The sequence below is a fragment of the Staphylococcus sp. HMSC068G11 genome (assembly GCF_001815825.1).
Classification (GTDB): Bacteria; Bacillota; Bacilli; order Staphylococcales; family Staphylococcaceae; genus Staphylococcus; species Staphylococcus epidermidis.
The window spans coordinates 341,855-446,291 of the sequence record NZ_KV822098.1; the positions used below are offsets into that span (position 1 = coordinate 341,855).

Here is a 104,437-nt window from a genome sequence, read left to right on the forward strand (position 1 = left end):
TAACAAATACCACTAAACTAAATTAACGAGGTACCTTATGTATAAAGATTATAATATGACTCAACTTACTTTACTAAAGGAAACTTCAGTACTTATCCCCGCAAATGATATTTCACGACTTGTACCGGACTCACTCTTTTTTTGGGGATGAACTAACTATGAATTTATAATGAACTTGCTTTATTTCATTTTCAACATGGTTAAAATAATTTTTAAAGGGAAAACCAGTGAAAATGGAGGTGATACTGTGTTTCAAATAGCAAAAAACGAAAGGATGCTAGAGGATTGCTTTGAAATAAGAAAGTGTGTTTTCGTGAACGAACAAGGCATACCACTCGAAAATGAATTTGATCAATATGAAGATTACTCATTCCATATAGTGGGATATATAAATGAAGTTCCTATGGCAACTGCTAGAATTAGATCTTTGAATACTCATGTTTGCAAAATTGAACGCGTAGCAATCATCAAGGGATATCGCGGTCTTGGGTACGGTAAAAAATTAATACATGCTATTGAAACAATTGCAAAAAAACACCAATACAATGAACTCACTATGAATGCTCAATTACAAGCTCGAGACTTTTACTTAAAACTAGGTTATTCACCTTTTGGTAAGGTATTCTTAGAAGAAAATATAAAACATATTAGTATGAATAAGTTTTTATAAATCGATTTACATTCTATATACAAACTTAGCAATTTTAAAAATTGTAATAATCTTTATGTAGCTTACAAGCTTATAATAAACTTAAATAGTGATTTGACAATGTTCACAGCATAAAAAAACAATATTTCTATTTGAGGCACAGGTTAAAATTACATTACAAATATGTTAAAAGCCATACAGTGTTAAGACTTAAAGATTATAATTGATACAAATCATATTAATGCGAGGAGTAAGAAATAAATGGCGAAGAAATTCAATTACAAATTACCGTCTATGGTTGCTTTAACGTTATTTGGCACAGCTTTTACTGCACATCAAGCAAATGCTGCTGAACAACCACAAGATCAGTCTAATCATAAAAATGTATTAGATGATCAAACTGCCCTCAAGCAAGCAGAAAAAGCTAAAAGCGAAGTTACACAATCAACTACAAATGTATCTGGTACACAAACATATCAAGACCCTACCCAAGTTCAACCTGAACAAGATACACAAAGTACTACATATGATGCATCATTAGATGAAATGAGTACTTATAATGAAATTTCATCAAATCAAAATCAACAATCTTCATCAATAAATGATGCGAATCAAAATCAAACGAATTCTTCTACAAAAAATCAACAAGAAGAAACAAATGATTTGACACAAGAAGATAAAACATCTACTGATACAAATCAATTACAGGAGACACAATCTGTAGCAGATGAAAATGAGAAAGATTTAGAAACTAACGCGGGTACTGAACAACAAGACAAGAAGATGACAGCAAGTCAACCTTCCGAAAATCAAGCAATTGAAACTCAAACTGCTTCTAATGATAATGAAAGCCAACAAAAAAGTCAGCAAGTAACTTCTGAACAAAATGAAACTGTTACACCTAAAGTATCAAATACAAACGCATCTGGTTATAACTTTGATTACGATGATGAAGACGATGATAGCTCAACAGACCATTTAGAGCCTGTATCATTAAACAATGTGAATGCTACATCTAAACAAACTACTTCATATAAATATAAAGAGCCAGCTCAACGTGTAACAACTAATACTGCAAAAAAAGAAACGGCATCTAATCAAGCGTCTATAGATACAAAGCAATTTACCCCATTTAGTGCAACTGCTCAACCGAGAACAGTTTATTCTGTATCTAGACAAAAAACATCATCATTACCGAAATACACACCAAAGGTTAATTCTTCAATAAATAACTATATTCGTAAAAAGAATATGAAAGCACCAAGAATTGAAGAAGATTATACGTCATATTTCCCTAAATATGGCTATAGAAACGGCGTAGGACGTCCTGAAGGTATCGTTGTTCATGATACTGCAAATGATAACTCAACAATCGATGGCGAGATTGCCTTCATGAAACGTAATTACAACAGTGCATTCGTACACGCATTTGTTGATGGCAATAGAATTATAGAAACAGCTCCGACAGACTATTTATCTTGGGGTGCAGGTCCTTACGGAAATCAACGTTTTATCAATGTTGAAATCGTCCATACACATGATTATGATTCATTTGCACGTTCAATGAACAACTACGCTGATTATGCTGCAACACAATTGCAATATTATAATTTAAAACCTGATAGCGCTGAAAACGATGGAAGAGGAACAGTTTGGACACATGCTGCTATCTCTAACTTCTTAGGAGGTACTGACCACACTGACCCTCACCAATATTTAAGAAGCCACAATTATAGCTATGCAGAATTATATGACTTAATTTATGAAAAATATTTAATTAAAACGGGTCAAGTAGCACCTTGGGGCACAACATCTACAAAACCGTCACAACCTTCTAAACCATCAGGAGGAACTAATAATAAGTTAACTGTATCTGCTAATCGTGGTGTTGCTCAAATTAAACCAACAAATAATGGCTTATATACAACTGTTTATGACAGTAAAGGTCATAAGACTGATCAAGTACAAAAAACTCTATCCGTTACTAAAACTGCAACATTAGGAAATAACAAATTCTATTTAGTTGAAGACTACAATAGCGGAAAAAAATACGGTTGGGTTAAACAAGGTGATGTTGTTTATAACACTGCTAAGGCACCAGTAAAAGTGAATCAAACATATAATGTTAAAGCAGGGTCAACACTTTACACAGTTCCTTGGGGTACACCAAAACAAGTTGCTAGCAAAGTATCTGGTACTGGAAATCAAACTTTTAAAGCAACTAAACAGCAACAAATTGATAAAGCGACGTATCTTTATGGTACAGTGAATGGTAAATCTGGTTGGATTAGTAAATACTACTTAACTTCAGCATCTAAACCTAGCAATCCAACTAAACCTTCAACAAATAACCAATTAACAGTGACTAACAATAGTGGTGTTGCTCAAATCAATGCAAAAAATAGTGGCTTATACACTACAGTTTATGACACTAAAGGAAAGACAACAGATCAAATCCAACGTACATTGTCAGTGACAAAAGCTGCCACACTTGGTGATAAAAAATTCTATCTTGTTGGCGATTATAATACTGGTACAAATTATGGTTGGGTAAAACAAGATGAGGTCATTTACAATACAGCTAAATCACCTGTAAAAATCAATCAAACATACAACGTCAAACCTGGTGTTAAATTCCACACAGTACCTTGGGGCACATATAATCAAGTGGCTGGAACAGTTTCAGGTAAGGGCGATCAAACTTTTAAAGCAACTAAACAACAACAAATTGATAAAGCAACATATCTTTATGGTACAGTGAACGGTAAATCTGGTTGGATTAGTAAATACTATTTAACTACACCATCAAAAGTTCAAACTTTGTCTACTCAATCAACACCAGCACCTAAACAAGTACAATCATCTACACAAACTGTAAATCAAATTGCTCAAGTGAAAGCTAATAATTCTGGAATAAGAGCATCCGTATATGATAAAACAGCCAAAAGTGGTACGAAATACGCAAACCGTACATTCCTTATCAATAAACAACGTACTGAAGGTAATAACACGTATGTACTACTTCAAGATGGAACAAGTAATACGCCATTAGGATGGGTAAACATTAATGATGTGACAACTCAAAATATTGGAAAACAAACTCAGTCTATAGGTAAATATTCAGTAAAACCTACAAATAATGGTCTATATTCTATTGCTTGGGGTACTAAAAACCAACAATTACTAGCACCTAATACGCTAGCCAATCAAGCATTTAATGCTTCCAAAGCTGTTTACGTTGGCAAAGATTTATATCTTTACGGAACAGTCAATAACAGAACAGGATGGATTGCTGCAAAGGATTTAATCCAAAACAGTACTGACGCTCAGGCAACACCATATAACTATACTTTTGTTATCAATAATAGTAAAAGTTATTTCTATATGGATCCAACAAAAGCAAACCGATATTCTTTAAAACCATATTATGAACAAACTTTCACAGTCATTAAGCAAAAAAATATTAATGGTGTAAAATGGTACTATGGACAACTTTTAGACGGTAAATATGTTTGGATAAAATCAACTGACTTAGTTAAAGAAAAAATTAAATATGCATATACTGGAATGACTTTAAATAACGCGATAAATATCCAATCTCGTCTTAAATATAAACCACAAGTACAAAATGAGGCTTGGAAATGGTCAAATGCCAATTATAGTCAAATTAAAAATGCTATGGATACAAAGCGTTTAGCTAATGATTCATCCTTAAAATATCAATTCTTACGTTTAGATCAACCACAATACTTGTCAGCACAAGCTCTCAATAAATTATTAAAAGGCAAAGGTGTACTTGAAAACCAAGGTGCTGCATTTAGCCAAGCAGCACGTAAGTATGGTCTAAATGAAATTTATCTTATCTCACATGCTTTAGTAGAAACAGGTAATGGAACTTCACAACTTGCTAAAGGCGGAGATGTTTCAAAAGGTAAATTCACAACTAAAACAGGTCACAAATACCATAATGTCTTTGGAATTGGTGCATTCGACAATAATGCACTTGTAGATGGTATTAAATACGCTAAAAATGCTGGATGGACTTCTGTCTCTAAAGCAATCATTGGTGGCGCTAAATTCATTGGAAATTCATACGTGAAAGCAGGACAAAATACGCTATATAAAATGCGTTGGAATCCTGCAAGCCCCGGTACGCATCAATATGCAACTGATATTAATTGGGCAAATGTCAACGCACAAGTATTAAAGCAATTTTATGATAAAATTGGTGAAGTCGGTAAGTACTTCGAAATTCCAACATACAAATAAATATAAAGTAAGGCAGCTCTCATAGTTAATGAAAGTAGAGCTGCCTACTTTTTTGATGATTATTTATCATGTCACTGCTTCGAATATGACAGATGCTAAATATTAAACTTTTTCAAATAAAAAAAGCTAAGCACACTTATATGTAATTTAATATTACAATTCAGTTGCTTAGCTTTATATGTTTATATATAATTGAATGTATTTTACACTTAACATCATAATTAAAAACCAATATATATCAGATGAAAATGTGTCTACTATTAAGTTTGTTTAATAATTGATTTAAACTTGCAATTTCGTCTGAAGATAAACATTGACATCTCGCTTCAATTAACTCGCATCTCGCCGTGTTGATTTGCTGAATTAAAGCCCTTGCTTCTTCAGTTAATATCAGTTCTTTACATCGTAAATCTTCATGAGATTGTTGACTCATGATATAACCTTTTTGGACTAACTTTTTAATCCATCTTGATACAATTGATTGTTCCCTACTAATCTTCATAGTTAAATCGTATTGAGATAAACGATCATAATTATATAAAATACGTAGTAACTCTAATTGTTCAGAAGTAATGTCGGTTCGTTGACCAAAGCGTCTATTAACTAAATTCAAATCATTATTTGTCAGTGTGATAAGTTTTTCAAGTTGTTTATACATGTTGTTCTACTCCACTATATTAAGTTAATAATATTATATGCCTTATTTATAAATTATACAATACAAATATACACATTGCACAAATTCGTTGCATCATTACCTATTTTTATACTACATTAGAGTATGTCTAAATTGTAAAAAAGGAGAGCGTTTATGACAGCCATCAAAGATAGGGATTATTTTTTCGATAATGCTCGAGCAATATTGATATTTCTAGTCGTATTAGGACATTTATTACAGCCTTATACATCTGAAGATAAATTTTTACAAGCTTTATATTTATTAATATATAGCTTTCATATGCCTACCTTTCTATTTATCTCAGGCTACTTTGCTAAGAATTTAGATAAACCTAACTATTTAGAAAAAATTGCAAAAAAATTACTTCTTCCTTATGTAATATTTTTTGCGTTTTTCTCACTTTATTACTATTTCACTGGTAAAGAAGATGCAATTCAATTAGATCCATTTAATCCAGTTTTTGCATTATGGTTTTTACTCACCCTTTTTTTCTTTCATGTTGTTTTAGTTATAGTGAGAAGGTATAATCCGTATATTGTACTATTCATATCCATACTTGTTTCTGTATTAGCTGGTTTCTCTGGCAATATCGACAGTTATATGAGTATATCAAGAACCATTGTGTTCTTCCCTATCTTCTTTATAGGACATTTGGTTACACAATCACATACCGAAAAACTTAGAAATAAAAAATGGATTCCCATTTCAATAATCATTCTGATTACCTTCTTTATAGGATACACAATCCATCCTATTAATGGAGATTGGTTATTAGGAAGTACACCTTATACTTCTTTAGAAAGTAACGGAGAGGATGTTTATAGTCCTCTTAAACGCTTATTACTCTATGTCATTATACTTTTAACTATGTGTGCATTTCTAAATCTAATGCCACAAACTAAGCGTATTTATACCTATATAGGACAGCGCACAATGTTTGTTTATTTATTACACGGTATCGTTATAGGAGTCATTCGCGGGTTTGGTCTATATCCATTTAAGGATCAGATTTCTATCTTTACCTATCTTTATTTATTTATCAGTGCGAGTGTGATTGTATTAATATTATCTTCAAAATGGGTTTGCAAATGGACGAATCCGTTCATTAATTTAAAAAGGCCTTCTCAATTTAAAAATTAAAATTTCATAAAACAATTCAGTAAATCACCAAAATGTAGAGATTAAAATATGTTATGATAGTAATAATTTGAAAGAATTATGAGACTATTTAAACAATTTAAATACTACATTTTGGTATTTTTATATAGAGAGGTTTTAGCAAATGAAATTATCATTAAATTCAAGTTCAAAATTTTTAAGAGCCCCTAGTATTCGTCAATTTTCTAATAGAATTAAAGCGATTGACGATTGTGTTAATTTAACAATTGGACAACCCGATTTTCCTATACCAGATGTGGTCAAAAATGCTTATATCAAAGCAATCAAAAACGATAAAACAAGTTATTCTCATAACAAAGGTTTATTTGAAACACGACAAGCTATTAGCCAATATTTTAAACGAAAATACGATTTCTTTTATAGTGAGGAAGAAATCATCGTTACTAATGGTGCGAGTGAAGCATTAGATACATCGTTAAGAAGCATTATTGAGCCTGGCGATGATATCCTTATTCCAGGACCGATATACGCTGGTTATATCCCATTAGTTGAAACTCTAGGTGGAAATCCAGTATATATAGATACTACACAATCAGATTTTAAAGTAACACCTGAACTGATTGAGTCGCATCTAACGCATAAAACTAAAGCGATACTTCTCAATTACCCTACCAACCCAACAGGCGTAATACTCGAACGCTCTGAGGTCAAAAATATAGTAGACACACTTGTAAACAAACAAATTTTTATTATCAGTGATGAGATTTATGCTGAAAATACGTTTAAAGGACAACATACATCTTTTGCTGAATTTCCAGAAATTCGAGATCAATTATTACTGATAGGTGGTTTGAGTAAGTCCCATTCTGCAACAGGTATTCGAATCGGCTTTTTACTTGGTGCTGAATATTTAATTGAAAAATTAACCTTTATGCACGCTTACAATTGTATTTGTGCAAATGTACCAGCTCAAATTGCTTGTACTACCGCTTTAAATGAGGGAATAAATGCCCCTCTATACATGAATCGTGATTATATTGAACGTCGTGATTACCTGAAAGAAAAATTAGAATTATTAGGCTTCGAATTAACTGCTCAACCTGAAGGTGCATTTTACATTTTCCCTAGCATTAAAAGATTCACGGAAAATGATTTTGAATTTTGTGTTGATGTGTTGGAGAAAGCACACTTAGCTATGGTTCCTGGTTCCTCCTTCACCGATATTGGCAAAGGGTATATTCGAATTTCATATGCTTATGATATGGAAACATTAAAAAAAGGAATGCATCGATTAGAAAATTATTTACGGCAACATTATCCAGATCAAATGACCACTCAAACTATATAAATAGTCTGGAAAACATTTATTCCTGAAGTGAAATTTATGAGAGTAACAATCCCACATAACAATACAATAGGTTTAAATGTATCAAGTGTGTGCGCTAATCTGAGATTTACACTTGCAAATCGAGAGCATTCACTTTAAATAGTACATTTTCATTTTTAACATTGGTGATTACTTATATCTACCAATGTTGCTAATTGTTACTTATACTTATTAATTCCAATGAAATAATAAAATCGCCTAAGACACAATTCGTATCTTAGGCGATTTTAAATAATTGCTATTCATTAACTAGATTGGAATTGTAATTATAATATGCATTTTCAAAACCAGTCTATTATTCAACTATTGCTTATGGGAATTTAGGGAATTGGTCAAAATCAGGATTACGTTTTTCTTTAAACGCATCACGTCCTTCTTTCGCTTCATCAGTAGTATAGTAAAGTAAAGTCGCATCTCCAGCCATTTGTTGTAAACCAGCTAAACCATCAGTATCAGCATTCATTGCTGCTTTTAAGAAACGTAAAGCAGTTGGTGAATGTTGCATGATGTCTTTACACCATTTAACTGTTTCGTCTTCAACTTGTTCTAATGGAACTACAGTATTCACTAAGCCCATATCCAAAGCTTCCTGTGCATTGTATTGACGGCATAAATACCAGATTTCTCTTGCTTTTTTATGGCCAACTATACGAGCTAGGTAGCCAGAACCGTACCCAGCATCAAATGATCCTACTTTTGGTCCAGTTTGCCCAAAAATAGCATTGTCTGCAGCGATTGTTAAATCACAAACAACATTAAGTACATTTCCTCCACCAATTGCATAGCCTCTAACCATTGCAATTACTGGTTTAGGAATCACACGAATTAAACGTTGTAAATCTAATACATTTAAACGAGGAATATCATCTTCACCTACGTAACCACCGTGTCCACGTTTTTTTTGATCTCCACCTGAACAAAATGCTTTGTCCCCTTCACCAGTTAATACAATTACTGATACATTTTGGTCATCACGCGCACGTGAAAATGCATCAATCATTTCAGCAACTGTTTTAGGAGTAAATGCATTTCTTACTTCTGGACGATTAATCGTTACTTTGGCAATCCCTTCGAAAAATTCATATTTAATTTCATCATATTCTCTAAGTGTTTCCCACTGTCTAGTCATTTTGCTCCTCCTTTAAAAAACCTAATATTATTGTATCAAATTCCGTGCTATCTTCCACATGAATTGTATGTCCGACATTAGAAATTTGAACTTTATGACTATCTTGTAAGTGATTCTCTAATTGTTGTCCTATTTGAACAAACTTTTTATCTTTTTCTCCTACTAAAATTAAAGTAGGAATGCATATCGATGATAGATGTGGCCATAAATTAGGCATATGACCTGTACCATAATCACGAAGTGCTTTAGCCAATCTATGAGCATCTTGACTCATGCGATTATTGCGAATACTTTGGCGTATCTCAGGAGCTAGATTATACTGCGAACGAAAAAGTGGCAACTTTTCCCAATCATTCACAAAAATATCTAAACCAGCAATTTCAAGTACTTTCGCACGTGCAGCATCCACTTGGGCACGTTCCTCTTTATCCGTCTCATCTTGAATACCTGCTGAAGTACTCTCTAAGAGCAACCCTGATAGAGTTTCATTACCATGTATGGCATAATAAAGCGCTACCCGGCCACCCATAGAGTAACCTAGAAGAAACACATCATATGTTTGATATTGTATTAAAACCTCATCAAGTTGACGTGTAATGAACGGGAAATCCCACACATCATCCATACTTGAGGTATCTAAGCCATGGCCAGGTAAGTCAATTGTTAGTACGTTCGTATGTTCTATGAGGCGTTCTATATGTGAATGATAAGTAGTAGCATCACTTATGAAACCATGCAACATCACCAATAGTTGCTTACTTTGGTTCTTAGATTCATAAAAATTATAATGTAACATTAACAATCTCACTCAATTTCTGATATAAATATTGATGTTGATGTAAATTTTCGTCTCTATTGGTCATAACTTCATACATGTGAGAACCCATTTTGGATAATTCAGCATATTTAAAGTCAGTCAAATTATCAAAACGCTTAAATGTAAAATCATATAACAGTGCAGTATATTCAAAGTTTAAGCCTGTTGGTGTTCCAAATAATCGCTCAAAATATTTTGTAGCCGATCGTTTTTGAGGTAAATATGAAAAGATACCTCCCCCATCGTTGTTAACTAATACAATGTTAATATGAAGTTCATTTAATTTGGCCATTAATAAACCGTTCATGTCATGATAAAAAGATAAATCACCAATAAGCAACGTCACATTCTTATGTGCCGCCATACCTAGCGCAGTTGAAACTACTCCGTCAATTCCATTGGCACCCCGATTAGCGTATACAGATGCCTCACTATCAAACAGTAAATTATCAACATCTCTAATTGGCATACTATTTCCGACAAATAATGTATCTTCTTTTGTAAGTTTTTGAATTAAACTCCCCACATATGCCGCTTCATCTGTCGCATGCTTTAAGTAATCACTTATCTCAATGCGTGCTTGTTGTTCAAGTGATTGCCATTGTTGTAACCATTTTTTTCGTTCAACAAGTGGTTCTTCCATTAATGAACGGAAAAAATCATTTGCTGAAATCTCATAAGATATATGAGGAGGTGTTGGAAATACATCAATTTGATCATTATTCTGCACAATAATTTGATACGCATCGGTTTTCTTCAACCATTGATTTAATTTTTTAGAAATAACTGGCTTACCTACACGTATGACATAATCTACTTCTAAATTTAAACCAGCTCGATACAATAAATCATAAGTGGTTATAACATTAGGATGTTTCTCCTTACGAAGCTGACTCAGGGGATCTGCTAAGATTGGCAGATCATATATAGTTGAATACGTTAATATTTGATCAACGGCTTGGTGTTGCATATCTCCGACAATGATGAGACCATTTTTTTCTTGTAATATTTCTTTTATATCATCTACCGAAATCGATTTCTGATAATGAGGTAACGTTTTAGTTACAGAGGTTAATAAATCGACACGATCTAAATCTGGTGTTAGTGGTTCTCTAAATGGTAAATTAAAATGAATCGGTCCTCGGTGTGGTCCATATAAATATTGACTTGCAATTTGCATTTGATAATTAATTGTATCAATTGTATGTTCACTTCCATCAGCAATCGGCAAATCAAACTGAAAGTTCACATAATTACTAAACATCTTTACCTGATTAATTGCTTGAGGTGCACCCACACTGCGCAGTTCATGCGGTCTGTCGCTCGTTAAAACAACGAGTGGCAAACGACTAATTTGACTTTCAGCTATAGCGGGTGTGTAGTTCGCAGCAGCTGTTCCAGATGTACAAAGAATTGCTACAGGTTTTTCGCTACCTTTAATAAGACCTAAAGCAAAAAATGCAGCACTTCGCTCATCAGGGTGAATCCATGTTTTAATACTTGGATGTGCTTCGAAAGCAAGTGCTAATGGTGTTGAACGTGAACCTGGACTAATTACTACTTCTCTTACACCATAAGCATAAAGCTCTGAAGCAAATGAAAATACTTGTTCAGTTAAAGCTACGCTATGATTCATCATTATTATCTACTCCTAAGGCGTTCATCATTGGTGAGAATTTAACTGCAGTTTCAGCAACTTCACTATCAGGATCCGAATTTTTAACAATGCCGCATCCAGCGTATAAAGTCGCTTGTTGCTCTTTAATTAGCATAGAACGTATAGCAACAATGAATTCACAATCATCATAAACATCAATATAGCCCACCGGCGCGCCATATAAACCTCGAGTACCAAACTCTTTATTCTCAATAAAATCAAGCGCTTCTTCTTTAGGGTAGCCACCTAACGCAGGTGTAGGATGTAAACGATCGATTAAACCAATGTATGATTTGTCATTTAAATTAGCTTTGATTTCCGTATATAAATGATACATATGATCATTTTTTAAAATATTAGGCGTCTCATTGTACTCTACATCCTGTACAAAAGGCTCAATATCATTTAAGATGCTTTCAACAACAAAACGATGTTCTCCTAAATTTTTCTTATCTTTAAGAAATGCCTCTATATTCTTATTATCTATTTGCTCATTATGTGTACGTTTAATGGTACCTGCTACTGCTTTTGTAGATAAAACACCATCTTCAACTTTGATTAATTGCTCAGGCGTTTGAGAAAAGAATATTGACTGATTAGCTTCTAATAAAAATATATAACTGTTTTTTTCATTTTCAAGAGCCCGATTTAAAACATATGGAATATTGATTTTTTTATCAAATTTAACTAAACGACGACGCGCGAGAACGATTTTTTTATTGTTGTCAATCGTATCAATCGCTTCTTTTACAAGCTCACGCCAATCATCCTTATAAATATCTTCCATACGCGTCACATCTCCAAGTGTTTCCTCTGGATTATCCATGGTTGTTTGTTCAAAATGTGCCACTAAAGTTTTAAAAGCTTGTAAATCGAAATCTTGTCGCTCTGTTGTATAAGTTAGATAAGTACGCGTACCTTCATTAGAAATTAATACTTTAGGTAAAACAAAATGGTTTAAACCATATTCTCTCCATTCATCATCTGATTTGTGACTCGAAAATTGAAAACCGCCACACAACCTAAGATGATGATATCTATTATGTGGATGAATGAGTTCAATATTATTTTTTAATTTTTCCCAGTCCTTAAAAATGGATTGCTTATTCTCAAAGTCGTTTTTAAACCTATGAATAGCATGATATCCAAAATACGAAGAATAATTATCATTTAAGCGCATGTAAAAACGGTCCCCAGCATCTTTTTCAGTTAAATGAAACAACACACTAGGTTTCATAGTTTTATTTAATTCAACTTCAACTGAAACCCAATCTTTTGTACTTTCATATAACTTATCGAGGATTGCCTGTTCGTCTACATTCACATCCATTTTTTTCACTTCTTTCTCCTCCGAATTTTACTCATTATTACATTGTATCATTTTTAATCTTTTATGTAGTTATTAATGCTTAAACAAAACATGCAATTTTTCACGTTGATTGACCTTTACTGGTGTTTCATTTAAAATGTTGATGATAAAACTATATAAATAAGAGGTTGTGCATATCATGTCAGATCAATATCAACAATATTCCACTGTTAAGAAGTACTGGCAATTGATGAGACCTCATACTTTAACAGCCGCTGTTGTCCCTGTACTCGTTGGTACTGCAGCAGCTAAAATATATTTACTCGGTAGCGAAGATCATCTAAAATTCAGTCTTTTCTTGGCTATGTTGGTTGCATGTTTGTTAATTCAAGCTGCAACAAACATGTTTAATGAATACTATGACTTTAAAAAAGGTCTTGATGATCATACCTCTGTGGGTATTGGTGGCGCTATTGTACGTAATGGTATGAGTCCAAAACAAGTAATGAATTTAGCAATTGCTTTTTACATCATTGCAGCACTTTTAGGTATCTTTTTAGCAATACAAAGCTCATTCTGGATTATTCCAGTAGGCATTGTTTGTATGGCAATTGGCTATCTATATACCGGTGGCCCTATTCCAATTTCATGGACACCTTTTGGTGAACTATTTTCAGGATTATTTATGGGTATGATTATCATACTACTTTCATTTTTCATACAAACCGGTAATGTTCAAGGATATGCCGTTTGGTTAAGTATTCCAATAGTCATCACAATTGGTTTAATCAATATGGGCAACAATATTCGTGACCGTATTAAAGACAAGGCTAGCGGTAGAAAAACTTTGCCTATACTTTTAGGTAAACGTGCTTCTGTTATTTTTATGGCAATAATGTATGCCGTCGCATATATCATTGTCATCATTACAGCCTTTTTTAAACCTGCGGGATCATTATTTTACTTGTTAGTCTTATTATCATTCCCAATGCCTATTAAAGCGGTGAGACGTTTTAATAAAAATGATACGCCTGAAACTATGATGCCTGCGATGGCTGCGACAGGTAAAACGAATACATTCTTTGGTTTATTGTATGCATTAGGAATCTATATTAGTGCACTTTTAGGTGCAATCTAAACTTTCACACGAATGAGTCTGGGACATTAATCAATGCCCCAGGCTTTTTTATTGCAAACACAGACAACAATTTAATTTAAAAACCCGCTTAATATCGAGTTATTTCAACATTTGTCTAAACCCAGAATTTCAAACAGAAATTCTACAGACAAGGCAAGTTGGGGTTCGGGACCCCAACATAGAGAATTTCAATCAGAAATTCTACAGACAAAGCAAGTTGGGGTTCGGAGTAGGTTTAGACAACACGCTTATAACTTATAACCCACTGAAACCATTTATAAAAATTCAATCTGTAAACAAAATTGATGGGTACTCATTTATATACACCACACACCTTTCATTATGATGTGATGTTACTTATTATTCAATGTCATATGAAAATATTGATGGCCATATAAATGAATTGTCGCATCCTCTTTAAACCCTAATTTGTGATATAGATGGCGTGCTTTATTATTATCATAATCACAATTCAATCCCCATTTTTCATGTGCATGAGTGGAAATGACATACTTTAAAAGTTGTGTTGCAATACCTTGTCCTCGATATTTTGGAGTCGTTACTACTGCTTCTATATATATTTCATCATCGTATGATTCTTTTTCAGGTAATGGTGTACCTAACTGAAGAATATCTTCTTCAAGTGGTAACTTAAGCCATTGTTGTTCAAAATCCATTTCCTCTTTCCCAGGATAAGCAATTACACATCCAACAACAACCCCGTCTTTCTCATATACCCAAATATGCTCATAAAACGACCGGTATCTTACATTCACAATACTTAATTCTATCGCTTCAATAATACGATCTTTAGTTATTTCCTTGGTAATATCTAATTCCATATCTCTCCAAATAAGATAACATAACTCTGCAATCTGTCGATTATCACTCGTTTTCGCTTTTCTAATCACATTTGACTCCCCTTTTAGATATTGATAGCTAAAGTTTATACTCAATTTCTAAATAAAAATAAATACGACATGATGTTAACATCTTAAAATTAAACAATCACTATAAATTTAAACCTTCACTTTATATCATAACATCTTCTTTAATACTTTTACTTTGATAAACTAAATAATTATCTGTAAAAATAAAGATAAGACTAAAAACTAAATTAACCATACGGAGGCAGACATAATGAAAGTTAACAAAACAATTTATATTATAGTAGCATTGATTTTAGGTGGTCTGGGCGTGCATAAATTTTATGCCGACCAAGTTGGACAAGGTATTCTACATCTCGTCTTTTTCTGGACTGGCATTCCAAGTGTTGTCGCAATCATTCACGCTATCATTGTTATTTTTACTAAAAAAGCAGATGAATACGGCTACATAACTTTTGATAAAAAATAAGATCTAAAAATATTTCTTCATATTTTCCAAAAAAACAAATTTTACTTTTAGCTCCTACAAAAACTGGGTATAAGATATCAAACAAAATATAAGGGGAGTTAACATGCAGAATATTGTTAAAAGAGTGATTAGAATTTTAGTTTCCGGTTATATTGTCAAAATGATACGAAACCTTATTTCCAAAAATTCTAACGATAGAAATAAAAACAATCACAAATAGAAATATTAAAAAACGGAATTGATTAACAATTCCGTTTTTTAATAATGTTCGTTGCCACAAACATTCTTTTTTTCTTGTGATATACATGCGAATTACTCAACTTATCGAACTACATCTTTGATACGTTTATCATATTTTCTTCATTCTTAATTTATTAAAATATTAGTTGTTGATTTATCTAATAAAACTAGGTTATGTAAATAAATTTTATTAGATAAATCTTCTAGTTCTAAAAGTATTAATTGATATATTTCTTGGATAAATCGATATTTATTTTATAAATCTTTTAACTTAAATATGAGTTAGGATAAGGAGAGAGAGAATGAATTTTTTTATTAGGAAAGAAAAAAGGAAGATTATAAGATTACAGAAGAAGTTGTAAAAGAAGCGTTTGCTAATGAAGAATATAGTGATCAGAGTGAACATAGGTTAGTTGCGAGTTTGAGAAATTCTGATGAGTTTATTCCAGATTTATCTTTAGTAGCATTGCATAGAGATAAAATTATAGGTCATATATTGTTATCTAAAATTTTTATTGTTAAAGGTGAGAAATCTATAGAGTCATTAGCTTTAGCGCCTGTTTCTGTTTTACCTAATTATCAAAATAAAGGCGTAGGTCAAAGTTTGATACAAAAATCTTTAGAAGTAGCAGAAAAGCTTAATTTTGATTCGGTTATAGTGATGGGACACTCAGAGTATTATCCAAAATTTGGGTTTAAAAAAGCTTCTAACTGGGGTATTAAAGCCCCTTTTGAAGTACCAGACGAATTTTTAATGGCTATTGAATTAAAGAAAAATGCTTTGGATAAAACTTCTGGGATAATTCAATATTCAGATGCTTTTTTTGAATGAAAAGTTTATTTATCTTAGTTTTTAAATCTACTGAATAAATAAAGACTAGGCATTTATGCCGAGAAAATTTATTAATGTTGAGAAGAAGCCTCTTAACTAAACTTGAAGACGAATGTCGCATAGCGTGAGCTATTAAGCCAACGATTCGACAAGTTTTTAGTTTGTTAAGAGTTTTCGAAGGCTCAACGTCAATAAAGCAGTTATGTTGACATTGCCTAAAAAAGGAGTTCTTATTTTGGATAAAAACACAGTATTAGATAAAGGTTATTTTATAGCAACTATCTTAAATTCCATTTTTTACTTGGGTTAATTTTTGTATATCAATCTGATAATCCATATATTAATTCCATATACTATTGTGATGGTTGTTAATACTATTTATTTAGTTGTAAAAGTAGGAAAAATAAATAGAAGTAAGCCCAAAATTTAAGAGGGTTTTGAAACGATTGAAAACGAGTTTCTTCTTGACTTGATCCTATATAAGAATAACGTTCTTTTTTAAAATAAGGATAGATACTTATATATTAGCTTGAATGATTTAAAAAATTTGAAGATATCTATATTTTACAAAAATCAAGTTTGTTATTGTTACTTTTGATGTTTATTTTTTGGTTAAGTTTAAGACAATAGAATATAAACCATAGATATGCATAGAAAGAGTCCGGAAGATAAAGTTCTAGGATAAGTAAATAAAGAAAAAGAACGTTGATACATCAACGTTCTAGCGTAATTTAGTTAATCAGAATTAAACTGATTTTTACTAATGAACGGAAACGGAGGGATAAATTTAATTTTCTAAACAACTGTAAAAAGGCTTAACTACAGTATTTTTAGAGATTTATTTTCTGACTAGACCTAAATAAGTATAACTATTTTGACACGTATTTGACACGTGCACACAAAAAATTACCACGCTCATAAAGAACGTGGTTAGTAAATAAATACATGAAAAACTGAGATGAGAGAAAAGTTAAATTGTATATATATAAATTAGCACATTAAAGAATATAAAGTAAATGGTTAACTAAAAATAATATCTTTATATTAGATTTCACATAAAAAAGGATAGCCATTAAGACTACCCTTCTGTGAAATGACTAGCAAATTAATTATAACATAGTTGTGACAGAAATTGTTGCGTTCGCAAAAATAACCACGCTCATAAAGAGCGTGGTAGCAAAAAAATTATAAAGGAGTATAAAAAATTAAATTGTATGTAATTTAATTATAGCACAGACCGTGTAACCAATGTAGTGTTAAACCATGTTTTTTTAATATCAATCTAACATCTTCATATTATAGACATAATTAATTGTAATTTATAAGAGGGTAGCCATAGCAACTACCCTTGTATAATGACGTGGTAATTGTATTATAACAGATTAATTGATTGTACCCCACAATTTTCCTAAACTATCATTTGTTTTATTCCATGTTCTCACAGCTAACCAAACATTATTACCATTATAAGCTGTATAACTCACCCAAACGTGACCGTCTTGTTTACATACAGTGTCATATTTTATTGTTTGACCTGGCTGTAATACACCGCTCACAGGACAACTTCTAAACGGTCCAACATAATGAGTTTTAATAGGAGTGTTTGGCGTAAAGCGAGCTATTTCTGATTTGTAATAAGTTCCATACTTATTGATTTTCCAACCGTTCATATCTCGTCTATTAGCTGGAGTGGAAGCACTGCCAGGTTTGTTTTTAACTGTAGTAACTTTAGGTGTACTGCCTTTCATATATGCCCTAATTTGTTTAATGAAGTAATCTTTTAACTTAAGTTGTGTTGCCTTAGTCCATGCTTGTTTTGTTGGATCAATACCAGTATGCAATTTAGCTGAACGATGAGGACAAGCTGTATAACTAAATTCGTTGTGTAAACGAACAGTATTTCTGTTAGCTGGTAACCCCCACTTTTTAAGTTTATGCGCTGCGAATTTAAGAGCTGTTTGTTCATTTTTAAGGAAATTTTTATCGCTTACGTACAATGATTGATTAACTTCAATTCCATAAGTTTCAAAATTACCTGAACCCGGTTGAACGCCATCAGAAACATGCCAAGCAATTCTATCTTCTGATATAGCTTCCCAAATACCGTTTCTATCAGCATATGCGTGAGCTATACCTCTTGCTAATCTCCTGTAATCAGCGTTTACTAGATCGTTATAGTATTGTTTTGAATTCATTGTACCAGCATCGTTATGAATAACTACAGCTTTAGGTTTACGACCTCTTTTAGTCATAGTCCAACCTTTTATATGATTAGTGTTAACTTTGATGCTACTATTTTCCTTAACTGACTGTTTAGGAGCTGATTTTGCATCTTTTTTAGGTTCTTCTATTTCTTTCGCTACAGGCGGAACAATAAAGTGTGTTAAACCATAATAGTTATCCCATCGTAAGCTAGGCTTTTTATTAGCCCAGCCATTCCAATTTTGTTCAAGTATTTGGAAGGAGTTCGTATTACCACCATCATATACTATACCTATATGCCCATAACGTGAATAGGTTCCAGCTGTATATACAGCTATCCAACCTTTTTTGGGTATCGTTGACGGTTTGTTTTCTACAATCTTCCACCCTTTAGGGAATTTGTTTATTATAGAGCTTTTAGCATCGCCCCACATTTCTGTTTGATTATCAGTTAACCACATTACATAATCTATCGCCAAGTCCATACACTGTGCGTGATAAGCACGGTCTTTATCAATACAACCTGGTTCCATAGTACCAAAGGAAGCGTCATAACTCGTCCAACGTTTAACTCTGTATGGACTATCTACTACACCGTTTTTATAATCTCTTAAACGTTTATTGATTTGAGATTGTGTTTTCATCTGGGGCTCCTCCTCCACCATTGTTAAATTCGAATTCCTCTTCATCAGAATCATCAGTAAACGGTTCGTTAGTGTCGAAAACTTCAGGTTTCACTGCGCCTGACTCACTTTTAAACTGTACAGGATGGGTTTCTTGATTGCGCGGTTTATTTAGTTCTAGGTCAATACCAGCATCAGTAAATCCTTTAGTGTTAGGGTTTGTAACAACACCTAGAGCTACAAGTATTGTAATAATACTCCCCAGAATACTACTGATTGTTTCAAGTTGACTTGATATATCTATACCAAATGCTTCGGTTACTTGTTTAGCAAATAATAATACAGCACCAACTAAAGCTGTGAGTGTTGTTCCGTTTTTTAAACGTGTAGTCCAATTAACTTTCAAAGGTTACATCTCCTTTATAGTAAAATAAAAGAGCCTAGGATTTATGTCCCAGACTCTAATATATTAATTTAAATGTTTACGTGCTTCTTTAGGAATGTCATCTTTTTTAACTTCTTCATAACTTTTAACTGTATCTAATTTTTGTTTAATTTTTAAATAGTGATTGAGTTTTAGTCTTTTCATTCCTACATATTTAATTTTTTTACTGTTACCTTTTTTATCATAACCTATTGTTTCGTATTCATGAGTTTGATCTGCCTCTTCTTTAGGCTTTTCTTTTACTGGTTTAGTAGTTTTTACATAATATTCTTTTGTCGGCTCAAGAGGGTTCTTCATATTCAAATCTTTTACATTTTCATTATTTGGATGATGATCACCGTAAATTCTCAATCCGAAAAGTAATCCCATTACTAATAATATAATGACTATTATAGGAATTAATAAAATTTTCAAATCTCTCATTAGTGAACTCTCCTTCAATTTAATTACAGTTTAATTGTAGAAGATTCTGATGAAAATTGCTTTTATCTATTCTTACAAAATGACATCTTAAACTTACAAAGTTGAAAGATTTTAAAATTATATATGCCTTACTATGATTTTTTCTTTAAATACCACTTTAATTAATCACATTTTTTAAAAAGTCGAACAATGGGTGGATAAGCCAAGCCACACCACCTCCACCAACAAATATACCGGTAGCTTTTAAAATAAACTCTTTATTTTCTTTACCTTTCTCTTTTGCTTCTTGTTCTTCTTGACTTAAATGTTTCCTAAACATTTGAGCATCTTTTTCGACAATAGACAATCGTTGGCCTTGTTCTATAATTTGTTGGTTTGTTTTTTTCTGTTCAGTACTCATCTCTTTAGTTGCCTCGACCATTTGATTAAGTGTAGGTTTAAATTCTGCTAATAACACACTTAAATTGTTATAATTGTTTGTATGTTTTTCATCGACTTCTCTTATCCTTTTATGAATAGCGTCCCTATCGTCATAATAACTTTGGGGTAATTCATTGTTTGGCATAATGCAACACTCCAAAGTAAGCATAACCACCACACGTTAAAGTAGTTAAAAAATAAATAAGAGGTGACATCCAATTTAAAGAATCACTAATACCAGCTAACGTAATTACAAAGAAAAAAACAGAACAAATAATCCCTCCTAAAATAAGAGTAATACTATAAACTTTGTTAATATTTCTATAAGGTAAAGCCATAGCTGCAATTGCTAAACATAATCCTCCTATAAAGAATGGAATCCCCCAAATACTTAAGGGGATTATTTCATTAATACTACTATACAATGGGCTTTTATCGACTTGAATTTCAGAAGCAAATATAAAAAAAGAACCTCGAGCCATAGCTATTGTTCCAATAAATAATAAAGAAATAACATTAATATATTCCATTTCAGTCATACGGTGTGTTTTCTTCATCTTTCTACCCACTTTCTATCATTAATTGCAGCGCAGATAGCATTAGCATAGTAACACATGTCTTCTGTCCAATTATTTGTATTTTCTCTATTCTTTTGACTAAAATCGTTTCGACTAAAAAATTCTTTTCTTTGCTGAGTTGATATTTCAATCTGTACACCCATTCCACAGGCGTTTTTGTTAGTTATATTATTAATTTCTTTACCAGCAATTCTTTCAGGAGCGGCTTCCACATTAAAACCTGAAACTTTTAAATTGTGAGTAATAAGTGATATAAGTCTTTCATCCAATCCACCAATATAACTATTTGCTTGATTGCTTGAATAACCATGTATGGCTATCGTTACATTCATAAATTGATTCCAATATAGTAAATTGGGGTTATCATAATTTGTTGAAGTGACGTGTAGAGTCCTATTGTTTTTCGGTTTTAACCCTTTAAAAGTGAAGTAGTTTGCATTCGATAATTCTGCAACCAATAACGCTAATTCAGAAGTACCACACTCTATACCACCTCCGTGTATAGCAGTTATAAGTGATTTACTATTTCTATCTTGCGTCTCAATCATCCAATCTTTTTCATTCCTCACAAGTTCAGTCATAGATTTATAAGTATCCATCACATTATTCACCTCCTTTATCTATCATTCTAATTTCTCCGTAAATATAAGCTTCACGACTTACTGACCACTGATCGCTCTGAGAAATATAAACTTTAACATCTCCATTAGGTTCAATGGTTAATTGAGCACCACAAGCTTTAACAGGCACCGTTCTTAGGAACGCAGTTTGCGTACTTGTAATTAATTCACTCGGTAACTTCGCTATAGCAGTTCCACTTTTGAAATTGTCAGCGTTAATTCTTAAAATCACTTCCTTGTAGTCTTGATGTTGAATAGTTTTATAAGCGCAATTAAAACCATTTTGTCCTTCAGCTTTATAATGCCTATTTTTTATAGCTCCATTAATTAAATCATATTCGATCCAATCTGAAGATTCAGGTAACTTTTCTTGTATTTCAGTAATGATTTTACGATGTTCATCAATTGTGACGTATCCCTCTTGACTTAATATATTTTCAATATTCCTAACTTCGATTCTTAAATCTTTCAAATATTGACTTCCTTTTGTATCAATTTCGTTGTCATATTCTTCATAAAGATTTTGAATTGTATTTTTAGCCGCGTTAAGAAATTCCTCGACGTCTTTTACACTTTTACTATGTTGTTGATTAAGTTTGTCCAACCCTTTTTTTGTTTCAATCTGAATCTTTGTAATTCCTTCATCACTTGCATCTTTCACTTTAACAACGTAATCTTCTAAATTATCTAATTGTTCTTGTATTTCAGTGGCTCGTGCATTAATTTGTCTTTTTAATTCATCAAACATACGGATATATTTAATTTTAGTTGCACCATTAATTTTATTTATTATTGCGTTACCCACTTTGAATTCAAATTCGTTTAAAACTGCAGTTGATGATTTATCGCTATCTACCTGATTTAGATGATTAATCGAAATATATATTTGACCTATAACAGTTGTATTCGTTGAAGCTTGTAAGAATTCAATAGGTATGGTTACTTCAATAACACCATTCAAAGGGTCAATAAAACGTACATTTTCTACTACTTGATTAGAACCGTTAGAGGATTCAAGATATATGTACGTTTCAGTGTTTTCTTCACTAATTAATAAAGGTTCGTTGTTTTTAGTCACATAAAACCTTAAAACAGCAGTTTTATCATCTAAATTATAAAAACCGATACCTTCATCAGATATCGGTTTTAAGTAAGGCTCGTTTTTAACTTCAATTTTACCAATCTTTTGTAATTCCATTATTTTTCCTCCCCATTTATAACGTTTCTTAAATCATCATCGTATATAGTATTAGGGTAAATTTGTGTGAACGTATCTTCTTTAAGATTACCGTATTCTCCAGATTTTAATATCTGAATAGAATTAGCAGAATGCGTAGGAGTGAACTTCGCAAATAATTTAATTTGTTTTATTGTTACAATGCCAGCACCTTTTTTCTTAACATCTAATACTGGCATTACTGTATCAGTACGTTTAGTACCTGGTTCAGTAATCGTTGACATTTGAACACCAGCAGCAGCATATATAGGGAAGGTCGTATTTCCTTTGTTTAGTTTATGTTCAATTGAAAATAGATTACGTTTTCTACTTTTACCAAACCCAAAGAATGGATGATAATTTTGAACAATATTAGGGCTAATCCCCACTGTAACATCTCTATCAACGTTTATAGTCACATATCCATAGAGCTCTACAAATCCATTTGCTAAAACTTTGAAACGCTGCTGACTCATCATTATACGTTGCCATTCATTTCTTTCTGCACGTAGGGTAATGACTTCAGATGTTTTATTGTTAAATCTATCATCATAGACCATAACTTTAATAAAAGGATCTAAAGATGTTTGACCATTTTGGTATGATTCAAATTGTGCCATTCTAAAAATTACATTACCTACCCAGCGTACTGAACGTCTCATTTCTTCAGGACTTTTCTTTTCACCGACACGTTTTTCATTTATTTCTGAAAGATATGACGTTGTTTTATTTCGAATACCTACCCAATTACTAAAAGATGATAATGTACTGGAACCCCAAACAACGAGATCTCCGTTACTTTTTAAATTGTTAATGAGTTGAGTCATATTATTATTTTTTTGATTGGCCCATCGAGGATAAAATAAACAGTAATCATTATTTACTGAAATGATATCATGCAAATCCAAGTGAGCTGTCAAATTATCTATACGTTGAACTAAGTTACGCATATTTTGTGATTCTTTTTCAGAAAAAGGACTTTTGCCTTTGAAGTTAGATTTATCTGGATCTGTCCCTTTACCTGCTTTCCAGTTATAATCAAAATTTCTGTTTAAATCTACATTATTCACATTCTCTCTTTTTTGATTTGCAAATCCCCACGGGTTAACCATAGGAACATAAATTAAACGTACATTTTTTCTTAAGTAAGTTAATTGAGGATACTTTTCCCACTCATTGACCAATAGGTTGACTATATGACACATATCGAAAAATCCAGTGGTCTCATTACCATGTATACATGAAGTGATAAGTAAAGTTTTGTGGTAATTTTGCGGTTCAAACGTGAATTTGTACACATTATATTTTCCTGATGTATCTTCTCCGACAACTTCTTTTGTAACATATTGATTATCAACTAAAGGATTTAAAAATGCTTCAATATGGGCTTCTGGTTCCCAATTATTTGGTGTTCCATTTTCACCTAATCTATTTCCTGGTATATATGGAGGATTCCAAATAAAATCGACTGCACCATTTGAATGTATTTCTTTATCTAATTTTCTTTTAATTCCTAAGAAGTCATGAAGAAGCCTTTCTTGCAACAAGGGATGTACGGTACCATCTATTGATACTCTGGCTTGTTTTGTTTCAGCTATACCGTCTCCATTTGCTCCTAAAACAAGCCCATTAATATTACCATTAAGATAATCTAAAAATGCAGAAACGTTTGTATTTCTATAATCAACTTGCATGGCTTGATGAGCATGATGCTTAGTTTCTGCGTGTGCTCGATGCTGATGATCTAATTCATTATAATAATTAAGTATTATTCTAAAATTATTTATCATCTTGGTTCTAAATGTGTGCCCTATTTGAATAGGAAAGTCTAAAGTTAATAACATTTTATGAACCTCCTTTTATTCCTTCTCTAAATGAGATATTCTTTTTTTAAATTCTTCATTTTCTTTTTCCAAATTTTCTATTTTGTCTAAGTAAACATCTAAACCGATGACTGCCTCTATGTGCGTGACTGGAAAATATTCTTCTCCATCTCTATCTTGTAGATATCTTATCGATACTTCTTTACTCATCAATCAATACACTTCCTACTGTTTCGTTATATTCCTGTAACACATTTAAAGAATAGTCACTAGTTTTGAATCCTTTTTTCATAAGATTATTAAACTTTCTTAACCTACGATTGAACTGTGATTGCATTTGTATAATATCTTTCTGAGCATTACTGAATTCCACTTCAATAGGCTGCGAAACAAGGGGATGATATTCAGTAAGCTTGACAACTTTTAAATCGGTATTAAACCCGATAGGTTTGTGTATAAATCGAATAGTATTATTTTCATGAATACTTTCTAATCCTAAATAATTCGTTGCTACTTCAATTGTTGGAATATCATCAAGTGTTTCTTTTAATTTCTTCTTTAACTCTGATTGGCTTGTAATATTATCATCATATATTGTAGGGGCTTCCGATTTACCATATTGCTTATAATATGGAGACTTATACTCAGCATATACATGATAAATATCTTTACCTTTAAGAACTGCAGTTAGATTTAAAACACTACTTTTACTAGTACCAACATACATGACTGGATTAGATTTCTTATAATCAATGCCGGATTTTTTCGATTTAAAAACTCCTCTAAAAGAATGTTTACCTTTTGATAATCCTTTAGCTAAAATCACTTTTTGCGTCGAAGCATGAGCGCTGTAACAATCAAAAGTCCCTTTGGACTTATCATCAATAAATACTTCGATTATTCCACCTTTAGGTCCTTTTTTTAGATTCCAAGTTAAGGTTTCATTCCCCCACTTACAATAAAATGTCTTATAAAAGGAGTCTCCTATATGTTCAGTAGACCAAGTACCTTCTTTATTAAAATTTCCAGAATACGAGAAATCTTTAGGCTTTATAGGTTTATAGTTTTTCGTTTCGGATTTTGACTTTTTCTTTCCGTATCCTTGAATGTAGGTACGTAATTCAGTTGTGATTGTTTTAGCCGAAACCGAACTATTGTTATATTTATAAACTAATATTTCATCTGATTTTTTATAAAAATTATCAGGTGTATAAATATGGAAAGTTTTATTATCAGCAAAAAATATATAGCCAAAATGCTCAGCACCTTCAATAAGATGTTCTAAACCATTTTTATCTCCGAACTCTTCAATATATTTACTCTCATTAAACTTTCCATGTAACTTATAATCGAAATTAAGTTTATTATTTTTGAATGCAAAATCAAGGTACTCTTTAACTTTCATAGAAATTTTTGTTTCAGTCTCATCTTCATCATTCAGTGACTCATCATCTAAATCTTTAGGTATATAATGATTTTGAAATTCCATAGAAATATGCTTAGCCTCAATTTCATTAAGTATTACACCTTCTTCATACTTAAGTTCAGTAGATTTAATAACATATTTCTGACCCTTCCAAATTAAATAATTTTCATTAATCAAACTATCGAATATATCGGCGTTAACATTAGTTTTATAAGCAGTGAGAGATATGGATCGCTCATTATTTTGTTCATATTCATATTTAAAGGAACCAAAATCAAAGTCATTAACAATTTCCGAAAATGTCCCTTCTCTATTCATAAATATTAGATTTTCCAATATTCTCACCTACCTATAAATGTAATTAAATATAAATTCTGTTTTAGGACTATTGGATATATTGTGACCTCTAATTAAAATTTCATTCCAACCCGGCGCTAAAGTAATAAAATCATAATTTGTGTCTTTACCAACTCTTTTATTATTAATATAAGGATGCACTCCTATAATCGAAACCGTATTACGCTTTTTGAGAGGTTTTTTATATTCAAATATATCATTTGTGGTTAGATTAACGATTTCAAATCCATAAGGTGCTGTAAGTGTGCAATTAATATTTAATTTGTGTCTTAATAAAGGGTTAATGGTGTCTTTAGAACCGTTAAATATTTTAAAGTAACGAATATTGTGTTTATATTTAACTTCATCACTTCCTATAACACCTTGTTCAAACTGCCAACTTTCATCAGTCCAACTAAACTCAGAAGTGTCTTTTAATGATTCTGCATATCCTTTGTAGACAGAGTAAGTCACCTCAATAAGTCCAAATTGACTTGTTAGGTTTTCATTACTCACTCCCTCTGGTATAACTGCATACTTTTTACCTGGCATATCTGAATGCCATACGAAATAAGGATCTCTCCTATTTATCAATTGACGTAACTTTTCTTTTGCTAATCTATATTCTTTATAATCCATGCCTTTATATGAAAATCTCAGTATCAAGTTAAAAGGACCGAAATTCATCGGTCCTTGTAAAACGCCATCGCTACCATTAACTTCAATCTGATTAGACTTTCTATCTAAATCCTCTTCTTCAAATTCTAGAAACTTAAGATGAGGAATGTCCGTGAGTGTTTCTTCGAAATGATCGTTAAATATTTTTACTTTTTTATTTTCCAATTTATAAACCTCCCTGGCTATAAGCAGCGAGTCTTAACCTTGAACCTTGTGCCTGACTTACATCACGTTCTGAAAAACCTTTCGGTTGTTTTTCAATATTTTCATTACTTCGTGCTATTTCCATTAACACGTTTATTTGTTTCTGTTGATTTTCTATCATTTGTAGTAGTAAGTCTGCGTTATCAACTGTATTACTAGTAACACTAGGTGTACGTAATTGGTTAGGTCGTTTATTTCTGTTATTTCCACTAATTTTACTCGCAGCAAGATGTAACAATTTCATCGCATCTGATTGTCTGCTTGGATCTGTAGGGATTACAATTTCTGGATAACCCCCTTCAGCAAGTTGATACATTCCCGATGTATTAATAACTCCGCCTGTAGCATAAGCAAAGTCACCAGCTCGTTTAAATGCGCTTCTCCAACTCCCCATAATAGGGACCCACTTACCTACAATGTAGCGCATAGCAGATATAGCTTCGTCAGTTGGGTTTAAGATGTTTCCGTGCCCTGGTTTAGCATATGCTCTGAAAGATGACCCAATCATTTGGAACATACCTTTAGAAGGGTCTCCCATTCTAGCATTAACGTCCCAGTTGTTAACTGCATCGGCTTGGAAATTAGATTCACGCTTGGCAACTCTCATCATTTGTTCGGTAATATAAGACGATTTATAACGTCCACCTAAAATAGATTGTGCTCTTTGAATTGCTCTACGTGCGTTTGCAGAACCACTACCACCAACTTTTCCGCCACCGTGACCTTTGAGCCACTTAAGTGGGTTTACAGTATTCTGGTTAGTAATATCATTATGTCTACCTTTTTCGACTTGGAAATGTAAGTGAGGACCAGTAGTCCAGTTACCACTATTACCTGTTTTAGCTATAGGTTCTCCTGCCTGTACTTTACCGTGTTTCAATATTTTAGATAAGTGCATAAAAAATAATGTGAATTGACCTGTTAAAAGTCTTGCAACAAGCCCTCCGCCAAAGTTATGCAATTCACCTAACTGTCCGCTATTCGTAGCGTTGATTGTCGTACCAAAAGGTGCGCCAAAGTCAATACCGTAATGATGACCTCCACCAAAACTATAACCAGGAGCGCCACCATTAGGATAATATCCCGTAGTAATTGGGAACTTAGTAAAGGAAGAGCCATCGCCACCACCGGCATCATTAAGCCATTCGTCAAATAATGACTTGACACCACTCTTTAATTTCTTGTAGGCTCCTTGCATTAAATCAAAAGGTAAAGGTGCATCCTTGAGAAAATTAAAGTTAAATCCAACTTTGTCAAAAATTTTGTTAACTAATTTACCAGGGTGTCCTATATAATCAAATACATCTCCTATACCTGATATAACTGCACTTCCAACCTTTTTAGCTTTAACCGCAACCTCAGAACCAACTTTCTTTACTTGATCTACTGCATTTCCTCCCAAGTCCTTGCCTTTACCTACTGTGCCTTTAATAGCTTTTTTACCTTTTTCAAACATATATTCAGCTTTTTCTTTGATAGCTGAACCGGTACTAAAACGAGGCATTTGGGATAGCATCGCATGAGTTTGTGTGCCATTATAAACTTTAGAACCTTTAGGTAAGAATGTGGTTGTATCTCTATTAGGGGTAATAGTCGTTTTACCGTTAGGATACTCAATCATTTCATGTCTAAATCCACTAGGGCCATTACCTCTACCTTTGTCTCCGACTGTCGCAAAAGTGTTTCGGTTAATTTTCCCATGACTCACATATTTTTTAGATGCGTTTGTCCCTGTACTTAATTTAATAGACGGTAATTTATCCATACCTAATTTATCAGCAACCCAATTAACGCCACTGATCAATTTATTCAATCCTTTTTTAACACCTTTGACCATTCCGCCAAAAAGATTACCAATTTTACCGGTAACTGTTTTGATACCGTCTCTCATTTTATTCATGGTGCCCATAACTTTCGATTTCATGCTATTTACTATAGATACAGTAGTACTTTTAATTCCATTCCATTTCTTGCTCATGAAACCACCAACAGCATTCATGGTGTTATGAGTACCTTTTTTAAGTGATCCCCAAGCACCTTTGACGCCTGACCATAGGGCTTTCGCTTTATTAACAGTACTTTTTTTAATACTGTTCCATTTAGAACTCATGAAACTACCAACTGCTTTAAATATGGCAATTGTACCTTTTTTGAGTGCATTCCATGTATTTCTAACTCCAGACCATAATGCTTTCGCTCGATTAATGACAGTATTTTTCATAGCAGTCCATATTCTAACTGTGGCATTCTTTATAGCATTAAATATTGCAGAAACACCTTTTTTTAATGCATTAAACACAGAAAGAACACCTTTGCGTAAAGTTCGAACAATTCCTAATACAGCATTTTTTAGTGCAGTCCACACTTTAATAGAGAAATTTTTAATAGCATTAAATATCGTAACTACTATACGTTTAATAAGGTTGATATTGAATTTGACTTGCGCAACATACGCTTTAATAATTGCTATAACACCGTTCTTCAAGGTGGTCCAGATTTTAATAGCACTATTCTTCATAGCGTTCCAGATAGTCGACAAAATAGTTTTCAATGTTTTGATAGGATGTAATATAGCAAGTTTAATTCCGTTCCATGTAGCTACAGCAACGGTTTTAATTCCGTTCCATACTGCAATTGTTGAAGCTTTTATAGCATTCCATATAGCTACTATATAAGTCTTAATAAACCCAAATATAGTTACTGCCGAATTTTTAATAGCATTCCAAGCAGTAATTACACTATTTCTAAACGAACTATTTGTTTTCCATAAATGAATAAGTCCTGCTACTAATAATCCGATAGCTGTAATAACTATACCTACTGGACCAGTCATAAATCTTATAGCTAAGCCTAAGCCTTTAGTTGCTAAAGCTGCACCTTTAGTAACTGTAGTCCAAACCGTTGTTGCAGCTGCAGCAATTTTAGTTTTCAAAGCTTGTATAGTTTGAGATGTACTTAAAGCTGATATTGCTAATCTATAACCATTTGCGATACCACGAGCAGTAGCAGTAACACCATTCCATATTGCTTGCGATGCAGCAGATACTTTAGCCACACCATTATGTCTAATGAAGAATTGTATTAAGCTAGACATTCCACTAAACATGCCACCAATAGTGCTTGCCATCTTACCGAATATAGTTAATACTGGCCCCATAGTAACTAAAGTGATGCCTAACCATTTAACAATACCACCTAGCGTTTTTTGAGTGGAACCGTCTAAATTTTGCCACCAATCTATTAGGCCTTTAATACCGTTACCAATAGAAGCTAATGTATTACCAAGTTGTTCGCCGGTTTTAGCTGCCCATTCTTTGGCTCCTGGCGATTTCAACATAGATTCAAATTCATGCAAACCACCTTTGGCTTGTTCAAAGGTACTGCTTAAGAACGCTTCTCCAATTTGACCTATATAGGCCTTAGAGTTTTGTACCATACCTTTCCAAGATTTAGAATAAGCGCCTGCCATACCACCAGCGAAGTCATCCATAACTTCTAAAAATTCCTTAGAACTTACTTCTCCATTGGTAACCATTTCCCTGAACGCGTCATAGGAAACGCCAAGATGTTTAGCCATAGCATTACTAAATCCAGGCATACCTTCTTCAATCATATTTAATTCTTGAGTCATTAGTTTTCCTTGACCTTGAACTCTATTAAATATCATTGCCATTTCAGATACCGGTCTATTGCTTCCGACAGCCGCATCACCAACTAATTTAATATACTTTTCTAATTCTTTACCTTGTTTTACTCCTGCCGCTAATGCACCTGCTGCAACATCGGTACCTTCAGCCATTGTTGTCATACCGCCTTGAATCGCATGTGTTACTTGATCAGTAATCGAACCCACTTCTTTAGTTGAATAGCCTAAACCTTCGAGTTTTGCTTTAGCAGTATCAAGACCGACCAATCTGTCAAAACCTAGCTTAGCTGTTATACCTGCCATTGCAGTGCCAGCTACTAACGCTGGCTTAGTAATTTTACTTGTAAGAGAACTACCTAAATTTTGTGCTTGTTGACCTACATTCTGCATGTTTGAACCAACACTTTTAAAAGAATTGCTCAATCGACCTGCAATGGAAAAATTTTCCCTATAGTAACTGTTTAATCTACTATATTCATCTCTCATTTTATTAACTGCTATGGCTTGATTATTGTACTCAGTACGTAATCTAACAGCTTTAGCACTATTAGCACCTTGCGTTCGAGCAACTTCTTCATATTGAGATTTAAGTGAATCTAAATTAGCAGTACCTTGTTTAATAGCTCCATCTAAATCATTCATACGAGATCTATAGGCATTAGCACTTTTTTCTCCATACTTAAAGTTATTACTTGATAGTTTGAGGTCTGAGTTTAATGCTCTAAATTCTCTTTTTACTCCAGCCAATGTCTTACTTATATTTACATCTCGCATCGACAGGTCTATCTGTAAACCTTTGATTCTTTCTGCCATCACTTCACCTCCTTACTTACAAGACGTATTACATGAATGCATTAATCATACTGTCAGTTTTCTTGACGTTCTTCTTATTACTTTCGTCAACTAACTCCATGAAGAAAGCAAAAGGCATGTCTAATATGTCATTGATATCCTTGCCGCCTTCTTTCATCATTTGCAGTATGAGTTTTTTCATATTTTCCTTATGTTCTTTATAAGTGATAGGTTTTAAATCATTTTGGCTAGTTCCTTTTTTCTTTCTTCATCCATTTGTCCTTGTGCAATGAATTGAATTTGTTGTTGTAATTCTTCTACTGCGTCTGGTGCATGTAATCTGTCTAATAAGTCGTCTTTTGTAAATTGATCATTGTAGATATCAACCACCATATCTAACATTTGGTCAATGTTTTCTTGCGCTGAAGTATTTTCGTCTGATGCACCGTCCATTAAATCAGCAGCATCATAGATTTTACGGAATGGAATTTGTGTAGGTGTAATATAAGTGTCGAATTTTGCGTTACCTTCTGAATCTGTTACTGCGTTACCTTTTTTGTCTACTTGTACTAATTTAATAAAATTACGTTTAGCCATTTATAATTGCTCCTTTGTTTTTGAATTGTAAATAAAAAGAGGGCATTTAAGCCCTCGTGTTGGTTATTCTTCTATTTCTTTGATTAATACCTTTCCACGTTTGTTATCGCTTGTAGAAAGGTCTAATATGCGATCGTGAGACACTTTTTTGTTTGCTGGTTTAGGATAAGTATCACCAGCGTTATATACTTTGTTCTTATCCTCTAAATCGATGAATTTGTGTAAAACTTCATATTTTTTCTTAGCCATAATCAAACCTCCTGTAAGTTATGCGCCTAATTCTGATTCTGCTGTGTCATCAGATGGATTACTGCTTTCTGCAGATTCACCAAAGATAGCTTCCCAAATAGCATCCTTCATAACAGATGTACCTTTAGCATCGTGACCTAATAACATTGCTTTTTCTTCTTCGAAGCCCTTAACTTTAGCTTGCATGAATTCAGCAGTAGTAGAGTCAGAACTGAATTCTACGCCATCTTCTTTTGTATTACCTTCTAATTCAGGGAATGTGAATAATCCTTTAGGTAATCCCACATATTCGCGTGAACCATCTTCCATAGTTTTAGCAAACATAACAGCTACATATGGTGGCGTATCGTTACCAACTGAAACGATGCCACTTTCAGATTTCTCTAAACCAAACAGTGCCACTCTATCTTCTAATGGTAATTTGTGGAAACCAGCTTCTACTTCAATTGTTCCGTTAGCAACTGCCATTTCTGCCACTTGGTTATCACCATATGCTTTCTCGATGTCTTGGTCTTTTGATACTGAAATTTCTTGTAAATATTTAATGCGTTCTGGATCAGCAACTTTTTGAACGCCGCCTTCACCATGCACTTTGTAATAAAATTCTGTTAAACCTGTAAATGAACGATAGTTTTTCTCTGCCATATTAAAACACTCCTAAATTTTAAAATATTGTTTACCTTCAAACCTTTTAGCTTGTCGGTAGATACTAAATTCTTTTATATATTCTGGTTTAATGGAAGATGTTTCACCAAATCCCAATACTTCCCACATTATTCGTTGTATTAAAAAGACGAGCCTATCTGATAGGACTCGTCCGTTTACACCTTGGTTCTGTTTTACAAATACGTCTATTTGATATAAATATTCATACGTCAAATTATCATTGTCAGCAAAATCATCAGGCTTTGGTGTGTCTAATGGATCAATGACAATCACTATATCTTTGATTTCTTGCGCGTTTGGATAATCGAAGAATTTAATGTTATTTTTGGGGACATGTTTCATTATTTCTTCATTATTTATAATCGCATCGTATATCTTTGTTGTGATATCTTCCATATCTACACCCGCCTTTTCATTTCTTCTTTAACCGTTTGAAAGTAGGTTTCGCGTCCTTCTCGCATTGCACGTTCAATTACGCCTTTACCTGCTGTATTTACCCATTTCCCTGAACGATCAAAGTGACCATATTCATTTAGATGAATAATTCGATAGCGCTGTTTGGGACCACGCCAATGAATTTTAACAGTCCTTACACCGTTTATCGTCGTCGGTTTTGAAAGTGTAGTTTCTTCTACCGACTCTCCAGTGTCTTTAAAAGTTTTCATATTATTTTTGATAATACTTACAACTTTGTTTCCGCCTTTGGTTAATGCATAATCAGTGATACGTTTGGTTGCAGATTTTCCATATTGCTTTTCTAAATATGCTATAAGTTCTTTATCACCTTTGATTGATATCCCTATGATTCTTCACCTACCACTTTGATGTAATTAGGAGTTTTAGCAGGCGCAACGTTCTTAATGTCAAAAGTTAACCCAGCATACATTCCATTTTTAATTTCAAATACGTGATTGACTGTAGGTAGAAAGTCAGGCTGTGCATTTCTAATATTAATAGTTACAGAACGTTTACTCGTTTCTAAATTTCCTAATTGTACATCTTTTTGCGTAGGTTCGTATAGACCAGCGAAGCAACTAAAAACTTCTTCCCAGTTACCCGCTCCTGCTTCAGGTCCGTTATTTGAAACTGAATAAAAAGCAACCCTATAATCAAGCTCGTTAAGATTCATCGGCTATCACCTCGATGTTATCTTTTCGCCACTTAACTAGATTGCTTCTAAGTGTTTGTATAAGTTTCATTGATGATGCAGGCACATCAAATGATTGTTCATTAGATGTGATTGAACGATTATCGTAGTGGTGAGCAATAATATTTAAGACCGCTAAATTGAATATAGGATTATTGTTGTAGAATTTATCATCTTCTTCACCTAAAGAAACAGCAGCCTTAACCTCACTGATTGCTCCAGGTAAATAAACTTGCATAATCAAGTCGTCATCAAAATCATGATCAACACGTATCGCTTTTTTTATTGATTCAACGTTATCTATTTTGAACATTGATATCACCTACTTTACTTATGCTCCTAAATCCCCACTAGGTTCTGCCGCATCTTCAAATGTTACGAAGAAACCAGCATTTTTATCAGCTTGTTTTACATCAAAACGGAAAGCACCCATCAAATATTTACCGTAAATTTCATTTTCAATCCATTGAACAGAAATGTCTGTACGGTCTGCAAATAATACACCACGTTTTACATCGCCAATAAATGCTAATGCGTCTCCGTTTTTACCTAACAAGTCATCACGCACAACTGTTACATTCATACCTAACACGGTGTTACCTGCAGTGTTGATGATACTGTCTTGTAGTAAATAGCGACCGTTACCATCTTTTAATGTATCAAGTTTTTGATAGAAGCTTTGAGTACAAATGATTTGACGGTCATAACCAGGATCTAATTTAACGTTGATAATTTCTTTTAAGTCGTCAACATTAGATACACTAGTAGGATTGAATGCTTTTAAAACTTCACCAATACGTTCGTTTAAAGTATTTATTTTTTGTTCATTAATATTTTCAGATACGATTGCAGTTAAATTCGCAACAGAATCGTCTAACGCTTCTTGTGAGATTGGAATCGCTCCACGATAAGTGTCTACTTCCCAAGTGATTGTTTCGAATTCCGGACGAGCTAACTCAGGGTTTTTCTCTAATTCAGCAACAGTGTTGAATTTAGCGTTAGCACGTTTTAAGATTGGGTACTTACCAGATGCAGTTGAAACTGAAGTCTTTTGTACTAACTCTTATAAGTCTTGGACTGTTTTCACTTCTTTTTCAGGAATGTATTTGATGTCCTCAGGAATTGTTACACCAACGTCATCTGATTTAACGTTGTCACGTTTCGCTCCTTTAGATTTCATGTACTGTTCAAACGCTAATACTTCTTCGTTTGTCTCTGGGTTTTGATTTAATTTCGCCATAGAACGTTTCGCTCCTTCTTTTTTCTTTTTGTCTTTTTCTTCTTCAGTAGGTTCTTCTACTTTCTCGATAGCTGGTGGTTCTAGTTTTTCTTCTGAAGATGGTTTGTCGTCATTTGATGGTTTATCATCTGACTTTTCTTCGCCTTTAGCATCATCAACAGAGGTATCTTCTTTTTCTTCTGCTGCTTTGTTATCAGTTTCTTCTGCACCTTCACTTTGAGGTGGTGTTTCTTCTAACTTAGGTGCTGATGCTTCAATTTCTTGTGAAAGCTGTTCGAGTTCTTCAAACTCTTTTTTCTTTGCATCAATATCAGCTTTTAAATTACGAGCAGTTTCGAGATCGCCCTTTTCAACTGCTTCTTGCGCTTTAGAAATCAAATTGGCGATTTCTTCTTTACGCTCATCTAAATTAGCCATGTGTAAGCCTCCTTATTAAATTTGGGTATAAAAAATAGCCTTACGTTTCAAAACGTAGGCTTTCTAAATCCAATGCTATCTTCATTTGTTCCAACTGTTTGAATTTCTTTAAGTCTTTCACACGTTGACCGACTTCAACCGATGTATCTTTGTAGGCTGGCACTGTAACAATGCTAACTTCAATCAATTCATCGATTTTATTTATGGTTTGAACGTACTCATTATCTATATTTTGCCACGTACGAGCCGTTGAGTCATTAGGCGGCAATGTGTAAAAGAAACTGCACTGGTTTACGTTACCCGCTTTAATATTCTCATAAATATCTCTTGCGTATGATGTATTAGGTAAGTGACATTTAAAGTATAGCCCTTTTTCATCCACCTGTAACTCAAGCGTTCCTGCTTGTGTGCGTCCTATAACATAGCTGAAATCGTGATTAATTAAACATTTGACATCACTTACATCTACACCGTCTAAGGCGTTAGGTGCTACAATTTCTCTGAACCCACCCAAGTCATCACTCATCGAATTAAAGATAATTGCATACCCTTCAATAACCATGTCTTGCTGCCCAGTGTCAACGTTACTATTCGTCATACTCATCACCCCCTTTAATGGAGTTCTTTTCGACTTCTTTATCAATCTTCGATTTTTGGTAATTTTCTAAAGTGTTAAGTGGCGCTCTATTAAGGTCAACCAATGGTTGCTCGCCATGTTCAATAGGTTGATAACCAAATACACTTCTAGCTTCGTCTGTTGAAATAATTCCTTTACTATGCAATTCAGTAATACGTTGTAATTGTAGCTCTGGATCAATGTCGATGAGACGTGATGAGTCAAACTCTAATTCGTAATCAGAATCAACAAACTTAAATATTTTCGTTTCGAGTTCTGCAATCATCATCTTAAATATTGGGTCTAATGTACTTTGCAAATACTCAAGGTTTGCTTGTGTGATAGATGTATTGACGGTTTCAATACCTAATTTAGATACTGGCAAACCAAACGCTTTTGCAACTTGTGAAGTGCTGAACTTATAACTGTTTAAGAAGTTCAATACTTCAGTAGGAATTTGCAATCTACTAAATTCCATTGTGTCATCAATAGCAACTAATCCACCATTGTTTTTTAATTGACTTTCTGAGAAATTCTTTTTCAAATCTCTTAATTGTTCAGCATTGATTTGACCTTTTTTATACTTTAACACTGATGTTGAAGTACCACCATTGTCAAAGAAATTACGCAAGAAACTCTTTGAGCCTTGTGATATACCAATCTCATGTGCTAGTGCATATAAAGGACTATAACCCACATATCCATCTAACGTGATATATCTGAAGTGTAATATATCATCACTAGTTATCTTAACAGCGTTACCTTCTACATCTTCGCTCACGTTGTAGACAATATCTCCGTCTTTTTCTTCAACTCCTACTAAATCATTATGTAAGAAGTGAAAGCCTACGGGGAAGTCATTTTTATCACGTACAATTTCAACAAAAGATTGTCCATTGAGTAACATGTTGGCGATGATTATAAACTTAAAGTGCCAACCTGGTAAGTCTGAATGTGGATTATTGTTGAACAAATCCAATATTTGGTTCATCACAGTATTTGTTTCATGACCTTTAACCTTTAATTTAGTGCTTGCAATGTCTGCTGAAATAATTCGTGTAGCAGTAAATACATCACTGTTTCGTAACGCGTTTATACCAACATAGCTTGAATGTGTGCCATGTTCTTGCCAATACAACAATCGTTCTAAATCTCTGTTCATCTTTTCTTGTTTGCTTGTAAATCCTAAATCAAGTAATGGCATTAACTGTCACCCCCTTTCCGACTCATCGAGGTGTTATCATATGCTTGATTTAAGACGCCAGAGAGACTGATAAGCAACAACCCACCAATAATATAAGCTAAAGGTTGCCAAAGTATAAACAAACCGTAGAACAGTCCTATTAAACCCATAATAAATAATAGTATTACTACAAGTGCATATAAGAACTTTTGCATTATTTCACCCCTTTTTTATAAAAATAGCGGCATTAAAGTTTCTGTATCCCATTCATGTTCACAAGCCATTACATAAGCAAATATGGTCGACATGAGTGGATCTATCTTTTCTCTGTTCATTTTCTTTTCTATCATGATTGAATCGTTGGTATTTTTAGCCACTGCATTTTTAATCGCTATATCAAGTAATGGGTTTTTATGATGTTTAATATCGCCATTAATCACATTCAATCTAAAATCTAAGTTTGGATTAGATAGTGTTTGTGGCCCTTGTCTAATTTCGTATAAATCGTAATACCATTCTCGACGTTCCATTTCTGCCAACACTCCATGAATCGAATATGGATCGTAACAAATAGCTTGAACATCTAAGTTATAGCGATTGATGTAATCTTGAATATAGTCTAGGACTTGGTCCGTATTGATAATGCCACTAGATAAGTCTGTAATCGTACAGTAGCCATCATTTGCTAACTGTCGATAGTCTATAAGGTCACGTTCAATCTTGCCTTGTAAGCCACCCTTAGTACCTACAAACGAATGTGACGTTATATAGTATTGTCGGTTCGTTTCGTCTAGGTGGATGAACGATACGGCTGTTAAATCGTCGGCACGTGACAAGTCAAGACCGATGTAGACTTTTGAGTTGGTAATATCAAAGTCAGTTTCATTCTTTTTCCAGTCGTTAAAGTCGAGATACGATTCTTCACTCGCTTGCATCCAGTAGTTAAAGTTCTTAACTAACACACGAAACATCGAACCCTTTTTAGTAGCTTCTGCTACACGTTTTTCCAGGAAATCTTCAATCTGTTCTTTAAGCTCATCTGTCTCATTTATTAATGGATTAGATTTGGCCCACATTGATCTTTCTTGCCATTCTTCTTCACCATCTTGTTCGAATATGACTGCAAAATATTCGTCATCTTGATAAACTTCCGCCAATATATCCTTTGCGTAAGGCCATTCATCTGTATACATAGGCGCATTCAAGTTAAAACCAGCAGTAGAGATAATGAATATTAATGATTGCATTAAGTTACCTTGACCAGATTGGATAAGTTCTAGCATTTCATTCGTTTTAGCCGCGTGATACTCATCGACTACCGCTAAAAAAGGTTCGAAACCATCAACCGCTCCAGTATCACGAGATAAAGGGCGAATATACGAGCCATCTTTTGTATGCGTAAGTAATTCACGTACCTTTTTAACGTCTTTTTTGAGTTCTGGTACTTTAGATACGAAATACATCAACTGTTTCGCTACCATATTAAATACGATACTTGCTTGAGATTTGTCATTGGCTGCAGTAAACATTTGTCGACCTTCTTTAGGCTCTTTATCAAATAAGAAAGCATATAATACTAAGCCACTTACTAGAATGGACTTACCTTGTTTACGTGCCATAGATATAAAAGCTTTTTTAAATCTCAACATATCCGTATCTTTCGTAAACCAACCTCTTACACTAGCAATAATGAACTTTTGGAATAATCCTAGTTTGTTAATATTACCTTTTGTATCAGGTAACGCCTCAATGAATTTAATAACCTTTTTAGCACGTTTAGGTTTATAAACATAATTCCATTCAGAATTATCTTTCGACCTATGTATGTCTTTTAAATGACGAATACAGGCAAGTCTAGTATCCTTACATGTAATGTATGCACCAGATAGAACCATAACACAATATTTATAGGCATCGTCTTTAAATTCATTCGGTATATTCAACAATTTTTCGTACGCTTTAGGTATCTTTACATTAGTCATCGTCATCAACACCAAATTCATCGTACACAGATTGTTTAACTTCGCTTTCAGTCGGTACAACCAATCGCATACGTGAATCAATAGTCATTCCTAATTGGCCACAAATAGAACGTAACTCTTTCAACGATTCCATATACGCCATGAAAGCGCCAGTTTTACGATTAGTTTCTGGGTCAACCATACCTTCAATGCCATCTTTCTGACTTATTGAGCGATATAAAGTATCATTTTGATCTAATACTTCGCAGTATTTCTTGATAAGCGAGTAATCTAAATCAGCTATCGGTAATTGTTCGAGTAATGGTACAATTCTCAACCATTCTTTAGCAGCATTTTCGGTTAAACCGTCGGGTACAGAATCGACATTAATCTTTTCAAACTTTTGTAAGCCGTTTTCTTTATACTCAGATTGCTCTAATTCTTCTTTAGTTCTATGCCCTTGTTTTGTAGCGTTTAATTTAGGTTTTCTACCTGCCATATCAGCACCTCCTTGCTTATTTTGGCGTGAAACATTCTGTGAAACATTTACATTTTGGGAATTTGGTCGCAAAAAAGGCCGGCTCGTTTAACTCGAATCTTAGAGCCCCAGGGGTTTTAGAACGCCCCGTTAATTTTATAAGAACATATATTATAAAAATTATTTTTTGTGAATTTTATTGTGACACCTGATACACACTGCCTCTAAATTATCAATATCCAGTCTTTTACTCCAGTCCTCTTTTAGCTCTACCTTATGGTGAACAATCAAATCCTTATCATTCACTATGCCTTTATTCAGACAGTGTTGACACAAGTGATTATCACGTAATAATACTTGTTTACGTAACTTACGCCACTGCGAACTGTTGTAAAACGATGTATACTCTCTGTTGCGCTTATTATGCCTAACCTCTTGGTTATACCTTTGTGTATTGGCTTTCCTATAGTCTTGTAGCTCGCTTTGACTATAAGTTCTGTTTCCTAATCTAACTTTTGGTTCTTTAAACAAATTTTCTTTTCAACTTCTTTCAATGAATTGAATTTCAATTACTAAAATAAAAAGACAAAACGAAATAAGATTTATAATCTCAAATCATTTTGTCTTTAACTTTAGAAAATGTTTTATCAATCAAATAGAAATTAATCTCACAAAGATTATGATTAAGAAAACATTTCTTTTAACATTCAATTGTTAAACAACAAATAATATTAACAACAAACAAACTTTACTTTTGATTTATTATTTAATGTTTCTATTAATCTCTTAAACTAACGAAACCTTTTGACATATAAATGAATGTTTATTGTTATGTATGTCACACACTAAAGTGATGACCTGAAAGTATGTGACCTTAAATAGTAACACCTTCAAACCCCACCTTAAATAAGTAGTGTCCTTTAATATGTGCGTCCTTATTCTGTGGGTAGTTAAGATAGGTGCATACAAAAAGACACGCTACAAAAGTAACGTGCCTCAAGAATATAGTGTTGGATCACATACCTACTGAATAACAACTCCACTTCTAAAGGTGCTATCCAGTTTTCCTTATGCTACTATAATACCCTATTGACAACCCGCACTTCTAGTATGTCGGAAGTGCGGGTTAGTCAAAACTCACCCAACCAATTCTTTTAGCTGTCTCTCTCATCAGTTGATTACGCATACGAAGTGTAGCATCTCTACTGATTGTTTTGTTATCTTTTCTTGCCTTTGTTAACTCATGTGCAATGTCTGGCCATTCATATACTGTTAAGTCTTTTTCCCAATACCTGTATTCAATAATAGCTTTCTGTTCAGGTGTCGCATTTCTATACACATCTTCAACCGCTGTGATAGTTGCCTGTAAGTTACGATATTTATCATCTTTGTGTAGCTCAATTATTTCATTTTCTACAGGACTGCTTGGAAGATTAGATTTCCCCCCACCAGTATTTGTATCTTGAGGTTGATATAATAACTCGTATCGCCTATATAATAGTTGCCCTTTCATATCTTCGTACTTACGAAAGAACTGTTCTAACTTTGGTATATCCTCTTTACCTAAATTCATAAGAAACCTCCGATACTTATTTTCTATTATCTTTAAAATATTTAATCTGCTTATTCAATAATTCATTAAGTTGTTTATGCTCGCTTAGTTTAATTCTCAATCCAGTTTGAACACATAATGATATTAAGAGTGCAATAGCTAATATGATTGAAACAATAATCCACATTTAAAATTCATCGTCCTTTCGTATATAATTTTCTATATCTATTTGATCGTTCTTATGGTAAAAATCCTTAGGCACTTCCACCTCATCGTTTGCAGTCAACTTGTAATACAACTCTCTTCCAATCCATTTGCCTAACTCGTACATTGCGATAGTAAACCATATTCTTATTAGTTTTTTAATCATTTTATCGACTCCTTTAATATTACAATTTTGAAAGTTTGATAAAACCTCTTGTAAATATTGAAAATATCACGTTATATTTACCATATAATTTAGGAGGTGTAGAAATGAGCAAATCAGCGAATAATGTATTATCTTCTTTTTGCTATTTCAGTGTATTTTTCATGCCTTTTTTGTTTCCACTTATCGTTTGGATATTAGCTAGTGGTGATACGTCAAAACATGCTGGAAAAGCTTTGCTTTACCATATATTACCAATTTTTTTCATGTTAATATCAGCCGTATTCTTTACCGGATTTAGCACCAACCAATCTAATACAATATTTATAATAGGTTTAATTATAGCTTTACTAGGAATATACTATGTGATTAAAAACTTGGTTTTAGGAATAAAGTTATTATTTGCTTAGAAGTAAAAAGTCCTTTTGGGCTTTTTACTTCTTTTGTTTTAACCTTACTTCCCTTACTCCTTACCTAGTATTCTTTTAACCTCTTCTACTATGTCTTTATTCTCCTGTGCTTCCATATGCGCCTCTGTCACTTTCATTTTCGAACCAATTGACTTGCTTGGGTGTAGGATATATAACTGGTACTACAACTAACTGCGCTAGTCTTTCTCCTTTTTCTACTGTGATATCTTCATCACCTATGTTATCTGTGATAATACCGATTTCTTTATTGTATGTTTGGTCTATTGTTCCTAATGCTACACGTAACTTTGTTTTAAGCGACTTACCTGATCTAGGTCTCACTTGTGCTTCATATCCATGAGGTAAATTAATAGCCACATCTGTTTTAACTGCTTTTGTTTCTCCTACTTTGATTGTTGTTGCTTCTGATACATACAAATCTAATCCACTATCTGTAGAATTTGCTCTCTTCGGCATAGTCGCGTTTTCTGATAATAATTTAATTTCTAATTCCTTACTCATTTACTCGTCCTCCATTTTCTACTAAATTCTTTGAATTACTTTCCACTATCTTGTCGTACAACTCCGCCTTGCGATATACTTCGTTAAGCTCTTTGAATTGTTTCTTCTCTGTATACAATTCACTCCACTTCCTCTACATTCATGATTATTTTTGCTTCTTCTGCATATTGCTTAAAGCTTTCAATGTGTGCAATTTGGTTATCATCTTTCCATAGATGATCGTTAGCAGCGTCTAATACTGTTTTAATCAAATTATCTATATCTGGTTTCGTACGTTTATATTGACCTATCGATATTAACTTTTGTTTCTTCGACCAACTTTTAGGTGGCTCAAAATAAAAGTACAACGACACTTTCAGTTTCTTATCTGTTAATAGTTTTGGTATTTGTTCCTGTATATAAGTCTTGTGCTTTGTGTAAGACGTTGGCATGTATGTTTGAACATATCTACCTACTTTTTTAAAACGTGGACGTGGTGACCCGATAGGCGCCTTATACGTCTCGTTAAATTTAATTTCTATTTCCATGTGCCACCTCTATAAGAATTCAAATAAGTCTGCTTGCAATCCTAGTTCTTGCTCATATTTAAGGTCATGCACGCCTTTAAAGTGTTTTAGCTCTCTATCTGTCATAATTTTCTTTTCGTCGCTAAAATGAACGCCTGTGAGCGAATAAACCTCCTTCGTGTTATCTTCGTATTTGACGACTTTAATATCTTCTGTGCCATCAACTCTATATAGGTAATATATTTCGATAAGTCCCATCTTTATCCCTCCAATAACTTATTCCGACCAATCTTGTTCAAGCTGCTTCATAAATGCTAGTCGCTCTTTTTCAAACTCAGGATCATCATCAACCGTTTCTTTTTCTTGATTACGATTCTTCAACCATTCTGGTGTCTTTTCTCTCGATCGCGTTACTTTAGGTTGATAGGACTGTTCTTTTTGTTCCTGTCTTTGTTGTTCGTATTGTTCAACTGCTTTTATGGTTGTTAAGTTACGCTTACGCCAATCTTTGAGTAAGTAGTCTATGAATTTGTAATTATGAGAATTATTCAGTGCAGCTTTTCTTATTGCATACGCTACTAATTCTTTTCCATAATGATTCATATCTTGAGTTAATTTTTCAGTTGTAATCGGACTTGGTATCTGTTCGATGTTTTCTTGATACAGGTTGTAAATCGTAGCGAAGTCGTCGCCTACAACAACATTCTTCTCATTCTTTACATTTTTATCATTCTTCTCATTCTTTACATTCTTGTGTATAGTATTGGGTAGTCGTTGCTTTCGTTCAGCTTTCGTAGTTGTCTTCGTAACGTCTTCATAGTTGCTTACACCGTTGTCTTCGTAATTTTTCGGGTCTTGATAAACGTTGTAGTTAAGCACTTTTACGACCATTCCCCTTGTTGTCTTCGTCGTTGCTATCATAGTTGTATTCGCGTCGTTTTCGTAATCGTCTTCATAGTTGCTTTCATTTACGCTTCGTAGCCACTCAATAATGTTGTAAATTTGGTCTTTTGTTGGCTTAACTTTTCTGAATCCAACCTTATGGCTGCAAGCTTCTTGAATCTCTGGAATACTGATTAATAACTCTCCACGACTAAATTTTTGATTCGCTTTGTGCCTTGCCTTTGTAAGAATGTAAATCCAAACTTTTAAATACATGGGAGGCTTATCCCATATTTCGCTTTCTATAAGCCTCCGAGATAATAGAATATAGCCCCCCGGAATATAAGTTTTTTCCGGCATTTATTTCCACTCCCTCACTCCTTTAAAATGGTAAATCATCATCACTGATATCAATCGGTCCATTAGCATTTGCGAAAGGATTTTGTCCTTGTGGTTTAGTATTTTGGCCACGTTGTGTTTGTGATTGAGTTAGTTGCTGGTAAGCGTCTTGTTGGCCACCTTGTTGTGCGTTTTTAGGTTCAAGAAATTGAACGCTATCTGCAACTACTTCAGTCACAAATATTCGACGACCTTCTTGATTTTCATAACTGCGTGATTGAATTCGACCATCAACGCCTGCTAATTTTCCTTTCGATAAATAGTTGTTAACATTGTGTGCTTGTTTTCTAAATACGATAATATTGATAAAATCTGCTTCACGTTCACCCTGTGCGTTTGTGAAATTACGATTAACTGCTAGTGTGAAAGTTGCAACATCAATTCCACTTTGAGTTGTTCTAAATTCAGGATCTTTAGTTAAACGACCTACTAATACGACTCTGTTAATCATTTATTGTCCTCCTACATAAACAGGAACGCCTGTAACTTCCTGAATACTTTGTTTTATATGGGTAGCGTTTGCGTTATTACTACTTAAATGAATTAAGTGAATTTCTTCTAGTTTTGATAAATCATTTGCTTCTAACATTCCAATTGCATGTTCTAAGCTAAAATGAGACTCCATAATACGATTGGCCAATACGTTATGAATTACTTCATCTTTAATGTTTTGCTGCATCTGTTCGTAGATGTAATTCACTTCTAACATCATGTGTGTAACGCCTTTGAACTTATATTTGAGATATTTTGTATCTGTGATATACAAAACTTTGTAACCATGAACGCTTTTGAGTAAAAAGCCAACTGGTTCATTAGCGTCATGTTCAATATCAAATGGTAGTATCGTCCATGTACCGATTCTTAGTTCTTGTTTTGCTTTGATTGTGCATATTCTATGACTTTCTGTAGAAACTGCTTGTTGAGTGCCTATAGTCATATGACAGTTAATACCTTCGTTGACATATTGTTTTATATACTTAGCGTGGTCACCATGTTCGTGCGTAATTAAACAACCTTTAATTTTTCTTGTTCGACCTTTGAAGTGTTTTTGAACCTTTTCAAATTTGATACCAGCTTCAATAAGAAGTGAGGTACTGCCATCATTAATATGATAGCAGTTACCATTTGATCCTGTTGCTAATGTTTCAATTAAAATGGTTCTTTCTCACTTTCCTGTTTATTTTCTCCTTGTTGAGGTACTTCTTCGAAATTACTAACGTCAGTCATTTCAGGTTCTTCCACTTCTTTGTAATTTGCTTCTTCATATTGTGGTTGCTCAAAGTCTAATTCTTCTTGGTTTGCGTTTTCTTCTACTTCAGCATCGAGGACTTCTTTACGTTGACGATCTTCTGATTCTCTAATATGGTTCGATAAAAGACTAGCGTCATCTGAACTATTTAATAACTTCTTGCAGGCACGATTAATCACTGTTTTCTTTGACATTTCTTGTGGAAAACGTCTATGTGTTCCGTCTTTTTTAAATTCACCGTTATAAACTGATTGTGATTGTTTCCATGCTTCTTCAATTTCTTCAAAAGTCATGATTTCTGTATAATTTTTGCTTTCATCGTCGAATATAACCGTTGCATATGCACCAATAATTTTTTTAGTATCACGATTGGCAAATGATTGAGAATGTTCTAAGTCGACAATCTTACCGTTTTTCGTTTTGTAATTAACATCGTCGCCTTCGAAAATCACTTCTGCATTGACTTCTTTGGCACCAGTAACACGTTTAGTTACTGCCATTGTTCCGTGATAACTACGTTGGAATTGAACTTTGTTACCGTACATGATGAAGTAACCTTGATTTTTAGCAGGATTTAAACCTTGAACCACCATATCCATAAGCGCGTTTGCTACACTATTAGATGTTGCAAATTCAAGTGCTGGTTTGTATCCATCTTTTTTTGAACCTTTCAATTCCTGTAGCTGTAACATTGCTGATTTCATAGCGTTCTCTGGCGAATAATTTGCAGGGAATTGTAAGTCTCCTTGTGATTCTAGTGTTTTTACTCTCGCTAGTACGCTATCACCCATTTTGTTGTTTTTTACTAATAATTCGTTTGCCATATTAAATCGTCTCCATTCTTAATGTTTTATCTTGGCCACTTACTACTAATTGAATTTGTTGTGCTTCTGTCGGAATAATATCTGTCACACTTTCCGCGTTATCTATGAAGATTGGTGCAGTGATTCCATAGTGTGTGGATAATGTGTTAATAACATCTAATCCAACATTGATTCTTGCTGCGTTGTTAAGGCCACCGTTATATTCAACGCCTTCAACTGTGCAGACACATGTTTCTTTGATTTCACCGTTAACTTGATGATTGAATAGCTTAAAGTTAGCCATTTTGAATTTCTTATTAATATTTTCAGTCAGCATTTTGACTTTGGTAGTTGTAAATTCTTTCAAGATATAAAGTTGATGTTCATAATCCTCTTTCTTATCAAGTAGTTGATTTTCTTCGCTGCGTAAATCCTTAATGACTTTATCCAAATGTTCATTTGAACTTTCAATCGCTTTAGCATTTTCAAATGCAACTTTTTCTTGAGTGAGTTCATTAATTTGTTCATCAATCTTGGCTACTTTATCGCTAATAGTAGTTTTAATATCTTTACGTTTCTGATTGATTACATTGATGTCATTTAGAATTGATTTGTACTCATCTGTTTGAGTAATATCAACATTTCCTGCTTTCAATTTATTAATTCGATTTTCAATACGTTGCACTCTTTCATTAGCTTCATTGACTTTAATTTGTAAGTCATTGTTTTCACTTTCTAATCTTTCGATTAGTGGCTTGATTTCTTTGCCATCAGAAAGTATCTTTTCAGTCTTTTGTTTTAGGTTCTCTAAATCTTCAGATTGTTGTTTATTAAATTTGGCCAATGCTTTTTTATTTACTTCTTCAACTTGTTCAGGTGGTAATGCTTGGCCACAACAAGAGCAAACATTATCAGTACTAGGTTGAAATTGTCTTGCTCTAACTTCTTCTTCTTTTTCTTTGAAATCATGATACTCAGATAGCAATGCTTGACGACGTTTTGATTCGTAATCAATTTGTTGTTTGTTGTTTCTGATTTTCGTTTCTAAGTTGGCCACTGTACCATTTTCTACGCTCAGTTCATTTGTTGCTGAATGAATACGACTTTCATTGTTAGCATCATGATTATCTTCAAGACGTTTCAGTTCTGCTTGTTTATCTGCAAGTTGATTACGAAGGTCAATCTCAGACTTACCATTCTGAATATCAACTCTCTCATTACCTAACTGTTCAATTTTTTGTTTAACTGTGTTGTAACGTTCTTCGTCATGCTCAGGGACATCTTGTTTATTGCTTTCAGTTTGATTGATTCTGACTGGTATATCTTCAATGTCTTTTCTAATTTGCTTAATCTTATCGTTTAGGATTTTTGTTTTTACTTCGATATCATGATCACCTAAGATAGCTTTTAAATCCTTAAAGTCCTTATTCGTTTTGATGATATCTTCATCATTAATTTGGTCTGAAATTTCAAATAACAATTCACGTTGTTTCTTCCATTCCAAGTCATTAAATGCTGCAGGATTAGTAATGAGTTTAAATACATCTTCATCTACCAGTTCAGCGATACGACTTTGGAAATCTTTTACTTTTAAACTTTCATCATTGATATACTGTTTCTTTGTTCTAGAACGACTATATTCTTTGCGATTATTACTTTGATTTTTAGTGTATTTGGGATGGCTTTCTTTTCTGATTTTTAAATTTTTACCATCTTTATTTAATTCAACTTCAACTGTTGGAATAAGTTCATAATCTTCTTCGTTATTTTCTTTTAACGGTACTGGATTAAATGACTTCGTTGAGCCATCTAAACCTTTATCAAATAACAACCACTGTAGTGCAGTTGCTGTAGTAGTCTTACCTGTGCCATTAGCTCCGTACACTCTTGCATCTTGGCCGTTAAATTCAAATGTTTGTTTCTTAAAGCCTGCAAAGTTTTCGATTGTCAGTTTGTTAATAGTTAAATTCATTGTTAGGCTCCTTTTTTGATTTTTCTTTGGCCACGCATTACTTCAATGACTAAATTCTTTAATCTTTTGTGGCTTTCTGGTTTAGATTCAAAAATCTGTATCAGTTTATTATTTGTTTTATAATGATCGTGATAGTGTAAGAACTCGATAATGAGTTCGTCGTCAAAAGTACGAGATAAACCTAAGTCACACTTTTGATTAGATTTAAAGTATTCATGAACCAGTTCTAGATAAATACTTTGAATTGGTTTAAGCTTTTTAGTCATAATTGACTACCTCCGTTATATTTCGTATATTTATGTTAGTTATATTTCGTGAGTGACTGTTACTTGTTGGCGCAAGTTTCAGTCTTTTTTTATTTGAAAAAATTCATATTCGAAAAATACAAATGTTGCGATACTGATTAATGTTGCGATACCTACTGCAGTTGTGAAGTAGACACCTATTATCGTGAGTGCTAGTGATAGTACGATCCATGACAGTAACGATATTAAGAATGCTTTATCGTGTGATTTCATCGGTTTCACCCCTTTCTAATTAATTAAGTTTTGCTCCATATTTTCGTGTTATAATCCTTTTATCGCTACTGCGATAGAATGGAGGTGTTAAATAATGGATCCTATAATTGGTAAAGGTTTAGACAAAATTATTGAAGGTGCTGCTGATGGCCCTATTAAAACCTTAAATACTACATGGGATTTAATATTTGGTGGCTATCATAATTGGGTTGCTAAAAAACAATATAAGCGTCAACAAGATTTAGAAAACTTTAAAGCTAATATTGAAGCCAAAGTAAAAAATATACCTAGAGATAACTTAAAAGAACCTGAACTTTCAATAATTGGTCCAGCAATAGAGAGTTCAAAATTCTACATTAGTGAAGAAAATATTAGAGAACTTTTTTCTAATTTAATTGCTGCTGCTATGGATGATAGTAAAACAAATGAAATACATCATTCATTCGTTGAATTAATAAAACAAATGTCTCCTAAAGATGCCGTTTTATTCAAATCCCTTTGTAATCGAGATGCAATTCCTGCTGTTAGGTATAAAGCAGTAAAAGGTAATTATTTGGGAATGAACTTTTTATCAGATGTTGTAATAAATAATTCTCCATTAACTATTGCTGATACAGAGATTGCATTGAATAACCTTGAAAGAATTGGTTTGTTAAAAATTGACATTGGGACTAACTATTACACTGATAAAAGGCATTATAATGATTTTTCTAGTTATGAATTTATCGATAAATTTACGAAGCAATATGAAAAAATTGAACATGATGATTACAGTGATACCTTTTATTTAATTAATCTTTTTGGTGTCGATGCATTAGCTAGTCGTCACAATGTATCTACTGAAGAAATTTATAACTTAGTAAAACCAGCTTGTATTGAATTCGATAAAGGAATGATAGAAATAACTGCTTTTGGTAAAGCGTTTATCCACTGCTGTTTCTAGTGTATTGAAAAAGGTTTTCCTATAGCTTTTTTATAATTTCTAGCACTTCTAATCTCCTCCACCAAGATAACGATTAGGAGTGCTATTTTAATGAGTTGTAGTTTGTTCATTTTGTTTTGCCTCCTCTAAAGTGCCGTTTCTGACATCATTAAATTTTGTTCTATAAAGTCAATTGCTGGTCTAATCTTGATGTAGCGTTTATGATTCTTACCAAAGCGGTACATAAATTGTTCTTGAAACTCCTTGTTGCTATAAACATGCTTTTCTAAATCGTTTTTAGAAATGCCACTTACTTTTACGAATTCTTTGGCGTCTGCGAACCCAATGTATTCCATGAAAATCATTCCTTTCGTGTATAATGTTTTTATCCCTTTATGAAGGGAGGTGATGTTGTGCTTACTAATGAAGCTGAGTTCGTTTTGCTTCAACTTTATCGTTGTTATGAAGACGATCTTCAAGATGGTAAAAATAAAAGTGAAGCAAGGTATTTTGAAGATGAACATAGTGTTCGCGATAATTACTTTATTGGAATAGATTCTGAAGATTTTCATTTAGCTCTAAAGGAACTTTCAAGCTACGGTTATTTAAATACACCGAAATCAACAATGGATGGCTACCCAGAATTTATACTTGAACCATCAGCTATAGCTGAGATGCAAAATCGCTACACGAAGAATCTAAATAAAGTATTAAAAAGGATTAACGAATTGAAAAAGTTAATTCTTTTTTAGCCCCACTACTTCCCAATCATCTGCTAATAAGTCTTCTGCCATTGGTTGCCATAATGGATAGAAGGCTTTTTGTCTTGGTTTCACGACTACATATCCATAACTGTTTGTAGGTAAAAGTTCTAAGTTGTCACCCGGTTTTTTAAATGTGTCAAATTCAGACGAGCGATAAATCGGTTTACCATTTTTCATAGCTAATTTAGTCGCCTCTTGAATGTTCATTCCATTTCCTCCTCCTTAAATTGTTTGTTCGATTGTGAGTTTTGGTATAATGTTTTCATCTCCTAGTGAAAGGAGGTGTACTATCTATGGCTAAAGGCACACAATATAGTCCCAAAGAATTTGCTGCTGCTTATATTCAAACTCTCCCGCATTCCAAAGATGTAAAGGAGTTTAATAGCAATGCTGATTATTGGGAATACTTAAAAAAACGCCGTAATCTTTATTTCAATGAGTACATTGACGCAATAGATTTTGCTGATAGTTTTGGTAAGTCTAGTGTAGAAATCGATAAAGAATAATCGATTTTTCTAGTATTTTTTTCGATTTTCATAACCTTCCACGTCACAACTGCCATTGTGATGAGGAGGGTTGTTTTGTATAGTGCGTTCATTCCGTTTCCTCCTTATTAAGTTGTTTTTTCGATTGTGGGTATTAAAGTTCTTCCGCTAAAAATTTATTAATAAAGTATTGTTGTCCTTTACCTGTTACTTTAGGTGTCTTACTAATTGATGTATGACCATCTGAATGTGTGATTGATGTTTCCTTAATTTCGAACAACTCACGTTCCATTGAGTATTGTGTCGGCATGTTGTAGTCGACACCTTGACGTTTAATTAAGAAACCGTTTTGTCGTAACCATTCAAACAATCTTCGTTGTCCGATGTTGACACCATTCTGTTTAATGATTTTCGCCAACTCACCCACTAAGATAGAAGTTTTTGTTGTAGCTACTGCGTCTGCGAACAATACTTTAGGTTTATCTTTCTCAATTTGAGTTTCTAGTTGGTTAATTGTGTTATTAGCCATTTTTAATGCACGTTTCATAATCATTTCTGGACTATTCCATGCTTTTTCTACTTGGATGAAGTATTGTCTTGCACGTTTACCTGGCTCGCTACGTTGGATCATTGCGATTTCTTTTGCAGTATCTAGCGTTAGTGCGTGGTCGAAATAGTTAATTGCGTTACCTTGAGCTGTTACTCTTTTTTGAGTAAGAGCTGTATAATCAGCGTTTTCTTCAAAACCGTAATTAATCATTCTTTCAAACCAATCGTTATACCTTGTTTTAACTTCTAATGCTTGATGAAGTTCACGACCACTGATTGCAATTTCTCCATTATCTTTTTCTTGAATATTGAACATTTCTCCGATGTTCGGTTTAGCTTGTAAATCTTGCATATTGTTTATGCTCCTTTCTGCTATACTCCTTATAAGGAGGTGATAAATTTATGAATGATAGTTATAAAGATTTTTTAAAATTATTAATTCCTATTATTGCAGTTGTTATATCTTATTTTTTAGGATTAGCTGCATCCAAAAGCAGTTATAAAAAGTCGATAAAAAAAGAAATATATAATAATTACTACAGCGAAATTTTAAAACTGTGCTATGGTTTGCCGTCTCAATCACTTTTGAATTTCTTTTCTTTCATGGCTTATTATCATGATGAAAAGTTATCTAAAATAATTATTGAGAACTTTCAATATGTGCCTAATTCCATAATTGAAAATTGGAAAAAGTATAATTTAGCACTCAAAAAGTACAATCATGAAACTTTGGATAAAGACATTCAAACGAAAGAAGTTTTAGCAAAAATACTCGATTATCATAGTCATTTAATTATCAAAAAATCTTTGCTAGAATCGGAAAAATTATCAAAAGAATTAAAATTACCGCAATTATCCACACAGTTACTTTCTGAAATGTATTCGACAGAACATTACAGAAATGCATTGCCAAAACAAGAATTAATCCAGAAATACTTCCTACAAGGATTGTTATAAGTTCATTCATAATTTCTCACTCTGATGTAAGGTAACGTTCACACATTTGACTGTTAGTCCACCTTTAAAGTGCTGGATTGAATATTTTTCCTCACTCTGCTCACTGCCATGAGTAGTTTGAGGTTTTTTATTTTGCTCTTCCATTTGATTTCCTCCTACTTTTTTATCACGTAATGTGATATTAGTGATTAAAAAAAATATCTTCAATACTAACATCAAATGTTTTAGCTAAGATCTCCATTTCATAATCATTGAATGGATATTTACCTTGTTCTTTCTGTTCGTATTGTCTACGTTGTAACCCTATCAAACTAGCTACGTATTCGGTAGTAAATTCTTCAGATAATCTAAGTTTACGTAATTTAGTTTTAGGCTTTAAATATTTTTCTTTTAGCATTTTCTTTTTGTCTGTTGCCGTCATTTATTATCACCTCCGATGACTGTATATAAACTGTATCACGATATGTGATATAGTTCAAGCATTTTTTATCACATTTTGTAATATTTTTTATTGTTTCCTTATTATAGATGTGTTATATTTATCTCAAGGAGTGATACCAAATGAGTAAAAATGTAATAGGGAAAAGAATAAAAGAACTAAGAAAACAGAAAAAACTAACTCAAAATGATTTAAGTAAGTTGACTGGCTACAAACAAAATACTATTTCATCTCATGAAAACGGAACTCGTGGTATTGACGAAATAGATATAATGAATTATTGCGAGGCTCTCGGTGTGGCTCCGACAGACTTATTTCAAAAAGAACCACAACATCAACTCGAAACCCTACCAGTCAAAAAGATACCAGTTGTTTCAAAAATATCTGCGGGCTTACCTATCTATAGTGAAGAAAATTTAATTGATTACATATACTTTGCTACCAACAAACTTAATTCTGATAAAGAAGAATTTGGTTTAAAGGTGTCTGGCGATAGCATGGATAAAATATTCCAGGACGGCGATATAGTTGTGGTAGAAAAAGATTCTATAGTAGAGAATGGTCAGTTAGGCGTTGTTATGATTAATGGTTATAACGCGACTGTTAAACGTATTAGATACAATGGTGACCAAGTTATATTAATTCCAGAATCAAACAATACAAACCACTATCCACAGGTATATGGCAAAGATGACGAAGTAAAAATAATTGGTAGAGTTGTAGCAAGTCAAAAGTTATTTTAATGAAAAGTCAATTTAATAAACTACATACAAAAAGGGGACTATGAATGAAGATTTTAAACTATCATATTAGCTATAATCATATTGAAGATTTATACACTGTTACAGCCGAAACTGATAACGGAAAAACTTTCTGTTACTCATTTCCAGATATGTATACTTTAAAAGAGGTTAGAGAAACGTTAGAGAGAATTGCAAGTGAAATAGATAAATAAACCATGAAGAAGGTATGTAAATTGAAAAAAATAATAGCTATAATTTTTTTTAGCCTATTAGCAGTTATGACTATAATATTTGCTGAAATTGACACCCACTTTAATCATGAAAAAGTTTCTTTTGTTGCAGTTGGAGATAATTTAATTCATCCAGTTGTTTATAACGATGCAAAAACTCATCACAATGACTATGATTTTTCACCAATGTATAAAAACGTTAAACCTTATATAAAAAAATTTGATATTGCTTACATCAACCAAGAATCACCAATGGGAGGGGATGATATACCTTATTCAGGTTTTAAAAGGTTTAATACTCCTAGCGATTTGTCGAAATATTTGGTTGAATCAGGATTTAATTTAATTAACGGATCAAATAATCATGCTCTCGATAAAGGTACACATGGCGTTAATCATAGAGTTAATCTATGGGAAAAGTATAAAGAAAAAGGAGTTATGTTCACTGGTGTATACAAGTCTAAAAAAGATAATGAGAAACTTCAAATTATAAATAAAAATGGAATAAAGATAGCAATACTTAATTATACATTTGGTACTAATGGACTTAAACCAGAAAATAAATATCAAATTAATTATTTGAATGAAAATAAAATAAAGCGAGACGTCAAATACGCTAAAAAATATAGTGATGCTGTCATCGTTTCAACTCATTGGGGACAAGAAAGTCATCATTATCCAAATAAAAAACAAGAAAGATATGCTAAAATATTCGCAAATTCGAATGTCGATGCAGTAATAGGTATGCATCCTCATGTAATCCAACCGGTAAAATGGGTAAAAGGTAAAAATAATCACAAAACACTGGTAATTTACTCATTAGGTAATTTTTTAAATGGTCAAAACACTGGTAATGAAAGTAATAATCTTTGTGGTAGCATAAACTTCGATATAACAAAAAAAGGACAGAAAATTGTGATTAAAAATGTTCATTGGAAATCCTTAGTAAATTACTATAAAGAAAGAATACCAGGCAATAAAGATTCTAGATATGATTTTACTGTTTACCCACTAGACAAATACAACGACAAAATAGCAAATGAACATGGTATGCAAAGTGGTGAAAACAAGGATATGACTAAAGAACATATGGAAAGAATTACTAATGAAATTATTGATAAAGAATTTTTAAAATCTAACTAAATTTGTGGATAGTTTAAGAAGTAAAAAAGATAACCCCAGGCACATAGGAATGCTCAGTGCATATGCACCTACCCCTTTTCGGGACCCAGCGTTAATCCTTCTTGAGTTATCTTAATTATATTATAAGTTACATTAATTATTATTTGAAGAGTAAATTATCGGGTAGCTCGCCTACCCTATACTTTTGATATATAAGGAGTGCAAAATAATAAAAAAGTTTTTAGCTTTAATTTTTAGCGGTGCTTTAATTTTAGGCGCATGTGACACTAAAGATGTGGAAGATAGTACAAAGAAAAAGAAAGATCCTAAAACTGAAGTGGATGATAAAGGTAGAGTTAAGGGTGAAAAAATTGAAAAAGCGCTAAAATAATATTTCACAGATTAATTATTTTACCATTCTAGTGGCTCTTTAACATAAACAAAGGAGGATGTAAGTATGTTCGAAAAACTATTAACTTCAATAGGTATAGAATCATTAAAAATAAACACTGTGTTAAAAACACAACAAGTTCATAGTAAAGGTATTTTAGAAGGAAGTGTCATAATAGAAAGCGCCGCATCTGAACAAACTATTAACCAGATTGAGCTTACATTAATTGAAAGATATGATAATCCCGATGAGCGAAGTCAATTTCCTATTTTAGATAATGAATTACAAACATTCACTTTACACGTAGACCGTAGTATATGTGAAAATACCAAAGAAATTGAACATTTCCAATTTAATATTCATGAACTAGAATTTAAAACTAATCCCAATAAATTAATTTTAAAAACACATGCTTACCTTTCTCATTCTGTTGATGCTTACGATGAAGATGAAATAAGGTTGATTGATTAATTGTGTTCTACTTTTTCAACATAAATAAAGGAGGTTGAGGTATGGAGAGAGAAAATTTGAAAGAGCGTTTGTTACTTAAATGTCAAGAAGCATTTATTATGGGTTTGGAATTGTATAATAAACCTACAATTAAATATAGAATTGAAGGTTTCTCATTCTTTATATGTAATGCTTGGGAGTTAATGTTAAAAGCTAAATTATTGAAAGACGATATTTCTATTTATTATTCAGATAACCCAAACAGGACTTTGAATTTATCTGATGTGATTAAAATTATCTATACTGATAAAAATCAACCATTAAGAATAAACTTAGAAAAGATTATAGACTTGAGAAATATTAGCACTCATTTAGTTACAGAGGATTATGAAACTGTTTATGCTCCTTTTTTTCAAGCTAATATTTTAAATTTTTCGGAACAACTACAAAAATTTCATGACATAGATATAACTAGAAAAATACCTCAAAATTTTTTAAGTTTGTCTGTAAATATGGATATATTAAACAATGATGAAATACGTGGGAAATATTCACCAACCATTGCCGAAAAGTTAATAACTCAAAAAAATGATTTAGAAGTTGCGCAAGAAACAAATAGTTCTAATTCATTAGTTATTCCTTTACAAAACACAATAATTATTACAAAAAATCCTAAAAACGCTGATTTTTCAGTAAATGTTTCAAGTGGTTCAGAAAATAACGCTAAAATTTTAAAAGAGTTAAAAGATCCTAACGATAAATACAGATTAAGTTTTAACAATGTAATTAAAGGTGTTAACAAACAGTTAAAAGCCAAAAACTTAAAATTCAATTATTACGATAAAGCTAACGATAAAAATGAATTTAATCAGTATACTTTAAGTTTAATAATAAAATTCTACAATTTAAAATTTGACGATAAATATGCATATCATTTTGCAAATCTAACTAGGTATTCTCAACAAATTGTAGATTTTATAGTTAAAGAAATAAAAAATGATCCAAATATAATTAATAACATAAAAAAAGCAAATAAAAAAAGATAACCCCAGGGTCATAGGAATTCTCAGCTTTCGCCTACCCCCATTCGGGGACCCAGAGCTAATCCTTCTCGAGTTATCTTAAATACATTATAAGTTACATCGAGTATTATTTCAAGAATAATTTTACGGGTAGCATGCCTACCCTTATTATTTTTTACTTTTTTAAGGAGGAACACGGAAAATGGCAACATTTACAGTAACAAAACGCAAAAATAAGACAAGTTCATCATGGCAATATGATGTTAAACACCCTAGTTTGAAGTCTGGTAAAAAACGTAAATCTGGTTTTAAAACAAAAGCTGAGGCTACTAATGCAGCACAACAATTAATTAGAGATTTAGAAGATGGCAACAACATTGAAGATAATAAAAAATTCATCGACTACTACGATGACTGGATAAAAATTAAGAACAAGAAACAGTTGTCTAGCAAACAATTCTACTGGTATGAAAGATCGATTAAATTATTCAGTGAGTATTTCGGAGAAAATATGTTAGTTAAAAATATCACACGTATTGAGTATCAAAAGTTTTTAAATCAATACGCACAAGGTCACACTGATGAAACAGTAAGAAAAGTTCACGGTTGTCTTGCTAGATGTATTAGAGACGCGTTATACGATGGCTATTTGAAGAAAGACCCTACTTATAATGTAAATATCAAAGGGACTGAAAAAGCTAAAGATGAGAAATTTAAGTTTATTACGATAAAAGACTATTTAAACTTGCTAGATTATTTCAAGAAAAGAGATGAAGAAAGTTATGTTTTGCTATATCTATTAGGCATTACTGGCGCAAGATATAGCGATGTCATCAATATGACTTACAAAGATCTAAACAAAGCGAATGGCATAATTCATTTGCCTGGAACGAAAACAAAGAATTCAAAACGTGATGTAGAAGTTAATTCAAAAGATATCATACACATAAATTCAAAATTAGCTAAAATGCCGCGTAGAATTGATGGCAAGTTATTCTCTGTTAGTCATACATCAGTAGGTAAAGCATTTAGAAAAGCAAAAGAAGTGATAGGATTAAACGATAATAATATAACTCCCTATTCACTCAGACATACGCACACATCTTACTTACTATCTAAAGGCATACCAATCGAGTATATAAGTAAACGTTTAGGTCACGCTACTATATCACAAACGTTAGACACGTATTCACATTTATTAGAAGAACATAAAAAAGAGCAAGGCCAACGTGTTAGAGAAATATTCTCTTGACACTTATTTGACACTTACTCTATCGAAAGCCCGTCATATCAACGGTATAGTACGGAAACGGAGGGATTCGAACCCTCGCGCCGCTCTCGCGACCTACACCCTTAGCAGGGGCGCCTCTTCAGCCAACTTGAGTACGTTTCCCTATGGCTCCGCAGGTAGGATTCGAACCTACGACCGATCGGTTAACAGCCGATAGCTCTACCACTGAGCTACTGCGGATAAATAATAAGTAAACTATCTCTATCAAGCACAAGTATTATTATATCAATCTTGTTGAATTTTTCAAGAGTTATATTAAAAAAATATACGGAACATTTACACTTATTTAATATTAACGTCCCGCATATTTTAAATTGAAACACTGTCATCAATTTTTTAAAATAAATAGTTTGGGAAAAAAGCTAATTTTCTTCAAAAAGAGAGTAACGTGAAAGCGCCTCGAAAATATTTAAAGAGGACTGATTATAGTCAATGGGTTGTTCAGGGTTGTTAGATTTCATTCGTGATTGCTTATCTACCATGTAATAATAGATGATTGCATTGGTGTATTGATGCCACAAACTATGAAATGATACATTGAGTGTTAAAGAATCACCATTCGCAAAAATTATTTTACTCTTACGATTTTTAAGTTCTTTAACATTTTCAATATAATGCATATTAATCCATATATTTTCTTCTTGACGGTCCGAGTGAGTTGGAAAAAAGTAAGTAGGAAAAAGAGGTGTAAGTAAAATAGGTGGTTTACTAGAAATTCCAGTAATACGATTCGTTTCTGCTTTTTTACTAATATAATTATTGCCATAAAACTTACATGATCTTTCGATAATTCTCTGTACTTTAAATGGACTTTCTTTGCGGGTTTGATCAAATCTGATAATCTCAGTACCATTTGTCTGCTGATATTCATCATATTTAGGTCGTATTACCATATCACCTTTTCGTATAACATAAATCGTTTCGGGTAAATGTGTCATTAAAAAACCTCACTTTATTCAATTACTTAGATGATTATTAAAAATAAAAAATAATAACCTAATAATATTTTATCCAAGCTCAAAATAAAGTCAAGTTCTACTTTTATTTTCTTTTTACACATATTTCTTTTAAAATATCAGAATATTCATTGATTTCAAAATTTAAAATCAGTATAATACTTATATATTAAATAATTGAAAGGTCGTGGTCTTTATGAATCACAATACTGAGGTCAAGTACACTACATTAGAAGATTTTGTAATGACAGTGAACGATTTAGGCGTTGAACTCGTCATTGAAGAAGCACTCAGAAATGCAAGAAAAGCTAAACTTAAACTTTTAATTGACGAAGCGCTCATCAATAAAAACGAGAACGATTTTATTCAATATACTAACGAATTTAAACAATTGGAGGCATTTTTAAGTGAATAAATTAGACTCGAGTCACTCATCATAAAAGGTCTATTCCCTACTTTAAAACAAGTTGAGAATAGACCTTTTTATCATACTTAGGACATCAATCTTATAATTTCATACTTATCTATATCCCCAAAGTAGTGATAGAAATCATAATTTTGAAGTGCCTCTTCTATATGTTCAAAATCATGTAAGCAACCTACTAACGCATGTTCAAGTTCAGTTACATCACCTTCGCCGAAGAAATCTCCAAATAGTTTTGCCCGTTCAATTCTTCCTTTTTTTACATCTAATTTTATTTGAATAAAACCTTTCTCAAATTTCTCTTCACGCTCAATATTATATTTTGGATTGCTGCCATAATTCCATTCCCACGTACGATACTTCTCATTACTTAATTGCTTAATATTCTTCCAATCTTCTTCTGTTAGTACATATTCTTCAACTTCATTTTCACCAAAAATAGTTTTAAGAATAATTTGTTTGAATTCTTCTATATCTATTGGCTGTTCTAGAAATTCTTCAATATTGGCAACTCTTTTTCTAACAGATTTAACGCCTTTAGATTTAATTTTAGCTGGATTCACTTTTAATGCATTTTGAACTTCATTTAAATCACAATTTAGCATTAATGTACCGTGACTAAACATTCTATTTTTTACTTTAACCATAGCATTTCCAGATATTTTAGCTTGCCCTACTTGTATATCATTCCGTCCAGTCATTTCAGCATTAACTCCCATTGATTGTAAGGCCTGTACAATGGGCATCGTAAACTTTTTAAAATTATGAAAGCTATGACCATCATCATCTGTGATAAAGCTAAAATTTAAGTTTCCAGTATCATGATAGACAGCCCCACCTCCAGAAATACGTCTTACTACATCAATTTGATGTTTATCAATATACGATTGGTTAACTTCTTCAATTGTATTTTGATTCTTTCCAACAATAATTGAAGGTCTGTTAATATAAAATAAAAAATAACTTTCTTCAGAAGGTAAATTTTTAAGAACATACTCTTCCATTGCTAAATTGATGGAAGGATCATTAATATTATTGTTGCTAATAAATTTCATAACATTCTCTCCTTAAATAAGTCTCTCTATATGCCCTTACCCTAGTTATGAATGATTTATAAGAAAAATTCCACTCTTTTACTCATTTATGAATGATATTTTATAATTTTCTTTTAGTTCACTTCTTTTTCATAGAAATTAGTTTATTTGTCAAGTAAATTTTAGTACAATATAATCTAGCTATGATTTAAGGGAGGACTCGTAATGACTGTTGCAGAAGTAGGTAATATAGTAGAATTTTATGACGGTTTAAGAGGCCGTGTCGAGAAGATTAATGATAACTCTGTTATTGTAGATTTAACTATTATGGATAATTTTAATGAATTAGATTTACCGGAAAAGACAGTTATCAATCATAAGCGATACAAAATCGTTGATCAAGAAGGTTAATTAAAATGAAAAATGTTTCTAAAGCTTTGATTTGGTTTGTTATAAGCTTCATCATCTTTCACGCCATATTATTTGTGATGTGGGGAGAACATCAGGAATACTGGTATTTATATACTGGCATTATGTTAATAGCTGGAATAAGTTATGTTTTTTACCAAAGAGACATTGCATCTAAACGATTATTAACTTCCATAGGCATGGGTATAATAACGAGTGTCGCACTCATTATTATACAATTGATTTTTTCACTTATTTCATCAGAATTATCATACGCATCTTTAATCAAAGAATTATCACGAACGGGTGTCTACTTTAAATGGCAAATGCTCGTTACTTTATTATTTGTGATACCTTGTCATGAACTATATATGAGAACTGTTTTACAAAAGGAATTAATAAAATATAACTTACCGAAATGGGCTAGCATTTTAATTGTTGCAATATGTTCAAGTTCATTATTTATATACTTAGATAATTGGTGGATTGTATTCTTTATTTTTGTAGCTCAATTCATTTTATCTCTTAGCTATGAATATACGAGACGTATTGCTACGACTACAATTGGTCAAATTGTGGCTATCATTTTATTATTGATATTCCACGGATAAAAAAGCATTTCTTAGACTCATGAATTTGAGCTAAGAAATGCTTTTTTAAATTAATTAAAGAAAAAGTGACACATACACCGTTATAAATAGTACGAGGAAGATTAATAAACTTTAAAATTATGATTTAATTTCACAGAATACGTGTCACATTTTAAATTTTTTCTAATCAATCCACCCATCGTTTCCGAATATGTGTCGTGAACGATAGCTTCTTGTAAATACATTTTGTAGTTTCTATAACAATAATCAGTCATTGTTATTCTATACGAATCATCTTCATTTAGACCATTTAATTTCACTCTATTAAACGGTGATTGTGACATGTCTATACAATAATCAAACCCTTGCCAAACTGTAAATAACGTTTCATCTATCATTGTCATACTTAATTGTCGCTTATTAAAATCAATATGCGCATAACTGTATTCAAGTATATCTTTGATATTTTTACCTTTGACAGTGATATCTATAGGTTTATCTGGATGAGGATATGCATCGTATATATCTCTATTTCTTATAGTTCCTTTTAACCCTTCTTCACCATTCTTAGGTATATGCACACAAGAAATATCGTAATTATAGGCTAATCGAATTGCATCATGTAATAACTGAGTAAAAGGATGCGGCTTACAAATAATATCTTCAATACATTGAACTGTTAAGCCATTGTTTTTGTTTGAAACAACTGAATTTGCCCAGTGTTTAACTGCCTTACGGTCATAATATGTTTCTTTCAATAATTGTTCATCTTCATGGTAATCATTTAAGTCTATAACTTTTGAATCGATGTGCTCAATTTCATAAGAAGTTGTCCGTTTCTTAAATTTAATTGAAAGATGTACTAATTCCTCAGCATTTTGACCCGCTTGAACATATATAGTTTCATGATCTTTTCCAACAACTGTTTGATGTTGATGAGCGGTAATAATTACATCAATAACACCAAGTTCTTCCATAATTTTTTCAGCTTCATTTACATTTTTTTCATTTCTTTTATTGGTACTACTTATTTTATTTAACCCACCATGATAAATAACAATAAGGAAGTCTGGCTCTTCAACTTCATGTATGTATCTAATCCAACGTTTAGCTGAAATCAAAGTCTTCTCAATACAGACATCTTCTTCCATTTCTGCGTACTCGTTCTTCATTAATCCATCTGAGGTTAAACCTACGATAGCAATTTTCAAATCTGAATACATTTTGATTGTATAAGGCGTAGAAAAATATGGCTCTCTAGTAACAGTATACTCTATATTTGCTGATAGCCAGGGAAACCTTGAGAGTGCAACTGAACGTGTCAAAAAAGATAATCCAAATTTAAATTCATTAGGGCTAATTCCACTAGCATCATACTGCATTGCATTCATCAACTTAATCATAGGATGACGTTTATATGGTGCTACAACGGCGTAATAGAATGCTGCAAGTGATCCCGCCAAACTTCCCCCACTATCTAGTAATATGACATTTTCATTATTTTTTCGAGCTTCATTAACATAAGTACCAGCTCGATAAATATTTGAGCCATAGTCACCATTTAAGAAGTGACTATGCATATCAGAAGTTGCAATCACATCAACTATTTTATTTTCATTTTTTTCCATAGAGCCACTCCTCTCCTTAAATTTAGTGTAACATGTACCATTCATTAAATGTTATAAAACTATTATCGCATTGATATCATTCCAAATAAAAAAACTATTAGCAAAGGTGTATGTATGCCTTTGCTAATAGTGTAATGATTATCCAATTTGTATACGTTCTTTAGGATAGCTATATTTTTCGGGTTCTTTACGTCCAGCTAACATAATGATGAATGAAATGAGGCCTACACGACCTATAAACATTAATATCATTAATACAACCTTGGTAATGTCGTTGATATCGCTTGTCACACCTAAGCTTAAACCACATGTACCAAACGCAGACATTACTTCAAAGAAAATTTGTAGAAAGGACAACTTGCCTTGTTCAGTGGCAGATATAATAATCATGCTAATAAATGTAATTAATGACGCCATAGTAAATACGGCAAATGATCTTTGTACATCCATAATATGTACTTCTCTGTTAAAAATTTTAATACCTGTTTTGTCACCAGTATTATTAAAGTTAATAACAAACAAAATTAAAATAGCAAATGTTGTTGTTCTAATTCCGCCTCCTACAGAACTAGGAGATGACCCTATAAACATCAATAATCCCATTAAAATATTTGTTGCGTCGCTAAAATGTGACACATCTATCGTTTGCAAACCTGCACTTCTGGTCGTTGATGATTGGAACAATGCATAAAATAGTGATTGATGCCAACTCAATCCTTTAAATGCATTGCTATGTTCTAATATTAATACAACAATAACGCCGAATAAAAATAAGAATAAGTACGTTGTTGTCGTTATTTTTGTGAATAATGAGAATCTAAAATTAGTTACTCGATTCTTAATATAAGCTTTTAACTCCAATAAAACTGGAAAGCCTATAGATCCTAACACAATTAAGAACATTACTATCGTTTGTACAAAATAGTCTTTTGCATAGGGAACTAAAGATTCACCAGTAATATCAAGACCACCGTTAGTCGTAGCAGATACTGACACAAAAACGCCTTGCATTAATGCGTTTTTTAAATCAGGATTATCCCGATAAAAGTAAAACGCGAGTAAGAGTGCACCTATAAACTCAATAATAAAAATTGTTCTTACAATTTCTAAAATTATTTTAACCGTTCCACTCATAGTATCTCTATTATTATCTAACATAATGAGTTGTCGCTCTCTAATTCCAATATGTTTGCCTAAAACAACCCAAAGCATGGTTCCAATAGCCATAACACCTATACCACCGATGTTCAAAATAATAAGTATGATAATTTGACCAAAGGTTGAATATGTGTCGACTATAGTAATTGGTGATAATCCCGTAACACTAATACCTGATACAGCTACAAAAAGTGTATCAATCGGATTAACCTCAACCCCTTGCTTATGGACATATGGCAAATTTAATAATAAAAATGCAACGACTATGGCAAATAGATAATAGAGTATAATCCCTTGTTGAGGGCTAGATTTTTTAAGCAGCTGACTTAAAACTGACATGATTTTCACCTCAACATTTATTTCAATTTGATTTTAATATTTTTCTCCGCACCATTTCGATAAATTTTAGCAGTGATTGTTTTCTGATCATCATAATGACTGTATATGACTTGTCTATATCGTAAGTTATCTTCAATCTTCTTACCATCTAATTCTACTATTACATCACCTTTTTTTAAACCTGACTTGTCTCCTAAACCATTTTCTTTCACTTCACCGATTAATACACCATGATTCACTTTAGTTGGTAAGTTGATTGCATTACGTTCAGAATCGTCAAGATCACCAACATTTTTGATTTTGATTTCAGTATTTGGATAGTTCACTTTACCTTTATGCTCTAATTCTTTCGCAATCTTACGTACATCATTAATAGGTATCGCAAAAGCCATTCCTTCTACATTATGCATATCAATTTTTAAAGAAACTATACCTATGAGTCTACCATCTCTATCGACTACAGCACCACCTGAATTTCCCGGGTTCACAGGCGCATCAATTTGAAAAGCTTTCATCAGAGCATCATAGTTATCATTTTTATCAATGTCAACAGGTACATGACGATTGAGTCCAGACACAATACCTTGAGAAACACTTCCTTTAAAGTCTGTGCCTAGAGGATTTCCTATAACTAAAATAGGTTCAGCCAATTTAATATTATTAGAATCCCCCATAGTCATTGGTTTAATATTTTCGTCAGCAACTTTAGCTTTTACAACTGCTAAATCAGACCATTTATCTTTACCAATCACCTTACCTGTCACAGATTTATCATTACCATATGTTACTTTTTGTTTTTCTTGATTACCAACGACGTGTGCATTAGTAAAAATATAAATAGAGTCGCCCACTTTTTTGTAGACGACACCTGAACCTATCTCATTATCAGATTCATTTTTGTTATCAGACACAGTCGTGTCATTAGACAAATCATTCTCGACTGTTACAACTGACTTAACAGAGTTTTTAGCAATTTTCATCGCTGTTGTTTCATCTTTAGTTGTACCGTTAAATGCACTATCATTTGTATGATCATTTTTATTAACTGTAGTGAATATGGCATTTAATATTAAAAGTAATACTATAATACCTATAATAATTAACATTTTAGGCCAGTGTTCTTTAAAGAAAGCTATTACTAATTGTTTAAATTCATTAATTTTTTTAATATTTTCGGCTCTGCTACCTTGTTCGCCTTCTTTTTTAAGAAATTGCGCTTGGTGAGTATTATCGTTGTCTTTATCTTCTGGTTGTGAATAGCTATGTTTTGAAGAATATGGTTGTGTACCTCTTGAATCTTGCTCTGTATGATTAGAATTTACACCTAACATGGAGTCCTTTGAAGTCAATTTAGTATGTTGTTTACTTTCGTTTCCAGAAGTATTATCATGCTCTTTTATTGACTTATTTTCTGAGGATTCAATTACTTTATTATGATATTGATTTTCCTTTGATTGATTATCATTCAACTGTTTTGACTTACTTTGATGCGGTAACGTGGAGGTGTCACTTAAAACTCGAACATCATGTAAACTTTCTTCTCCAATTTTATTATCGTCGTCTTTTGATTTACTCATTTGATTATTTTGTTTATAACTTTTATCATCACGTTGTTGATGAATTTCCTCTTGAGTCAGTTTTTCTATTCTTGCTTTTCTCAAATTATCTTTAACACGTTCCTCATTAACTTTAGTTTGATGCTGTTCTCTTTTAGCTTGATTCTCCTTCTCTATTTTCTCGCGTCTAATGCGCTCTTCTCGCTCTTCGTTATGAAAGTACTCACGTCTTTTACGGCGATATTGACTGCGTGGTATGACTTGTTTTTTATCGTTATCCACTAGAAGACCACTCCTATAGTTTCTTTAACTCATTCTTTATCTGTTAAATTTAAGTTATTTTAATACTATATATCATCATTTTAAATTCGTTTATAAACTAAAGTTTAATATTTTAACTATAAAACTGCAATGTTCTAATAAAAATTAAAATAAAAAGAACCTCCACTTAATTTATTATTAAGCAAAGGTTCTAGCGTATCAATCAAATTATTTTTGGTTACCTTTTTTCTTGTTGCCAATTGCTGAAGTTAACCATCCTATTAATACTAAGCCAACTAATACTACCCAGAAGATTGTTTGCCATAAAGCACTATGTGGAAATGCTTCTGGTAAAACGCCAATATCAGGATGTGCAAGTACCATTACAACAAGTTTAATACCTACCCAACCTACAATTGCAAACGCAGCACCTTCTAGTCCTGGATATTTATTCAACAATTCTACAAACCAAGTTGCTGCAAATCTCATCAGGATGACACCTATCATTCCACCGAGGAACATAACAATAAATTGACCTAAATCCATACCACCAAAATGTATGCCAACTTTTGGTAATGTAACGGCTATGGCTAATGCGGCAAGCATCGAATCAATTGCAAACGCGATATCGGCGAATTCAACTTTAAATACTGTTCCCCAAAAAGATTTAGGGCCTACTTCTTTTTCGTTGCCTGTTTCATCGAAGTGATGTTCGTCTCCTGTTTCTTTATGATGTTTTTCATTTGACTGATGGAAAAATTGCCATAAATTTTTAATAGACATATAGATTAAGTAAACAGCACCAGCTGCTTGAATCCACCAGAAGTTTGCAATAATACTTATTAAGAATAAAGCAATAAATCTAAAAATAAATGCACCTAATAGGCCATAAAAAAGTGCTTTTTTTCGTTGTTTAGGTGGTAGGTGTTTAACCATTACCGCCATTACAATTGCATTATCAGCTGCTAATAATCCTTCTAAAAATACAAGTACTAAAAGTACCCATAAATAAGGTAAAATCAAACTCGGATCCATTGTGGACAACTCCTTTTAGTTTAAATACAAATAAAGAGACCTATGCTAATTAAATAGCAAAGGTCTCACTTAGCAATAGTTTTGCCCACTTTACCGGAAGACTTATCTTCGTAATGACGATAAAGTGTTGAATAGTTATTAGCAGTTTAAATGCATTGAATAACTATTCTCAAGTTACTCCCCTCTGACAGTTTTGTCATAGGTATTTATTTGTTATTTTCAGTATACATACTATGACACTGCATAGCAATATAAACATTTTTCATATACTACGGTGTGCCCGAAAAGTGATAAGTTTAAACATTTAATTATAATAAGCTATACAGTTTAATATCAGAGAATTTTTCTTCAAACCAACGCGTTGCAAATTCATTTTCAAATAGGAATACATAATTGTCGTATCTATCTTTTACTAAAATTGATCTAGAGGTATTCATATTATCTTTAATATCTTCTTCATTTTCAATCCAACGCGCAATTTTACGTCCGACTGGTTCCATAACCACATCTACATTATATTCATTATTCATACGGTGTTCAAAAACCTCAAATTGTAATTGACCCACAGCACCTAAGATAATTTGATTAGTGTGCAACGTTTTATAATATTGAATTGCACCTTCTTGAACAAGCTGTTCAATTCCTTTATGAAAATGCTTTTGTTTCATTACATTTTTGGCAGAAACCTTCATAAATATTTCTGGAGTAAATTGTGGTAACTCTTGGAAGCTATATTTCTGCTTACCGCCAACTAAGGTATCACCTATTTGATAGTTACCTGTATCATACAAACCAATAATATCGCCTGCTACAGCACGATTAACAGTTTCTTTATCATCAGCCATAAATGATGTGGAACGAGTTATTTTTTGTTTTTTATTTGTTCTTTGTAAGGTTACATCCATTCCTCTTTCAAACGCACCACTTACCACGCGCATAAATGCAATTCTGTCACGATGCTTCGGATCCATATTGGCTTGGATTTTAAAGATAAACCCAGAAAAATCTGTGTCGAATGGACTAACATCAACCTCTTCTTTAGTTTGTCTCGCATTAGGCATTGGTGCATGATCAACGTATGCATTTAAGAAATTTTGTACGCCGAAGTTTGCTAATGCCGACCCAAAGAAAACAGGTGTTAATTCACCGTTCAGTAACGCTTCATTATCAAATGCTTCACCCGCTTCATCGACAAGCATCATTTCTTCAATTGCTTGTTCAAATGCACTATCATTTTTTATCGCGTGTTCTTCTTTAAGTTCGTAATCTTCGTTTAAATGTAATAAATTTTCTTCATCTCTAAATGGTTCAATCGTTTTAGAGTGTCTATCAATAATACCAAAGAAATTTTGTCCCATACCAACAGGCCAATTCATTGGATAAGTGTCAATATTAAGTGTTTCTTCTATTTCATCAAGTAATTCAAATGGCTCTTTCCCTACTCTATCCAATTTATTGATGAATGTAAAAATAGGAATACCTCGCATTTTACAAACTTTAAATAATTTTAATGTTTGTGGTTCTATACCTTTAGCACAGTCAATAACCATAACCGCACTATCTACTGCCATTAATGTACGATACGTATCCTCTGAAAAATCTTCATGTCCCGGCGTATCTAAAATATTTATCTTATAATCATCATAATCAAATTGCATTACAGAGCTTGTAACTGAGATACCACGTTCTTGTTCTACCTTCATCCAATCACTTGTTGCAAATTTACCCGTCTTTTTCCCTTTAACTGTCCCAGCTTCACGAATCGCTCCACTGAAATACAACAATTTTTCAGTTAAAGTGGTTTTACCAGCATCAGGGTGTGAAATGATGGCAAATGTCTTTCTTGACTCTATTTCTTCTTTTAAATTCATTTATCATTCTCCTTTGGATTCATTTCTAATCAAATCAGTTATATTACGTGCTAATGTATCTGCTTCAACTTCAGTCAACAAATTGAATAATTGCATCACTAATTCTTCATATAGTTGATCTGTATCTAACTCTTTGGATAATTCAATGGACCAAAAAAGTTCTGGAATAGCTAACATGATTGAATCATTAGACTGATGGTGATATACGTTCATCATCATTCCATGAAACTGAAGTGATTTAATCTTCAACAGGTCCACCACCAAATTTTTGATATGCTGCTTTTAAACCAATTAAGTCATCGCGATGTGGGACTTTAACATGACCAGGCATAATTTGATAAGGCTCTCTACCTTTTGAGGCCAAAACAACTGTATCTCCTGGTTCAGCAATATCAATCGCGTGTCTAATACCTTCTGCACGGTCATCAAACTCTATATAATTCTCATGCGTTGCGCCTTTAGCTAATTCAGCTGTCAACATTTTAGGGTCATCGTTAGCAGGATTATCTGGAGTAAAAATAACATAATCTGCTCGACATGCTACTCTCCCCATCTCAGGTGTTTTCGTTAAATCTCTTTCCCCAGCCATACCTACTAAAAAGATCAGCTTTTGTTTAACAAATGGTTGTACAGCATCAATCAGTTTATTCATACCATCTGCAGTATGTGCATAATCTATAATCAAATCTATAGGAAGTGATGGGTCAAGTACTTCTAAGCGACCCTCTACAGGTTCAAGTTCAGTAACAGCATTAATAATTTCATTTAAATTTGTTCCCTTACTCCAAACCGCAATCATAGCAGCCATAATATTTGAAATGTTAAATCTACCTACATAAGGAGATCTAACTGGAAAACTTCCAAAAGGAGTACAAAATTCAAATTCTACACCTTGCAAAGATTCTTTAATGTTTTTAGCCATAAATTGCGCTTCGTGTGTAATACCATATGTAAATACTTCATAGGGGGTCACACTTGCTAAATAATCGGAGAAGTCATCATCATTATTTAATACAACATATTTTTCTTTAGACAAATCTTCACCAAGCTGGCTAAATAATAACGATTTAGCATGTCCATAAGCTTCCATAGTTCCATGAAAGTCTAAATGATCTTGAGTCAAATTTGAAAAGATAGCAACGTCAAATTCTACACCTCTAAGTCGACCTAAGGCCAATCCATGACTAGAAACTTCCATCGTCATTGCTTCTGCATTGGCATCAACTGCTTCTTTAATCTTTTTTGTTAATGCTACTGTTTCTGGTGTTGTATTCGCACCTTTTGTTTTTGTTTCATTAACTTGAAATCCATTCGTACCTAGATATGCACTATTTTTATTCAATTTTCTATAAATTAAATGAATCATAGTTGCAATCGATGTCTTACCGTTCGTCCCCGTAACACCATATGTCGTCAGTTGGTGACTTGGAAACTCATATAATTCATGTGCCAATAGACTTGCAACACGTAAAGTGTCTGGAACAACAACTTGCGTCACATTACCTTTAAGTTTGAGTTCTCTATTGACAACAACAATACTACAACCTTGATCTACTACATTTTGACAAAACTTATGACTATCTACCGTATATCCTTTAGATGCTACAAATAGACTTCCCTCTTTAGCTGTACGTGAGTCAGTGGTAATATCGTCCACCTGTATATCTAATGTACCAATTACATTTTTTACTCTAATTTTTTTGAACAACGCACTTGCATTCAAAATGTATCGCTCCTTTTTTTACAATAAGTCTATTATACACGTTTTATTATCGTTGATAAATTTATAATTATAAGTCTTATTAATTTATTTTTAATCATAATTGACGTAATATATCCGAATCACGTTCTATTAGATAGTGATAAAATCATTCATTAAAGACTGTTAAGGTAGTGTTAAAATATACTTAAAATTTTGTTGCGCTCACCTTTAAATAATTCATTCCATATTTTAATAATGCTAAGATATACATGTATTAACATAATATATAGCAAATACTAAGATTTTTTGAAGATAATACTAAAATCATGCAGAATGTGTTCAAATTTAGTTTCGTTATCTTGCAACCATACTTAATAAATAATGAACACTTTATAAAGCAATTTATGACAAAGCATTGTATTGCACGCCGTATTTATAGTATTTAAATACAATAAATGGTACACTTCTTTTCCTTTTACAATGTATGAAAATACGTTACAATTATTATAAATTTTAAAAATTAACGGAGGGTGGCTATAAATGGTTACTCAAAATAAAAAGATATTGATTATTACTGGATCATTTGGTAACGGTCATATGCAAGTCACGCAAAGTATTGTCAACCAATTGAATGAGATGAATCTCAATCATTTATCAGTCATTCAACATGATTTGTTTATGGAAGCTCATCCAATTATGACTTCTATATGTAAGAAATGGTATATCAATAGCTTTAAATATTTTAGAAATACATATAAACGATTTTATTATAGTCGCCCTAATGAGCTCGATAAATGTTTTTATAAATATTATGGATTAAATAAACTCATCAACTTACTTATTAAAGAAAAGCCTGATCTCATATTATTAACATTTCCAACACCTGTGATGTCAGTGTTGACCGAACAATTTAATATAAATATCCCTATTGCGACAGTTATGACAGATTATCGCATGCATAAAAATTGGATTACACCCTATTCACAAAGATATTATGTAGCAACAAAAGATACTAAAGATGATTTCATTGAAGCTGGTGTTCCTGCTTCATATATTAAAGTGACAGGCATTCCTATTGCTGATAAATTTGAAGAATCTATTGATAAAGAAGAATGGTTATCGCAACAACATTTAGATCCTTCCAAACCTACTATATTAATGTCAGCAGGTGCATTTGGCGTTTCAAAAGGCTTTGACTATATGATTAATAATATTTTAGAAAAAAGTCCAAATTCGCAAGTAGTCATGATTTGTGGACGTAGTAAAGAACTTAAACGTTCATTAAAAGCTAAGTTCAAAGATAATCCAAGTGTAAAAATATTAGGCTATACAAATCACATGAATGAGTGGATGGCATCAAGCCAACTAATGATTACCAAACCTGGTGGTATCACAATTTCCGAAGGACTTAGTCGTTGTATTCCTATGATTTTTTTAAACCCTGCACCTGGTCAAGAACTTGAAAATGCATATTACTTTGAAAGTAAAGGATTTGGAAAAATAGCAGATACTCCAAATGAGGCAATTGATATTGTTTCTGACTTAACAAATAACGAAGAGACTTTAAAGGTTATGTCATCTAAGATGCTAGAATCAAAGGTAGGGTATTCTACTAGAAAGATTTGTAAAGATTTATTAGATTTAATAGGTCACTCATCTCAACCTGATGAAATCTATGGAAAGGTTCCTTTGTATGCAAGATTCTTCGTCAAGTAATTACTCAAGTAACAGAAACTTTGTTATGATGTTGGTAATTCTGTTTCTGATGGAATTTGCAAGAGGTATGTACATATTAAGTTATATAAACTTTTTACCTACAGTGACCTCTATCGCAATAGCAATCACATCATTTGCTTTTTCCATTCACTTTATCGCAGATGCTGCAACAAATTTTGTCATCGGCTTTTTACTTAAAAAGTTTGGTTCAAAATTAGTACTTACATCTGGATTCTTACTTGCTTTTATAAGCTTGTTTTTAGTGATATGGTTCCCGGCATCACCATTCATAATTATTTTCAGTGCTATTATGTTAGGAATTGCTGTGAGTCCGATTTGGGTTATTATGCTATCTAGTGTAGATGAAAGAAACCGCGGCAAACAAATGGGTTATGTATACTTTTCATGGTTGCTAGGTTTATTGGTAGGTATGGTTATCATGAACTTACTTATTAAATTCCATCCTACTCGTTTTGCATTTTTGATGGCCTTGGTTGTGCTTATTGCCTGGATTCTATACTATTTTGTTAATATCAACTTAACAAATTACAATACTAAACCTGTGAAAGCACAATTAAAACAAATTGTAGATGTTACACAACGTCATCTTATTCTATTTCCAGGTATCTTGTTACAAGGAGCAGCTATAGCAGCACTTGTACCTATTCTCCCAAAATATGCAACGCAAGTTGTGAAAGTATCAACCGTTGAATATACAATAGCAATCATTATTGGTGGCATAGGGTGTGCTTTCTCTATGTTATTTTTATCAAAAATCATCGATAATAATAGCAAAGGTTTTATGTATGGAGTTATTTTTAGTGGCTTTATACTATATACAATTCTTATATTCGGGCTATCTACAATTACAAATATATATATAGTTTGGACCATAGGGCTGTTTATTGGGCTTATGTATGGTATCCTCTTACCGGCTTGGAATACCTTTATGGCTGGTCATATTAATCCTAACGAACAGGAAGAAACGTGGGGCGTGTTCAACAGTGTTCAAGGCTTCGGTTCAATGATAGGTCCACTAGTCGGAGGTCTAATTACTCAATTTACTAATAATTTAAATAATACTTTTTACTTTTCAGCGATGATTTTTCTTGCACTTGCAGTATTTTACGGATATTACTTTATTAAAACAAACAGAAGGGTTAAACCTTAAAATCTATAAATCGTTTATATAAAGATGAGTTGTATATATTAATGAAACGTCATTGATATGCAGTTGAAATATGAATATTCAATATAAAACGTACATTAATCTTTTTGAATGATTAACTATACAATATAATTATGTTTCATATAAAAACGCCAAATCCCACTGAAACACAATAGGATTTGGCGTTTTTAGTTGATTTTAGCGCTCTTCTTGTATTTAACAATATGATTCTGTAAATTCAATTTCACTTTACAATTTTGGATTTCTTATCCCAATGTAAAAGTTTCAATAATAATCCATTTGTCTTCTTCTTCACTATATTGAAGTAACGATAGTTCTTCGATCATTTCTCTATGGTCTACCCCTGCTAATTTTACTTGACCATATATATCTTCAAACTCTTGACTTGTTAGACCTTGGGCAATTGTAAAATGAGGTACAAAAGGATGTTCAGCAGTACCGTAAAAATCTTCTGTATTAAATTGATTAAATAATTGCTCTAATGGTTCTGTTTTAGCAACTTTGAAGTATATAACATTACTGATTGGAGCAAAATTAGATGCCTTTGTAGCATGTACTTCTACTGGTTTTATACTAGAAATTCGATTTTTCACTTCATCTTTAATTAAATTAAAATCATGATCATCGATTTCAAATTGAGGTTTAATCGTGATATGAGGCATTATTTGAGCATAATGATTGTCATATCGCTTGCGGTAAGCATTCACCTCATCTTGAAATGACTTTGACGGAACCAATGCTAATCCTAAAATCATTTAAATTCCTCCTTTGTTTAACTTATTCCTATTATATCAAAACTTTTTGAAAACCGTTACTTTTATCATGAAAACAATTACATTTCTGAAATTAATAGATTTATCGTATTCAATAACCATTCGCTAACATACTATTTTATTTATATTACTTTATTAAACATATTTTCCATTTATTTGATTACTTAGAAATTTCAAGAGAATATCTCCTAGCAGTGGTTTCCATGATTTCCAATGATGTCCACCCTTAAATTCTTTATAGAAATATTCAGTATTACCTTCTTTAATCAGTTGGTTCAATTCGCGGTTAGGTGTTAAAAAGTTAGCTCTTTTACCATTAGTTGGTAAAATAAAATCTTCTTCTTCTAAACCAATGGCATGCCATATCGTCAATTGATCTTTATTCATACATGTATCAAATTTTTGCTTAATATTTTCATTATACATTGGGCTCAATAACGCAACTTGACTAAATATAGTTGGATAAGTCATTGCAGTCATCAAAGCGATACTTCCTGCTAAACTATCTCCAATAAGTAACCTTGTATTACCTACTTTATAAGTTGGAAATGTCGCATCGATATAAGGAAGAATTTCTTTTCCCATTGCTTTAATGGTTAAATTAGAACGACGTCCTGAAGGATGAAATTCTTCCCTACGTTTTTCAACATCTTCGTAATGGAATCCTACTATAATTGCACGTTGTATTGATTGCTCTTCACGTAACTGTTCATATATACGTTGTATTCTACCAAATCTAAAAAAATCTAAACCATCAAAGCAAAAAATCAACTGATATTTAAATAAGTTTGTATAATCCTCAGGTAAATAAACCGATAATGTTACATCCCTATTTAAAATATCACTATGTATTATTTTTTTATTAATCTTACCTACTTTAAACTCCGACATAAACCGATGCTCCCTTGTAATGTTAATACTATTGTATCAATACTTATAATACTTTTAAATTTATAGCAAGCTCGTATACAAATTAATTTCATACTAGTTTTTTCATTTTATTAAAAATACAGTGCATTCAGTTATATTGTAAAAGTATTTACTCTTTTTAATGACTGAGTTTTGATATATACTTATTGAGTATGAAAAAGAATAAAATAGGAGGATCACAATCTATGTTCAATAAGGTTTGGTTTAGAACAGGAATATTTTTTATTATGCTGTTCATACTCATCAAACTATTTATGGAAGTACATGAAGTATTTGCTCCAATAGCTACTATCATTGGTTCAGTCTTCCTTCCATTTTTAATTAGTGGATTTCTCTTTTACATATGTTTACCTTTTCAAAACATATTAGAAAAGTGGGGCTTTCCACGTTGGGCTAGTATAACAACAATATTCATAGGATTAATAGCTATCATCGCTATTGTGGTATCATTTATAGCACCTATCATTATTTCCAATATTAATAATTTAATTAAACAAACACCATCATTACAAAGAGAAGCCGAACAATTAATTAATTTCTCGTTAAGACAAATGGATAAATTACCAGATGATGTCACACATCGTATTAATAAAGCAGTTAAATCCATGGGAGATGGCGCAACGTCTATTTTATCTAATTCAGTGTCATATATTACGTCTTTCATCTCAACTGTATTTTTATTAATAATGGTACCCTTCTTCCTGATATATATGCTAAAAGATCATGAAAAATTTATCCCAGCAATCGGTAAATTTTTCAAAGGAGAACGTAAAGTTTTTGTTGTAGATTTATTAAAAGACTTAAACTTCACTTTAAAATCATATATTCAAGGTCAAGTGACAGTTAGTATCATATTAGGTATTATTTTATATATAGGTTATACGATTATAGGATTACCATATACGCCTTTATTAGTATTATTCGCCGGCGTAGCTAACTTAATACCATTTTTGGGTCCATGGTTATCTTTTGCACCGGCAGCGATACTAGGTATTATTGATGGTCCTTCAACTTTTATTTGGGTATGTGTCGTAACATTAATCGCACAACAACTTGAAGGTAACGTGATTACTCCTAATGTAATGGGTAAATCATTAAGCATTCACCCATTAACTATTATTGTAGTTATACTTGCAGCTGGAGATTTAGGTGGATTCACACTCATTCTTGTTGCAGTTCCATTATACGCTGTAATCAAAACATTAGTGAGCAACATTTTTAAATATCGTCAACGTATTGTCGATAAAGCAAATAGTAATGTTAAAGATTAATAATAGCTATCATCATAAGATTGAAAATTATACCACCAATTCAAGCCAAGGACATAATTAGATGTCCTTGGTTTTTTTAGACACGAAAGCAATGAAACATGTCCTCTTATAGAGCTCCGTCATTTCTACTGTTTATATGGAATTATGCATTTAATAAAATTTTTAACCTCCGATACATTTCTAACAACAAAATAAATAGTGTCATCTAAAATCGATATTTATACATTAAATATATTATAAATATCAAAGTAGCATTGCGATTGTCACTTTATTTTTTTGAATAATTAAATGTCAAAACGCATTCTTATACACAAAAACAGGGATGATTTTTAATTTCAAATCATCCCTGTGCACCAATTGTGAGATTATACTATCTGATTTTTTAATTTATCAATAATTATTTAATTGCGTGGAATCCACCATCAACGTGGATGTTCTCTCCAGTTACACCACTTGAAAGATCACTTAACAAATACGCAGCCGTCTTACCTACTTCTTCTTGATCAACGTTGCGTTTTAACGGCGCTCTCGCTTCAATTTCTTTAAGAATTGTATTAAATCCACCTACACCTTTAGCACTTAAAGTACGAATTGGCCCTGCAGAAATTGCGTTGACACGAATATTATCTTCACCTAAGTCTAAAGCTAAATATTTAACATTCGCCTCTAAACTTGCTTTAGCTACACCCATAACATTATAGTTTTGAACTGCTGCCTCACCACCAATATAAGTCGTCGCAACAATACTTCCACCTTCAGGCATAAGTTTTTTGGCTTCATGAGCTACGAGTGTAAGTGAATATGAACTGATTTCTTGTGCAAGTAAGAAACCTTCGCGAGATGTTTCTGAAAATCGACCTCGTAAATCTTCCATATTGGCAAATGCGATTGAATGATAAACACCATCTATCTGGCCTACATCTTTTCCGATTTGAGCAAAACCATTAATGATATCTTCATCATTTTGGACATCAATTTCATAGAGATAATGTTCAGATTGATTTAATTGTTCTAATAATTTTTCTAATTCTTTACGACTACGCTCTTTACGATATGTAAATACTAGTTTAGCACCTAATCGATCTAATACTTTAGCGACGCCAAATGCGATACTACGTTTATTCGCAATACCCATAATGACGTAGGTTTTATTTTCTAAATTTAACATGATAGTGACTCCTTAATTTAAATTGATTATTACTACAGGCTGGCTAACTTTATGATTACTAACCCTTTATACCCTTAATAGTTTAACATTTTTAGTACCTGATAATAAAGCAAAATAAAATGACCACAATAATCATATTCATTGTATATTTTTAACGATTTACGAACAAAATTTATTTTATTATAGGTAACTTATGATAATTATAACTTATGTTAAATCAGTCCGTAACTATCTTTTTTGTTGAACAGTCTCACGTTTAATATCTTCATCCAAATTACCCATCATCTCTTTAAATAATTCTTGAAATCTTGTTTCATCTTGATCAGAATAGCCTTCAAATATAACGTTATCAAAATTCTCTTAGTTGAAATAGTATATTTGATCTTCTACAACACCAACTGGGTATTTACTTGCTGAATAATCGAACAAATACTTTTAACCCTCAATTTCTACAATTGGCCCACGATTGATAATCATTAACTTTTGGGAACCTTCTTTTAAATATATAAAGTTTCCTATTGTTTCCACACTATTTCACCTGTCTTCCTATGTTTTTAGTTTTAGCATGTACTTTTCTATCAGAAATCGAAACTATGTTCATAATAGTAAACAGAAACAACGTAACTAACCAACCTATATAACCAAAAATATTTTGATTATCAACAAAAATCATTTGAATAGGAGCAATTGAAAAAATAGGAACATGAAATAACAAAACACCACCAGCACTAAATTTTTAAATGAAGGAATCAACATGACTTTTTGTATACTATTTTTATTAAATGCTGGATGATTCAACTTCTTTCTTATAGATAGACGTAACGCAATCACGGCGATAAACCCGATTAAAAACATTATCGCTACCCATATTCGACTAATATTAATATCCATAAAACCCACAATACTTCTTAATAACACACTGATAGTAACAACAATACCGGCAGCCATCATACCATGACTGTTTTGTCCCACATTATTAAATATATTTAAATTGTTGAACTCTTGATAAGTCAATTCTGTGCATTTAATAGGTATAAACCAGTTCAACATAGGACACAGATATGAATACCAATTTTGTTCTAAATCGACCATTAAATAGCGATTTTCTTTTTGAATGATTTTATATCTAGGATTTTTATAAATTGTGTATACATAATCCATCTTGTTTCACCAACTCCATTTCATTGGATTTGCTAGTTTTTTGATATTGTTGACAGCTTCTCTAACATTTTTTCGACTTATTCTGCTTTATTACTAAAATACCTGGCATTATTTTCAACATTTTTTACAACCACTTGAAAATTATCCTGTAATTTTTTCATAATACAATGCACCTTTTGCTTCTAAAATAAATTCCTTGGTTTTAAAAACAATTATTTTGTAAATTTAATGACCAGTCCAATCAACTTTTTCTCTAGTACCTAATCCTTTTGTTGAATTTACTATGTCAACGCCAACAAATTTTCGCATATTAAATCTAATTTGTTCCTCTTACTAGTTACAATAACGGCTGAAAAGAATCATAAGCTTATCCTTGTGACCCACCCGTTCCACAATTACATGATACTTTTTTGAAGATAATCATATCTACTTGAAATACTTTTTACTATATTTTCAACATCAGAAGAGTAGCTTTTTGATGTAAAAAAAGTATTAAGCAACTGACTAAAAGTGCTTAATACTTTTTGTTATCGAAAAAGCGACGTCAACATAGAAACAAAACTTTTAAACAATTTATTTCTAAGTTATGATACTTATTAAAATACATTTAACTTTTTATCTTAGATAAATAATAACAATAACGTACATAACCGAAACCTTATAAAACACAAACAATGCCGAGTTTAATAATAAAATTCCAATTCTTGCTTTAATTCATCTACATATTCTTTAGTTCCCGTCACAATCAAACGATCTTTATAGCGTAACTGTGTATCACCATGAGGTACGATTGAATCATTATCTCTTATAATACGAACAAAAATAATATCGCCACCAAATGGGAAGTTACGTAATTGAATATTTTCATATTGATAATTTAACATTTGAATTTCATATAGAGATGTTTCTACATTACTTAATAAATTCAGCATATTAGGTGTTTCTATTAAACTTTTTAGTAAGATTTTATTACTTAAATAATTACTAAACACCTCTATACCTTGATGTTTCAATGTTGGATCTTCGTTTGTACTTTCAAGTCGACATATAACACGTTTAACACCGTGGTTTTTAGCCATTAACGCAACGCTTTTATTTATCTTGTCATCATTCGTAGAACATACAACAATATCTCGCTCGAAAAGTCCCAAGCGTTCTAGTAAATCTTCCTCGTAATCTGCTATTTCTATCATAGTAATATCGTCAGAGAGCTTTCTACTATCACTCAAATCTTTTCGATAGTATAAAGAAATATCATATAACTGAGAAGTTAAATTTTGTGCTATTGGAATAGTTAATTGATTCTTACCAATCATACTTACTTCAATGCGGCGTCCCACTTCATTAGGAATTGGGAACATCTTCTTGAATATCACGGGTACGAACACACATGTGATTACAGCACTAAGAATTAAAATGCCGGAAGTTTCCGGAGAAATCGCTTTTAATTTTTCAGCAATTTTAGCCGCAGCTATAACAAGTGATAAAGTTGATGTAAGCAAGAAAGCAGATGCAATGGTAGTTTTAGTGTCAAACCAGCGTCTAATGTAAAATACTGGTATCAGTTTTGAAATGATAAATGAAAAAATGAGTACAGGTATAATGAGTAACAACGACGGTTCTTTAATTAAGCTCGGGATATCTAAATCGACGCCTACCATGATAAAGAAAATTGGAATAAAGAAACCATAACCAAAGGAATCTAATTTTTCTACCATCTCTTCATTAGGTTTAAGTAAAGAAACAACAACACCGGCAAGGAATGCACCTAATATGTATTCAGCACCAACACCTTCAGCAAGTGCTACTAATAAAATAATAAGTGCAAATACCGCTCTAATACCTATTTGCGTTGTACCATCCATTAACTTTTGTAAGAAGGACATACGTTTAAATAACACACCGATTACATAAAAGACAACTGTAAATACAACTAAAATACCTGTAAGCCATATCGTACTACCACCTTCACCATAAATGGCACCATAAACAGTTAGTAAAATCATGGTAAATAAATCTGCTAATACAGCTACTAGTAAAATAAATTGTCCTATCGTTGTACGCATAATGTTCATTTCTTTAAGGGTTGGTACTACAACTCCTAACGAAATTGTTGAAATAATAATCACCATTAAAAGGACATCATTAACCAATCCTAACCATTTAAATGCAAAAGCTAAAACAACGGAAATCATCATAATAAATGCAAATACTGTCAGTGCCAGCTTAAGATGACCAGGTACATCCTTTTCATGTTTATCTTCTCCTTGTCTTGGACGTGAATCCTTTTTAAATGCATTAAAGTCAATTTCCAGACCACTTAAAAACATTAAAAAGATAAACCCAAGCGTAGATAAAATATTAAGAAATGCATCTCTTTCCACTAAATTGAGAAAAGAGTGTCCTATCACTATCCCCATCAATATTTCAGCTACAACAACAGGAAGAAAGTTTATATTAAAACGATGCACAATGATCGGAGTCATAAATGCAGCTACGACGACTATAACTAAAGATAAGAATTCCATATGACCTCCTTATGTTAGGTATGACATGAATGATGTAGCTAATCCAAAATAAATAAGCATACTCACAATGTCATTAATTGTTGTAATAAAAGGACCACTTGCAACAGCAGGATCAATTTTACATTTGTTCATTACTAGAGGAATCATTGAACCAACCAATGTACCTACTGTCATTGCACATGTCAAACTTCCACCTACTATTAAAGCTAATAAAGGTTGTCTGAATATAACCACAATAATTAAGAAAAGGATAGCTGCACATACAATACCAGATAATAAACCACTTCCCGCTTCTCGCAATGCAATCTTAAATTTACTCTGTTCATTTATTTCCCCAGTAGATATATTACGGACAGAAACAGCTAATGATTGTGTACCAGAATTTCCTGACATACCGCTTATAATTGGAATAAATGCTGCAAGTAATGCCACTTGAGATAATGTATCTTCAAAACTACCTAATATAGTAGCAGTGATCATACCCAAAAATGTTAACACAATGAGCCATGGTAACCTTTTACTCGCCGTTTTAAACACTGAGTCACTTGTAGAATCAATGTCAGATACCCCAGCTAATCGTGAGTAGTCTTCACTTGCTTCTTCATCCATAACATCCAGGATATCATCAATGGTAATAATACCTAGTAAATGATTTTGATAATCTACAACTGGAACTGCTATAAAATCGTAGTCTCTCATTAATTGAGCGATATCTTCTTGGTCATCACCGACATTAGCACTGATGACACGTTCACTCATAACATCTTCAATGTATGCATCATTCTCAGCTACAATAAGATCTCTAAGTGATAGAACACCAACAAGTTGTTCATCTTCATTTACTGCGAATATAACATATATTGTTTCAGCATCAGGCGCTTGTTCTTTTACGTGAATTAACGCTTCTTTAACAGGTGTAGTTGATTTTAAAGAGATAAACTCCGTAGTCATTATACCGCCGGCAGTATCTTCTTCATAATGTAATAAAGCTTTGATTTCATTAGCATTATCTTTGTTCATTAATGTTAGCAAACTCGCCACTTTAGGTTTAGATAACTCATTTAAAATATCTACCGCATTATCATAAGACATTTCCTCTAAGACATGACTAGCATAGGTAGCGTCCATATTATCAAAAAGACTCTCATAATCATCGTCATCAAAGTCTAATTGATCAAAGAAATTTGCTACTTCTTTGGGTGATAAAAACTCAAATATTTTTTGTCTATTTCCATCATCCGTATCTTCAAAGTATTCACTTTGCTCATAGTTATGTAATTCTAAAAATTCTTTTCTGAATTCATTTATATCATTTTTATCTAATAATCGATCAAATAATTCTTTATCATATACGTCTTCACGAACGTTGTCTTTCATTTCAGTTTCGTTAGACATGTTAACACCTCCAAAACATATTTATTATACCATGTTGAATAATTTAATTAATTGTTTGTAATCAACATTTATCAGATAATGAGACCTGTATATGGGGTGGATAAATTCGACTGAACAGCAATGTAACGCTTGTCCATGAACACAAGGATGATTTCCACCGTACAAATCATCACCAATTAATGGATGACCAATATACTCAAAGTGAACTCGAATTTGATGCGTTCTTCCAGTAAGCAATTTAATCTTACATAAACTAGCAGTCTCATTTTGCATAAGCTTTTGATAGACTGTTTTTGCATACTTCCCCTTTTCATTAACTTCTCGCTTAATGATACTATCACTCAGCCTTGCAATAGGCGCTTCAATAACACCTGAAGATTGTGTTTGGCCATAGGCTAAGGCGACATATTCTTTTTTAAATTTTACCTTTGAAAACAAATGGTGTACATGTCCAAATTTAGCAAATACAACTAAACCTGAAGTGTTTCGATCAAGTCGAGTCACAATATGAGGATTTATTTTTTCGCCTTTTTTTGTATAATAAGCAAGCACTTGTTCTACTAAACTGCCATGGGGGTGTTCTCTAGAAGGTGCACAATTTTGCATTTGTGGCTTGTTTACAATTATCAAATACGCATCCTCATAAATGACTTCTAATTCCTTATCGTAGGGAATCAAATTCTCACTTGGTGTTTCACTTGGAAAATGAACTTCTAATCTATCACCTTTGTCCATAACATGTCTGACAGTTACAGGTGAACCGTTTAATAGTAAAGCGCCATTTAATTTAATGGCGCTCAACGTGCGTTTAGAATAATCTTGATTTTTCAAAAAAGTTTTCACTGGTTCTGACTGTACAATTTGATATGTTAAAATCATCGTTCATCATCACTAGAAATAAATGAGTCATGTACCCTTTTCCAAAACGGAAATGGACGGAATCTAGCAAAACGCACTTTCTCATTAGCAACTCTATACTGTATTGCATTGACGTTTTTGTGCTTAATGCTAACATGATCGATTGTGGTTCTAATCGTATCGTGATTTACCGGCGTAATTAAACACGTATGATGTTTAGGAAGTACTAATGGCGAGCCTACCGTTCTAAACACTCTATTATTAATAGATGCAATTTCAGCAATTTGCATCGCTTCAAGTGATGGATGTATGAGCGCACCACCTAAAGCTTTATTATAAGCTGTCGAACCCGAAGGTGTAGATATACACAACCCATCTCCTCTAAATCGTTCGAAATGTTTACCTCTTATATTGACGTCTACAACCAATGTTGAGCCATTTTCAGTTTTCATTGTTGCTTCATTTAAAGCAAGGTATCTCGTTTCATAACCATTATCGTTATACCTGACTATTAATTCTAAGAGTGGATATTCAATAACTTGAAACTCCGAATTATTAATTTCAATAATAAGCTTTTCAACTTCATGAGGTAACCAATCTGCATAAAATCCTAAATGACCGGTGTGTATCCCGACAAAAGCAACTTTGGATAACATATGACTATATTGATGGAAAGCTTGTAATAACGTTCCATCTCCCCCAACTGAAATGACAATTTCAGGATTTTCGCTATCTTCTACCATTTGAAAATCTTTCATATGATTGATCATTTTATGCTTTAATGCATTTGATTTTGAATCACCTTTAGTAAGGATTGTATAACGCATGATTTACACCTCATTAGTCATTTTCATGTTTCTTAGCACGCTTTTGCGTGTAATACTTTTGCGCTTCTTGAATTTCATCTTTAATTTCGGACATTTCTTCATCTAATAAATATGCCGCTTCTGCTGCTCTCTCTAAACGATGTTGAATCTCATCTGGATATGCCCCATCATATTTATACCTTAATGTATGTTCGATTGTAGCCCAGAAGTTCATTGCTAAGGTTCTGATTTGAATTTCAGCCAATATGTGCTTTTGTCCACTGAGTGTTTCAATAGGATATTTGATTATCACATGATAAGAACGATAGCCACTTTCTTTTGTATTTCGAATGTAATCTCTTTCTTCTATAACCTTGAAATCTTGACGTTGTCTTAATATATCAACAACTATGTCAATGTCATCCACGAATTGACACATAATTCTAAGACCAGCAATATCGTACATTTCTTCATGTAAACAATCAAAAGGGATACCCCTTTTGTTCGCTTTGTCTATAACGCTTGAAATAGGTTTTACCCTTCCAGTCACGAATTCAATTGGAGAATTATGTTCTCCCACTTCGTATTGTTTTCTTAATCCTTTAAGTTTTACTTTTAACTCATCGACAGCTTGCTTATATGGCGTTAAAAATTGATCCCACTGGTTCATTTTGTTTCACTCCGCTTCACTCTAGTTCGAAAGTTTTTTCAACAGCTGAAACAAACTCCTTACCATAGTTATTGTTTCCTTCTATGTTATTCAAAACATAATCTAATTCTTCTTGGAAATGCTTAAGTTCTAAATGATTATTAATAATGATTTTTTTATCTCTATTCTCATGCAACATCGACCATGTTTCCTGAACAAAAATCAAATATGAATATGATTGTCCATCATCTAAAAGATAAGCAAAACCATAATTATCACTATCAACAAGCATTTGACCTACCTCTTCTAATCCTTCTGTAGATTCCTCTGAGAAGCAATAAACGCCATCATCTTTTAATTTAATTTCATTTATGTAAATACGCATGCTTGTTTCCTCCTTATTCCATACTAGTTTAACATATTACAACCTATCAAAACACGCTACAACTCACAGAAAAAATCTTCTAGTCTCTCATGTTTTTATTGCTATCATTACTCATTCTTTTATGATGATTTAGTAATTACCACAATCTATTTATCTTCTAACTCACCTAGCCAATTTAAGTTTCAACTTTTACTTATAGTGTTTGACTTTAATTATAAATCAAAATTCGTCATAATAAGACGTGCTAAATTTACAATAGCTAAAACATGATAGAGGTGACTTTTATGTCTATGAATAATGAGATTGAATTTAAACAAATACTAGATCAAGATACTTACTCAAAAATCTATGAACTCTATTTCAAAAATCAATCACCTTTTAAGCAAACTAATTTCTATATCGACACAGAGAATTTTAAATTAAAGCAACATCAGGCTGCTTTGCGTATAAGAGTCAAAGATTATATGTATGAAATGACTTTAAAAGTCCCTGCTGAAGTTGGATTAACAGAATATAATCACTCAGTAAATATAGAACCTAAACTTGATATGTCACTTCAACTCTCTCAATTACCCAAAGATATTAGAAATATTTTAGAAAATGACTTTAATATTTTAGAAAATGAGCTTAAAGTGTTAGGAAACTTAACTACCTATCGTTTAGAAACTGATTATCAAAATGAATTACTAGTATTAGATAAGAGTGAATATCTCGGCAAAACTGATTATGAATTAGAGTTTGAAGTCCATTCTTATGATGAGGGATATTCAAAATTTAAAAGTTTACTTCAATATTTTAATCTTCAACATCAAAAACCCTTGAATAAGGTGCAACGTTTTTTTCAAGAAAAACAAAATGTAAGCAATAAAGAGTAACAGTTGTCGATAAGGCAAATTACTTTTAAATGTAAAAATTCATGTTATATTAGATATATATTAATGGAACACGGTGATATTATGTCTAAAACACCATATGAGTTGATTGGTCAAAAAGCCTTGTATCAAATGATTGATCATTTCTATCAACTTGTCGAGAAAGATTCTCGTATCAATCATTTATTCCCAGGCGATTTCAAAGAAACCAGTCGAAAGCAGAAACAATTTTTGACACAGTTTCTTGGAGGTCCTGACTTATATACACAAGAACATGGTCATCCCATGTTAAAACGAAGACATATGGAATTTACAATTAGTGAGTATGAACGTGATGCATGGCTTGAGAACATGCATACTGCTATTCAACACGCCGAACTTCCTGCGGGTGTAGGCGATTACTTGTTTGAGCGATTAAGACTTACTGCACATCACATGGTAAATTCCTAAATTTAATTGTAGGTGAAAATACATGGCTGAAGAATTAAGAATCATGGAGAATAAGAGTCGTGAAGATACTAATCTATCACCTGTTAGCAAAATAGAAATCTATTCTTTTTTTGATCCTTTTAGTAAAGATTGTTTTAAATTATCTGCAATCTTATCAAAATTAAGAATTGAATATAATAAATATATAAAGGTAAGACATATTTTAAACCCTTCTTTAAAGGTATTAACTAAGTGTCAAGCTCAAAGTACTTCGGATTTTGACAATATTGCACTTGCCTATAAAGCCGCTGAACTTCAAGGTCGCATCAGAGCAGAAAGATTTATACATTTAATGCAAAATGAAATCATTCCAAAACGTGATATTATTACCGAAGATATGATTTCTGATTGTATTAATAATGCCGGTATTGACTATCAAGTTTTTAAAGAAGACTTGCAAAAGGACAAGTTGACTGATAGCTTGAAAGTTGATCTTCACATTGCAAGAGAAATGGAAATAGAACAAGCTCCCTCACTTGTTTTTTTCAGCGAAAATGTTCATGAAGAAGGTTTAAAAGTCGAAGGATTATATCCTTATCATATCTATACTTACATTATTAATGAGTTAATGGGACAACCTATAGAGAAAAATCTTCCTCCAAAATTAGAATACTACATTCAAAAGAAACAACTAGTAACAATGGAAGAACTTTTAACGATTTATGAATGGCCTGAAAAATTATTAAACAAAGAATTAAAGAAACTCACACTTCAACAAAAAGTTGAAAAATTGCAATATCCAGAGGGAGAATTTTGGAAGTCTAAAATGCCTCAGTGTTAATGATAGATATGATGAGAGCTATACAAATTTCATTTTGAAAAATAAATCTTAATTACGATAGCGTGGACTCTCGAGTATAAAAAGAATATTTCACACTTGTTTTTAACTCAGTTATCTATAAATTAAAAAATCGCCTATGACATGAATAGTTGTCATAGGCGATTTTTAATATTTACTGATGTATTTTTTCATTAAAAATATACACAATAATGTATATATGATGTATAGCAACAATTTTTATATTCAATTTAAAAATTTTCAAATAAAAAAACGCCGTGTCTGATTACACGACGCTAAACAAAGGGGATGGGAGAAATTTTTCACTTCAAACAAAGGGGTATGTTTGTTATGTGATTAATTTCATGTTCATAATATAACACGGTAAAATATCCTTTTCAACCCTTGTTTATTCATAAAATCAAATTGTCACAATCTGTTCATATTGTAAGCGAATTCAATTCTGCTAAGCTTTCATTAACTTTTCAAAAGCATCTAATTTCTGCTCAAATACTTCACAAGCTTCCTCTATTGGTTGAGGTGTTGTCATGTCAACACCTGCATTTTTTAATATTTCGATTGGATAGTTTGAGCTACCCTTTTTTAAGAATTCATTGATATAACGTTCAACAGCAGGTTGACCCTCAGTTAAAATTTGATGACTTAAACTTTGCGCCGCACTATAACCAGTAGCGTATTGATATACATAATAATTCATATAGAAATGAGGAATACGTGACCATTCCTTACTGATATCTTCGTCAGTTTCTACCGCTTCGCCGAAATACAATTTATTAAGTTTAGCATATTCTTCATTCATACGATTTGGCGTTAACGGCTCCCCAGCTTCTTCTATTTGATGTATTTTATGTTCAAATTCAGCAAACATTGTTTGACGGAATAGTGTTGCTCTAAATCGTTCTAATTCTTGATTAAGTAACAATAGACGTCGTTCATCATCTAAATGTTTGTCCATGTAGTCACTAAGTAAAGCCTCATTACAAGTTGATGCAACCTCAGCGACAAAGATTGTATAATCGCTTAAATTTGATGGTTGATTTTGTCTACTAAAGTAACTATGTGCAGAGTGGCCAAATTCATGTACTAAAGTATATAAATCAGAAACAGTGTCAGACCAGTTAAGTAATATGAAAGGATTAGTTAAATGCCCACCAGATGAATATCCGCCTGAACGTTTACCTTTATTTTCATATACATCGACCCAACGATTATCTAAACCTTCTTTAACCACGTTTAAGTATTCTTCTCCCATTGGCTCAAGTGCTTTTAACATCCAAGATTTTGCCTCTTCATATGGCATTTCAAATTTAACATCTTTAACAAGTGGTGTATAAAGATCATACATTTTTAAATCGTCTAAACCTAATAACTCTTGTCTAAGCTTCGTGTATCTGTGTAATAATGGTAAGTATTTATGGACCGTTTTGATTAAGTTATCGTAAACAGCTTCTGGAATATGATTATTACTTAAAGCTCTTTCACGTGCTGAACGATAATGATGAGTTCTAGCATTAAATACATTTTTCTTAACCTCACCAGCTAAAGTAGCACCTAGTGTGTTATTATGCGCACCGTATGCTTTATAAACATTTCTAAATGCAGAAGCTCTTAACTCACGATCATCAGACTCTAAATACTTGATAAATGTACCTTGTGTTAAAGGATAAGCTTGACCATCTTTATCTATAGCATCTTCAAATTCCAAATCTGCATTGCTAAACATTCCATATACATTAGAAGGCGTAGAAAGTGCGTCTTGTGCTTCTGTTAATAACTTTTCTGTATTCGCATCTAATATATGTGGACGTTTCTCATTAATCAATTTCAAATCGAATTCATATCGTTTTAAATTATCATTAGAATCGATAAAAGATTGAATAGTAGCTTCATCTAGTTGTAAAATTTCAGGTACTAAAAAACTCCATGCAGAGCTATATTTAATAACAAGTTGATGTGCACGTGCTTCTAAACCGGTATACTTATCATTTGCAGTATCTTGATCTTGTTTTAAATGTGCGTATACATATACCTTTTCTAATTTTGTACCTAGCTCGTCTTCAAGACTTAGCGCTTCATATAGTGTTTCGGCACTTTCACCAAGATGACCTTTAAATTTTTCTTCTTCACCTATTTTAGCTTCAATACTTTTAAAAGCTTCTTCAAATGCTTCATCGCTTTTAAATATAGTTGTTAAATCCCATGTATATTCAGGATATTTACGTTCCTGTTCTTCTCTTGTTAATTGTTGACTCATAATGTAAACCTCCTTAATAATCTAATAGCTTAATTTTCTCATTTTAGCACTACTTTTGCACGTTTAAGCCTTCGTGTTCATATAAATAATCAAATTCACGTAAAATAGTGTTTAATATTTGACGTTTGTCGTATTGAAACGTTGCAAACACCCTAAACTTAACTTTACTAAGAAGTTGTTTACATAATTCATTATCATTTAATGTTCTTCTTAGCAACAGATATTTTAATTGCCATTCTATTGGATGCGTTATTATATATATTTGATGTGGTACAACATATCCTAATTTAGAAATTACATCAGAATCACACATATTTAATTGATACATGGCACTGAGTGTAGGTTCTAAAACACTGTGGCGCTTTCTACAATAGTTTATATAACGTTGTATATTAGAAGCAGACAACCTAAAATTGGGAACATTATTGGATTGAAAAGTCATATTTATTATATCCTCTAATTTTAAAACTTTTCTTTGTGCAACAAATTTTTTACCGCCTACATGTTGAAGATGACTATATAATATTAATACAAACTTTTTTGAATCCCATGTTACTAATGTTCTATTAATTGGATGAATAAAAACACTTTGAAATGGTGATAATTTAACGTATTTATCTTTCAAAGGAACATCTTTAATAATCCAAATCACATTCAAACCTATTCGCTTTAAACCAGTTGTTCGACGAATAATTTTACTGATACTTATTTTAGAAAATTGAACTTCAATTGCAATTTTTTGATTAATCACAATATCTGGATATTGCAAAACTTCTTTGCAATAAGGTTCAATTTCCACGTTGAAATTCAAAGCTTTATAAATTCTTGCTAAATATAACTTTGCTTCATAATGTTCAACTGATTCTGATTTTGAACAGTGGTGATTAAAACGTGTTTTATGCGCAAAGTGGGCTATTAAAGTCATCCCTTGCTTGAGTATCACCTCAGACTTACAGTGAGGACATTGATATTTATCAAATTTATTTGCATGTTGCGCTAAAATTTTCTGACCTTGCTGATTGATTGCCATTAACATTTCTTCACCCCATTATTAATAACGGAGTACATCATAGTTTTACTTTTTAAAATTAAAAAAAGTGCCCAATGGCACCTTTTAAATCATTATTATTCATTTGTATCAGTAAAGTATTTACGTACTTGAGAAGTAACATTGTGACTCATAATAATCTTAGCGTAGTCGTTTAAATATATATTTGTTTTATCAGTTGGATAAGCAAACTCCAATAACTGACTATAACTATCGTTAATCATCTCTTGTGAAACCGAATCATCAAAATGAATTGAGTAATAATATTTATTATCAATCATATATAATAAATCTTCAAATTCATCAGTGTTTTGATTATTATGATAAGCATAGTCGATAACTTGCTCTAAATCGTCAAATTTCACTATAATATTTCTCACATTTGATGGCTTATGCGCACGTTTTTGTTGTTTATCTTGATGGTTTTTCTTTTGTTGTTTACGTTGTTCAAATAAATCTTCTAAACTTTCTTCACCTTCAAGTGTTTGAGCCAATAATTCATTTACCTGATCATCAAACTGATGATTTGTATCATCGTCTGACATATTCATAGCATCTTCATTTTTTGATTTAGAAATTGTCACTTCCACACCCTTTTCAAAAGCGTGTACTTGAATCCAAAGCGGACCTTCAACTACAAAATCCTCTTCTTCATTAATTTCATCCATCATTGACCAGAAGAATTCTTCACCACGTTTACGGTTACTCCATAGGTCTTCACGACTAAAACCACGTGCTTCAATGTCACTATATGTTATAAACAATTTTACTGTTGTATCATCAACACGTTCTATTCTCATATCATCTCACTCCTTACAGTCGATGAATAGTAACCATATTGTATTAGAACGGAGGTTAAATTACAATTTATTTGTTTGATTAAATTTAACTATTATTCATTTGGACATCTATTTTAACATATTCCCTGTTTTTATAACAAAAAACTTACTTTTAATAAGATTATATATAAAAGAGCCTAGGACCAAAAAGCCCTAGGCATACTTTAACGAATGGCAATCGATGACTAAATTGTTAGTACGCATATGTTGAGCGTTGTTCAACACGATTCTTCGTTACCAAAGTGGAAGAACAAAATCAGCAATAATTCTATTCCACTCTCAAATATCTTTCAAAGAAGTTGTTAATATTATTGTTAATCAACTAAACGTTGCGCTTCTTGTAATTGGAATGTACGTACTTTTCGTGGTAAGAAACGACGAATTTCATCTTCGTTATATCCAACTTGTAAACGTTTGTCATCTAAAATAATTGGACGACGTAACAAGCCAGGATTATCTTGAATGATTGAGTATAAATCTTGTAATGGTAATGAATCTATATCCACATTCAATTTTTGATATGTCTTAGAACGTGTTGAAATAATTTCGTCAGTTCCATCTTCAGTCATTTTTAGAATTTGTTTAATTTCATCAATTGTTAAATGTTCAGAAAAAATGTTACGCTCCGTATACGGAATATCATGTTCTTGTAACCATGCTTTCGCTTTACGGCAAGATGTGCAACTTGGTGAAGTAAATAATGTTACCATACATCTCACTCTCCTATAGAATGAATTTAATTCATTATTTCAAAATTATTTGTTAATTAAAGAAATTAAGTTTTTAGCTTTCTTAATCTTACACTTATTATTATAAATGACTAAGATTAAAATTAAATGAGAAAAACCTAATTTTTCTGAGAAATCTTAAAAATAAATAAAAATGTATACCTTTCTTTAATGATATACCCAGATATAGATATTTTAACACAACTTACAAATTAACGAAATACTGTTATAATGATACATAAACAATCTTAATAAGAAAGTAGGCATCTAATATGGAAACTTTATTCTCAGGAATTCAGCCAAGTGGTATTCCAACAATTGGTAACTACATCGGTGCATTAAAACAATTTGTAGATGTTCAAGATGACTATGAATGTTTTTTCTGTATCGTAGACCAACATGCTATAACGGTACCACAAGACCGCTTAAAATTACGCAAGCAAATACGTCAACTCGCAGCAATTTATTTGGCATCAGGTATTGATCCAGATAAATCGACTTTATTTATTCAATCTGAAGTCCCTGCACACGTGCAAGCTGGTTGGATGCTTACAACAATAGCTTCTATTGGTGAATTGGAACGTATGACGCAGTTTAAAGACAAAGCTCAGAAACGAGCAGATGGCGTACCTGCTGGTCTACTCACTTACCCACCATTGATGGCGGCTGATATCGTGATTTACAACACTAACATTGTTCCTGTTGGTGATGATCAAAAGCAACATATGGAACTGACACGAAATTTAGTAGATCGTTTCAATAGTAGATACAATGATGTATTAGTAAAACCAGAGGTACGAATGCCTAAAGTTGGTGGGCGTGTGATGAGTTTACAAGATCCTACTAAAAAAATGAGTAAAAGTGATGATAATCAGAAGAATTTCATTTCTTTATTGGATGAACCTCATGTCGCTGCCAAAAAAATTAAAAGCGCTGTAACAGACTCTGACGGTATAATAAAATTTGATCGTGAGAATAAACCAGGCATTTCAAATTTACTTTCAATTTATTCTGGTCTAACTAATGACTCTATTAAAAATATTGAATCTAAATATGAAGGTGAAGGTTACGGTAAATTTAAAGGTGATTTATCGGAAATCGTTAAAGATTTTCTTATTAATTTCCAAGAAAAATATGCAAGCTTTTATAATTCTGATGACCTAGATGATATTCTAGATAAAGGTAAAGAAAAAGCTCAAAAAGCTTCATTTAAAACATTGAAAAAAATGGAAAAAGCAATGGGCTTGGGTCGAAAAAGATAATACTATATAATATAAAAATGCCTCGGAAATAATTTTCGAGGCATTTTTATACTCCTATTTACCTGTCTCCCTATTGATTGATTTATCAATATAGACATGTTTAAGCGTCGTTTCAGGCCCTACTTTGTGATATTGTAATCCTTTTACTTGCGGATTCGTTAAGTGTGCCTCTCCTTTTTGATAAACAGGAGCGACTGGCGCTTCATGTAATAAGATATATTCCGCTTTTTGTAATGAGGTATTACGTTCACCTGGCTTTCGTAAAAGCTTGCTGTTGGCTTCTTTGAGTAATTGATCGTATTCTTTATTACTCCAATCTGTATTATTCTGTGCATTATCTTTGGTCATTGTTTGAAGAAATGCTGTTGGATCAGGATAATCAGGACTCCAACCTGAATAACTTGCTTCATAGTTATTTGCTAATTCTAAAGTAGTTTTTTGTTTAAATGGCATTTGTTTAATTTTGAGTGTCACACCTGGTAAATTCTTCTCAACTTGAGATTTTATATATTCTGCAGCAATTTTTGAAGCAGGTGTATCCTGTGTGTTCATCGTAAAAGTAAATTTATTTTTTCCTAATTCTTTTTGTGCTTCTCTCCAATTCTTTTTCGCTAAATCAGGGTTGAATTTTAATGGTGATTTGATGGTTCTTGCAAAATCTTTGCCATCCGGAGTATCGGCAGTTCCTATACCAGTAAAATTATTTGATGGTAGCGAACCATCATTTAAAACAGAATTGACATATCCTTTTTTATTTATTGCTTGAGCTATAGCCAATCTTAAATGCTTATTTTTAAATTCAGGAACTGTTTTTTGATTCATTTTAATAAAGAATGTTGCTGCTGTTAAACGATAATTCAAAGCAGATTCTCCTCTATATTTATCAACTTGTTCAGAAGTTATAATAGTATCATCGACCGAGCCAGTATCATATAACGATGCACCTGCTTGTTGATCTTTTAATACTTTATAGTTCACTTTATCTAATTTTACATTCTTTTTATCCCAATATTGTTCATTTTTAACTAATTGAATTTTATCTTCCACTTTCCAATTTGTTACCTCAAATGGTCCATTGTACACTGCTTTTTCAGCAGTTGTACCATATTGTTCTCCAAACCTTTTAGCAACTTTCTCATTTTGAGGATTAAATGTATTAAGTGCTAATAGTTCATTAATATAAGGTACAGGTCTTTCTAAATCAACTTGTAATTGATATTTACCTATAGCCTTGATACCCAAATCTTTGACTGATTTTTTACCTGCATTAACTTCATCTGCATTTTTTATATCACTCATTATGTATGCAAACTCAGAAGCCGTCTTAGGATTAACTACCTTTCTCCACGCATATACGAAGTCATATGCAGTTACCGAATCTCCATTGGACCATTTTGCATTTTTTCTTAAATTAATCGTAAGTGTTTTGCCACCATTACTCTTCTTTGGAAAAGATGTTGCAATGGCTGGCTCAGCTTTATCCTCTTTATTTAAAGTATATAATCCTTCAAATGCTTGAGCTGCTATATCACCAGAAACAGCATCTGTGATTAATGCAGTATCAAGTGTCGTCATATCTTGTGAAATGACCTTCCTAAAAACTTGCCCCTGATCTGAATATAAACTCTGCTTATTACTACAAGCAGATAAAACTATGCATACACTTAATAAAATGATTAAGCCTTTCAAACTTTTCATCTTTTAATTCCCCCTTTCTTAACTTATTTAACAGACAAACCATACTTTTGTTTCAATTTAATTGCTTCGTTTTGAGTAGAAAATACATAATGTTGTGGTCTAATTTCATTTAATTGTCTTTGTTCATTAAGCTTTGCATCTTCATGATATAAAACACGTTGACGATTTCTCTCAACATCAGGATCAGGCTGTGGAATGGCACTTAATAATGACTTAGTATAATCATGTAATGGATATTTATAAATATCATCAGCCGGTCCAATTTCTACAATTTTACCGAAGTGCATTACTGCAATTCTATCGGAAATATATTTCACCATTGATAAATCATGAGCAATAAACATTAAAGTAATATCACGTTCACGTTGTAGCTTTAATAAAAGATTAACGACTTGAGCTTGAATCGATACATCTAATGCTGATATCGGTTCATCTGCAATAATAAATTCTGGCTCTACAGCTAATGCACGTGCGATACCAATACGTTGTCTTTGTCCGCCTGAAAACTCATGTGGATAACGATTCGCGTGTTCTTTACCTAAACCAACTGTTTCTAAAAGGTCGTATACACGTTTCTTTCGATCCCGCTGACTACTAGCAAGTTTGTGAATATCTATTCCTTCAGCTACGATATCCATAACCTTTAACCGAGGATTTAGAGATGCATATGGATCTTGAAATATCATTTGAATTTTTTTATTAAACTTCAATCGCTCTTTACGTTTTCTAATTTGATGAATATCTTTACCATCATACTCAATTGCACCATCAGTAATATCATTTAATTTGATAATGGCTTTTCCAGTCGTTGATTTACCACATCCAGACTCTCCTACAAGCCCTAACGTTTCCCCTTTATAAACATCAAAACTTATATTATCAATCGCTTTAACTTCATTATGTTTACCTTGATTAAAATATTGTTTTAAGTTTTTAACTTGTAATAATACATTTTCATTACTCATTAAAAGCCACCCTCTCTACTCTTTGTGGTTGTTTATAATTATTTGGCATTGTTCTTAATCGTTTTTGAACCATTGATGGTGGCGTAACTTTCGGAGCTCTTGCATCTAACAACCAAGATTTTACAAAATGAGTGGGTGACACTTTATACCAAGGCGGTTCTTCCTTGAAATCAATATCTAAGGCATATCGACTTCTACGTGCAAAAGCATCACCAATAGGTGGATGAAGTAAATCTGGTGGTGTACCTGGAATTGCAATTAAATCCGTGTCATTACTGGTTGTTAAATCAGGCATTGAAGAAAGTAATCCCCATGTATAGGGATGTTTAGGATCATAAAATATTTCATTCACATCCCCTGTTTCAACCATCTGTCCCCCATACATTACGGCTACTTTGTCCGCAATATTTGCTACAACGCCTAAATCATGCGTAATAAAGATAATTGAAGTTTCAATCTTATTTTGTAGTTCTTTCATAAGATCTAAAATTTGAGCCTGCATTGTCACATCTAAAGCAGTTGTAGGCTCATCAGCAATTAATATTTTAGGCTCACATGCCAATGCTATTGCAATAACTATTCTCTGACGTTGTCCTCCTGAAAATTGATGTGGATAGGCTTTAAATCGTTTTTCAGCACGAGGTAACCCAACTAAATTCAAAATTTCCAATGCTCTTTGCTTGGCCTTTGCTTTACTTAATTTCTTATGTTTAATCAGAGGTTCCATGACTTGCTTTCCGATTTGCATTGTTGGATTTAAAGAAGTCATAGGATCCTGAAATATCATTGAAATATCTCGACCTCTTAGCTGTATCAGTTCTTTTTCACTTTTCTGAGCTAAGTCCTCACCTAAAAATAAGATTTCTCCCTTTTTTATTCTTCCTGTATCTTTTTGAAAAAGTTTTGTAATTGCCTTAGTTGTTACAGATTTTCCAGATCCAGATTCTCCAACAATAGCTAACGTTTCCCCTTTATTCAAATGAAAATCCACGCCTCTGACAGCTTGCACTTCTCCTGCAGCAATATCAAAGGAAACGTGCAAATCATTTACTTCTAATACCGTTTCTGTCATTATTTTTACCTCCTTTATTTTCGCATTTTTGGGTCGAATGCATCACGTAGTCCATCACTAAATAGATAGAAGAATAAAATCAATAAACTTAAAATGATTGCTGGAATAAATAATTCATGAGGATGTATCAACAACATTGCACGTCCATCATTGACAAGAGATCCTAATGACGTCTTAGGTGCAGGCACCCCTATTCCAATAAAGCTTAAAAATGCTTCGAAAAATATTGCACTTGGAACGGTAAACATTGATGTAACGACAATAGCTCCTAAAGTGTTAGGTAGTATATGTTTAAAGATTAACTTGAATTTAGAAGCACCCAATGTTTGAGATGCCAAAACAAATTCTTGATTTTTCAATTTTAAAAATTCTCCACGTACCACTCTACTCATCCCCAGCCAGCCAGTAATTGACATAGCTAATATAATAGTCCAAATTGAAGGTTCAAAAATAAGTACGAATAAAATAACGACAATTAAATTGGGTATAGAAGCAATAATTTCTAAAATCCTTTGCATCACATCATCTACCCTGCCTCCAAAGAACCCAGAAATGGCTCCATATACAACGCCAATACAAATATCTAATAATGCAGCAACTACACCAATATAAAGTGAAATTTGCGCACCTTTCCAAGTACGTGTCCATAAATCACGTCCAAGTTGATCAGTACCAAACCAATAGTTTTCTTTCGCACCTGCTTCTTTGTAAGCATTTTTACCGTCCGTACCTTTACCGTCAAAAGGTAAAAATGAAACATGATCTAATAATGGTATTTTTGCTGGGAGATTACGATGATCAACATTCTGCTCAGCAAAATCGTGTTTATTCATTAATGGTCCTATAAATGCCATAATAACTATAAGCAACAAACCTATCATTCCGATTACTGCTAATTTATTACGTTTCAATTGTGACCAAGCATCTTGCCAAAAATTCTTACTTTCACGCGGCATTTCCGGCTCTTGATTCAAGTCTAAATCTCTAATTATAAAATCTGTATTCGAAATATCATTACTTGTATGTGACATCGTGCCATTAGAAATATCGCCATTAATGTTTGTAACATCTTCTTTATTACTCATTATTTCTTGCCCCCTTGCACACGAATTCTTGGATCGATAACACCATATAAAATGTCTACAATAAAGATTGAAACAATAAATAAAGTACTGAATAATATCGTAGTAGCCATGATGACTGAAAAATCATTTGTAGTTATAGAACGAACAAATTGATCACCTAAGCCTGGAACACCAAAGATATTTTCAATTGTTAATGTTCCTGTTAATATACCTGCTAACATAGGTACAATGATTGTAATAATAGGAATTAATGCATTTCGTAATGCATGTCCAAAGAGCACTTTTAAAGTAGAATTTCCTTTAGCTCGAGCTAAAAGTATGTAATCTGAACTGAGTACTTCAATCATTTCAGCTCTAATATATCTTGCAACAGTTGCTAAAACTGTAGCTGATAGTGCTAGAGAAGGTAAAATAGCTGTAGAAAAACCTTCCCATCCTGCAACTGGAAACCATTCTAACTTAACTGCAAATACATACTGCAATAAAACTGCTAAGACAAATGACGGCACTGATACTGCGATAACAGAGATAATTGTTGTTGTATAGTCTACCCATGTATTTTGTTTAGTAGCAGCAGCAACACCTAATACTAAACCTAAAACAACACCAATAACCATAGCCGTTATTCCCATCTCCATTGAAGGTATCAATCGTGGTTTAACTAAATCCCACACTGGCATATTATGATATTGAAATGAGTTGCCAAAATCACCTGTTACTACATTTTTCAAATAATTAACATATTGTAATGCTACTGGATCATTCAAACCGTACTTTTCATTTAATATTTCTTTTTGTTGCGCATTAAGTTTTGTGTCATTAAACGGAGATCCTGGCATTAATTTCATTAAGAAAAATGTAATTGTTATAACAATAAATAACGACACAAACATATAACACAATCGTTTCAACACATATTTAGTCATATACACCCTCCTAAATTAAAGAATATTCAAAATTGACATTCCCTTCATAATTTTCAGAAATATTAATCTTTATTATATCTATAATATTTATACAATTGCAATATCATTTTGCATTACAGTACTATAGTAAATATAGATAAATGACTTTTTTGTTTTATTCTCTTACTTTTGCAATATAAAAATCCACCCTTTTCTAATATTAAGTTAAAATACATCTAGCATAGATAGGAGGTTTCATTAATGTCCATAAATTCTTATTTGATTTCGTCATTATTTACGCCAGTTTTATCAATAATTATATGGTTATTTTATTCAAATCACTTTATAAATTTAATCAATATCTTATTTTATACATCATTCATTATTTTTATAGTTGCTTTCCTTATTTTACTCATTCAAGAAGGAATATTTGATGCTACAAGCTTTGGATTTCGTCGTTTAAAGTATCAACTTTCCTCAACTAAGAAAAAACGTATGATGAAAAATGACCACTTTTTCAATCCGCAAAAAGTTAAAAAAGAAAGTTATATAATTTCCCCATGGGTAGTTCCAACATTGATTGTTAACCTCACTTATATAATTGTGAGTATCGGAGTATCCTTATTATTATAAAAAAATCTTCAAGTGAGTAGCTAAATTAATAACTCATCACTTGAAGATTTCTGTTTACATTTATTTAATTTTAGTCTTCAAATTTCTTAAATACTAACACTGCATTATGTCCACCAAATCCTAAACTATTACTCATTGCATAGGTAATGTCTAAGTCTTGGGCTACATTCGGAACAATGTCCAAATCACATTCTTCGTCTGGTGTGATTGCATGTATTGTAGGGGCTACCTTTGAATCACGAATTGATAGAGCAGAAAAAATAGCTTCAATTCCACCTGTAGCACCTAATAAATGTCCAGTCATTGATTTAGTTGAACTTACTTTTAATGACTTCGCAGCATCACCGAATGTATTTTTAATCGCTTGAACTTCATATAAATCTCCAACTGGTGTACTTGTGCCGTGTGCATTTAAATACTGTACATCTTGAGCTTTGATTCCAGCATCATCTAAAGCAGCTTGCATAGCTCTTGAGCCACCTTCACCTTCAGGCGCAGGTGCTGTAATATGATGTGCATCGCCAGAGGAACCATAACCTACAACTTCAGCGTAAATTTCAGCGCCTCTCTCTTTAGCTGAATCTAATGATTCAAGTACAACAATACCTGCCCCTTCACCCATAACAAAGCCATCACGGCCTTCTTGGAATGGTCGACAAGCCGTTTCAGGGTCATTGTTTGTAGATAATGCACGACTAGCACTAAACCCTGCGATTGCCATATGTGTAATAGGTGCCTCTGTTCCACCAGTCACCATTGCATCTGCATCACCACGTTGAATAATTTTAAATGCTTCACCTATTGAATTAGTCCCCGTAGCACAAGCTGTTACTGTAGAACCATTAGGCCCTTTAGCACCTAAATCAATAGAAACTTGACCGGTAGCCATATCAGGAATTAACATTGGAACGAAAAATGGACTTACTCGACGTGGTCCTCTTTCTACAAGTGTTGTATGTGCAACTTCGAAAGTTTCCATACCACCGATACCAGAACCAATCCATACACCAATACGGTCGGCATTTTTTTCATTAATATTTAATTGTGCATCTTTAACCGCTTCTCTTGCAGCAACCACCGCGTATTGTGTAAAACGATCCATACGGCGAGCTTCTTTTCTATCAATGTGGTCTTCTATATTAAAATCTTTCAATTCACCAGCAAGATGTACATTATAATCATCAGTATCTATTCTTGTGATTTTATCTATACCGTTAACACCTTTTAGTGCATTGTCCCATGTTGTTTTAGCATCGTTACCAATTGGAGATAAGGCTCCGATACCCGTTATAACAACTCTATTATTTTTATTCATACGTTATCCTCCTATTTTCCCCATTTAATAACGATTGCGCCCCAAGTTAGACCTCCACCGAAGCCAACTAAGACTAATGTATCGTCATCTTTGATTTTTCCATTTTGCAATTCTTGATTAATACTTAATGGTATTGAGGCAGCCGAAGTATTACCATATTTATTTACTGAGACACTCATTTTTTCTCTTTCTATTCCTAATCTCTCTCTCGCAGATTCCATAATTCTAATATTAGCCTGATGTGGAACAAATAAGTCTATGTCTTCAGAAGATAAACCAGCTTTCTCAACTACACGCGTAGATGCATCACCCATAATTCTCACAGCAAATTTAAATACTTCTCTACCATTCATTTTGAGTTTGCCAGTTTCTCTATCTAAGTACAAGTATTTACCACCACTACCGTCTGAACCCATTTCATAGCTGATGATACCACGACCTTCAGCAACTTCTCCCATGACAACAGCTCCAGCACCGTCTCCAAATAATACAGCAGTAGAACGGTCAGTCATATCGGTAATCTTAGATAATTTATCAGCACCCACAACTAAAATATGTTTGTAATCACCAGATTGTATATATTGTTTAGCAGTAATCATTGAATACATAAAGCCAGAACATGCAGCAAGTTGATCCATAGTAGCAACCTTACCTGTTCCTAGTCTTTCTTGTAAGATATTAGCCACGCTTGGGAAAGGCATATCCCCAGTAGCTGTAGCAACGATAATCATGTCTATATCTTCTGGTTGAATGCCAGCATCCTCTATCGCTTTAATACTTGCATTGTATGCTAAATCAGATGTGTCTTGATCTTCGTCTGCCCAATGTCTTTCTTTAATACCAGTCATTTTAGAAATCCATTCATCTGAAGTTTCTAAAAACTGCTCAAAATAGGCATTGTCTATAATATTTTTAGGTGCATATGCACCAAAACCTTTAATACCCACATTCATGGTTGTACACCTTCTTAAAATTTTTTAATACCAGGTATTAATTTAACATATTCATGTTTTTAAACTCAAGCAGAGAGTCTCCCAATCAATACAAAACATTTCCATTATGTATTTTAACAAACTTCACTAAATACATCTTTATAATTACAACATACTCTAATTTCTTATTTTGCTTTTAATTAAAAGTATGAGATAACAACGTCTTAGATTTATACTATACAAATAAGATATTATCACTTAAAATAGAGTTAACGAATAAACAAGTGGAGGTTATATAATATGAGATACCTCATGACATTCATTTGGGCAGTATTGTTACTTCAAATGGTTAATTTCGTATTGAATAGCTTAAATAGTGGACCGGCACTAAATGTAATTAATCCAATTATTATTGCTGTCATCTTCACTATTGTTGTAGCTATTTTAGATCCAATTCTTCAGCCGTCAAAAGGTTCAAGTCAATACGAATCTTAATTCTTTAAATAATAGTGTAGGAGGACATGAATGCTTGTCCTCCTATAACGTGTGTCGAAAAGATTGATATTAATGCATTTTTAATTCAATCATCAACTGCCTTTATATTATAAAACATACTAAGATTAGCTATGAAGAAATCT

The 104,437-nt window shown here is 32.5% G+C and carries 110 protein-coding genes, 2 tRNA genes, 6 pseudogenes and 1 riboswitch; of the genes and pseudogenes, 32 read left to right on the forward strand and 86 right to left on the reverse strand.

The window, feature by feature from the left end; genetic code table 11:
* Nucleotides 1-247 precede the first annotated feature (247 nt).
* Both HMPREF3058_RS09780 and HMPREF3058_RS09785 read left to right on the forward strand, forming a co-directional pair.
* Nucleotides 248-670: a GNAT family N-acetyltransferase gene (locus HMPREF3058_RS09780; protein WP_002491613.1), complete on the forward strand. Its 423-nt coding sequence runs from the start codon at nt 248-250 to the stop codon at nt 668-670.
* Between the two features lie 240 nt (nt 671-910).
* The gene (locus HMPREF3058_RS09785; protein ID WP_002491653.1) at nt 911-4,918 is read left to right on the forward strand and encodes an N-acetylmuramoyl-L-alanine amidase; all 4,008 of its coding nucleotides are present in this window, start codon (nt 911-913) and stop codon (nt 4,916-4,918) included.
* 238 nt (nt 4,919-5,156) lie between these two features.
* Here the strand turns inward: HMPREF3058_RS09785 and HMPREF3058_RS09790 are convergent, their stop codons facing one another.
* A complete protein-coding gene (locus tag HMPREF3058_RS09790; protein WP_001831691.1) occupies nt 5,157-5,576 on the reverse strand; it encodes a MarR family transcriptional regulator in 420 nt (139 codons plus the stop codon).
* Nucleotides 5,577-5,729: 153 nt separating this feature from the next.
* Between HMPREF3058_RS09790 and HMPREF3058_RS09795 the strand changes: the two genes are divergently transcribed.
* Together HMPREF3058_RS09795 and HMPREF3058_RS09800 are read left to right on the forward strand one after the other, a co-directional pair.
* Nucleotides 5,730-6,737, forward strand: a complete 1,008-nt coding sequence (locus HMPREF3058_RS09795; protein WP_002486580.1) for an acyltransferase family protein — start codon at nt 5,730-5,732, stop codon at nt 6,735-6,737.
* A gap of 142 nt (nt 6,738-6,879) precedes the next feature.
* Nucleotides 6,880-8,064: an aminotransferase class I/II-fold pyridoxal phosphate-dependent enzyme gene (locus tag HMPREF3058_RS09800; RefSeq protein ID WP_002491671.1), complete on the forward strand. Its 1,185-nt coding sequence runs from the start codon at nt 6,880-6,882 to the stop codon at nt 8,062-8,064.
* 349 nt (nt 8,065-8,413) lie between these two features.
* Here the strand turns inward: HMPREF3058_RS09800 and menB are convergent, their stop codons facing one another.
* Genes menB through HMPREF3058_RS09820 form a run of 4 tightly spaced genes read right to left on the reverse strand, consistent with a single transcriptional unit; the run spans nt 8,414 to nt 13,036 of the window.
* Nucleotides 8,414-9,232 carry a 1,4-dihydroxy-2-naphthoyl-CoA synthase gene (gene menB / locus HMPREF3058_RS09805; RefSeq protein WP_001831706.1) on the reverse strand — a complete coding sequence of 273 codons (819 nt, stop codon included), beginning with the start codon at nt 9,230-9,232 and terminating at the stop codon, nt 8,414-8,416.
* Nucleotides 9,225-10,028 carry a 2-succinyl-6-hydroxy-2,4-cyclohexadiene-1-carboxylate synthase gene (gene menH, locus HMPREF3058_RS09810; protein WP_002486591.1) on the reverse strand — a complete coding sequence of 268 codons (804 nt, stop codon included), beginning with the start codon at nt 10,026-10,028 and terminating at the stop codon, nt 9,225-9,227. The genes menB and menH overlap by 8 nt, the downstream gene beginning before the upstream one ends.
* The gene (gene menD / locus HMPREF3058_RS09815) at nt 10,015-11,688 is read right to left on the reverse strand and encodes a 2-succinyl-5-enolpyruvyl-6-hydroxy-3-cyclohexene-1-carboxylic-acid synthase (protein ID WP_002499356.1); all 1,674 of its coding nucleotides are present in this window, start codon (nt 11,686-11,688) and stop codon (nt 10,015-10,017) included. Before menD ends, menH begins: the two co-directional genes overlap by 14 nt.
* Nucleotides 11,675-13,036 carry an isochorismate synthase gene (locus HMPREF3058_RS09820; protein ID WP_002502081.1) on the reverse strand — a complete coding sequence of 454 codons (1,362 nt, stop codon included), beginning with the start codon at nt 13,034-13,036 and terminating at the stop codon, nt 11,675-11,677. Before HMPREF3058_RS09820 ends, menD begins: the two co-directional genes overlap by 14 nt.
* Nucleotides 13,037-13,214: 178 nt before the next feature.
* Between HMPREF3058_RS09820 and HMPREF3058_RS09825 the strand changes: the two genes are divergently transcribed.
* Nucleotides 13,215-14,153 carry a 1,4-dihydroxy-2-naphthoate polyprenyltransferase gene (locus HMPREF3058_RS09825; protein ID WP_002486594.1) on the forward strand — a complete coding sequence of 313 codons (939 nt, stop codon included), beginning with the start codon at nt 13,215-13,217 and terminating at the stop codon, nt 14,151-14,153.
* Nucleotides 14,154-14,506: 353 nt separating this feature from the next.
* Here HMPREF3058_RS09825 and HMPREF3058_RS09830 read toward each other — a convergent pair whose 3' ends face one another.
* Nucleotides 14,507-15,064: a GNAT family N-acetyltransferase gene (locus tag HMPREF3058_RS09830; protein ID WP_002491612.1), complete on the reverse strand. Its 558-nt coding sequence runs from the start codon at nt 15,062-15,064 to the stop codon at nt 14,507-14,509.
* Nucleotides 15,065-15,293: 229 nt separating this feature from the next.
* On the opposite strand from HMPREF3058_RS09830, the gene HMPREF3058_RS09835 reads away from it, so the two are divergent.
* The 4 genes and pseudogenes from HMPREF3058_RS09835 to HMPREF3058_RS12520 all read left to right on the forward strand — a co-directional run bounded on the left by HMPREF3058_RS09835 (nt 15,294) and on the right by HMPREF3058_RS12520 (nt 17,011).
* Nucleotides 15,294-15,509: a TM2 domain-containing protein gene (locus HMPREF3058_RS09835; protein ID WP_001831694.1), complete on the forward strand. Its 216-nt coding sequence runs from the start codon at nt 15,294-15,296 to the stop codon at nt 15,507-15,509.
* A gap of 103 nt (nt 15,510-15,612) precedes the next feature.
* Nucleotides 15,613-15,729: an SAR1012 family small protein gene (locus HMPREF3058_RS12515; protein ID WP_002486587.1), complete on the forward strand. Its 117-nt coding sequence runs from the start codon at nt 15,613-15,615 to the stop codon at nt 15,727-15,729.
* 322 nt (nt 15,730-16,051) lie between these two features.
* Nucleotides 16,052-16,581 (forward strand): annotated as a pseudogene (locus tag HMPREF3058_RS09840) (GNAT family N-acetyltransferase).
* Nucleotides 16,582-16,816: 235 nt separating this feature from the next.
* Nucleotides 16,817-17,011: pseudogene (locus tag HMPREF3058_RS12520) on the forward strand (hypothetical protein).
* Nucleotides 17,012-17,963: 952 nt separating this feature from the next.
* Here the strand turns inward: HMPREF3058_RS12520 and HMPREF3058_RS09845 are convergent.
* From HMPREF3058_RS09845 to rinB, 30 genes and pseudogenes are all read right to left on the reverse strand, one after another.
* Complete coding sequence (locus HMPREF3058_RS09845) at nt 17,964-19,427, reverse strand: SH3 domain-containing protein (RefSeq protein WP_049367144.1); 1,464 nt, start codon at nt 19,425-19,427, stop codon at nt 17,964-17,966.
* A complete protein-coding gene (locus HMPREF3058_RS09850) occupies nt 19,402-19,812 on the reverse strand; it encodes a phage holin (RefSeq protein ID WP_002502079.1) in 411 nt (136 codons plus the stop codon). The genes HMPREF3058_RS09845 and HMPREF3058_RS09850 overlap by 26 nt, the downstream gene beginning before the upstream one ends.
* Nucleotides 19,813-19,875: 63 nt before the next feature.
* Nucleotides 19,876-20,274 carry a YxeA family protein gene (locus tag HMPREF3058_RS09855; protein ID WP_032606342.1) on the reverse strand — a complete coding sequence of 133 codons (399 nt, stop codon included), beginning with the start codon at nt 20,272-20,274 and terminating at the stop codon, nt 19,876-19,878.
* A gap of 157 nt (nt 20,275-20,431) precedes the next feature.
* The gene (locus HMPREF3058_RS09860; protein ID WP_002502077.1) at nt 20,432-20,839 is read right to left on the reverse strand and encodes a hypothetical protein; all 408 of its coding nucleotides are present in this window, start codon (nt 20,837-20,839) and stop codon (nt 20,432-20,434) included.
* Nucleotides 20,826-21,251: a hypothetical protein gene (locus tag HMPREF3058_RS09865; protein ID WP_002502076.1), complete on the reverse strand. Its 426-nt coding sequence runs from the start codon at nt 21,249-21,251 to the stop codon at nt 20,826-20,828. Before HMPREF3058_RS09865 ends, HMPREF3058_RS09860 begins: the two co-directional genes overlap by 14 nt.
* On the reverse strand, nt 21,248-21,871 hold the full coding sequence (locus HMPREF3058_RS09870) for a poly-gamma-glutamate hydrolase family protein (RefSeq protein ID WP_032606043.1): 624 nt from the start codon (nt 21,869-21,871) through the stop codon (nt 21,248-21,250). Before HMPREF3058_RS09870 ends, HMPREF3058_RS09865 begins: the two co-directional genes overlap by 4 nt.
* 4 nt (nt 21,872-21,875) lie before the next feature.
* Nucleotides 21,876-23,090 carry a BppU family phage baseplate upper protein gene (locus tag HMPREF3058_RS09875; RefSeq protein WP_002502074.1) on the reverse strand — a complete coding sequence of 405 codons (1,215 nt, stop codon included), beginning with the start codon at nt 23,088-23,090 and terminating at the stop codon, nt 21,876-21,878.
* The gene (locus HMPREF3058_RS09880) at nt 23,090-24,952 is read right to left on the reverse strand and encodes a M14 family metallopeptidase (RefSeq protein ID WP_002502073.1); all 1,863 of its coding nucleotides are present in this window, start codon (nt 24,950-24,952) and stop codon (nt 23,090-23,092) included. The genes HMPREF3058_RS09875 and HMPREF3058_RS09880 overlap by 1 nt, the downstream gene beginning before the upstream one ends.
* 15 nt (nt 24,953-24,967) lie before the next feature.
* A complete protein-coding gene (locus tag HMPREF3058_RS12320) occupies nt 24,968-25,141 on the reverse strand; it encodes a hypothetical protein (protein WP_002502072.1) in 174 nt (57 codons plus the stop codon).
* Nucleotides 25,134-26,693 carry a prophage endopeptidase tail family protein gene (locus tag HMPREF3058_RS09885; protein WP_176745828.1) on the reverse strand — a complete coding sequence of 520 codons (1,560 nt, stop codon included), beginning with the start codon at nt 26,691-26,693 and terminating at the stop codon, nt 25,134-25,136. Before HMPREF3058_RS09885 ends, HMPREF3058_RS12320 begins: the two co-directional genes overlap by 8 nt.
* Before the next feature lie 9 nt (nt 26,694-26,702).
* The gene (locus tag HMPREF3058_RS09890) at nt 26,703-27,536 is read right to left on the reverse strand and encodes a phage tail domain-containing protein (RefSeq protein WP_002468177.1); all 834 of its coding nucleotides are present in this window, start codon (nt 27,534-27,536) and stop codon (nt 26,703-26,705) included.
* Between the two features lies 1 nt (nt 27,537).
* Nucleotides 27,538-32,034 carry a tape measure protein gene (locus HMPREF3058_RS09895; RefSeq protein WP_049367141.1) on the reverse strand — a complete coding sequence of 1,499 codons (4,497 nt, stop codon included), beginning with the start codon at nt 32,032-32,034 and terminating at the stop codon, nt 27,538-27,540.
* Between the two features lie 28 nt (nt 32,035-32,062).
* Entirely contained in the window at nt 32,063-32,215 is a 153-nt protein-coding gene (gpGT, locus tag HMPREF3058_RS12325) for a phage tail assembly chaperone GT (protein ID WP_002502068.1), read from the reverse strand.
* A gap of 32 nt (nt 32,216-32,247) precedes the next feature.
* Nucleotides 32,248-32,610, reverse strand: a complete 363-nt coding sequence (gene gpG, locus HMPREF3058_RS09900) for a phage tail assembly chaperone G (protein ID WP_049367139.1) — start codon at nt 32,608-32,610, stop codon at nt 32,248-32,250.
* A gap of 63 nt (nt 32,611-32,673) precedes the next feature.
* Complete coding sequence (locus tag HMPREF3058_RS09905) at nt 32,674-32,859, reverse strand: hypothetical protein (RefSeq protein WP_049367138.1); 186 nt, start codon at nt 32,857-32,859, stop codon at nt 32,674-32,676.
* 18 nt (nt 32,860-32,877) lie between these two features.
* Nucleotides 32,878-33,504, reverse strand: coding sequence for a major tail protein (locus HMPREF3058_RS09910; RefSeq protein WP_002499234.1), 627 nt, complete (start codon nt 33,502-33,504; stop codon nt 32,878-32,880).
* Nucleotides 33,505-33,516: 12 nt separating this feature from the next.
* Nucleotides 33,517-33,921, reverse strand: coding sequence for a hypothetical protein (locus tag HMPREF3058_RS09915; protein WP_002502064.1), 405 nt, complete (start codon nt 33,919-33,921; stop codon nt 33,517-33,519).
* Between the two features lie 2 nt (nt 33,922-33,923).
* On the reverse strand, nt 33,924-34,190 hold the full coding sequence (locus HMPREF3058_RS09920; protein WP_002502063.1) for a hypothetical protein: 267 nt from the start codon (nt 34,188-34,190) through the stop codon (nt 33,924-33,926).
* A 134-nt stretch (nt 34,191-34,324) separates the two neighbouring features.
* Nucleotides 34,325-34,654 (reverse strand): phage head completion protein, encoded by a 330-nt coding sequence (locus HMPREF3058_RS09925; protein ID WP_002502062.1) that lies wholly within the window; start codon nt 34,652-34,654, stop codon nt 34,325-34,327.
* Nucleotides 34,644-34,985 carry a head-tail connector protein gene (locus HMPREF3058_RS09930; protein ID WP_002502061.1) on the reverse strand — a complete coding sequence of 114 codons (342 nt, stop codon included), beginning with the start codon at nt 34,983-34,985 and terminating at the stop codon, nt 34,644-34,646. The genes HMPREF3058_RS09925 and HMPREF3058_RS09930 overlap by 11 nt, the downstream gene beginning before the upstream one ends.
* A gap of 18 nt (nt 34,986-35,003) precedes the next feature.
* A pseudogene (locus HMPREF3058_RS09935) lies at nt 35,004-36,329 on the reverse strand (phage major capsid protein).
* 40 nt (nt 36,330-36,369) lie between these two features.
* Entirely contained in the window at nt 36,370-36,927 is a 558-nt protein-coding gene (locus tag HMPREF3058_RS09940) for an HK97 family phage prohead protease (RefSeq protein WP_070731393.1), read from the reverse strand.
* Nucleotides 36,917-38,149, reverse strand: coding sequence for a phage portal protein (locus HMPREF3058_RS09945; protein WP_002502059.1), 1,233 nt, complete (start codon nt 38,147-38,149; stop codon nt 36,917-36,919). Before HMPREF3058_RS09945 ends, HMPREF3058_RS09940 begins: the two co-directional genes overlap by 11 nt.
* Nucleotides 38,149-38,343 carry a hypothetical protein gene (locus HMPREF3058_RS12525; RefSeq protein ID WP_002502058.1) on the reverse strand — a complete coding sequence of 65 codons (195 nt, stop codon included), beginning with the start codon at nt 38,341-38,343 and terminating at the stop codon, nt 38,149-38,151. The genes HMPREF3058_RS09945 and HMPREF3058_RS12525 overlap by 1 nt, the downstream gene beginning before the upstream one ends.
* A 15-nt stretch (nt 38,344-38,358) precedes the next feature.
* Nucleotides 38,359-40,110, reverse strand: coding sequence for a terminase large subunit (locus HMPREF3058_RS09955; RefSeq protein WP_049404235.1), 1,752 nt, complete (start codon nt 40,108-40,110; stop codon nt 38,359-38,361).
* Entirely contained in the window at nt 40,103-40,588 is a 486-nt protein-coding gene (locus HMPREF3058_RS09960) for a phage terminase small subunit P27 family (RefSeq protein ID WP_002502056.1), read from the reverse strand. The genes HMPREF3058_RS09955 and HMPREF3058_RS09960 overlap by 8 nt, the downstream gene beginning before the upstream one ends.
* Nucleotides 40,589-40,747: 159 nt before the next feature.
* Nucleotides 40,748-41,098 carry an HNH endonuclease gene (locus tag HMPREF3058_RS12035; protein ID WP_083315469.1) on the reverse strand — a complete coding sequence of 117 codons (351 nt, stop codon included), beginning with the start codon at nt 41,096-41,098 and terminating at the stop codon, nt 40,748-40,750.
* A 595-nt stretch (nt 41,099-41,693) separates the two neighbouring features.
* Complete coding sequence (locus tag HMPREF3058_RS09965; protein WP_070731395.1) at nt 41,694-42,140, reverse strand: transcriptional regulator; 447 nt, start codon at nt 42,138-42,140, stop codon at nt 41,694-41,696.
* 16 nt (nt 42,141-42,156) lie between these two features.
* Nucleotides 42,157-42,306, reverse strand: coding sequence for a DUF1514 domain-containing protein (locus HMPREF3058_RS12530; protein WP_002502053.1), 150 nt, complete (start codon nt 42,304-42,306; stop codon nt 42,157-42,159).
* A complete protein-coding gene (gene rinB, locus HMPREF3058_RS09970) occupies nt 42,307-42,489 on the reverse strand; it encodes a transcriptional activator RinB (RefSeq protein WP_002502052.1) in 183 nt (60 codons plus the stop codon).
* Nucleotides 42,490-42,593: 104 nt separating this feature from the next.
* Between rinB and HMPREF3058_RS09975 the strand changes: the two genes are divergently transcribed.
* Entirely contained in the window at nt 42,594-42,896 is a 303-nt protein-coding gene (locus tag HMPREF3058_RS09975; RefSeq protein WP_002499245.1) for a DUF4870 domain-containing protein, read from the forward strand.
* A 96-nt stretch (nt 42,897-42,992) separates the two neighbouring features.
* Here the strand turns inward: HMPREF3058_RS09975 and dut are convergent, their stop codons facing one another.
* The 11 genes from dut to HMPREF3058_RS12245 form a co-directional block, all read right to left on the reverse strand.
* The gene (gene dut / locus HMPREF3058_RS09980; protein WP_002502051.1) at nt 42,993-43,418 is read right to left on the reverse strand and encodes a dUTP diphosphatase; all 426 of its coding nucleotides are present in this window, start codon (nt 43,416-43,418) and stop codon (nt 42,993-42,995) included.
* Nucleotides 43,411-43,536 (reverse strand): hypothetical protein, encoded by a 126-nt coding sequence (locus HMPREF3058_RS12460; RefSeq protein ID WP_002502050.1) that lies wholly within the window; start codon nt 43,534-43,536, stop codon nt 43,411-43,413. Before HMPREF3058_RS12460 ends, dut begins: the two co-directional genes overlap by 8 nt.
* A gap of 1 nt (nt 43,537) precedes the next feature.
* On the reverse strand, nt 43,538-43,945 hold the full coding sequence (locus HMPREF3058_RS09985; RefSeq protein ID WP_002502049.1) for a RusA family crossover junction endodeoxyribonuclease: 408 nt from the start codon (nt 43,943-43,945) through the stop codon (nt 43,538-43,540).
* Between the two features lie 9 nt (nt 43,946-43,954).
* The gene (locus tag HMPREF3058_RS09990; protein ID WP_002502048.1) at nt 43,955-44,182 is read right to left on the reverse strand and encodes a DUF3269 family protein; all 228 of its coding nucleotides are present in this window, start codon (nt 44,180-44,182) and stop codon (nt 43,955-43,957) included.
* A gap of 18 nt (nt 44,183-44,200) precedes the next feature.
* Nucleotides 44,201-45,166, reverse strand: a complete 966-nt coding sequence (locus tag HMPREF3058_RS09995; RefSeq protein ID WP_012101613.1) for a DnaD domain-containing protein — start codon at nt 45,164-45,166, stop codon at nt 44,201-44,203.
* 22 nt (nt 45,167-45,188) lie between these two features.
* Nucleotides 45,189-45,656 (reverse strand): single-stranded DNA-binding protein, encoded by a 468-nt coding sequence (gene ssb, locus HMPREF3058_RS10000; protein WP_002502046.1) that lies wholly within the window; start codon nt 45,654-45,656, stop codon nt 45,189-45,191.
* On the reverse strand, nt 45,657-46,286 hold the full coding sequence (locus HMPREF3058_RS10005) for an MBL fold metallo-hydrolase (protein WP_256280252.1): 630 nt from the start codon (nt 46,284-46,286) through the stop codon (nt 45,657-45,659).
* Nucleotides 46,287-46,354: 68 nt separating this feature from the next.
* A complete protein-coding gene (locus tag HMPREF3058_RS10010; protein WP_059223500.1) occupies nt 46,355-47,278 on the reverse strand; it encodes a recombinase RecT in 924 nt (307 codons plus the stop codon).
* Nucleotide 47,279: 1 nt separating this feature from the next.
* Entirely contained in the window at nt 47,280-49,229 is a 1,950-nt protein-coding gene (locus HMPREF3058_RS10015) for an AAA family ATPase (RefSeq protein ID WP_070731397.1), read from the reverse strand.
* Nucleotides 49,230-49,231: 2 nt separating this feature from the next.
* Nucleotides 49,232-49,495 (reverse strand): hypothetical protein, encoded by a 264-nt coding sequence (locus HMPREF3058_RS10020; RefSeq protein WP_002499256.1) that lies wholly within the window; start codon nt 49,493-49,495, stop codon nt 49,232-49,234.
* A gap of 78 nt (nt 49,496-49,573) precedes the next feature.
* Nucleotides 49,574-49,747, reverse strand: a complete 174-nt coding sequence (locus HMPREF3058_RS12245) for a DUF1270 family protein (protein ID WP_002499257.1) — start codon at nt 49,745-49,747, stop codon at nt 49,574-49,576.
* Nucleotides 49,748-49,841: 94 nt separating this feature from the next.
* Here HMPREF3058_RS12245 and HMPREF3058_RS10025 point away from each other — a divergent pair, with 94 nt between their 5' ends.
* Complete coding sequence (locus HMPREF3058_RS10025) at nt 49,842-50,690, forward strand: DUF4393 domain-containing protein (RefSeq protein ID WP_002499258.1); 849 nt, start codon at nt 49,842-49,844, stop codon at nt 50,688-50,690.
* Nucleotides 50,691-50,815: 125 nt separating this feature from the next.
* Here the strand turns inward: HMPREF3058_RS10025 and HMPREF3058_RS10030 are convergent, their stop codons facing one another.
* Nucleotides 50,816-51,025: a hypothetical protein gene (locus HMPREF3058_RS10030; protein WP_002499260.1), complete on the reverse strand. Its 210-nt coding sequence runs from the start codon at nt 51,023-51,025 to the stop codon at nt 50,816-50,818.
* 57 nt (nt 51,026-51,082) lie between these two features.
* Here HMPREF3058_RS10030 and HMPREF3058_RS10035 point away from each other — a divergent pair, with 57 nt between their 5' ends.
* Nucleotides 51,083-51,421 carry a hypothetical protein gene (locus HMPREF3058_RS10035; RefSeq protein WP_002499261.1) on the forward strand — a complete coding sequence of 113 codons (339 nt, stop codon included), beginning with the start codon at nt 51,083-51,085 and terminating at the stop codon, nt 51,419-51,421.
* On the opposite strand, the gene HMPREF3058_RS10040 is transcribed toward HMPREF3058_RS10035, so the two are convergent.
* The gene (locus HMPREF3058_RS10040) at nt 51,407-51,640 is read right to left on the reverse strand and encodes a Thoeris anti-defense Tad2 family protein (protein ID WP_002499262.1); all 234 of its coding nucleotides are present in this window, start codon (nt 51,638-51,640) and stop codon (nt 51,407-51,409) included. The genes HMPREF3058_RS10035 and HMPREF3058_RS10040 overlap by 15 nt on opposite strands.
* An 86-nt stretch (nt 51,641-51,726) precedes the next feature.
* Between HMPREF3058_RS10040 and HMPREF3058_RS10045 the strand changes: the two genes are divergently transcribed.
* Complete coding sequence (locus tag HMPREF3058_RS10045; RefSeq protein WP_002499263.1) at nt 51,727-51,939, forward strand: hypothetical protein; 213 nt, start codon at nt 51,727-51,729, stop codon at nt 51,937-51,939.
* 5 nt (nt 51,940-51,944) lie between these two features.
* Here the strand turns inward: HMPREF3058_RS10045 and HMPREF3058_RS12465 are convergent.
* Nucleotides 51,945-52,031, reverse strand: a pseudogene (locus HMPREF3058_RS12465) (hypothetical protein); the annotation flags it as partial.
* Nucleotides 52,032-52,072: 41 nt separating this feature from the next.
* The gene (locus HMPREF3058_RS10050; protein WP_002502037.1) at nt 52,073-52,819 is read right to left on the reverse strand and encodes a phage antirepressor KilAC domain-containing protein; all 747 of its coding nucleotides are present in this window, start codon (nt 52,817-52,819) and stop codon (nt 52,073-52,075) included.
* A 50-nt stretch (nt 52,820-52,869) separates the two neighbouring features.
* On the opposite strand from HMPREF3058_RS10050, the gene HMPREF3058_RS10055 reads away from it, so the two are divergent.
* Nucleotides 52,870-53,424 carry a hypothetical protein gene (locus tag HMPREF3058_RS10055; RefSeq protein ID WP_002502036.1) on the forward strand — a complete coding sequence of 185 codons (555 nt, stop codon included), beginning with the start codon at nt 52,870-52,872 and terminating at the stop codon, nt 53,422-53,424.
* A 6-nt stretch (nt 53,425-53,430) separates the two neighbouring features.
* Here the strand turns inward: HMPREF3058_RS10055 and HMPREF3058_RS12330 are convergent, their stop codons facing one another.
* Both HMPREF3058_RS12330 and HMPREF3058_RS10060 read right to left on the reverse strand, forming a co-directional pair.
* A complete protein-coding gene (locus HMPREF3058_RS12330) occupies nt 53,431-53,568 on the reverse strand; it encodes a hypothetical protein (protein WP_002502035.1) in 138 nt (45 codons plus the stop codon).
* Between the two features lie 37 nt (nt 53,569-53,605).
* Nucleotides 53,606-53,845, reverse strand: coding sequence for a helix-turn-helix transcriptional regulator (locus HMPREF3058_RS10060; protein WP_002499267.1), 240 nt, complete (start codon nt 53,843-53,845; stop codon nt 53,606-53,608).
* 140 nt (nt 53,846-53,985) lie between these two features.
* Between HMPREF3058_RS10060 and HMPREF3058_RS10065 the strand changes: the two genes are divergently transcribed.
* The 6 genes from HMPREF3058_RS10065 (at nt 53,986) to HMPREF3058_RS10090 (ending at nt 59,073) form a co-directional block, all read left to right on the forward strand.
* Complete coding sequence (locus tag HMPREF3058_RS10065; protein ID WP_002499268.1) at nt 53,986-54,606, forward strand: LexA family protein; 621 nt, start codon at nt 53,986-53,988, stop codon at nt 54,604-54,606.
* Nucleotides 54,607-54,650: 44 nt separating this feature from the next.
* The gene (locus tag HMPREF3058_RS12335; RefSeq protein ID WP_002502034.1) at nt 54,651-54,818 is read left to right on the forward strand and encodes a hypothetical protein; all 168 of its coding nucleotides are present in this window, start codon (nt 54,651-54,653) and stop codon (nt 54,816-54,818) included.
* Nucleotides 54,819-54,839: 21 nt separating this feature from the next.
* A complete protein-coding gene (locus HMPREF3058_RS10070) occupies nt 54,840-55,979 on the forward strand; it encodes a CapA family protein (RefSeq protein WP_070731398.1) in 1,140 nt (379 codons plus the stop codon).
* Nucleotides 55,980-56,415: 436 nt separating this feature from the next.
* A complete protein-coding gene (locus HMPREF3058_RS10080; RefSeq protein WP_002499272.1) occupies nt 56,416-56,820 on the forward strand; it encodes a sporulation protein in 405 nt (134 codons plus the stop codon).
* Between the two features lie 41 nt (nt 56,821-56,861).
* Nucleotides 56,862-57,845: a DUF3644 domain-containing protein gene (locus tag HMPREF3058_RS10085; protein ID WP_002499273.1), complete on the forward strand. Its 984-nt coding sequence runs from the start codon at nt 56,862-56,864 to the stop codon at nt 57,843-57,845.
* Nucleotides 57,846-58,023: 178 nt separating this feature from the next.
* The gene (locus tag HMPREF3058_RS10090) at nt 58,024-59,073 is read left to right on the forward strand and encodes a tyrosine-type recombinase/integrase (RefSeq protein ID WP_047511974.1); all 1,050 of its coding nucleotides are present in this window, start codon (nt 58,024-58,026) and stop codon (nt 59,071-59,073) included.
* Nucleotides 59,074-59,125: 52 nt separating this feature from the next.
* Here the strand turns inward: HMPREF3058_RS10090 and HMPREF3058_RS10095 are convergent.
* From HMPREF3058_RS10095 to HMPREF3058_RS10105, 3 genes are all read right to left on the reverse strand, one after another.
* A tRNA-Ser gene (locus HMPREF3058_RS10095) sits at nt 59,126-59,214 on the reverse strand.
* A 3-nt stretch (nt 59,215-59,217) separates the two neighbouring features.
* Nucleotides 59,218-59,292 (reverse strand) — tRNA-Asn (locus HMPREF3058_RS10100).
* Nucleotides 59,293-59,474: 182 nt separating this feature from the next.
* On the reverse strand, nt 59,475-60,050 hold the full coding sequence (locus tag HMPREF3058_RS10105) for a competence protein ComK (RefSeq protein WP_001829272.1): 576 nt from the start codon (nt 60,048-60,050) through the stop codon (nt 59,475-59,477).
* Between the two features lie 214 nt (nt 60,051-60,264).
* Between HMPREF3058_RS10105 and HMPREF3058_RS10110 the strand changes: the two genes are divergently transcribed.
* On the forward strand, nt 60,265-60,483 hold the full coding sequence (locus HMPREF3058_RS10110; RefSeq protein WP_001829292.1) for an IDEAL domain-containing protein: 219 nt from the start codon (nt 60,265-60,267) through the stop codon (nt 60,481-60,483).
* Between the two features lie 77 nt (nt 60,484-60,560).
* Here HMPREF3058_RS10110 and HMPREF3058_RS10115 read toward each other — a convergent pair whose 3' ends face one another.
* Nucleotides 60,561-61,547, reverse strand: a complete 987-nt coding sequence (locus tag HMPREF3058_RS10115; protein WP_002446122.1) for a lipoate--protein ligase — start codon at nt 61,545-61,547, stop codon at nt 60,561-60,563.
* 204 nt (nt 61,548-61,751) lie between these two features.
* Here HMPREF3058_RS10115 and HMPREF3058_RS10120 point away from each other — a divergent pair, with 204 nt between their 5' ends.
* Together HMPREF3058_RS10120 and HMPREF3058_RS10125 are read left to right on the forward strand one after the other, a co-directional pair.
* The gene (locus tag HMPREF3058_RS10120; RefSeq protein ID WP_001829339.1) at nt 61,752-61,937 is read left to right on the forward strand and encodes a YkvS family protein; all 186 of its coding nucleotides are present in this window, start codon (nt 61,752-61,754) and stop codon (nt 61,935-61,937) included.
* 5 nt (nt 61,938-61,942) lie between these two features.
* Nucleotides 61,943-62,545 carry a CPBP family glutamic-type intramembrane protease gene (locus HMPREF3058_RS10125; RefSeq protein WP_001829312.1) on the forward strand — a complete coding sequence of 201 codons (603 nt, stop codon included), beginning with the start codon at nt 61,943-61,945 and terminating at the stop codon, nt 62,543-62,545.
* Nucleotides 62,546-62,646: 101 nt separating this feature from the next.
* Here the strand turns inward: HMPREF3058_RS10125 and HMPREF3058_RS10130 are convergent, their stop codons facing one another.
* The 7 genes from HMPREF3058_RS10130 to HMPREF3058_RS10160 form a co-directional block, all read right to left on the reverse strand.
* Nucleotides 62,647-64,152 (reverse strand): bifunctional metallophosphatase/5'-nucleotidase, encoded by a 1,506-nt coding sequence (locus tag HMPREF3058_RS10130; RefSeq protein WP_002491638.1) that lies wholly within the window; start codon nt 64,150-64,152, stop codon nt 62,647-62,649.
* 138 nt (nt 64,153-64,290) lie between these two features.
* A complete protein-coding gene (locus HMPREF3058_RS10135) occupies nt 64,291-65,649 on the reverse strand; it encodes a TrkH family potassium uptake protein (RefSeq protein ID WP_002491651.1) in 1,359 nt (452 codons plus the stop codon).
* Nucleotides 65,650-65,666: 17 nt separating this feature from the next.
* Nucleotides 65,667-67,487: a S1C family serine protease gene (locus HMPREF3058_RS10140; protein WP_002499276.1), complete on the reverse strand. Its 1,821-nt coding sequence runs from the start codon at nt 67,485-67,487 to the stop codon at nt 65,667-65,669.
* 207 nt (nt 67,488-67,694) lie between these two features.
* On the reverse strand, nt 67,695-68,501 hold the full coding sequence (locus HMPREF3058_RS10145) for a TerC family protein (protein ID WP_002446118.1): 807 nt from the start codon (nt 68,499-68,501) through the stop codon (nt 67,695-67,697).
* Between the two features lie 71 nt (nt 68,502-68,572).
* Nucleotides 68,573-68,696, reverse strand: a riboswitch (yybP-ykoY riboswitch).
* A 113-nt stretch (nt 68,697-68,809) separates the two neighbouring features.
* Nucleotides 68,810-70,372, reverse strand: coding sequence for a peptide chain release factor 3 (locus HMPREF3058_RS10150; protein ID WP_002487197.1), 1,563 nt, complete (start codon nt 70,370-70,372; stop codon nt 68,810-68,812).
* A 3-nt stretch (nt 70,373-70,375) separates the two neighbouring features.
* Nucleotides 70,376-70,621 (reverse strand): YueH family protein, encoded by a 246-nt coding sequence (locus HMPREF3058_RS10155; RefSeq protein WP_002499277.1) that lies wholly within the window; start codon nt 70,619-70,621, stop codon nt 70,376-70,378.
* A complete protein-coding gene (locus HMPREF3058_RS10160; RefSeq protein ID WP_002491661.1) occupies nt 70,611-72,095 on the reverse strand; it encodes a UDP-N-acetylmuramoyl-L-alanyl-D-glutamate--L-lysine ligase in 1,485 nt (494 codons plus the stop codon). The genes HMPREF3058_RS10155 and HMPREF3058_RS10160 overlap by 11 nt, the downstream gene beginning before the upstream one ends.
* A 519-nt stretch (nt 72,096-72,614) precedes the next feature.
* Between HMPREF3058_RS10160 and HMPREF3058_RS10165 the strand changes: the two genes are divergently transcribed.
* On the forward strand, nt 72,615-73,790 hold the full coding sequence (locus HMPREF3058_RS10165; protein WP_002475762.1) for a diglucosyl diacylglycerol synthase: 1,176 nt from the start codon (nt 72,615-72,617) through the stop codon (nt 73,788-73,790).
* Nucleotides 73,768-74,961, forward strand: a complete 1,194-nt coding sequence (gene ltaA, locus HMPREF3058_RS10170; RefSeq protein ID WP_002490070.1) for a lipoteichoic acid biosynthesis MFS flippase LtaA — start codon at nt 73,768-73,770, stop codon at nt 74,959-74,961. The genes HMPREF3058_RS10165 and ltaA overlap by 23 nt, the downstream gene beginning before the upstream one ends.
* Before the next feature lie 263 nt (nt 74,962-75,224).
* On the opposite strand, the gene HMPREF3058_RS10175 is transcribed toward ltaA, so the two are convergent.
* Both HMPREF3058_RS10175 and HMPREF3058_RS10180 read right to left on the reverse strand, forming a co-directional pair.
* On the reverse strand, nt 75,225-75,734 hold the full coding sequence (locus tag HMPREF3058_RS10175; protein ID WP_002491608.1) for a YjcG family protein: 510 nt from the start codon (nt 75,732-75,734) through the stop codon (nt 75,225-75,227).
* Between the two features lie 153 nt (nt 75,735-75,887).
* Nucleotides 75,888-76,643 carry an esterase family protein gene (locus HMPREF3058_RS10180; RefSeq protein WP_002491663.1) on the reverse strand — a complete coding sequence of 252 codons (756 nt, stop codon included), beginning with the start codon at nt 76,641-76,643 and terminating at the stop codon, nt 75,888-75,890.
* A 224-nt stretch (nt 76,644-76,867) separates the two neighbouring features.
* On the opposite strand from HMPREF3058_RS10180, the gene cozEa reads away from it, so the two are divergent.
* Nucleotides 76,868-77,953 (forward strand): lipoteichoic acid biosynthesis protein CozEa, encoded by a 1,086-nt coding sequence (gene cozEa / locus HMPREF3058_RS10185; protein WP_002457139.1) that lies wholly within the window; start codon nt 76,868-76,870, stop codon nt 77,951-77,953.
* A gap of 397 nt (nt 77,954-78,350) precedes the next feature.
* Here the strand turns inward: cozEa and fabI are convergent, their stop codons facing one another.
* The 9 genes and pseudogenes from fabI to HMPREF3058_RS10235 all read right to left on the reverse strand — a co-directional run bounded on the left by fabI (nt 78,351) and on the right by HMPREF3058_RS10235 (nt 86,903).
* Nucleotides 78,351-79,121, reverse strand: coding sequence for an enoyl-ACP reductase FabI (gene fabI, locus HMPREF3058_RS10190; RefSeq protein WP_002439142.1), 771 nt, complete (start codon nt 79,119-79,121; stop codon nt 78,351-78,353).
* A gap of 228 nt (nt 79,122-79,349) precedes the next feature.
* Nucleotides 79,350-79,649 (reverse strand): annotated as a pseudogene (locus HMPREF3058_RS10195) (DUF4176 domain-containing protein).
* A 1-nt stretch (nt 79,650) separates the two neighbouring features.
* A pseudogene (locus tag HMPREF3058_RS10200) lies at nt 79,651-80,282 on the reverse strand (DUF443 family protein).
* A 683-nt stretch (nt 80,283-80,965) separates the two neighbouring features.
* Complete coding sequence (locus tag HMPREF3058_RS10210; RefSeq protein ID WP_002491637.1) at nt 80,966-82,810, reverse strand: monovalent cation:proton antiporter family protein; 1,845 nt, start codon at nt 82,808-82,810, stop codon at nt 80,966-80,968.
* A 9-nt stretch (nt 82,811-82,819) separates the two neighbouring features.
* A complete protein-coding gene (mgtE, locus tag HMPREF3058_RS10215) occupies nt 82,820-84,205 on the reverse strand; it encodes a magnesium transporter (protein ID WP_002491619.1) in 1,386 nt (461 codons plus the stop codon).
* A 24-nt stretch (nt 84,206-84,229) separates the two neighbouring features.
* Nucleotides 84,230-85,084: an RluA family pseudouridine synthase gene (locus HMPREF3058_RS10220; RefSeq protein WP_002486575.1), complete on the reverse strand. Its 855-nt coding sequence runs from the start codon at nt 85,082-85,084 to the stop codon at nt 84,230-84,232.
* Complete coding sequence (locus HMPREF3058_RS10225) at nt 85,081-85,890, reverse strand: NAD kinase (RefSeq protein WP_001829306.1); 810 nt, start codon at nt 85,888-85,890, stop codon at nt 85,081-85,083. The genes HMPREF3058_RS10220 and HMPREF3058_RS10225 overlap by 4 nt, the downstream gene beginning before the upstream one ends.
* A gap of 13 nt (nt 85,891-85,903) precedes the next feature.
* Nucleotides 85,904-86,539 carry a GTP diphosphokinase gene (locus HMPREF3058_RS10230; RefSeq protein ID WP_002457168.1) on the reverse strand — a complete coding sequence of 212 codons (636 nt, stop codon included), beginning with the start codon at nt 86,537-86,539 and terminating at the stop codon, nt 85,904-85,906.
* 16 nt (nt 86,540-86,555) lie between these two features.
* Nucleotides 86,556-86,903, reverse strand: a complete 348-nt coding sequence (locus tag HMPREF3058_RS10235) for a UPF0738 family protein (protein ID WP_002457169.1) — start codon at nt 86,901-86,903, stop codon at nt 86,556-86,558.
* Nucleotides 86,904-87,187: 284 nt separating this feature from the next.
* Between HMPREF3058_RS10235 and HMPREF3058_RS10240 the strand changes: the two genes are divergently transcribed.
* The 3 genes from HMPREF3058_RS10240 to yjbH all read left to right on the forward strand — a co-directional run bounded on the left by HMPREF3058_RS10240 (nt 87,188) and on the right by yjbH (nt 89,045).
* On the forward strand, nt 87,188-87,778 hold the full coding sequence (locus tag HMPREF3058_RS10240; RefSeq protein WP_002491624.1) for a CYTH domain-containing protein: 591 nt from the start codon (nt 87,188-87,190) through the stop codon (nt 87,776-87,778).
* Nucleotides 87,779-87,859: 81 nt separating this feature from the next.
* Nucleotides 87,860-88,225, forward strand: coding sequence for a truncated hemoglobin YjbI (locus HMPREF3058_RS10245; protein WP_002457171.1), 366 nt, complete (start codon nt 87,860-87,862; stop codon nt 88,223-88,225).
* 22 nt (nt 88,226-88,247) lie between these two features.
* Nucleotides 88,248-89,045 carry a protease adaptor protein YjbH gene (gene yjbH / locus HMPREF3058_RS10250; RefSeq protein ID WP_001829256.1) on the forward strand — a complete coding sequence of 266 codons (798 nt, stop codon included), beginning with the start codon at nt 88,248-88,250 and terminating at the stop codon, nt 89,043-89,045.
* A gap of 463 nt (nt 89,046-89,508) precedes the next feature.
* On the opposite strand, the gene pepF is transcribed toward yjbH, so the two are convergent.
* The 4 genes from pepF to spxA form a co-directional block, all read right to left on the reverse strand.
* Nucleotides 89,509-91,317, reverse strand: coding sequence for an oligoendopeptidase F (pepF, locus tag HMPREF3058_RS10255; RefSeq protein ID WP_002491603.1), 1,809 nt, complete (start codon nt 91,315-91,317; stop codon nt 89,509-89,511).
* Nucleotides 91,318-91,366: 49 nt separating this feature from the next.
* Nucleotides 91,367-92,347: a competence protein CoiA gene (locus HMPREF3058_RS10260; protein WP_002502029.1), complete on the reverse strand. Its 981-nt coding sequence runs from the start codon at nt 92,345-92,347 to the stop codon at nt 91,367-91,369.
* 95 nt (nt 92,348-92,442) lie between these two features.
* Complete coding sequence (gene mecA, locus HMPREF3058_RS10265; RefSeq protein ID WP_002491607.1) at nt 92,443-93,165, reverse strand: adaptor protein MecA; 723 nt, start codon at nt 93,163-93,165, stop codon at nt 92,443-92,445.
* A gap of 353 nt (nt 93,166-93,518) precedes the next feature.
* Entirely contained in the window at nt 93,519-93,914 is a 396-nt protein-coding gene (gene spxA, locus HMPREF3058_RS10270; protein WP_001829294.1) for a transcriptional regulator SpxA, read from the reverse strand.
* Between the two features lie 290 nt (nt 93,915-94,204).
* Between spxA and trpS the strand changes: the two genes are divergently transcribed.
* Entirely contained in the window at nt 94,205-95,194 is a 990-nt protein-coding gene (gene trpS / locus HMPREF3058_RS10275) for a tryptophan--tRNA ligase (RefSeq protein WP_002446070.1), read from the forward strand.
* A 54-nt stretch (nt 95,195-95,248) separates the two neighbouring features.
* On the opposite strand, the gene HMPREF3058_RS10280 is transcribed toward trpS, so the two are convergent.
* Genes HMPREF3058_RS10280 through opp3b form a run of 5 tightly spaced genes read right to left on the reverse strand, consistent with a single transcriptional unit; the run spans nt 95,249 to nt 100,940 of the window.
* Complete coding sequence (locus HMPREF3058_RS10280; protein WP_002446069.1) at nt 95,249-96,892, reverse strand: peptide ABC transporter substrate-binding protein; 1,644 nt, start codon at nt 96,890-96,892, stop codon at nt 95,249-95,251.
* A 23-nt stretch (nt 96,893-96,915) separates the two neighbouring features.
* Complete coding sequence (locus HMPREF3058_RS10285) at nt 96,916-97,857, reverse strand: ABC transporter ATP-binding protein (protein ID WP_002446068.1); 942 nt, start codon at nt 97,855-97,857, stop codon at nt 96,916-96,918.
* Nucleotides 97,850-98,929 (reverse strand): ABC transporter ATP-binding protein, encoded by a 1,080-nt coding sequence (locus tag HMPREF3058_RS10290; RefSeq protein ID WP_002457175.1) that lies wholly within the window; start codon nt 98,927-98,929, stop codon nt 97,850-97,852. The genes HMPREF3058_RS10285 and HMPREF3058_RS10290 overlap by 8 nt, the downstream gene beginning before the upstream one ends.
* A 14-nt stretch (nt 98,930-98,943) precedes the next feature.
* Nucleotides 98,944-100,014, reverse strand: coding sequence for an oligopeptide ABC transporter permease (gene opp3C, locus HMPREF3058_RS10295; protein WP_002446066.1), 1,071 nt, complete (start codon nt 100,012-100,014; stop codon nt 98,944-98,946).
* Nucleotides 100,014-100,940 carry an oligopeptide ABC transporter permease gene (opp3b, locus tag HMPREF3058_RS10300; RefSeq protein ID WP_001829338.1) on the reverse strand — a complete coding sequence of 309 codons (927 nt, stop codon included), beginning with the start codon at nt 100,938-100,940 and terminating at the stop codon, nt 100,014-100,016. Before opp3b ends, opp3C begins: the two co-directional genes overlap by 1 nt.
* Nucleotides 100,941-101,180: 240 nt before the next feature.
* Here opp3b and HMPREF3058_RS10305 point away from each other — a divergent pair, with 240 nt between their 5' ends.
* The gene (locus tag HMPREF3058_RS10305; RefSeq protein ID WP_002491618.1) at nt 101,181-101,552 is read left to right on the forward strand and encodes a DUF3899 domain-containing protein; all 372 of its coding nucleotides are present in this window, start codon (nt 101,181-101,183) and stop codon (nt 101,550-101,552) included.
* A gap of 70 nt (nt 101,553-101,622) precedes the next feature.
* Here HMPREF3058_RS10305 and fabF read toward each other — a convergent pair whose 3' ends face one another.
* Together fabF and HMPREF3058_RS10315 are read right to left on the reverse strand one after the other, a co-directional pair.
* Nucleotides 101,623-102,867 carry a beta-ketoacyl-ACP synthase II gene (fabF, locus tag HMPREF3058_RS10310; protein WP_001829324.1) on the reverse strand — a complete coding sequence of 415 codons (1,245 nt, stop codon included), beginning with the start codon at nt 102,865-102,867 and terminating at the stop codon, nt 101,623-101,625.
* 11 nt (nt 102,868-102,878) lie between these two features.
* Nucleotides 102,879-103,820 (reverse strand): beta-ketoacyl-ACP synthase III, encoded by a 942-nt coding sequence (locus HMPREF3058_RS10315; RefSeq protein ID WP_002476523.1) that lies wholly within the window; start codon nt 103,818-103,820, stop codon nt 102,879-102,881.
* A gap of 279 nt (nt 103,821-104,099) precedes the next feature.
* Here HMPREF3058_RS10315 and HMPREF3058_RS10320 point away from each other — a divergent pair, with 279 nt between their 5' ends.
* Complete coding sequence (locus tag HMPREF3058_RS10320; RefSeq protein WP_002491659.1) at nt 104,100-104,294, forward strand: YjzD family protein; 195 nt, start codon at nt 104,100-104,102, stop codon at nt 104,292-104,294.
* Nucleotides 104,295-104,437 lie beyond the last annotated feature (143 nt).

Coding starts and splice junctions, on each gene's coding strand:
- HMPREF3058_RS09895 (WP_049367141.1), bottom strand. CDS start 32,034: ATGGCAGAAAGAATCAAAGGTTTACAGATAGACCTGTCGATGCGAGAT.
- HMPREF3058_RS10090 (WP_047511974.1), top strand. CDS start 58,024: ATGGCAACATTTACAGTAACAAAACGCAAAAATAAGACAAGTTCATCA.
- HMPREF3058_RS10105 (WP_001829272.1), bottom strand. CDS start 60,050: ATGACACATTTACCCGAAACGATTTATGTTATACGAAAAGGTGATATG.
- ssb (WP_002502046.1), bottom strand. CDS start 45,656: ATGATTAACAGAGTCGTATTAGTAGGTCGTTTAACTAAAGATCCTGAA.
- HMPREF3058_RS09960 (WP_002502056.1), bottom strand. CDS start 40,588: ATGGCAGGTAGAAAACCTAAATTAAACGCTACAAAACAAGGGCATAGA.
- rinB (WP_002502052.1), bottom strand. CDS start 42,489: ATGATTAAAAAACTAATAAGAATATGGTTTACTATCGCAATGTACGAG.
- HMPREF3058_RS10085 (WP_002499273.1), top strand. CDS start 56,862: ATGGAGAGAGAAAATTTGAAAGAGCGTTTGTTACTTAAATGTCAAGAA.
- gpG (WP_049367139.1), bottom strand. CDS start 32,610: ATGGCTAAACGTAATTTTATTAAATTAGTACAAGTAGACAAAAAAGGT.
- menB (WP_001831706.1), bottom strand. CDS start 9,232: ATGACTAGACAGTGGGAAACACTTAGAGAATATGATGAAATTAAATAT.
- HMPREF3058_RS09925 (WP_002502062.1), bottom strand. CDS start 34,654: ATGAATCTTAACGAGCTTGATTATAGGGTTGCTTTTTATTCAGTTTCA.
- HMPREF3058_RS10280 (WP_002446069.1), bottom strand. CDS start 96,892: ATGAAAAGTTTGAAAGGCTTAATCATTTTATTAAGTGTATGCATAGTT.
- ltaA (WP_002490070.1), top strand. CDS start 73,768: ATGCAAGATTCTTCGTCAAGTAATTACTCAAGTAACAGAAACTTTGTT.
- pepF (WP_002491603.1), bottom strand. CDS start 91,317: ATGAGTCAACAATTAACAAGAGAAGAACAGGAACGTAAATATCCTGAA.
- HMPREF3058_RS10055 (WP_002502036.1), top strand. CDS start 52,870: ATGAATGATAGTTATAAAGATTTTTTAAAATTATTAATTCCTATTATT.
- HMPREF3058_RS10320 (WP_002491659.1), top strand. CDS start 104,100: ATGAGATACCTCATGACATTCATTTGGGCAGTATTGTTACTTCAAATG.
- HMPREF3058_RS12245 (WP_002499257.1), bottom strand. CDS start 49,747: ATGAAATCACACGATAAAGCATTCTTAATATCGTTACTGTCATGGATC.
- HMPREF3058_RS09790 (WP_001831691.1), bottom strand. CDS start 5,576: ATGTATAAACAACTTGAAAAACTTATCACACTGACAAATAATGATTTG.
- HMPREF3058_RS09865 (WP_002502076.1), bottom strand. CDS start 21,251: ATGAAGAAAACACACCGTATGACTGAAATGGAATATATTAATGTTATT.
- HMPREF3058_RS09985 (WP_002502049.1), bottom strand. CDS start 43,945: ATGGAAATAGAAATTAAATTTAACGAGACGTATAAGGCGCCTATCGGG.
- HMPREF3058_RS12530 (WP_002502053.1), bottom strand. CDS start 42,306: ATGTGGATTATTGTTTCAATCATATTAGCTATTGCACTCTTAATATCA.
- HMPREF3058_RS09930 (WP_002502061.1), bottom strand. CDS start 34,985: ATGTTCAAAATAGATAACGTTGAATCAATAAAAAAAGCGATACGTGTT.
- HMPREF3058_RS09965 (WP_070731395.1), bottom strand. CDS start 42,140: ATGAATTTAGGTAAAGAGGATATACCAAAGTTAGAACAGTTCTTTCGT.
- mecA (WP_002491607.1), bottom strand. CDS start 93,165: ATGAGAATAGAACGTGTTGATGATACAACAGTAAAATTGTTTATAACA.
- yjbH (WP_001829256.1), top strand. CDS start 88,248: ATGGCTGAAGAATTAAGAATCATGGAGAATAAGAGTCGTGAAGATACT.
- HMPREF3058_RS10130 (WP_002491638.1), bottom strand. CDS start 64,152: ATGGAAAAAAATGAAAATAAAATAGTTGATGTGATTGCAACTTCTGAT.
- cozEa (WP_002457139.1), top strand. CDS start 76,868: ATGTTCAATAAGGTTTGGTTTAGAACAGGAATATTTTTTATTATGCTG.
- HMPREF3058_RS12515 (WP_002486587.1), top strand. CDS start 15,613: ATGCAGAATATTGTTAAAAGAGTGATTAGAATTTTAGTTTCCGGTTAT.
- HMPREF3058_RS09905 (WP_049367138.1), bottom strand. CDS start 32,859: ATGGCTAAGAAAAAATATGAAGTTTTACACAAATTCATCGATTTAGAG.
- HMPREF3058_RS09835 (WP_001831694.1), top strand. CDS start 15,294: ATGAAAGTTAACAAAACAATTTATATTATAGTAGCATTGATTTTAGGT.
- HMPREF3058_RS12525 (WP_002502058.1), bottom strand. CDS start 38,343: ATGCAAAAGTTCTTATATGCACTTGTAGTAATACTATTATTTATTATG.
- fabI (WP_002439142.1), bottom strand. CDS start 79,121: ATGTTAAATTTAGAAAATAAAACCTACGTCATTATGGGTATTGCGAAT.
- HMPREF3058_RS09845 (WP_049367144.1), bottom strand. CDS start 19,427: ATGAAAACACAATCTCAAATCAATAAACGTTTAAGAGATTATAAAAAC.
- HMPREF3058_RS09800 (WP_002491671.1), top strand. CDS start 6,880: ATGAAATTATCATTAAATTCAAGTTCAAAATTTTTAAGAGCCCCTAGT.
- HMPREF3058_RS10080 (WP_002499272.1), top strand. CDS start 56,416: ATGTTCGAAAAACTATTAACTTCAATAGGTATAGAATCATTAAAAATA.
- HMPREF3058_RS10305 (WP_002491618.1), top strand. CDS start 101,181: ATGTCCATAAATTCTTATTTGATTTCGTCATTATTTACGCCAGTTTTA.
- HMPREF3058_RS10145 (WP_002446118.1), bottom strand. CDS start 68,501: ATGGATCCGAGTTTGATTTTACCTTATTTATGGGTACTTTTAGTACTT.
- HMPREF3058_RS10065 (WP_002499268.1), top strand. CDS start 53,986: ATGAGTAAAAATGTAATAGGGAAAAGAATAAAAGAACTAAGAAAACAG.
- HMPREF3058_RS10050 (WP_002502037.1), bottom strand. CDS start 52,819: ATGCAAGATTTACAAGCTAAACCGAACATCGGAGAAATGTTCAATATT.
- spxA (WP_001829294.1), bottom strand. CDS start 93,914: ATGGTAACATTATTTACTTCACCAAGTTGCACATCTTGCCGTAAAGCG.
- HMPREF3058_RS09855 (WP_032606342.1), bottom strand. CDS start 20,274: ATGAGAGATTTGAAAATTTTATTAATTCCTATAATAGTCATTATATTA.
- HMPREF3058_RS10135 (WP_002491651.1), bottom strand. CDS start 65,649: ATGTCAGTTTTAAGTCAGCTGCTTAAAAAATCTAGCCCTCAACAAGGG.
- dut (WP_002502051.1), bottom strand. CDS start 43,418: ATGAGTAAGGAATTAGAAATTAAATTATTATCAGAAAACGCGACTATG.
- HMPREF3058_RS10010 (WP_059223500.1), bottom strand. CDS start 47,278: ATGGCAAACGAATTATTAGTAAAAAACAACAAAATGGGTGATAGCGTA.
- HMPREF3058_RS09910 (WP_002499234.1), bottom strand. CDS start 33,504: ATGGCAGAGAAAAACTATCGTTCATTTACAGGTTTAACAGAATTTTAT.
- HMPREF3058_RS09825 (WP_002486594.1), top strand. CDS start 13,215: ATGTCAGATCAATATCAACAATATTCCACTGTTAAGAAGTACTGGCAA.
- HMPREF3058_RS10120 (WP_001829339.1), top strand. CDS start 61,752: ATGACTGTTGCAGAAGTAGGTAATATAGTAGAATTTTATGACGGTTTA.
- HMPREF3058_RS10235 (WP_002457169.1), bottom strand. CDS start 86,903: ATGCGTATTTACATAAATGAAATTAAATTAAAAGATGATGGCGTTTAT.
- HMPREF3058_RS10030 (WP_002499260.1), bottom strand. CDS start 51,025: ATGGAATACATTGGGTTCGCAGACGCCAAAGAATTCGTAAAAGTAAGT.
- HMPREF3058_RS10025 (WP_002499258.1), top strand. CDS start 49,842: ATGGATCCTATAATTGGTAAAGGTTTAGACAAAATTATTGAAGGTGCT.
- HMPREF3058_RS09860 (WP_002502077.1), bottom strand. CDS start 20,839: ATGCCAAACAATGAATTACCCCAAAGTTATTATGACGATAGGGACGCT.
- HMPREF3058_RS10210 (WP_002491637.1), bottom strand. CDS start 82,810: ATGGAATTCTTATCTTTAGTTATAGTCGTCGTAGCTGCATTTATGACT.
- HMPREF3058_RS10045 (WP_002499263.1), top strand. CDS start 51,727: ATGGCTAAAGGCACACAATATAGTCCCAAAGAATTTGCTGCTGCTTAT.
- HMPREF3058_RS10315 (WP_002476523.1), bottom strand. CDS start 103,820: ATGAATGTGGGTATTAAAGGTTTTGGTGCATATGCACCTAAAAATATT.
- HMPREF3058_RS09995 (WP_012101613.1), bottom strand. CDS start 45,166: ATGCCGGAAAAAACTTATATTCCGGGGGGCTATATTCTATTATCTCGG.
- HMPREF3058_RS10175 (WP_002491608.1), bottom strand. CDS start 75,734: ATGATTTTAGGATTAGCATTGGTTCCGTCAAAGTCATTTCAAGATGAG.
- HMPREF3058_RS10165 (WP_002475762.1), top strand. CDS start 72,615: ATGGTTACTCAAAATAAAAAGATATTGATTATTACTGGATCATTTGGT.
- HMPREF3058_RS10180 (WP_002491663.1), bottom strand. CDS start 76,643: ATGTCGGAGTTTAAAGTAGGTAAGATTAATAAAAAAATAATACATAGT.
- HMPREF3058_RS09875 (WP_002502074.1), bottom strand. CDS start 23,090: ATGGAATTACAAAAGATTGGTAAAATTGAAGTTAAAAACGAGCCTTAC.
- HMPREF3058_RS09975 (WP_002499245.1), top strand. CDS start 42,594: ATGAGCAAATCAGCGAATAATGTATTATCTTCTTTTTGCTATTTCAGT.
- HMPREF3058_RS09870 (WP_032606043.1), bottom strand. CDS start 21,871: ATGGATACTTATAAATCTATGACTGAACTTGTGAGGAATGAAAAAGAT.
- HMPREF3058_RS10245 (WP_002457171.1), top strand. CDS start 87,860: ATGTCTAAAACACCATATGAGTTGATTGGTCAAAAAGCCTTGTATCAA.
- HMPREF3058_RS10115 (WP_002446122.1), bottom strand. CDS start 61,547: ATGAAATTTATTAGCAACAATAATATTAATGATCCTTCCATCAATTTA.
- HMPREF3058_RS09820 (WP_002502081.1), bottom strand. CDS start 13,036: ATGGATGTGAATGTAGACGAACAGGCAATCCTCGATAAGTTATATGAA.
- HMPREF3058_RS09915 (WP_002502064.1), bottom strand. CDS start 33,921: ATGGAAGATATCACAACAAAGATATACGATGCGATTATAAATAATGAA.
- menH (WP_002486591.1), bottom strand. CDS start 10,028: ATGTTACATTATAATTTTTATGAATCTAAGAACCAAAGTAAGCAACTA.
- trpS (WP_002446070.1), top strand. CDS start 94,205: ATGGAAACTTTATTCTCAGGAATTCAGCCAAGTGGTATTCCAACAATT.
- gpGT (WP_002502068.1), bottom strand. CDS start 32,215: ATGAAAAAACTCATACTGCAAATGATGAAAGAAGGCGGCAAGGATATC.
- menD (WP_002499356.1), bottom strand. CDS start 11,688: ATGATGAATCATAGCGTAGCTTTAACTGAACAAGTATTTTCATTTGCT.
- HMPREF3058_RS12335 (WP_002502034.1), top strand. CDS start 54,651: ATGAAGATTTTAAACTATCATATTAGCTATAATCATATTGAAGATTTA.
- HMPREF3058_RS09785 (WP_002491653.1), top strand. CDS start 911: ATGGCGAAGAAATTCAATTACAAATTACCGTCTATGGTTGCTTTAACG.
- HMPREF3058_RS10240 (WP_002491624.1), top strand. CDS start 87,188: ATGTCTATGAATAATGAGATTGAATTTAAACAAATACTAGATCAAGAT.
- opp3b (WP_001829338.1), bottom strand. CDS start 100,940: ATGACTAAATATGTGTTGAAACGATTGTGTTATATGTTTGTGTCGTTA.
- HMPREF3058_RS10230 (WP_002457168.1), bottom strand. CDS start 86,539: ATGAACCAGTGGGATCAATTTTTAACGCCATATAAGCAAGCTGTCGAT.
- HMPREF3058_RS09945 (WP_002502059.1), bottom strand. CDS start 38,149: ATGCCATTACTTGATTTAGGATTTACAAGCAAACAAGAAAAGATGAAC.
- HMPREF3058_RS10285 (WP_002446068.1), bottom strand. CDS start 97,857: ATGAGTAATGAAAATGTATTATTACAAGTTAAAAACTTAAAACAATAT.
- HMPREF3058_RS10220 (WP_002486575.1), bottom strand. CDS start 85,084: ATGATTTTAACATATCAAATTGTACAGTCAGAACCAGTGAAAACTTTT.
- HMPREF3058_RS10015 (WP_070731397.1), bottom strand. CDS start 49,229: ATGAATTTAACTATTAACAAACTGACAATCGAAAACTTTGCAGGCTTT.
- HMPREF3058_RS12330 (WP_002502035.1), bottom strand. CDS start 53,568: ATGGAAGAGCAAAATAAAAAACCTCAAACTACTCATGGCAGTGAGCAG.
- HMPREF3058_RS09795 (WP_002486580.1), top strand. CDS start 5,730: ATGACAGCCATCAAAGATAGGGATTATTTTTTCGATAATGCTCGAGCA.
- HMPREF3058_RS09990 (WP_002502048.1), bottom strand. CDS start 44,182: ATGGGACTTATCGAAATATATTACCTATATAGAGTTGATGGCACAGAA.
- HMPREF3058_RS10225 (WP_001829306.1), bottom strand. CDS start 85,890: ATGCGTTATACAATCCTTACTAAAGGTGATTCAAAATCAAATGCATTA.
- HMPREF3058_RS09880 (WP_002502073.1), bottom strand. CDS start 24,952: ATGTTATTAACTTTAGACTTTCCTATTCAAATAGGGCACACATTTAGA.
- HMPREF3058_RS10040 (WP_002499262.1), bottom strand. CDS start 51,640: ATGAACATTCAAGAGGCGACTAAATTAGCTATGAAAAATGGTAAACCG.
- HMPREF3058_RS12320 (WP_002502072.1), bottom strand. CDS start 25,141: ATGAGTAAAGAAGTATCGATAAGATATCTACAAGATAGAGATGGAGAA.
- opp3C (WP_002446066.1), bottom strand. CDS start 100,014: ATGAGTAATAAAGAAGATGTTACAAACATTAATGGCGATATTTCTAAT.
- HMPREF3058_RS10020 (WP_002499256.1), bottom strand. CDS start 49,495: ATGACTAAAAAGCTTAAACCAATTCAAAGTATTTATCTAGAACTGGTT.
- HMPREF3058_RS10110 (WP_001829292.1), top strand. CDS start 60,265: ATGAATCACAATACTGAGGTCAAGTACACTACATTAGAAGATTTTGTA.
- HMPREF3058_RS09940 (WP_070731393.1), bottom strand. CDS start 36,927: ATGACGAATAGTAACGTTGACACTGGGCAGCAAGACATGGTTATTGAA.
- HMPREF3058_RS10125 (WP_001829312.1), top strand. CDS start 61,943: ATGAAAAATGTTTCTAAAGCTTTGATTTGGTTTGTTATAAGCTTCATC.
- HMPREF3058_RS10060 (WP_002499267.1), bottom strand. CDS start 53,845: ATGACGGCAACAGACAAAAAGAAAATGCTAAAAGAAAAATATTTAAAG.
- HMPREF3058_RS09920 (WP_002502063.1), bottom strand. CDS start 34,190: ATGAAAACTTTTAAAGACACTGGAGAGTCGGTAGAAGAAACTACACTT.
- mgtE (WP_002491619.1), bottom strand. CDS start 84,205: ATGTCTAACGAAACTGAAATGAAAGACAACGTTCGTGAAGACGTATAT.
- HMPREF3058_RS10260 (WP_002502029.1), bottom strand. CDS start 92,347: ATGGCAATCAATCAGCAAGGTCAGAAAATTTTAGCGCAACATGCAAAT.
- HMPREF3058_RS09955 (WP_049404235.1), bottom strand. CDS start 40,110: ATGACTAATGTAAAGATACCTAAAGCGTACGAAAAATTGTTGAATATA.
- HMPREF3058_RS10150 (WP_002487197.1), bottom strand. CDS start 70,372: ATGAATTTAAAAGAAGAAATAGAGTCAAGAAAGACATTTGCCATCATT.
- fabF (WP_001829324.1), bottom strand. CDS start 102,867: ATGAATAAAAATAATAGAGTTGTTATAACGGGTATCGGAGCCTTATCT.
- HMPREF3058_RS10290 (WP_002457175.1), bottom strand. CDS start 98,929: ATGACAGAAACGGTATTAGAAGTAAATGATTTGCACGTTTCCTTTGAT.